A 109,933-nucleotide genomic window follows, 5' to 3' on the forward strand; every position below is an offset into this window, starting at 1 on the left:
CAGGTCGTGGAAGGCGCGCACGTCGAACGCCGGACCCAGCTCCCGCGCGGCCCGCTGACGCAGCCGCTGGATCTCCAGCCGCCCCGTCATGTACGACAGCGCCTGGCCCGGCCACTCGATGTACCGGTCGGTCTCGTTGCCAACCTCGACCTCGGCCAGCACCGTGTGCGCGCGCAGGAAGGCGACCGCCCGGTCCCGGCTCCAGCCGAAGTGGTGCAGCCCGGTGTCCACGACCAGCCGGGCCGCCCGCAGCGAGTCCATCGCCAGCATGCCGAGCCGCGCCGACGGCCCGGAGTACAGGCCCATCTCGTCGGCCAGCCGCTCCGCGTAGAGGCCCCAGCCCTCGATGTAGGCGTTGATCCACGCGATCCGGCGCAGCCGGGGCAGCCCGGTCAGCCGCTGGGCGAGGGAGAGCTGCACATGGTGGCCCGGCACCGCCTCGTGGAACGCGGTCGCCTCCGCCAGTACCCGCGAACGCTCCGCCGCACGCTCGGTGTTGGCGTGGTAGGTGCCCGGCCGCGACCCGTCCAGCGCGGCAGGCATGTACCAGGCCAGGGGCGCGCCCGGCACCTCCCGTCCGTCCAGTACGCAGGGCGCCGACGGCAGCCGCCCGAACCGGCGCGGCGCGGCCGCCTCGGCCCGCGCGATGGCCGTACGGGCGGCCGACAGCATCTCCTCGGGGCCGCTCCACCGCAGCCGGACGTCGGAGCGCAGCCGCTCGCGCACCTCCTCGGCGGTCGGCGCGCCCCCGAACGCCCGCGCCCCCACCCGCGCGTACTCGTCCTCCAGCGCGGTGAGCAGGTCGAGGCCGGTTTGGTGCAGTTCCTCGGGGGAGCGGTCGGTGGTGGTGTGCACGCGGACCAGTGCGGCGTAGTGCTCCTGGCCGTCCGGCAGATGGCACAGGCCGGGCGTCTCGGGGGTGCGTCCGCGCGGGGCGAGTTCGCCGTCCAGCACCTCCCGGTAGGCGGCGAACGCGGGGCGCACCGACCCGTCGATCAGCCGGTCCCGCTCGGCGTGGTGCCGCGGTGACAGCGGTACGGCCCGCAGCGCGTCCCCGGCCGGATCGGCGAGGTGGGCGTCGAGCCGCGCGACGGCCGTACGCACCCGCTCGGCCACCGGCAGCCGCCCGGCCGCCAGTCCCGCCCGGTGCCGCCGGGTCGCCCGCGCCAGGAACTCGGGTATGCCCGCGAGCCGTTCCAGGTGCCCGCGCTCCTGTTCCTCGCCCAGCGGACGCACCTCGGGCAGCGGGCCCAGGAGCTGGCCGAGCGGAGAGGTCTGGTAGTCGGCCACGGTGTGCTCCACCAGCCGGGTACCGAGCCGGTCGGCGATCGCCCGCGCCTGCTGCACGACCACGGCCCGGGTCACCTCCTCCCCGGCGTCCGCGGCCGGTGCCCGCCCGGCGCGCTCGGCGAGACCGGCCGCCCGCTCGATCAGCGCCGCCTGCCCCTCCTCCGAGAGGTCCGGAAGCCGTCCGACGGTCTCCGGGCACCCTTCCAGCGCGTCGTCCAGCGGGGTCTCCGCGACGATGAGTTCGACGGTCTCCTCGGCCAGCAGGGCCACCGGGGTGACGGGGCTCGGCGGGGCGGCGGGGTCGATGGTGGGACTGGTCATTCTCGGGGTTCTCCTGTCATGGCGTGACGACGGCGTCGCGCGGTACCCGGTCTGGACCGGGCGCCGCCTGCTCGGCCCGCGCCCGGGCGAACTGCCGTACCAGGGGCGGGAGTCCGTACTGTCCGACGACGTCCGTCCGCTCCAGCAGCCCGGCGTCGTGCAACTCCTCCATGGACTCCGCCGCCCGGTCCTGGGCGAGAACGGTCGCGAACACCCGGACCACCGTGTCCACGGACGGTACGGCCGGGGTGGCGGCGGACCGGCGCAGTGCGAGGCGGGCCTGCGGGGTGAGCCCGTGGCAGGCGCTCTCGAAGCGCTCGGCCAGGCTCTCGTCCCCCACCCGGAGCCGGGCGAACAGCCCCTCCCCGGCGAGCAGGTCGGCGACCGCCTCGGCGAGCAGCGCCTCCGGGCGGGCCGCCAGTCCGCGCGCCGCCAGCGTCAGGGCGAGCGGCAGATCGCCGCAGGCGTCGGCGAGCAGCAGCCCCGCCCGAGGGGCGGAGGCCAGCCGTTCGGGGCCGAGCACCGAGGCGAGCAGGTCCATCGACTCGTCCCGGTCCAGCACGGGCAGCGCCAGGCGCCGTACCCCGTCCAGACCGAGCAGCCGGGAGCGCGCGGTCAGCACGATCCGGCAGTGCGGGGCGGCCACCAGCAGTTCGCGGACCTGGCGCTCGTGGCGCACCCCGTCGAACACCACCAGCAGCCGCCGCTCGCGCAGCACCGACCGGTACAGTCCCACGCGCCGCGCCGGATCGTCGGGCACCAGCTCCGGGGGGAGACCGAGCGCCCGCACCACGTCACCCGCGATACCTGCCGCGTCCACGGGGCCACCGGCCGCCGGGTCGAGGTCCACGTACAGCTGCCCGTCCGGGAGGCCGGACCCCAGCTCGCGGGCCAGCCGCAGCGCGAACGCCGACTTGCCGACCCCGGCCAGGCCGTGCACCAGCAGCGGCGCCGCGGCTCCGGCCGCCGGGTCGGTCAGCCGACGCGCCCGGCCCAGCAGCGCGCCGCGGCCGACCAGCGGGCGTGCGCACAGGGGGAGTTCGTTGGGGACCGGTGGCAGCGCCCGTAACGCCGCGTCCCGCAGCCGGGTCTCCCGCGCCTGGTGCGCCGCCCGGGGGTCCGGTCTGCCCTGGCCGCCGTCCTCCCGCGCGGCTCTGCGCCAGCGCCGCTCCCACTCCGCCCGTTCCCCGCCGCACGCCTCGGCGAAGGCGAGTGCCACCTGAAGACTCGGCAGCTGGTATCCGGCCGCCGCGTCCGACAGCACCGAAGCGGAGAACAAGGCCCGCTTCGCCAGCTCCCGGTAACTGGGGGAGCCCGCCCCGGCCCGGAGCCGACGCAGCTCCTGGGCGAAGGCGGTGGCCGGTCCGGCATCCAGCGCCAACGGCTTCTCCGGTCTGCCCACGTTCCAGCTCCTCGGGGAAATCGGGGGCGGTCCGCCGCGGGGTCGCCGCCCGGTCTCCGCCGTCTGCTGACTGCCTCCCGAGACTCCGGCCCGTCGTTCCCGATCCCCTCCCGTCGCGATACCGCTGCCGGATTCGTCGCTTCCCTTACCTTTCAGTCGGCCGATTGCTTATGATCCGGCTGGCCCGAGTCCCTGGTGGGGGGGATGCGGGACACCGGGGGTGGGGAGCCGTATGGCAGTCATGGGCGTGGAGAACGACGGCGACAGAACCGCGCGATCCGGTCGATTCCGGTCACCGGACGACACCGTTCCCGCGCTGCCCGCGCCGACCCTGTCCTTCCTGCTCCTCGGCCCGCTGGAGGGCTGGTCCCAGGGGGCCAGGCTGCGCCTGGGCGGAGCCATCCAGGAACGCGTCCTGGCCATGCTGCTGCTCGAACCCGGCCGTCTGATCCAGGTGCCCCGGCTGGTCGAGGCGGCCTGGGAGGAGAACCCCCCGGCCACCGCCGGGCACCAGGTCCGCAAGGCCGTCGCCGACCTGCGCCGTCGCATCCCCGGTGGCAGCGAGGTGATCGTCACCGACGGCCCCGGCTACCGCGTCGCCCTCGCCGGTCACCGGCTCGATCTGCTGGAGTTCACCGGCCATCTGCGCGCGGCGGAGTCCGCCGAGGCGGCGGGCCGCCCGACCGACGCCGTGCGGGACCTCACCGCGGCGCTGGACCTGTGGCGCGGGCCCGTCATGGCGGGCAACGGCGGAGCCGTGATCGAGGCGGCCGCCGCGGTGCTCGACGAACGCCGGATCACCGCGGCCGAACGGCTCTTCGCGCTCCGGTTGACGCGCGGAGAAGGCAACGCGCTCGTCGCCGACCTGCGCGATCTCGCCGCGGCCCACCCGCTGCGCGAGACCCTGCGCGGACAGCTGATGCTCGCCCTGCACCGCTCCGGACGGCAGGCCGAGGCGCTGGAGGAGTACGGCCGGGTCCGCACCCTGCTGGCCGACGAACTCGGCGTCGACCCCGGCCGCCAGCTGGCCAAGCTGTACGAGGACATCCTGCGCGACAGCCCCGAGTTGAGATGCCGCTCCTCCGCAGAATCGTCTCTGCGGGGGAGTGGTGACACCGAGGCGGCGGGCGCGGACCAGGACACCGCCGCCACCGAGCCCCCCGCCCCGGCGGAACCCCCCTGCACGCTCCCCTACGACGTCTCCGACTTCACCGGACGGCGCTCCGAACTCGGCCGCATCATCGAGCTGGCCTCCGCCCCCGCCCGGCAGCACCGGGCCCGCATCGTCGCCATCGACGGCATGGGCGGCACCGGCAAGACCACCCTCGCCGTGCGCGCCGCCCACCAGCTCGCCGCCGACCACCCCGACGGCCAGCTCCACCTCGACCTGCGCGGCTTCACTCCCGGTGAGGAACCGCTGCGCCCCGAGAGCGCTCTCGACGTGCTGCTCCGCATGCTGGGCACCCCCGGTGAGCGCATCCCGGCCGACCTGCAGAGCCGGGCCGCGCTGTGGCGCTCCACCCTCGCCGGGCGCCGCGTGCTGATCCTGCTCGACAACGCCGTCGACGCCGCACAGCTGCGTCCGCTGCTGACCTCCGCCCCCGGCTGCCTGGTCCTGATCACCAGCCGGGCCCGGCTGGTCGACCTGGACGGCGCGGCCTGGCTCTCCCTCGGTCTGCTGCCCCCCGAGGACAGCGCCGCCCTCGTCGCCGAGACCCTGGGCGCCGACCGGGTCGCCGCCGAGCCCGAGGCCGCCGCCGAACTCACCGAGCGCTGCGGCCACCTCCCGCTCGCCCTGCGGATCGCCACCGCCCGGCTGCGCAACCGGCCCCGCTGGACCCTCGCCTACCTCGTCGACCGGCTGCGCGACGAGACCCGCCGCATGGTCGAGCTGACCTCCGGGGAACGCGGCGTCGCCGCCACCCTGCGCCTGTCCTACCTGGCCATGACCGAACGGCACCGCACCGCCTTCCGGCTGCTGGCGATGCACCCCGGCGCCCGGATCGACGCCCACGCGGCCGCCGCCCTGCTCGGCCTCGACCTGTTCGACGCGGAGGACGTCCTCGAACACCTGCTGGATGTCCACCTGCTCCAGCAGCCCGACATCGGCCAGTACACCTTCCACGACCTGGTGCGCAGCTTCGCCCGCGAACTGCCCGCCTCCGAGGAGGAGACGGCCGCCGTCACCGAACGGCTGCTCGGCTACTACGTCTCCGCGACCGAGGCCGCCTGCCAGGTCCTCTTCCCCGGCCGCAAACAGCACCCGACGGAACTCGCGCCCTACACCGGCGAGTTGCCCGTGCTGGCCGACGCGGAGTCCGCCCGCCGCTGGTTCACGCTGGAGCACGAGGGGCTGATCACGGCGACCGCGCTCGCCTCCGGCCGCGGCCTCGACCGGCACACCGCCGTCCTCGCCCGCAACCTCGTCTTCCACCTCAACGCCCGCGGCCACTTCACCGCCTACGCGGAGGTCGCCCGCACCGCCGCGGCCGCCGCCCGCCGCACCGGCGACATGTGGCTGCTCAGCAGCACCCTGTCCAACCTGGGCGTGGCCTGCTGGAAACTCGGCCTGCTGGAGGAGGGCATCGCCACCGTCACCGAGGCCCGCGACGCGGCCGTACAAGTCGGCAACCGGCTCACCGAGGCACACGCCGACAGCGTGCTCGGCATCCTGCACGCCACCGGCGCGGGCTACGAACCGGCCCTCTTCCATCTGCGCCGTTCGCTGTCCCTCGCCCGCGAACTGGGCGCCGAACGCAACCAGGCGGACGTGCTGTGCACCCTGAGCACGGTCTACGAGGAACTCGGCCGCTACCCGGAGGCGGCCGACGCCGCCCGCGAGGCCGGGGCGATCTCGCTCCGCCTCGGCTACCTCAACAACCAGGTGACCTCCCTGACCGACCTCGCCTTCGCCCAGATGGGCCTCGGTGACGCGGCTGCCGCCGGGAGCAGCCTCGCCCAGGCCCGCGGACTGTGCGACGAGCGGGTACCGACCGGCGACAAGGCCCTGCTGCTCGCCCTGTCCGCCCGGGTCGCCCAGCTCCTCGGCGACCCCGGGTCCGGCCACGATCTCGCCGCCCAGGCGCTGGCCCTGGCCGGGGAGACCGACGCCCCGCTGCGCCGTGCCAAGACGCAGAACGTCGTCGCCCGCTTCCACTTCCACGCGGCCTCCTACGAGACCGCCCACGCCTTGCACGAACAGGCCCACGACAGCGCCGTGAAGGCCCGGCTGCGGGCCGAGGAGTGGCATGCCGTGTCCGGGATGGCGCACGCCGCCCGCAGGCTGGGCGACCCCTCGGCGCACACCCGCCGGGCGGCGGCCGACACCCTCCTCGCGAGCCTCGGCCTGGCCCTCTCCCCGGCCGAACGCTGACCTCGGCCCGAACACGGCAGACGCCCCGCCGGTCATCCGGACGGGGCGTCTGCCGTGGGGGGCCTGGTTACGGCTTGACGTCGTGCGGGCCGACGTCGCTGGCCAGAATCCGGTGCGGGGCGTTCTGGGCCGGGAGACCGGCGGTGACCGAGGAGGCGAGGCCGAGCGCCAGGCCGAGCGCCGCGATGATCCCGATCAGTGCCGCAGTCTTCGTACGCACGATGCCAGTCCCCCTGGGGTAGTTGGCGAGCCGGCGGTGCCGCCCGCTCTCGACATCGGTGATGCTTCCGGCGACCGTTCCCGATCCGGTCCCGGCTCGTTCCCACCCCGCGCGGAACGAGCGGGGACCGGCCGCTCACAACCCCCCGTCGGTACAGCCCGCGACCCGCGGGCCGTCCGGCGTCAGCACCGTGTCGGTGCGCAGCGCACCCCCCGAGATCCCGGCCAGGTCGAGCAGTTCCCGGACGCAGGACCGGACCAACGACACCTCGTCGGGCGCCCCCGGCGGACCGGTGCCGTCCCGCACCACGCTCACCACGTGGTGCATGCCGCCCAGCGACAGCGTCTCCACCCGGTAGCGCGGCCCTGGGAACAGTTCCTCGACCAGATGCGCCCCGTCACCGGCGCCCCGGGCCCAGCGGACCATGTCCCGCTCGTCCCGCACCGCCACCGGCGACCCCCAACTGCCATCGCCAGAGACGGACTTGATGGACACCGGCAGGCCGATCCGCGCCACGGAGGCCCGCGCGGCGCCCGCTCCCTCCGCCTCCTCGGCGCGCGGCGGGGGCCAGGAAGCCCCGCGCAGCAGTCGGCGCAGGGCCACCGGGTCCTTCAGCAGTCCGGCGGCCGGGTCCCGCCACAGCGTCCCGTCCCGCTCCCGCCGCACCCTGCGCACGACGGCCCGCGTCTCCTCGCCCGCCGCCGGTCCGCACACCAGCTGTCCGATGCCGTACCGCCTGATGAGCCGGGTCAGCAGCGCGTGCAGGGTGCCGTCGGAGGCGCTGTCCGGACCGGTCACGAACAGCCCGTCCGGGGGAACCGCGTCCGGCAGCGCCTCCCGCTGGTCCACCACCCACAGGTCGAACCCGGCGGCCAGCGCCGACCGTACGAGCTCGTCCCCGGGCACCACCAACAGCAACCGTTCCGCAAAGCTCCCCACGGCCTCTCCCCCGCCGATCCCGCCGATCCAGTCGAACGCCCGCACGCTTCCGCACCGCCTTCCCGTTCACCTCCCACCCCGTTCCCCATCCGGGCGCCTGGAGGCACGACGGCTCTGGCCGACCGGTTGCCGCGCGGGGCTCAGGCGAGCAGGCGGACCGGTATCCGCTGCCAGCCGAAGGCGATGAAGGACGGCACCTGGCGCAGGTCGCCCGGTGCGAAGGCCGGGGTCAGGGCGGGGAAGCGGTCGAAGAGGGCGGGCAGGGCGGTGCGGGCCTCCAGCCGGGCCAGCGGGGCGCCGACGCAGCGGTGCACACCGACGCCGAACGCCAGGTGTTCGTCGGTGCCGCGCGCGGCGTCGAAGAGGTGCGCGGTGTCGCCGTGCCGCTCCGGGTCGAGACCGGCGGCGGCGTACGTCGTCAGGATGGCGTCACCGGCCGGAATGACGACGTCCCCGACCTTCAGGTCGCTGACCGAGTAGCGCAGCGGCAGCGCGGCGATCGAGGGGTGCACCCGCAGCGTCTCGTCGATCACCGCGTCCCACGAGATGTCACCGGCGCGCACGGCCGCCAGCTGGGCGGGGTCGCTCAGCAGGGCGACGACCGCGTTGCCGATGAGGTTGACCGTGGTCTCGAACCCGGCGCCGATCACCAGCAGCAGCGTGTACAGCAGTTCCTCGTCGCTGAGCCGGTCGCCGTCCTCGTCGCGGACCCGGATCAGCTCCGTGGTCATGTCGTCGCCGGGGTGCGCGCTCTTGTGCGCGATCAGGCTGCCCAGCACCGTGCCGATCCGCTCCTGCACGAACGCGGTGTGCTCCGGGCCGGGGTCGGAGGTGTCCATGATCGCGGCGATCAGTTCGGCGGTGTCCGCCCGCAACTCCGCCGGAACACCGAACAGTTCGCAGATCATGCGCAACGGCAGCTCGTACGCGAACAGCGCCTTGACGTCCACCGCCCGGCCGTCGGCACCCGCCCGCTCCACGGTGTCGAGCAGCTTGGCGGTGATCGTCTCCACCCGCGGCCGCATCGCCTCGGTGCGCTTGTGCGTGAAGCTCGGCGCCACCAGCCTGCGCAGCCGCGCGTGCTCGGGGCCGTAGGTGGTGAACATGTTGACCACGCCGACCCAGCCCAGGACCCAGCCCCAGGAGGGGTGTTCGCCCAGTTCGGGCCAGAGCCGCCAGTGCAGCCGGGGGTTCTTGCTCACCCGGGGGTCGAGTATCAGGTCCTTGAGGACGTCGTGGCCGGTGGGCGCCCAGGCCGGGATGCCCCCGGGCAGCTCGACCGGGACGATCGGGCCGAGGGCGCGCAGGGCGGCGGTCTCGGCGGCGATGTCGGCGCCGAACAGGTCGACGGCGAAGCGTGCTGCGGCATCGGACACGGTCATGACGACTCTCCAGAGCTGCGGGGGGCGCGGGGACTGAACCGCACGGGCAGGCTCGTCAGCGACCGGTGGAAGGGGCCGGGCCGCCAGCGGAGCCGCTCACGCGGAAGGACGGGTTCCAGATCGGGCAGCCACTGGGTGAGGCGCTCGATGGCCTCCGTGGCGATGAGCAGCGTGTGCTGCTTGACGGGGCAGGCGTGCGGGCCCGCCGACCAGGACAGGTGCGAGGCGTCGTGCGGGTGCCGTCCGCCCGCGGCCGACTGCTCGGCGGCGTGGGCGAGCGCCCCGTAGGAGATGATCACCGGCACGGCGGCCTGGAGCCACGCGCCGTGGAAGGAGACGCCCTTGCGGGCGTAGTGGATGCCGTAGTTCGCCAGCGGCGTCTCGTGGTGCAGGACCTCCACCACGGCGTCCATCACGGGGCGGGCGCCGCTGGTGAGCGTCGAGTAGTACGCCGGGTTGCCGAGGATGCGGGACAGCGCGTTGGACACCAGGTTGGCGGTCGGCTCGTGCCCCGCGCCCAGGGTGAGGAACACCTGCCAGGTGACCTCCTCCGGGGTCAGCCCGGCCGGATGGTCCAGGAGCCTGCTCGGCAGGTCGTCGCCGCGCCGCTCGGCCTTGGCCGCGATCAGCTCCAGGACGTACTTGCCGAACTCGGCCTCGCCCTCGGCCGCCTGGGCGCCGCCCTCCATCATCTTGGCGAGGCCCTCGTCCAGGCGGTCGCCCGCCTCGTCGGGCAGCCCGAACAGGTTGTTGAACACGAGCGCCATGAGCGGCCGGGCGAAGTCGGTCACCAGGTCGGCCTCGCCCCTGAGCCCGATGCGGTCCACCAGGAGCCGTACCGCCCGGTGCACCCGGGCCCGCAGGTCGTGCGGCTCGATCTCGTCGAACACGTCGAGCAGCGCGGTGCGGTAGCGGACATGGGCGGCGCCGTCGGCGAACAGCGTGTTGGGACGCCAGCGCATCATGCCGAGCAGCGGGCAGTCCTCGGCGACCGTCGCCTCCCACGCGCGCGGGTCGTGCGAGAAGGTCTCCGTGTCGTGCAGCAGGTCCAGCGCGGCCTGCCGGTCGGTGACGACGTACGCCGGTACGCCCGGCGCGAGTTCGGCCCAGCCGACCGCGCCCTGGGCCCGCAGCGCGGCGTAGTAGCGGTACGGGTCCTGGGCGAAGCCGTCCTCCCACAGGCGTACCGGCATGGAGCGGGAGAAGGCGTGCTGGGCGGGGTAGGTGGTCACCGGTGCTCCGGGGGATGGCGGTCGATGAGGTGCTGGACCAGGGAGAGCAGCGCGTCGATGGAGGAGTCGGTGTCCCGCGCGTCGCAGACCACCATCGGCGTGCTCCCCTCCAGGTCGAGCGCGGCGCGCAACTGCTCCTCGGTGTGGTGGCGCGGCGCGTCCGGGAACGCGTTGAAGGCGACGGCGTACGGCAGCCCGGTCTCCTCGACCAGGCCGAGGACGTCGAACGAGGCGTCGACGCGGCGGCTGTCGACCAGCACGAGCGCGCCGAGCGCCCCGTGCGCGATGTCCTCCCACAGCGCCCGGAACCGCTCCTGGCCGGGCGTGCCGAACAGATAGAGCACCACCCCGCCGGACAGGCTGATCCGGCCGAAGTCGATGGCGACGGTCGTCGTGGTCTTGTCCCGGACGCCGTCGAGGTCGTCCACCGGGGCGGACGCCTGGGTGAGCTGTTCCTCGGTGTGCAGCGGGCGGATCTCGGACACCGAGTCGATCAGGGTGGTCTTGCCCACGCCGAAGGGGCCGGTGACGAGGATCTTCACCAGGTCGCGGGCGGTGTCGGGCAGGTGGATGCCGCTAGTCGTGCTTGAGGGCGCGGAGGCCATCGGCCACTCTCTTCAGCAGGTCGGGGTCGAAGCGTTCGGCCGGCGGGATGGGGGCGCGGGCCAGGACCAGGTCGAGGTCGAGCAGACCGGCGGCGAGCACCCGTACGGCGGACACCGGCAGCTCCAGCAGGGCCGCGGTCTCCGTCACGGTCAGCGCGCCGCCGTCCAGCAGGTCCAGCAGGGCCAGTTGGGCGGCGGACAGATCGGCGGGGGCGGGGCGGCCACCGGCGCTGAGCACCGACAGCCGCTCCAGGCACCGTCGGCTCGGCCGGGCGACGCCTCCCGTCGAGAGATACGCGGGAACCAGCGGACGGCCGCCCCGGCGCCCGGTCACGCCGACGCGTCTGCGTCGGCGTCCCGGGGCGCGGCCGCCATCGTCTTCTCGCCCAGCCGGGCGACCTGGGAGTGGACCCGGTGGGCCAGCAGGTCCAGCCGTACCTCGGTGTCGCCGTAGGCGGAGACGCAGGTGCCGTGGTCCGTCGGCACGATGAGGACGTATCCGTGGTCGGACTCGATGACGACCTGGCGCACCTCGGCACGGTCCCGGTCGGCGAACGCGGCCGCGCCGGTACGGCAGGCGGCCTGCGCGGTGCTGGTGATGGCGGCCACCCGCTCGGCCGACGCCTGGGTCAGCGCGTCGGTGTAGCCCGTGACGAGGCCGTCCCTGGTCAGCAGGACGGCGGCGACGACGTGCGGTACTTCCAGGATGGGATCGAGCACCCACGAGGTGTCGCCTGCTTCGCGGCTGGTGGTCATTGAGCCGCTCCCCCTTCGTTTTCGTTCGACTCTTGTGTGGCGGCCGCTGGGCCGGTGCCTTGTGCCTGCGGTGGCCGGTGCGCGCGGGCCTCCGCCGTCCCCCGCTGGAGGGCGGCCAGCGCGGCGGCCGACTCGTCCGGGCGGCGCGCCGGTCCGGCCGCGGCGGCCGCGACGGGGGCCTCGGTCCGGGTACGGCGCCGCCGCTGCGGCAGGCCCCCGGTGTCCCGCGGACCCTGGTGCCCGGCCGCCGCCGCGCCGGGGCCCGGTCCGGCACCCCGGTCGTAGCCGTGCCCGGTGCCGGGGTCGGCGGCGACCGGGACGGCGGTGGACGTGTCCGGCGCGGCGGCCGGTGCGGTCCGGAGCGTGGGCGGGTCGAGCGGGTCCGGTGCCTTCCGGGTCGAGCGCGGTGCGCTGGCGGCGGGCGGCCGCTCCTCCGGGTCGAGTCGGCAGAGCAGATGGCGCTCGACGCGCAGCACCGCGCGCACCCCGCCGTACGGCGACGGGGACGACAGGTCGACCTCCAGGTCGAACTGCCGGGTCAGCTGGCCGATCGCGGCCAGTCCCATGCGCGGCGGGTCGCCGAGGTCGGTGAGCAGGATCGGGTCGCCGCCCGCCACCAGCCGCTGGGCGCGGGCGCGTTCGTCCTGGGTCATGCCGAGACCGGCGTCGTCGACGGTGACGCAGACCCCGTGGTGCACCCGCTCCAGGCTCACCACGACGTCGGTGTCCGGGGCGGAGTGCCGCAGCGCGTTGTCGAGCAGCTCGGCGACGATGATGGCGACCGGCTCGACGGCGTGCGACACCAGGGCGGTGCCCGGTTCGAGATGGTGGTGGACCCGGACCCGGTGGTAGCCGGAGAGCCGGGCCTGTCCGCCGGTCACCGCGTCGACCAGGTGGGACTCCTCCCGGGCGAGGCCCACCCAGGCCCCGCACACCACGGCCGCGACCTGCGCCCGGCGCAGCGACTGCTCGTTCTCGTGGTCGAGGGCGAACAGGGTCTGCGCCAGCTCCGGGTCGTCGTAGCGCTGCTGGAGGCCCCGGAGGGCGTCCTGCAGCCGGTACAGGGCCGCCTGGATCTCCCGGGTGGCGCCGCGCAGTCCGGCCTGCGCGGCGGCGTCGATCCGGGCGCGCTGCGCGGCCAGTTCGCCCTGCAGTCCGGCGAGGACCCGCTCGAACGCCTCTCCCGTGGGCGTTCCAGCGATCTCGGGCCGGGCCGGGCCGGGTACGGCCACATGCGGATGGGTCAGCCGCCGGGCGACAGCGGGCAGGCGCCGCACCGCCAGATGATCCAGCTCGGCGGTCAACTGATCCTGGGTTTCGGCTAATCGCGTACGTAACGTGGTGACTTCGGCCCGCAGTGCGGTCTGTCGGCGCAGGGCCCGGAGCAGGCCGCCGCCGAGTGCCGCCGCGGACAGCGTGCCGACGGCCAGGCCGCCCGCCACCAAGTCCGGTGCAGTGATCATCTGTTGGGTTCCAGTGCAGGAGACAGGGGGGTCGCTTGATCCTCTTGCGAGGCGTCCGCTGCACAGTACACACCGTTACTGATCGATTCCGAGACGTTGTGCGGGGAGGAGGCGAAAAAGCGATCGAATCTGTTCGCTTCTGCGAGGACTGTCGGGAAATCTCCTTCAGCGGAACCGAGTCGCCCGACCCGGTCACGCGGAAGGCCGCCCGCACCGGGAGGTGCGGACGGCCTTCGGGGCTCCGGTCGGTCAGGCCCGGGACAGCAGGGCCGTCAGGGCCTCCCTGAGGACCGCGTCCGGGTCCGCCGCCGCGCTCGTCGCACGCCAGGCGACGAAGCCGTCCGGGCGGATCAGGACCGCGCCGTCGGCCGTGGTGCCGTGGGACTCGGCCCAGTCGGCGCCCTCCGTGTCGTAGCTGAGGTCGGCGTCCGGGCCGGGACCCACCCGGTAGGCGTCCAGGGCGATGCCGTCCTCGGCCGCGACCCGGCGGGCCGCCGCGTACCAGCCCGCGTCGTCTGGGGCGTCGGTGAGCAGGACCATCGAACGCTCGTACAGGTCCAGGGTGGACAGGCGCAGGCCGCCGCGGCGCACCCACAGGTGCGGGGCGCGGCTGCCGGGACGGCCGTCGAGGGCGAGGCCGTCCGGGACGACCTCGGTGTACGGGTCGGCGCCGAGGACGGCGCCCGCGGGGTAGCGGTAGCCGAGGACGACGTTGAGGATGCCGCCGCGCTTGGCGCCGCCGACCCCGGGGGCCGGGGCGAAGCCGGGGTGGCTGTGCTCGACCGAGCGGGCGGAGGCGCGGGCGCTGGTGGCGGCCGCGACCGGGCGGCGCTCGGCACCGTAGGACTCCAGCAGGCCGGGGCCCGCCCAGCCGGACAGCACCGCCGACAGCTTCCAGGCGAGGTTGTGGGCGTCCTGGATACCGGTGTTGGAGCCGAAGGCGCCGGTCGGGGACATCTCGTGGGCGGAGTCACCGGCGAGGAAGACCCGGTCGGCGGAGTAGAGGTCGGCGACCCGTTCGGCGGCACGCCAGGAGGCCATACCGGTGATCCTGACGTCGAGTTCGTCCGCGCCGACCGCCCGGCGGATGTGGTCGCGCAGCCGCTCCTCGGTGAAGTCGTCCAGCGTCTCGCCGCGCTCGGGGTGCCAGGGCGCGTGGAAGACCCAGTTCTCCTTGTTGTCCACGGGCAGCAGCGCGCCGTCCGCGTCCGGGTGGGTGAGGTAGCAGCAGATGAAGCGCCGGTCGCCGACCACGTCGGCCAGCGCGCTGGAGCGGAAGGTGACGCTGACGTTGGCGAACAGCTCGCCGGGCCCGCTCTGGCCGATGCCGAGGGCGCGCCGTACGGGGCTGCGCGGGCCGTCGGCGGCGACGAGGTAGTCCGCGCGGACGGTGAACCGCTCCTCGGTGTTCCGGTCGAAGACCGTCGCCGTCACTCCGTCGGCATCCTGCTCGAAGGACTCCATCTGGTGGAAGTACCTCAGGTCGCCGCCGAGTTCGCGGGCGCTGTCCAGCAGGACGGGTTCGAGGTCGTTCTGGCTGCACAGGCACCAGGCGGTGGGGCTGAACCGGGCCAGGCCGCCACCGGGGTCGATGTTCTTGAACAGCCACTCCCCGGCGTCACCCACAAGGGTGGGCGTCTGGAGGATGCCGTGGTTGTCGGCGAGGAGCGAGGCGGCCGCCTTGATGTCCGGCTCGACTCCGGCGACCCGGAACAGCTCCATCGTACGGACGTTGTTGCCGCGTCCGCGTGGGTGCATCGAGGTCCCGGAGTGCCGCTCGACGAGCATGTGCCGCACACCGAGACGGCCCAGGAACACGGACATGGACAGGCCCACCAGTGAGCCGCCCACGATGAGGACGGGGACCCGGTGGTCGGCTTTCTGATGCATCGAAGCCTCCAGTGGCAGGGGTGGGCGCGTGGGGCGCCGGTGACTCTTCACTTCCCGGTGACGGCCGCTCCGCGTGGCCAATCACCCACGTGGTTCACAGGAGTCGCGGGCTTGTGGGGACCGGCACAGGATCAAGGAACGCTGCCGGACCCGATCGACGGGCGGCACCGGTTCTGCCCCGCGAAGGAGATGTGTCCAGGATGACCACCACGTCTGAACGTCCCTCAGAAACACCGGCACGCGAGGTGTCCAAGCGTGTCTCCCAGTCCGTGTTCGACGGCTCCCCGCTGCGGGTCGTCCTTCTGGTCGACGTGTACGACGGCGCTCAGCAGCAGTTCCTGGAGGCGTACGAGCAGCTCTGCTCCCAGGTCACCCAGGTGCCCGGTCACGTCAGCGACCAGCTCTGCCAGTCCATCGAGAACCCCTCGCAGTGGCTGATCACCAGCGAGTGGGAGAGCGCCCCGCCGTTCCTCACCTGGGTGAACAGCGAGGAGCACGTCCACATGGTGGAGCCGCTGCACTCCTGCGTGCGCGACACCCGTTCGCTGCGCTTCCACATCGTCCGCGAGACGGGCGGCTCCGCGGTCCCCCTCGAGCCCGCGCCCGGCCGCCGCCTCCAGGCGCACCCGCGCATCGGTGACGGAGTCATCCGGCACGCGCTCACCTTCACCGTGAAGCCCGGCACCGAGGAGAAGGTCGCGGCGATCCTCGCGGACTACGCCTCGCCGAAGGCCCGCGTCGACGACACCACGCAGCTCATGCGGACCTCGCTGTTCATGCAGGGCAACCGGGTGGTGCGGGCCATCGAGGTGCGCGGCGACCTGCTCGCGGCGCTGCGGCACGTGGCCCGGCAGCCCGAGGTGCGGGCGGTCGAGGAGGCCATCAACCCCTATCTGGAGCAGGACCGGGACCTGGACGACCAGGAGTCGGCCCGGATGTTCTTCACCCGTGCGGCGCTCCCCGCGGTGCACCACGTGGTGGCCGACGACCAGGCGGAGGGCAACCGCCTCGCGCTGTTCTACCCGGCCCGCTCCGGCCAGGGCATGCGGCTGGCCGAGCTGATCTCCCAGCACGACCAGGTCGCCGCCGACGACCCGGCGAGCACGGTGCTGCGCAGCACGGTCTTCCAGCGCGACGACGTGGTGGTGCGTCTGGTGGACGTGCGCGGCAAGGACGTCGAGGCGCTGCCCGAGGACGCGCGGGCGGCCGCCGAGGTGCGCGGCCTGCTGCACGGCGAGGTCGCCCGGATGGACCTCGTCACCGACCGCCGTGCCTCGGACGCCTGATCCGGTGGCCCCTTCCCACCCCGCAACCGCCGAAGCGGCACATCCCACGGAGGAAGCTGTGATCCCACACCGTCCCAAGATCATCGACCTGAAGGACACCGAGCACAACACCCGGCGCGGCGGTGACCTGCGCGCCATGCTGACCCCGGCGACGGTCGGCTCGACCAGCGGTTTCATGGGCGTGGCCCTCGTGCAGCCCGGCGACCGCATCGGCGAGCACTACCACCCGTACTCCGAGGAGTTCGTGTACGTGATCTGCGGCCGCCTCGAGGTGGACCTCGACGGCGAGGCGTACCCCCTGCAGCCGGAGCAGGGCCTGATGATCCCCGCCCACATGCGGCACCGCTTCCGCAACGTGGGTGACGAGGAGGCGCGTCTCGTCTTCCACCTGGGTCCGCTGGCCCCGCGCCCGCAGCTCGGTCACGTGGACACCGAGGAGACGGACGTCATCGGGGCCGCCGCGGTGGTGACGGAGGCCGGTGGTGCCGTCGCGGCCGGGGACCGGGTGCGCTCATGACCCGCCGGGTGGCGGTCACGGGCATAGGCATCGTGGCTCCGGGCGGGATCGGTACGCCCGCGTTCTGGGACCTGCTGTCCAACGGCCGGACCGCGACGCGCGGCATCACCTTCTTCGACCCCTCGGGGCTGCGTTCACGGATCGCCGCCGAGTGCGACTTCGACCCGATGGCCTACGGGCTCGACGCCGAGCAGGTCGAGCGGTCGGACCGGTACATCCAGTTCGCGCTGGTGGCCGGGGACGAGGCGGTGCACGACTCGGGACTCGACCTGGCGGCCGAGGACCCGTGGCGGATAGCCGTGTCGGTCGGTACCGCGGTCGGCGGCACCACCCGGCTGGAGAACGACTATGTGCTGGTCAGCCATGGTGGCCAGCGCTGGGATGTGGACCACACCCAGGCCCGGCCCGAACTGCACCGGGCGTTCTCGCCCAGCACGGTCGCCTCGTCGGTGGCCGAGCGGTTCGGCGCGCGCGGCCCGGTGCAGACGGTGTCCACGGGCTGCACCTCGGGCCTGGACGCCGTCGGGTACGCCTTCCACACCGTGCAGGAGGGCCGGGCGGACATATGCCTGGCCGGTGCCTCCGACTCGCCGATCTCGCCGATCACGATGGCGTGCTTCGACGCGATCAAGGCGACGTCCCCGAACAACGACGACCCGGCGCACGCCTCCCGCCCCTTCGACAACGACCGTGACGGGTTCGTCATGGGCGAGGGCGGCGCGGTGCTGGTGCTCGAGGAGCTGGAGCACGCCCGGGCCCGCGGTGCGCACGTGTACTGCGAGCTGAGCGGGTACGCCACGTTCGGCAACGCGTACCACATGACCGGTCTGACCCCCGAGGGCCTGGAGATGGCCCGCGCGATCGAGACCGCCATGGACCAGGCCCGGATCGACCCGACCGCGATCGACTACGTCAACGCGCACGGTTCCGGCACCCGGCAGAACGACCGCCACGAGACGGCCGCGGTGAAGCGGGCGCTCGGGCAGCACGCCTACGACACCCCGATGAGCTCCATCAAGTCGATGGTGGGGCACTCCCTCGGGGCGATCGGGGCCATCGAGGTGGTGGCGTGTGTGCTGGCGCTCGCCAAGCAGGCCGTCCCGCCGACCGCGAACTACACGACCCCCGACCCCGAGTGCGACCTGGACTACGTCCCGCGCGAGGCCCGGGAGCGGAAGCTGAACGGCGTGCTCTCCGTGGGCAGCGGGTTCGGCGGTTTCCAGTCCGCGGTGATCCTGACCCGGCCGAGGGAGTGAGGACACGATGAGAGCGACCGAGGAACGGCGCGCCGCCGTCACCGGAATCGGCGTGGTCGCGCCGAACGGCATCAGCACCGAGACCTTCTGGAAGTCCACCCAGGAGGGCATCAGCGTCCTGGACCGGGTGACCCGCGAGGGCTGCGAGGACCTGCCGCTGAAGGTGGCGGGCGAGGTCCGCGCGTTCGACCCGGCGGTGGTCGAGGAACGCTTCCTGGTGCAGACCGACCGCTTCACCCACTTCGCGATGGCGGCGGCCGACCTGGCCCTGGAGGACGCCCGGCTCGGCCAGGCGGACACCGCGGCGGACCCGTACTCCATCGGCGTGGTCACCGCCTCCGGTTCCGGCGGCGGCGAGTTCGGCCAGCGCGAGCTCCAGCAGCTGTGGGGCAAGGGCAGCCGGTTCGTCGGCCCGTACCAGTCCATCGCCTGGTTCTACGCGGCCAGCACCGGCCAGATCTCCATCCGGCGCGGCCTCAAGGGGCCCTGCTCGGTGGTCGCCTCCGACGAGGCAGGCGGTCTGGACGCCCTCGCGCACGCCGCCCGCGCGGTGCGCCGGGGTACCGATGTGATGGTGGCGGGCTCCACCGAGGCGCCGCTCGCGCCGTACTCGGTGGTCTGCCAGCTCGGGTACGGGGAGCTGAGCGGTGAGAGCGACCCGGCGCGCGCCTACCGCCCCTTCACCGACGCGGCGTGCGGGTTCGTGCCCGCCGAGGGCGGCGCGATGCTCGTCATCGAGGCGGAACGGTCCGCGCGGGAGCGCGGGGCCGAGGTCCGGGGTTACGTCGCGGGACACGCGGCGACGTTCACCGGGGCCTCCCGCTGGGCCGAGTCCCGCGAGGGGCTGGCGCAGGCCATCCGGGCGGCGCTGGCGGAAGCCCGGTGCGCGCCGGAGGAGGTCGACATGGTCTTCGCCGACGCCCTCGGGGTGCCGGAGGCGGACCGTGCCGAGGCGCTGGCGCTGGTGGACGCGCTCGGTGCGCACGGGCGCCGGGTGCCGGTGACGGCGCCGAAGACCGGCATCGGCCGCGGCTACTGCGCGGCACCGGTGCTGGACGTGTCGGCGGCGGTGCTGGCGATGGAGCACGGCCTGATCCCGCCGACACCGAACGTGGTGGACGTCTGCCACGACCTGGACCTCGTGACCGGGAGCGCCCGCGTGGCCGAGCCGCGCACGGCGCTGGTCCTCAGCCGGGGCCTCATGGGGTCCAACTCGGCGCTGGTGCTGCGGCACGGCGCCAAGTAGGCGAACAGCAAAGGAGAGAACGGCATGAACGCGCAGATCACCGAAGAAGAACTGGCCGCCCTCATGAAGAAGGCGGCGGGCATCACCGTCGCCCCGGACCTGCTGCGGGCGCAGCCCGACACCCCCTTCGAGACGCTGGGTCTCGACTCGCTGGGCCTGCTGGGCATCGTCGGCGAGCTGGAGAACCGGCACGGTACCCCGATGCCCCCGGACGCCGAGCGCTGCAAGACGCCGCAGGCGTTCCTCGACCTCGTCAACAGCGCACTGATGGCAGGAGCCTGACATGGCCGGACACACCCGGAACGAGATCACCATCGCCGCTCCGCTCGACCTGGTCTGGGACATGACCAACGACCTGGAGAACTGGCCCCAGCTGTTCAGCGAGTACGCGTCCGTCGAGGTCATCAAGCGTGAGGGCCGCAAGACGACGTTCCGGCTCACGATGCACCCGGACGACAACGGCACCGTGTGGAGCTGGGTCTCCGAGCGCGAGCCGGACCGCGAGAACCGCACCGTCCGCGCCCGCCGCGTGGAGACGGGTCCCTTCGCCCACATGGACATCCACTGGGCGTACGAGGAGGTGCCCGCCGGTACCCGGATGGTGTGGACGCAGGACTTCGCGATGAAGGCCGAGGCGCCGGTCGACGACGACTGGATGACCGACAACATCAACCGCAACTCCAAGGTCCAGCTGGCGCTCATCCGGGACAAGATCCAGCAGGCCGCCGGGGACCGCCCCGCCCCGGCCCTGGCCGACTGACCGGCGAGCGGGAGAGGAGCACACCTGTCATGCACCAGGGACTGATCGTGGCCCGGATGGCCCCGGGCTCGGCCCAGGACATCGCCAAGATCTTCGCGGAGTCGGACCGGGGCGAGCTGCCGCACCTCGTCGGGGTGCGCCGCCGCAGCCTGTTCCAGTTCGGCGATGTGTACATGCACCTCGTCGAGTCGGACAGCGACCCGGCCCCGGCCATCGCCAAGGTGGCCGGACACCCGGAGTTCCGCGGGATCAGCGAGCGCCTGTCGGCGTACGTCAGCGCGTACGACCCGGAGACCTGGCGCTCCCCGAAGGACGCGATGGCGGAGCGCTTCTACGTCTGGGAGCGCGACTAGCCGTCCGACTCCTTGGAGGAAGACCACCGGCCGCCGGGCCCGCAGCGTCGCGGGCCCGGCGGCCGGTTTCCGCCGTACGGGTTCCGCGTCAGCCCGCGACGTGGCACTCGAAGGCGTGCAGGTACGGGTTGACCGGGCGGATGTCGTCCACGACGAGGCCCGCCGAGGTGAGTCGGCCGGTCATGGACTCGGTGGTGTGCTTGGCGCCGCCGACGTTGAGCAGGAGCAGCAGGTCCATGGCGGTACTGAAGCGCATCGATGGGGTGTCGTCGACGAGGTTCTCGATGACGATGACACGGGTGCCGGGGCCGCCCGCGGCGACGACGTTGCCGAGCAGCCGGGCGGTGCTCTCGTCGTCCCACTCCAGGATGTTCTTGATGACGTAGACGTCGGCCTTCACCGGGACCGAGGCGCGCACGTCACCGGGCACGATCTCGGCGCGGTCGGCGAGGTCGCCGGTCCGCAGGCGGGGCAGGGCGTTCTCGACCACGCGGGGCAGGTCCAGCAGGCTGCCGCGCATCGTCGGGTACTTGTCGAGCAGGCAGGCCACCACATGGCCCTGGCCGCCGCCGCAGTCCGCCACCGAGGAGGCGCCGGACAGGTCGAGCAGCGCGGCGACCTCGCGGGCCGACTGCTCGCTGGAGCGGGTCATGGCCTGGTTGAAGACGTCCGCGGACTCGGGGGCGTCCTCGTTGAGGTAGGTGAAGAACTCCTTGCCGTAGAGGGACTCCACGACGTTGTCCCCGGTGCGCACGGCCTCGTCCAGCCGGGGCCAGGCGTCCCAGGTCCACGGCTCGGTGCACCACAGGGCGATGGCGCGCAGGCTGTGGGGGTCGTCCTCGCGCAGCAGGCGGGACATGTCGGTGTGCGCGAAGGTGCCGTCCGGGCGCTCGGCGAAGACGCCGTAGCAGGACAGGGCGCGCAGCAGTCGGCGCAGTGGCTTGGGCTCGGTCTTCACCGAGGCCGCCAGGTCCTCCACGGGCTTCGGGTCGTCACCGAGGGCGTCGGCGACGCCGAGCCGGGCGGCGGCCCGGACGGCGGCGGCGCAGGCCGCCCCGAACACCAGCTCGCGCAGGCGCATGGGGGGCGGTGGGGCTGTCTCAGCGGTCGTCATCTGCCGCCCTTTCTCGTTCTTCGGCCTTCTACGGTCATCGATGGGCAGCGGGCGGGCGGTCAGCACAGGCCCGCGGGCTTCGAGGCCCGGCAGGAGTTGCGCTCGAAGCGGTTGCCCTTGCCCGTGTCCGTGTTCACCAGGTCCGCGGGGGCGTTGGCCGCCAGCATGTTGCCGTCGACGCGGTTGTTCTCGCCGGTGGCGCCGACCATGCTCTTGAAGAGCACGATGCCGCCGGAGAGCGGGGACTTGCCTGCGTTGCCGCGCACGTAGTTGCCGGTCACGCGGGTCCGCTCGACACCGGTCAGCACGATGCCGGAGCCCTGGAGGGCGGGCAGGCGCGCGGTCTTCGGGCAGGACTTGTTGTTCTGCGTGACGCGGTTGTGGGCGACGGTGAGATGACCGGCCTTCGGCTTGTTCTCGTCGCCGACGATGAAGACACCGGCGCAGTTGCCGCTGATGCCGTTGTCCTGGACGTTGACGTCGCGCAGGCGGCGGACGGTGACGCCGATGCGGTTGTCGTTGAGGCGGTTGTGCTCGACGAGGGTCCGTCCCGCGTCGTACGCGCCCGCCTCCTCCTTGATGGTGTTGGCGAGGAAGAGTCCGGCGTCGCCGTTGCGCTCGGCGACGTTCTCGCGGAACACGCCGCCGACGGAGCGCTCCTGGGCGATGCCCCAGGTGTCGTTGTCGAAGGCCCGGACGTGGCGGACCGTCATGCGGTCGGTGGCCATGCCGAACACCCCGGCGCGGGCGAACCCGGTGACGGCGAGGTCGGAGACGGTGACGTCCTTGACGTTCCTGGTCTTGGTGCCGAGGACGCAGATGCCGTTGCCGTTCTTGGCGCAGGTGTTGGCGTCCTTGCCGGTCTTGGTGGCGGCGGGCTTGATGATCGTGCGGGCGCCCGCGCCGCGCAGCGTGAGGCGGGGCGTCCCGATCTGCACGCTCTCGTGGTAGGTGCCCGCGAGCACCAGCACGGTGTCGCCCGACCGGGCGGCGTCGACGGCCTTCTGGATCGATTCGCCCGGACGGACCACGAGGGTCTGATGAGCGGCGGACGCGGGGACCGCCCCCATGCCCGCGCTCACGAGGGCCGCGGTGCAGGCGAGATATGCGAGGTGACATCTCTTCATACCGCGTACGGTATGACCGTTTAATCCGGTATCCCGGCGATAGTCCATCCGGCGGCGTGTCAGGCGCCCCGCAACGCCCGCCCCACGGCGAGCCGCACATCGGCCTCCGGGTGCCTGGCGTCGCCCTCCTCCAGCTGCCACAGCCGGTTCTGCAGCACGCGGGCCAGGGTCCAGGCCCGCGCCCGCTCCCGGTCCAGTCCGAGGGCGGAGGTCAGCGCGTCGAAGCGGCGGCGGGTGTCGGCCGGGTCGTACAGGTTGGCGAGCGCGGGGAGCAGTTCGAAGCCGGGGTCACCGGCCAGCGGCTTGGGGTCGATGGCCAGCCAGGGCGCACGGGCCGAGGCCAGCACGTTGCCGTAGTGCAGGTCCCAGTGCAGCAGCCGGTCGCCGGGCTCGTCCGCGACCTCGCGCAGCGCGGCCGCGCAGTCCCGCAGCAGACGTCGGGTGGCGGGGTCGGGCTCCGCGGCGAGCGCCCTCGGCAGGCGTCCGGTCATCCCGCGCGCGAGGTCACCCAGTCGGCGCAGTCCCGGCGGGGCGGGGTGGGCGGTGAGCCGGGCGAGCAGCCCGCCGATGACGTCGACCGCCTCGCGGGTGTCGGGCAGTGCGGACAGCGGGCGGTGCTCGTCCAGCCGTTCCAGCAGCAGGGTGCCGGTCGGCGGGTCGTGCGCAAGCAGGCGTACGGCGCCGTCCCCGGCCCAGGTGCGCAGGGCGGTGTGGTCGGAGGGCGCGGGGGTCACCTCGCCGACCATACTGACGGGTGTGAGACGGGGTGCCGGGATGGGGCGGGCGGTGCGGGCGGTGGCGGCCTATGTGCGGTCCGCGCCCGGCACCTATGTGTGGCTCGCCGTGCTGTTCGTCACCACGGTGGCTCTGCACCATATGTCGCCGGAGTTCGAGAAGGAGTTCCTGCGGCAGCGGTCGACCAACATCCATGAGCTGTCGCAGAACCCGGTCCGGGTGCTGATCACGAGCGCGATGTGGATCGACGGAGGGCGCTGGCTGCCGTACGCCGTCGCGTACAGCGTGTTCCACGCGCAGGCGGAGCGGTGGCTCGGTACGGCCCGGTGGCTGGTGGTGTGCGGGGCCGCGCATGTGCTGGCGACGCTGATCAGCGAGCTGGCGCTGCTGCGGGCGGTGAACGACGGGCACGCTCCCGCCTCCGCCGTCAACACGCTGGACATCGGGGTGAGTTACGCCCTCGCCGGGGTGATGGGCGTACTGACGTACCGGATCGCGCCGCCCTGGCGGTACCCGTACCTCGCCGTCCTGCTCGCCGTCTACACCGTCCCGCTGGCCGACGGCCGCACCTTCACCGACGTCGGCCACGCCCTGGCCGCCCTCATCGGCCTGGCCTGCTATCCCCTGGTCCGGGGCCGCGACGGCACCTGGGCCCCCTTCCGCACCCCGGCCGCGCCGTCCGGCTGACTACGCTGCCGGGCATGATCCGTACCGCGCGTCCCGACGACGTCCCCGTCATCCACACGATGATCCGCGAGCTGGCCGAGTACGAGAAGGAGCCCGACGAGGCGCGGGCCACCGAGGCGCAGCTGCGCGAGGCGCTGTTCGGCGAGCGCCCGGCGGCCTACGCGCACCTCGCGGTCGACGACACCACCGGCGAGCCCGCCGGGTTCGCCCTGTGGTTCCTGAACTTCTCCACCTGGCGCGGGGTGCACGGCATCTACCTGGAGGACCTGTACGTCCGCCCCACCGCACGCGGTGGCGGCCACGGCCGTGCCCTCCTCACCGAGCTGGCCCGCATCTGCGCCGAGCGCGGCTACGAGCGCCTGGAGTGGTCGGTGCTGAACTGGAACCGCCCCGCCATCGGCTTCTACGAGAAGCTCGGCGCCCGCCCCCAGGACGAGTGGACCGTGTACCGCCTCACCGACGACGCGCTGACCGACCTGGCGCGCTCAGCCGACTGACTCCCTTACCTGCGCGTGTGCGGGCACCCCGTCTCGGGGCGGTTTCGCCGTGACCATCAGCCCCGCGACCACGGCGGCCAGCAGCATCACCGCCGCCGCCCACCAGATCGCCACCGTGTAGCCGTGCACCAGGCCCGCCGGGACCACGGTCGCCCGGTCGGCGGGACTCCGCAGCCGCGCGGCGACGTACGCGGCCGCGCTGGTGGTGGCGATGGTGTTGAGCAGCGCCGTGCCGATGGAGCCGCCGACCTGCTGGGCGGTGTTGACGGTCGCCGAGGTGACCCCGGAGTCGCGCGGGGCGACCCCGGCCGTGGCGGTGGCGAACACCGGCATGAAGGTCAGGCCCATGCCGAGCCCGAGCAGCAGCAGGGCGGGCAGGATCTCCGAGGCGTACGAGGAGTGCACCGTCATCCGGGTGAGCAGCAGCAGCGCGCCGGTGGCCAGCAGCATGCCGGGCACCATCAGCAGGCGCGGCGGCACCCGGTTCAGCAGGCGGGCCGATATCTGGGTCGAGCCGATGATGATCGCGGCGGTCAGCGGCAGGAAGCCCAGGCCCGCCCGGACGGGGGAGTAGCCCAGGATGACCTGGAGGTAGTAGGTCATGAACAGGAACAGCCCGAACATGCCGATCACCGCGAGCAGCATCGTCAGGAAGCAGCCCGCGCGGTCCCGGTCGCGGACGATGTGCAGCGGCAGCAGCGGGCTCGGGGCGCGGTTCTGCCACCACACGAACACCACCAGCAGCGCGATCCCGGCCGCGAACAGCGCCAGCACCAGCGGATCGGTCCAGCCGCGCGGCTGGGCCTCGCTGAAGCCGTAGACGACGGCCACCAGACCGCCGCAGCCGAGCACCGCGCCGGGCACGTCCAGCCGGGCGGTGCCGCCGTACCCGGGCCGGTCGTGCAGCAGCGCGAAGGCGCCGAGGACGGCGACGACGGCGATGGGCACGTTGACGTACAGGCACCAGCGCCAGTTCAGATACTCGGTGAGCAGCCCGCCCAGGATGAACCCGATCGCCGATCCGCTGCCCGCGAGCGCGCCGTAGATGCCGAACGCCTTGCCGCGTTCGCGCGGGTCGGTGAACGTCGTGGTCAGCAGGGACAGCGCGGACGGCGCGAGCAGGGCCGCGAAGACGCCCTGGAGCGCGCGGGCGCCGAACAGCATCCCGGAACTGCCCGCCGCGCCGCCCAGCGCGGACGCCCCCGCGAAGCCGATCAGGCCGATGACGAAGGTGCGTTTGCGCCCCACCAGGTCCGCGATCCGCCCACCCAGCAGCAGCAGGCCGCCGAAGGCGAGGGTGTACGCCGTGATGACCCACTGCCGGTTGCCGTCGGACATGTGCAGGTCGGCTTGGGCGGAGGGGAGGGCGATGTTCACGATCGTCGCGTCCAGCACCACCATCAGCTGGGCCAGCGCGATCACGACCAGGCCCCACCAGCGGCGGGGATCGGCTGCCTCGGTTCCGGCGGAGACCGGAACGGGCTCACCCGTTCGGCCGATGCTCATCTCGCCAGAACACCATGGATCGGGGCGTGTCGCATCCGCGTCCGAGAGGCCCCCGGCCGCTGCCGCCGGAACGGTTCCTCAGGGTTCGAGTACCACCTTCCCGACCGTGCCGCGGGTCTGGAGCGCCCGGTGGGCGGCGGCCGCCTCGGCGAGCGGGAACCGGGTGACGGCCGGGCGCAGCCGTCCGGCGGCGGCCTCGGCGAGGGCCCGCTCCTCCAGGGCGCGCAGCCCGCCGCCCCGCCGGAGCATCTCCGGCCCGAGCACGGACTCGGAGACCCCTTCCACGAAGTGCCCCCGGTTGTCCTCCGCGATGCCCTCGGCGGACCAGCCGAAGACCAGGTGCCGCCCGCCCGGCCCGAGCAGGGCGACGGCCTCGCGAGCCACCTCGCCGCCGACCCCGTCGTAGACGAGCGTGGCGGCCCGGCCGCCGAGTCCCGCCCGTACCTCGGCGGGCCAGCCGGGGCGGGTGTAGTCGACGGCGAGATCGGCGCCGTTCGCCCGGACCAGCGCCGTCTTCCGCGCGCCGCCCGCCAGGCCGACGACGGTCGCCCCGGCGTTCCGCGCGTGCCGCACGAGGAGCATGCCGATGCCCCCGGCCGCCGCCGGAACGACCACCACGGACCCCGGGCCCGGCTCCGCGAACCCCGCGATGCCCAGCGCGGTGCGCCCGGTGCCGATCATGGCGACGGCCTCGGCCAGGCCCAGGCCCTCCGGGACCACATGCAGCCGTTCCACGTCCGTCACGGCGAGTTCGGCGTATCCGCCCGGTGCGAAGCCCAGGTGGGCGACGACCCGCTTGCCGAGCCACGCCCCGTCCACGCCATCGCCGAGGGTGTCGACCACCCCGGCGATCTCCCGGCCCGGCACGGTCGGCAGCGCGGCCCGTTCGGGCAGCGGGCCGCGCTGCCCCTCCCGCAGGGCCGCGTCCAGCAGATGCACCCCGGCCGCCGCGACCGCCACCCGCACCTGGCCGGGGCCGGGGGAGGGGTCGTCGGTCTCCTCGTACGTCAGGTTCTCGGCCGGTCCGAAGGCGTGCAGACGGACGGTGTGCATGGGACCCCCTGAGTTCGTGTCACTCGCTTCCGGGGCCCACTCTTCGACCTCAAGTGTCCTTGAGGTCAAGGCGATGTCAGTGCCGGGGTGCAGCATGGGCGCATGGCGATGAGGCGGGCGACGGGTACGGGCGGCAGCACGGCGGTACGGGGCGCGCGGCGCCCGGAGCTGCGGCTGCCGCCCCTGACCCCCTGGGCGGACACGGAACTCGAGCGGGACGGGGACTACGACGGGCTGGAGTTCCGGGAGACCGACCTGTCCGGTCAGCAGGGCGGGGGCGCCCGGTTCATGGACTGCGCGCTGACCGGGTGCGTACTGGACGAGACCGGGCTCGGGCGGGCCCGGGTGCTGGACTCGGTGCTCGACGGGGTGCGGGGGGTGGGTACCCAGCTCGCCGAGGCCACCTTCCGGGACGTGGAGTTCCGCTCGCCCCGGCTCGGCGGCACCCAGCTGCACGGCGCCGTGCTGGAGCGGGTCGTGGTGCGCGGCGGCAAGCTCGACTTCCTCAACCTGCGCGAGGCCCGGCTGAAGGACGTGGTCTTCGAGTCGTGCGTCCTGGTGGAGCCCGACTTCGGCGGGGCCCGGCTGGAGCGCGTGGAGTTCGTCGACTGCGCCCTGAAGTCCGCCGACCTGTCCCGCGCCACCCTGAAGGACGTCGACCTGCGCGGGGCCGCTCCGCTGGAGATCACCCGAGGGCTGGACCGGCTGTCGGGCGCGCTCATCGGCACCGGGCAGCTGCTGGACCTCGCCCCGCTGCTGGCGGCGGAGCTGGGGATCAGGGTGGAGGACGCCTAGGAGATACGGGGGTAGCGGGCCTGGAGGGTCCAGATCGCCGGGTTGTCCGCGAGGCCCTCGTGCATGTCGGTCAGGTCCGCGATGACGTCGTGCAGGAAGTCGCGGGCCTCCCGGCGGAACTCGGCGTGCGAGAAGTTCAGCGGGGGTTCCTCGGCGGGCATCCAGTCCGACTCGATGTCCACCCAGCCGAACCGGCGCTCGAACAGCATGCGGTCGGTGGACTCGGTGAAGTCCAGCTCCGCGCGCTGCGGGCGGGCGGCACGCGAGCCCATCGGGTCCTTGTCCAGCTGCTCCGCGATGTCGCACAGCGCCCACGCGAAGTCCAGCACCGGCACCCATCCCCAGGCTGTGGACAGCTCCCGGTCCGACTTGGTGTCCGCCAGATAGACGTCACCGCAGAACAGGTCGTGCCGCAGCGCGCGGACGTCCGCCCGGCGGTAGTCCGTCTGCGGGGGGTCCGGGAAGCGGTTGGAGAGGGCGTAGCCGATGTCGAGCACGTCAGTGATGGTCCCACGCGGGGCACACCGACGCGTGCCCGCGCTTCAGCCGGGGCCCGGCCCCGGGTCGGTCCCCGGGGCCGGGCGGCAGCCGGTGCTCAGACGTTGACGCCGAAGTCCTGGGCGATGCCGACCAGGCCGGAGGCGTAACCCTGGCCGACCGCGCGGAACTTCCACTCCGCGCCGTTGCGGTACAGCTCGCCGAAGACCATGGCGGTCTCGGTGGCCGCGTCCTCGGAGAGGTCGTAGCGCGCGATCTCGGCGCCGCCCGCCTGGTTCACGATGCGGATGTACGCGTTGCGGACCTGGCCGAAGTTCTGGCCGCGGTTCTCGGCGTCGTAGATGGAGACCGGGAAGACGATCTTCTCGACGTCGGCCGGGAGGGCGGCCAGGTTGACGTTGATCGCCTCGTCGTCGCCCGCGCCCTCGCCCGTGCGGTTGTCGCCGGTGTGGACGATGGAACTGTCCGGGGTCTGCTTGTTGTTGAAGAACACGAAGTGCTGGTCGGAGTAGACCCGGCCCTGGTTGTTGACCGCGATGGCGGACGCGTCCAGGTCGAAGTCCGTGCCGGTGGTGGTGCGGACGTCCCAGCCGAGGCCCACGGTGACGGCCGTCAGGCCCGGAGCCTCCTTGGTGAGCGAGACGTTGCCACCCTTGGACAGGCTTACAGCCATGATTGGGAGTCCCTTCCCTTTTGAGTATCTGTGACGATGAAGCTACGTCACCGGTAAGAACGGCGGGAGGGGTCCCATAGGTTCCTGCCCGCTTTACCTTTTTTACCGAGCTGTTCCGGCGCCGTGCGCGGGCGCGCCGGAAATCGGGGTGACGTGAGACGCCCGAAGCCGGGAACATGGGGGGCATGTCCGGGCCCTATCTCATCCGTGGCTCGGTCTCGCTTCCCGAGGCCGAGCTGACCTGGCGTTTCTCGCGGTCTTCCGGGCCCGGTGGCCAGCACGTCAACACCAGCGACTCCCAGGTGGAGCTGCGCTTCGACCTCGCCCGCACCGAGGCCCTGCCCCCGGTGTGGAAGGAGCGGGCGCTCGAACGCCTGGCCGGGCGCCTGGTGGACGGCGTCGTGGTCGTACGGTCCTCCGAGCACCGCTCCCAGTGGCGCAACCGCGAGACCGCGGCCGTACGCCTGGCCGCCCTCCTCGCCGAGGCCACCGCACCCCCGCCCAAGCCCCGCCGCGCCACCCGCATCCCCCGCGGCATCAACGAGCGCCGCCTGCGCGAGAAGAAGCAGCGCGCCGACACCAAGCGCGGCCGCTCGGGGCGGGACTGGGGCTGAGTCAGGTCCGCCCGGAACCGCCGGGGGCCACGAAGGACCCGGTCCGCGCCCGGCAGCCGCTCGTCAACCGCGGTGCGGCGCGGCGAGTTCCGCCTCGACGGCCTCCCGCATCAGCGTCCGGGCCCGCTCCACCCCGATGCCACCGCTGAGCCAGCGCATGCTCAGTCCCTCCACCAGGGCGGTGAGCCGTTCGGCCGCGGCCTCCGAGGCGGACGCCGGGACCGTGGGGTCCACCCGCGCCAACAGCGCGGCGACCTCTCGTATCCAGACCGAGGTCGCCTCGGCGAGGTCCGCGCGCAGCAGCGGGTCGAACACGGCACTCGCCCGCAGCTCACCCCACGCGGAACTGTTCTCCCGCACCTCGTCGGTGTCCTGGAGCTCCAGCAGGAGGATCTGCTCCAGCTCCTCGCGCGGGCCGAGCGGTGCGGCGCCGGGGTCGCCGACCGCGGTGTAGTGCGCGGCCCGGTCGCTGATGAATTCCAGGGTGCGGCTCAGGACTCCGGCGCGGTCCTTGAAGTGGTAGTAGATCAGCCCGGTGGACACCCCGGCCTCGGCGGCCAGCTCCTCCACGCGCAGCCCGCGAACCCCCTGCCGGGCGATCACCCGGACAGCCGCTTCGAGGATCTGTGTCGCGCGCGATGCCATGACCGCAAACCCTATCCGGCCGCTTGGCCCGATGGTGGGTCAGTGTGGCCCGCGGGCGTGACCTTCGGCTCTGGTTCAGGTGCCGGTCGTTCGAGCAGAGCGGGGCTGGGCGCGCAGTGCGGGCAGTCGGGCCGCGTCGTCCGCTCCGGCGAGGCTCTCGCCCAGGGCCAGAAGGGAGAGGAGCCGCACCGGCCGACCGGCCGTGGCGGCGGCTTCCAGTTTGTGGTGGCCGTCCAGGAGGAAGTGGGTCAGGCCCCAGTGCGCGGCAGGGTCATCTGCCAGGCCGAGGGCGGACTGGCACACGTCCAGCGTGGAGATCGCCACCGCCGTCGGGACCGTGCCCAGCTCCATGAGCCTGACGTACTCCTCGACCCGCTCCCTGTCGTTCCACGTCGGGGGGACCATGGGCACGACGAACTCATAGAGGTGGGCGTCCGCGTCGACCGCGGTCTCAAAGGTCCGGTAATACGAGGTGTGCGGGTACTGCGGGAGGCCCCAGAACTGGTCGACCCCCCACGCGGCGACCTGTTCGCCGCTGAAGTAGTCGCCCTCCGCGCCGGGGACGACCAGCCGGGGTTCCACCTCCAGCAGCAGGGGAAGGTACTCGCCCTCCGGCAGCAGCGCACCGAACGCCTCGATCACGCCGCCGTCATCCGGATCGGCCAGGGCTGCGGTGAGGCGATCCTGCATGTTCTCGAGGGACAACTTCTCGGTCGCGCCTTCCAGCCGGCGGAACAGGAACGGGCACGTTCCGCAGAAGAAGCTGAGTTCGAAGGCGGGCACATCGTCGATCACGAGCAGGCGGCGCCGCGGCCCGCCACCAAGCTCGTGCAGTTCCGTCCCGAATCGCAAGCGCGCTTCGGGAGCAGGAAGGCCGAGGCTGCGCGGTTCGCTCTCCTTGATGATCACGGACCGACCGTACGGGACGGCATGAACCAGCCCTACCGAGTACAGACCGTGGACGTTTGACTGAAAAATCAGTCAGTGTCAGGCTGGGCCCGCGACCCAGCCCTCTCCGGCGCCCTCGCGCGCCGTCCGTCCGGGCCGAATAGTCTGATACGTCCACGATCGGAGCACCGTGTCCCGTCAGCCCTCCCCGTCCTCCCCGCCCCGCCGCACCGTGCTGCGCGCTCTCGCCGGGATCGGCGCGGTCGCCTTCGGCGCGACGGCCTGCGGACCGGGGGACTCCGCGCGGGCGGGTGTGACGGCTGCAGAGCGGGACGCCGACGACCGGGAGATCCGATTCGGCGCCGAGTGGGAGAGCCACGCGCGCACCTTCATGTCCTGGCCGGCGCTGGACTCGGTGTGGGGCGAGGACCTCCCCTACGTCCGGCAGGACATCGCGCGGGTGGCGCGGGCGGTCGCGGAGTACGAGTACGTCGTGCTGATGGCCAGGCCCGAGCAGGTGAAGGCCGCGCAGCGGGCCTGCGGTTCCCAGGTCGAGGTCATCCCCCTCCCGGTCGACGACCTGTGGGCCCGGGACATCGTGCCCGTCTTCGTGGAGGACGGGGGCACGGTCACCGGTGTCGACTTCCACTTCAACGGGTGGGGCGGCAAGCAGCGGCACGAGAACGACGCCCGCGTCGCGGCCACGCTGCTCGACAGGTACGGCATTCCGCGCGCGCAGGCCCCGCTCATCGCGGAGGGCGGCTCCTTCGAGACCGACGGTGAGGGCACCCTGCTGCTCACCGAGAGCTCGGTCGTCAACGACAACCGCAACCCCGGCAAGAGCCGCGACCGGATCGAGGCGGAGCTCGAACGGACCCTCGGGGTGAGCAAGGTCATCTGGCTGCGGGGCGTCCGCGGCGAGGACATCACCGACGCGCACGTGGACAGCCTCGCGCGCTTCACCGCGCCCGGGGTGGTCCTCGTCGACCGGGCGGCCGAGGGGTCGCCCGCCGACTCCTGGTCACGCGCGGCGGACCAGGCGCGCTCCGTGCTCCGCGAGGCGACCGACGCGCGCGGGCGGCATCTGGAGATCGTCGACCTTCCGCAACCGGACCTCGACAGGATCACGGGCGAGGGCGACGACTTCGTGTCCACGTACGCCAACTTCTACGTCGCCAACGACTCCGTCTTCATGCCGAGGTTCGGCGACCGTAAGGCCGACGACCGCGCGCGGGGCATCCTCCAGGAGCACTTCCCGAAGCGGGACGTCGTGCCCGTCGTCATCGACACCATCGCGTCGGGCGGCGGCGGCATCCACTGCTCGACCCACGACCAGCCGGGCAGGCCCGTCGACTGACCGTGACCGGGTTCAGCGGTGAGCGAGGTCGAGCACGCCCACCGTCTCACCCCCGCTCGTCTCGTCGGTCGTCCGGAACCCCAGCCGCCGGTAGAACTCCCCGGGACCGTCCGCGCCGGGATGCCAGGTGACGTACAGCTCCCCGCACCCCCGCCGCCGCAGCTCGGCCGCGACCGACTCCACGGCGAACCGCCCGTACCCCTTGCCCTGTTCGCCCGCGTCGATGTTCAGGCGCCAGAGGCCGGAGCGGCGGAGGCTGCCGCCGTCCGCGCGCCAGTCGATGTCCAGAAAGGCCATCAGGAAGCCGACCGGACGCTCCCCGTCGAGGATCAGCCGCGGCCAGGCCACCCCGGCCGGGCGCACGTACGCCTCGGCGAGGGAGTGCGCCACCGGCTCGACCGCGTGCTCCTGGTCGGGACGGACGCGGACGGCCAGGGCGGCTTCGAGGTTCGCGGATGTGACCTCGGCGAGGTGGAGTGACATGCGCGCACCCTAGGGCGGGGTGTTCGCCGGGCGCCCCTCATTTACGTCCCTCGGCTTTACGTCCCTCAGCCCAGGTGCCGGTACCGGCCCCGGTAGTACATGAGGGGCCCGCCCTCCGCGCTCGGGACCCGGGCCGTCAGGACGCGGCCGATGACCAGGGTGTGGTCGCCGGCCGTCACCCGCTGCTCGGTGCGGCACTCCAGGGTGGCCAGCGCGTCGGCGACGAGAGGGGCGCCGGTCACCTCGCCGCGGTCGAGGGCGAGGTCGGCGAAGAGCAGGCGGTCGCTGATGCGGCCCTTCATGGCGAAGCGGCCCGCGATCTGGCGCTGGTGCTCCGCGAGGAGGGACACCGCCCAGAGCGGCTGTTCGTCCAGTAGGTCGTCCATGCGGGAGCCGGTGCGCAGGCTGACCAGGACCAGCGGCGGGTCCAGCGAGACCGACATGAAGGCGGTCGCGGTCATGCCGACGTCCTCCGTGCCCGGCGGATGCGGGTCGTCGGGGTCCAGCGGCGGTTCCTGCGCGGTCACCAGCACCACGCCCGCGGCCAGCCGGGACATCGCGGCCCGGAACTCGTCGTCGCTCACCCCCTCAGCATGCACAGAAGCAGCCGTGGCGGTGGGGGAGGGAGGGTTCAGCACGCCGGAAACGCTAATCGGCCGTCCCCGGCCGCCGCATCGGGCCTCCGGCCGAGCCCGGACCTAGGTCCAAAGGACCGGACCTGTGACCGAAGACGCCGGATGGACCAGCACAGCGGCATATGCGCAACTTCGCTGCCTTTGCGATCGGAGAACGCAACGGGAAAGTGCGGAAACTGCACTCAATTGTTCAAGTTCTTCTGTGACTTGAGTCACAAGGAGTACGGAATTGTTGACCCTGTGTACCGAGTGAGCAGCGCGCTGTGATTCAGTGGCGGAAAGCCTGTGGACAGCAGGGGGAGGGCGAGCATGGAGACCGATCAGGAGCCGTACGTCCCTCTGACGTCACTGCGTCAGCTGCACCAGGTCATGGCCGAGATGAACACCGCGCGCAGCCAGGCGGACACCCTGCAGATCGTCGCCGACGGCGCGGTCGGCGCCCTCGGGTACGAGATGGCCTGCGTGAACCTGGTGCGACCCGACGGCGATCTGGTCGTCGCCGCCGTCTCCGGCAACTCCGCCGCCGAAGCCCTCATCACCGGCCGCACCGGCTCCCGCGAGTCCTGGGACCGCCGCCTCGGCATGGGCGAGCTCTGGGGCGACCTGGTGTTCATACCCCACACCGAGGGCTGGGTCCTCGACGACGACGACGTCCCCCAGTGGTACAGCGACGGCCCCGCGCCCCGCTTCCCCGAGGAGTGGCACCCCGGCGACCGGCTCTTCGCCCCGATGTACGCCCCCGGCGCCCAGGGCGGCGCCCGCGGCGGACTGCTCGGCGTCATATCCGTCGACCGCCCCGTCACCGGCCGCCGCCCCGGCGCCTGGGGCCGCGAGGCCCTGCAGATGTACGCCTTCCAGGCCGCCATCGCCATCAGCAACGCCCACCTCCGCGCCAACATGCAGCGCGCCCTGGTCCGCCTCGAACGGGACCAGCAGGCCCTGCGCGCCAGTGAGGAATCCTTCCGCCAGTCCTTCGAGTACGCCCCCTCCGGCATGGCCATCGCCGAGATGGGCGGCGACCAGCACGGCCGCATCCTGCGCACCAACGACGCCCTGTGCCGCCTGCTCGGCAGGCCCGCCTCCGCGATGCGCCGCTACTCCTTCTCCGACCTCGTGCACCCCGAGGACATCGGCACCCTGATGCGCACCTCCGCGGAGGGCGGGCGGGCCGAGCTGCGGCTCGCCCGGCGCGACGGCAGCTATGTATGGGTGTCGCTGCGCAACTCCGTGGTCGCGGACGCGGCCGACGGCCCGCGCTTCCTGCTGACCCACGTCGAGGACATAGAGGAGCGCAAGGGCCGCGAGCTCCAGCTCGCCCACCGCGCCTCCCACGACTCGCTGACCGGGCTGCCCAACTCCGCCGAGCTGCGCTCCCGGCTCGCCGCCCGGCTGTGCCGCCGCCCGGCCCATCTCGACCCCCTGGAGTCCCTGGACGCCGCCTACGGCCACCCGGCCGGGTCCGGCGACGCCCACGGTTTCGACTTCGGGCCCGGCGCGGAGGCGTACGACGCCTTCGACCACCATGTGCACACCGTCGCCCCCGAGCAGGGCCCCGACGACGGCACCAAGGGGCTCGCGGTCCTCTTCTGCGACCTGGACGGCTTCAAGTCGATCAACGACCGCTTCGGGCACAACGCGGGTGACGCGGTCCTCATCGAGGTGGCCCGCAGGCTCAGCGGCGGGGTGCGCGACGGCGACACCGTGGCCCGGCTCGGCGGCGACGAGTTCGTGATCCTCGCCGACGGCCTCGGCCAGGCGGACGCCGCCGACCTCGCGGTGCGGCTGCGCGGCGAGATCATCCAGCCGATCCGGGCCGAGGGCCGGGCGGTCCGGGTGGGCGCCAGCTTCGGCATCGGCTGGGCGCACTGCGGGATGACGGCGGACGAAGTGCTGAAGTCCGCCGACGAGCGCATGTACGTTGAGAAACGATCTCGTCCCAAACAGCATCGGCGTGCCGGGTGAAGCGCAGCTCAGTGCGCTGACAGCGCGGGGCTCCGCGGTTCGGGCGTCCGTTCGGGAGTCCCCCGTCCGAGCGAATCGGGGTGTGCGGGAGGGTAGGCTCGCCATTCAAACCCCCTACCGCATCCGCCCGCACCTGTTGAGGAGTACCCAGGGATGACGCCCGGCGACAACGGCGCGAGCAAGCCCGAGGAAGACGACCCGTTCGGCTATCTGTACGCCGACGGCCAGGCCAGGGGCGCGCAGCCGCCGTCCAGTGGCTACGGCTATCCCAACGCGGTCAACAGGGTGCGCCCGGTCGGCGAGCGCCGGTACGGCCAGCAGCAGGCCGCCCCGCAGCAGCAGGGCGCGTACGGCCAGACGGCCACCCACTACCAGGCACCGGAGACGCTGCCCGGCGGCGCTCCCACGTCCCGGCAGGCCACGCACTCCGGCGGGGGCGGCGGACGGCGCGGGCCGAACACCAAGGGTCTGCTGATCGGCGCCATCGCGGTGGTCGCGGCGGTCGTCATCGGTATCAGCGTGGCGATGCTGAACGGCAACGACGACGACAAGACCGGCGACCAGGCGGACGCGTCCCCGAGCCAGTCGCAGGAGGCCCCGCCGAGCCCGAAGGCGACGAGCACCGCCGTCGCGGGCGAGCTGCCGAAGGCCGACGCCGTCGACGACGCCGTGCAGCTCGCGGGCGGCGCGGCCCCGGCCTCCGACATCAAGGGCGCGAAGTCCGCGGGCGGCTCCTACGTGGGCGGCCTGAACCAGGTCGGCGCCTCGGTGACCTGGACGGTGGACGTGCCGAAGCGCGGCAAGTACACGCTGAACGTCAACTACGGCGTGCCGGGCAAGGACGCCAACACCACGCTGACGATCAACGGCACCTCGCAGAACCGCCCGCTGAACATGTCCAACTTCGCCCACGCCCCGGCAGGCGACTGGGAGCGCGGCTGGACCCACACCTGGGCCAACCTGGAGCTCCAGAAGGGCTCCAACACGATCAGCATCTCCTGCGGCAACGGCAACCAGTGCGACGTCAACCTGGACCAGTTCTCGCTGGAGAAGGGCTGGCGGTAGCCGATATCGGCTACGCCGCCGACTCCGCCTCCGTCACGGTGGCCTGCGCCAGCAGCCGGTCGTAGGCCGCCGGGTCGAACTCCCCGGCCGTGGGCGCCAGTACGGCCGCCGCCGACAGGGCGGTGGCCCGGCTCAGGCGGGTGGGCCAGGGGTGGCCGTCGACCAGGCCCGACAGCAGGCCCGCGACCGCCGCGTCCCCCGCGCCGGTCGGATTGCCGCGCAGGCGGGCGGGCGGGGCGGCACGCCAGTGGCCCTCGGGGGTCGCGGCCAGCAGACCGTCCGCGCCCAGGGAGGCGACCACCGCCTGGGCGCCCCGGCGACGGGCGTCACGGGTGGCGCGGGCGGGCTCGTGGGAACCGGTGAGTTCGGCGAGTTCCGCCGCGTTCGGCTTGACGATGTCGGGCCGCGCGGCGATCCCGCGCCGCAGCGGCTCCCCGCCCGTGTCCAGCAGCACCGGCACCCCGGCCGAGCGGGCCGCCCGTATCAGCCCCGCGTACGCGCCGACCGGGACGCCCGGCGGCAGGCTGCCGCACAGGGCGACCGCGGAGGCGTCGGTGAGCAGGGTGTCGTAGGCGCGCAGGAAGGCGGCCCACTCGGCCGGGGCGATGTGCGGGCCGGGCTCGTTCAACTGGGTGGTGTCGCCGGTGAGTCGGTCCACCACGGCGACGGTGCGGCGGGTCGCCCCGGCGACCGGCACCAGCGCGTCGGTGACGCCCGGCACGGCCGCGAGCCGCTCGCGCAGCACCTGGCCGGTCGGGCCGCCCGCGAGACCGGTGACCGTCACCTCGTACCCGAGCGCGGCGAGCACGCGGGCCACGTTGACGCCCTTGCCGCCGGGCCGCTCCACGACCTCCGACACCCGGTGCTCGGCATGCGGCCGCAGCGACGGCACGCGGTACGTGATGTCGAGAGCGGTGTTCAGTGTGACCGTGAGGATCACCCGGTCCGACCTCCCTCGATGTCCGTACGCCTCGGTTTCCGGGGACCTGATCATGCCAAAGAGACGGCGCCCGGCCCAGTTGAGGGACGGACGCCGTCTGATGAAGCCGGGTACGGATCAGGGCAGTTGGGGCGTGATCACCCATTCGCCCCGGCGCATGACGCCCTTGAGCGCGAAGTCGGCGTCCAGCAGCACCAGGTCGGCGTCCTTGCCGGGCTCCAGTGAGCCGACCCGGTCCGAAAGCCCCAGCAGCCGGGCCGGGTTGGCCGACAGCGCCTTGACCACGTCCGCGACCGGGAGCCGGTCCACGGTGACCGCCCGCCGGAAGGCGCGGTCCAGGGTCAGCGTGGAGCCCGCGATCGAGCCGCCCTCCACCAGCCGCGCCACCCCGTCGCGCACCTCGACCTCCAGCGGGCCGAGCAGATAGCGGCCGTCGCCGGAGCCCGCCGCGTCCATCGCGTCGGTGATGAACGCGACCCGGTCGGCGCCCGCGTGGTGGAACGCCAACTGCAGTGCGGCCGGGTGCAGATGAGTACCGTCGTCGATCAGCTCGACGGTGATCCGCTCGTCCTCCAGCAGCGCGGTGATCGGGCCGGGGTCGCGGTGGCCGATCGGGGGCATCGCGTTGAAGAGGTGGGTGGCGACGGTGGCGCCCGCGTCGATGGCGGCGACCGTCTGCTCGTAGCTCGCGTCGGTGTGCCCGACGGCCGCGATCACGCCCTGCTCGGCGAGGAGGCGTACGGAGTCGATGCCGCCCGGCAGTTCGGTGGCGAGGGTGACCATCTTCGCGTGGCCGCGCGCGGCGTCGACCAGCTTGCGGACCTCGGCCGGGTCCGGGTCGCGCAGCAGCGCCTCGGAGTGCGCGCCCTTGCGGCACGGGGAGATGAACGGCCCCTCGAAGTGCACGCCCGCGATGTCGCCCTGCTCGGCCAGCTCGGCCAGCAGTCCGGCCTGGCGGGCCAGGACGTCCAGGTCGTCGGTGACGGTGGAGGCGACCAGCGTGGTGGTGCCGTGCTCGCGGTGCGTGCGGACGGCGGTGAGCGCGTCCTCGGCGCCGCCGGAGAAGGCCGCGCCGCCGCCGCCGTGGTTGTGCAGGTCCACGAAGCCGGGGACCACCCAGTGCCCGGTCACGTCGAGCACGTCGGCGCCCTCGGGCGCGCGCTCCGCGATCCGGCGGCCGTCGACGGCGACCCGCCCGCCGGGCACCTCGCCGGTGGGCAGCACCACGGTGCCGCCGGTGAGCACCAGCGGGCGTGCGCTGTTGTCGGCCATCAGGTGCGTACCTCCGTGGTCTGGGGGGTGGTGTTCAGCAGGTCCTGGGCGAGCAGCGCCGCGCCCAGGCAGCCCGCGCCGTCGCCGAGCGCGGCCGGGACGAGGGTGGGCGCGCTCTGGAAGGTGATCCGGTGCTCGATGGCCGCGCGCAGCGGCCGGAACAGCACGTCACCGGCCTCGGCGAGCCCGCCGCCGACGATCAGTGTGCCGGGGTCGAGCAGGGTGAGCGCGGTGACGAGGCCGTCCGCGAGCGCGTCGACCGCGCCGGTCCAGACGCGGGCCGCGTCCGGGTCCCCGGCGGCGACGGCCCGCGCGCAGTCGGCGGCGTCCGCGTCCGGGCGGCCACTCAGCCGCGCCCAGGCGGTGCCGACGGCGGCGGCGGAGGCGTACCGCTCCAGGCAGCCGGTCTGCCCGCACGGACACGGCTCGCCGCCGGGGCGTACGACGATGTGGCCGATCTCCCCGGCGAAGCCGTTCGCGCCCGCCTCCACCCGCCCGGCCAGGCCGATCGCCCCGGCGATCCCGGTGCCCAGCGCGACGAACAGGAAGCGGTCGGCGCCCCGGCCCGCCCCGGTGCGGCCCTCGGCGAGGCCGCCGGTGCGCACGTCGTGGCCGAGGGCGACCGGCATGCCGAGCCGCTCGGCGAGCAGGGCGCGCAGCGGTACGTCGCGCCAGCCGAGGTTGGCGGAGTAGAGGGCGGTGCCGCGCGCCTCGTCGACGGTGCCGGGGACGGCGACCCCGGCCGCGAGGGCGGGGGCGCCGAGCTGGTCGGCGCCGTGCGCGCGCAGCTCGGCGGCGAAGGCGAGGAGGTTCTCGACGACCGCCGCGGGCCCGCTCTCGCGGCCCGTCGCGCGGCGGGCGCGATGCAGCACCGCGCCGTCGTCACCGACGAGCGCGGCCTTCATCGAGGTACCGCCCACGTCCAGGGCGATGACATGTCTCACCGGCCCAGTGTGACCCGCCGACCCACGAGAGGTCTAGTCCACTCACGTGGTGTAGACCTTATGCGTTCGAGATCGAATGGTCTGACCAAGGGGATAGGGGCTTCGAGGGTGCGTCGGCGTACGGCAGGAACGATCGCGGTGGTGTCCGCACTGGGCATGACGGCGATGCTCGGCGGCTGCGGGAGCACGGGCTCCTCGGACACGACCCTCAAGCTGGTCGCCGCCGACTACGGCGACTCCGCCGCCAACAGCTCCAAGAAGTACTGGGCCGCGCTGGCCGCCGCGTACGAGGCGAAGCACCCCGATGTGAAGGTCCAGGTCAGCGTCTACTCCTGGAACGACGTCGACGCCAAGGTCAAGGAGATGGTCGACTCCGGGAACGCCCCCGACATGGCCCAGATCGGCGCGTACGCCGACTACGCGGCCTCGGGGAAGCTGTACCCGATGTCCGACACCCTCTCCATCGGCACGCAGGCCGACTTCGTGCCGCAGCTCGCCGAGGCGGGCGACTGGAACCACACCCCGTACGCGATGCCCTTCGCGGCCTCCACGCGCGTCCTCTTCTACAACAAGACGCTCTTCGAGAAGGCCGACATCACCCCGCCCACCACCTGGGACGAGCTGGCCTCCGACGCCGAGGCGCTCAAGGCCGAGGGCGTGAAGTACCCCTTCGCGCTGCCGCTCGGCCCCGAGGAGGCGCAGGCCGAGACCATGCAGTGGCTGCTCAGCGGCGGCAGCGGCTACACCGACGACATCGGCACCTACACGATCGACTCCGCGCTGAACGGCGAGACCTTCAGCTGGCTCAAGGACGACCTCGTGGGCAAGGGCCTCACCGGGCCCGTCGCCCCCGGCCGCCTCAACCGCGCCGCCGCCTTCGCCGCGTTCGCGGACGGCCAGGTCGGCATGCTCAACGGCCACCCCACGCTGATCCGGCAGGCCGAGGCCAAGGGCGTGAAGTTCGGCATGGTCCCGATGCCGGGCCGCACCGGCCGGGCCCGGGCCGCGATGGGCGTCACCGACTGGATGCTGGCCTTCAAGCAGAACGGCCACGCCGCCCAGATCGGCGGCTTCCTCGACTTCGTCTACGACCAGAAGAACGTCCTCGACTTCTCCCGCGAGTACGGCCTGCTGCCCGTCACCACCTCCGCCTCCGACGCGATGACCCAGTCCGACGCGAAGAGCGACGTCCCGCTGCACGCCTTCCTGGAGCAGATGCCGACCGCCGAGCAGTACCCGGTGAACAAGACCTCCTGGGCCGCCGTCAGCGCGGCCGTGAAGCAGGACATCGGGCAGGCCGTCTCCCCCTCGGGCAGCCCCGCGGGCGTGCTCACCCGGCTCCAGGCCGCCGCCACCGCGGCCGACAGCTCGGCGCAGTCCCAGGGCTGAGCCCGCTGTCACTGTCGGTGGGCGGGGTTACGGTTGCCGACATGGAACTCGGCAGCCGTGAGCAGGCGATCCTCGCGCTGGAGCGCCGGGGCTTTCCCGGCCCCGGCGCGAAGGAGCGCGCCATCCGCGAGCAGCTCGGCCTCGCCCCGGTCCGCTACTACCAGCTCCTCAACGCCCTCCTGGACGACGAGCGCGCCCTCGCCCACGACCCGGTGACGGTCAACCGCCTGCGCCGGGTGCGTGAGGCGAGAAGGTCGGAACGCTGAGGCGTGCGGGGGGCCCGGCGCGGATAGTGTCGCTCTATGGGAACCCCTGACATCCCCGAGGACAGCGCGCTGCCGGTCCCGGTGACCCGGGCGGGCCGCGACGGTCTGCGAGCGCTGCTGGACCGGCCGCGCACCGCCGTGATCGGCCTGGACTTCGACGGCACGCTGGCCCCCATCGTCGCCGACCCCGACCAGGCCCGCGCGCACCCCGGCGCCGTGCCCGCGCTCGCCGCGCTCGCGCCGAAGGTGGCCTCCGTCGCCGTCGTCACCGGCCGCCCCGCCGGGGTCGCGGTCCGCCACGGCGGCTTCGCCGGGGTGCCCGGCCTGGAGCACCTGGTCGTCCTCGGCCACTACGGCGCCGAGCGCTGGGACGCCGTGACCGGCACCGTCACCGCGCCCGCCCCGCACCCCGGCATCGCCGCGGTCCGCGCCGAACTCCCCGGCGTCCTCGACCGGGCCGGTGCCTGGCCCGGCACCTGGATCGAGGAGAAGGGCCGCGCGGTCGCCGTCCACACCCGCCGCGCCGAGAACCCCGACGCCGCCTTCGACACCCTCCGCGCCCCCCTCACCGACCTCGCCACCCGCCACGGCCTCATCGTCGAACCCGGCCGCCTCGTCCTCGAACTCCGGCCCCCCGGCATGGACAAGGGCGTAGCCCTCCTCGACCACCTCCGCACCACCGGCGCCGAGTCCGTCCTCTACGCGGGCGACGACCTCGGCGACCTCCCCGCCTTCGCGGCCCTCGAAAAACTCCGCTCCAACGGCTTCCCAGCCCTCCTGGTCTGCAGCGGCAGCACCGAGGTCACGGAACTGGCGGAGCGGGCGGACCTGGTGGTGGACGGCCCCGGGGGAGTGGTGGAACTGCTGGAGGGCTTGGCGGTCCACGCCGGATAGGACGGCGGCCGCACCCTCCTGTCCGCCCTGGCCGGCCGCGTGGCAGCATGCGCGGCATGGAGATCATCCCCGGCCGTGGTGTCGACCTCGTCAAGATCGGTGACCGCCGCTCGCACGTCGAGGAGCGCATCGGACCGCCGTATCACGGCCCCGGCGGCGAGCGCGCGGTCTACGACACCACGCCGATGATGGTGATCACCTATGCGGCGGACAGCCCGGACAGCACGGTCGAGCTGGTCGAGATGAAGTACAGCGGCGAGGGAGGGGACGCCGAGGCCCAGCTGGACGGAATCCAGCTGACCCACCGTTTCCTCGACGATGTCGTGGCCGATCTCCATGCCCGCGGGTACACCAGCACCCCCTCCGACATCGGTCACGACTTCCACGCCGGATTCAGCGTGTGGTCCAGGCACTCGCTGTGGGCACCCGACATCGATCCAGCGGCCGACGAGGACGATGAGCGCGCCGTCGCGGAGGGGGTCTCCGTGGCGCCGTACGCCTACTTCTGCGGCTGAGGAGGAGCGAACCCCCACAGCCGCAGGTGTTCAGCCCCGCAGCGCGTTCAGCTGGTCCAGGAACCACTTGGCCGGGGGCAACGCCGTCGCCGCGTCGGCCAGGTGCTTGGAGCGTTCGGCGCGGGTCGGGGTCGGGAGGGTCAGGGCCTCGTGGAGGGCTTCCGCGGTGCCGACGACGTCGTAGGGGTTGACCGTGATCGCGTGCTCGGCCAGCTCCTCGTAGGCGCCCGCCTCGCGGGACAGGACCAGGGCCACGCCCTCGTCGGAGACGACCGGGACCTCCTTGGCGACGAGGTTCATGCCGTCGCGGATGGGGTTCACCAGGGCCACGTCGGCGAGGCGGTACGCGGCCAGGGAGCGGGCGAAGTCGTCGTCGAGGTGGAGGAGGACCGGGGTCCAATCGGCCGTCCCGTACTCGGAGTTGATCTCCTCCGCGACCCGGCGTACCTCGTCCATGTAGGAGCGGTACAGGGCGAGGTCCTGGCGGGACGGGTAGGCGAAGGCGACGTGGACCACGCGCTCGCGCCACTCGGGGTGGTCCTCCAGGAGGCGGCGGTACGCCAGCAGGCCGCGCACGATGTTCTTGGACAGCTCGGTCCGGTCCACCCGGACGATCGACCGGCGCCCCTCGCCGATCTGCTCCCGCAGCACCGCCATCCGCTCGTCCACGTCGGCCCGGTGCGCCCGCTCCCGCAGGAACTCCGCGTCCGCGCCCAGACCGTGCACCCCGATCTCCGTACCCGACGGGATGCCCGGACCGAGTACCGCGTGGCAGCAGTCGGTGAACGCGTCCGCCCAGCGCCGGGTCAGGAACGCCGCCCGGTCCGCGCCCAGGATGCCGGTGAGCAGCTCGGCCGCGATGTCGTCCGGGAGGAGGCGGAAGTAGTCCGGCGGCGCCCAGGGGGTGTGCGAGAAGTGGCCGATGCGCAGGTCGGGGCGGAGCTTGCGCAGCATCCGGGGGGCCAGCGCCAGGTGGTAGTCCTGGATCAGCACCGCCGCGCCCTGCCCCGCCTCCTCGGCCAGCGCCTCCGCGAACGCCTGGTTGTAGGCGCGGTACGCGTCCCACTGCCGCCGGAACTCCGCGTCGAACACCGGCTCCAGCGGCGTCTGGTACATCATGTGGTGCACGAACCACAGCGCCGAGTTGGCGATCCCGTTGTACGCGTCGGCGTAGACGTCCGCGTCGATGTCCAGCATCCGCACCCGCTGCCCGCCGGTGTCCTCGGCGGGAAGCAGCCCGCCGTCCGCGCGCCGCACCGCCTCCCGGTCACCGTCCCCGAGCGCGGCGCACACCCACACCGCGTCGGTGTCCGGACCGATCGCCGACAGCCCCGAGACGAGACCGCCGCCGCCCCGCCGGGAGCCCAGCTCCCCGTCCGGACCCACCGTGTACGAAACCGGGCCGCGATTGGACGCGACCAGCACCTCAGCACCCTGCGTAGCCATGGCCTCAACCTAGCCCGGCCCACAAACGCTCAAACGTACGCGCGACCGGCGAGCCCAGCCGTATACAGCCGGGCTCACGCCACCTTCCGCGCCGCGTACTCCGCGATCTCTGTCATCGGCGGCCGCTCCTCGGTGTCCACCGAGTAGGTACGCGGCTCGAAACCGCCCACCCCCCGCTCGAACTGGGTCAGCGCGGGCCGCACCAGGTGGCCGCGCGCGAGCCGGAGCTGCGCGGTGCGGTAGATCGCGGCCGCCATCCGGCCGAGCGCCTGCCCGTCCTGGTGCCGGTGCTTGCGCACCCCGACGTCCACCTGGGCCAGCGCGTCCAGCCCGACCAGATGCAGCGAGTCGACCAGCATGCCCAGCTCGACCCCGTACCCCACCGGGAACGGCAGCCGCTCCAGCAGCGAGCGGCGGGCCGCGTACTCCCCGCCCAGCGGCTGCACGAACCCGGCCAGCTGCGGCCAGTGCATGTTCAGCAGCGGGCGCGCCATCAGCTCGGTCACCCGGCCGCCCTGCCCGGCGGCGCCGCCCAGCGGACGGTCGTACATCGCCTTGACCAGGTCGATCCCCGGATCGGTGAGCAGCGGGCCGACGATGCCGAGGACGAAGTCGGAGGAGAACTCGCGCAGGTCGGCGTCGACGAAGGCCACGATGTCCCCGCTGGTCGCCAGCAGGGAGCGCCACAGCACCTCGCCCTTGCCGGGCACGGCGGGCAGCCGGGGCAGGATGTCGTCGCGGTGGACGACCCGCGCGCCCGCGGCGGCCGCCACCTCGGCGGTGCGGTCGGTGGACCCGGAGTCCACCACGACTATCTCGTCCACCAGCGGCGTCTGGAACACCAGGTCGTGCCGGATCACGGAGACGATCTCCCCGACCGTCGCCTCCTCGTTCAGCGCGGGCAGCACCACGGAGACCCGCTGCCCGGACCGCTGCTTGGCGGCGAGCACGCGGTGCGGCGGGCGGTCGGCCACGGACCAGGAGCGGGTGGCCAGCCAGCGCTCGGTTTCTTCCAGCATGGTCTGCGGCTCCTCACGTGATCCATCTCGCGGTTCGGACGACACCTTCAACTCTCCTGGCCTTCGGTTACAGTCTTGGACAACGCCGATGACCATCGCATGTCGAGGTCGGCGGGCGTTCACAACCGAATACCGCTCATCCAGAGGGGCAGAGGGAAACGGCCCGATGAAGCCCCGGCAACCCTCCAGCCGGTCTCGTGCGCGCGACACACCGCGACACCGCGAGGCTCCCGGCTAGGGAAGGTGCCAAATCCGTCTCACGGCGAGATGCGTCGTGGGAAAGATGAGGAGAAAGGGCCTCGCCTCCATGGCTGTGCAGACTGTCGCCACCCCCACCGTAGATCTCGGCCCCGCCGCCGCCCTGAGCTGCCGGGAGTGCGGACACCGCGTCCCGCTCGGGCCCGTCTTCGCCTGCGAGGAGTGTTTCGGGCCGCTGGAGATCGCCTACGACTTCTCCGCGTACGACACCGAGAAGCTCCGGGCGCGCATCGAGTCCGGCCCCGCCAGCATCTGGCGCTACGCCCCGCTGCTGCCCGTCCCCGCCGACGTGGCCGACAAGCCCAACCTCAACCCCGGCTGGACCCCGCTGGTCAAGGCCGACCGCCTGGCGGCCGAACTCGGCGTCACCGGCGGGCTGTTCGTGAAGGACGACTCCGGCAACCCGACGCACTCCTTCAAGGACCGCGTCGTCGCCCAGGCGCTGGAGGCCGCCCGCGCCTTCGGCTTCACCACCCTGTCCTGCTCCTCCACCGGCAACCTGGCCGGCGCGGTCGGCGCCGCCGCCGCCCGCGCGGGCCTGCGCTCCTGCGTGTTCATCCCGCACGACCTGGAGCAGGGCAAGGTCGTCATGGCCGCCGTCTACGGCGGTGAGCTGGTCGGCATCGAGGGCAACTACGACGACGTGAACCGCTTCTGCTCCGAGCTGATCGGCGACCCGGCGGGCGAGGGCTGGGGCTTCGTCAACGTCAACCTGCGCCCGTACTACGCCGAGGGCTCCAAGACCCTCGCCTACGAGATCTGCGAGCAGCTCGGCTGGCGGCTGCCGGACCAGCTGGTGGTGCCGATCGCCTCCGGCTCCCAGCTCACCAAGATCGACAAGGGGCTGAAGGAGCTGATCGCGCTCGGCCTGGTCGAGGACAGGCCGTACAAGATCTTCGGCGCCCAGGCGGAGGGCTGCTCCCCGGTGTCGGCCGCGTACAAGGCGGGCCACGACGTGGTGCGGCCGCAGAAGCCGGACACCATCGCCAAGTCCCTCGCCATCGGCAACCCGGCCGACGGGCCGTACGTGCTGGACATCGCCCGCCGTACCGGTGGCGCGGTGGAGGACGTGACGGACCCGCAGATCGTGGACGCCATCAAGCTGCTGGCCCGTACCGAGGGCATCTTCGCCGAGACGGCGGGCGGGGTGACGGTCGGCGTCACCCGCAAGCTGATCGAGTCCGGCGCGCTGGACCCCTCGCTCACCACCGTCGTCCTCAACACCGGCGACGGCCTGAAGACCCTGGACGCGGTCGCCGGTACCGGCCTGTCCGCGACCATCCGCCCGAACCTGGACTCCTTCCGAGAGGCTGGCCTCGCATGAGCGTGACCGTTCGCATCCCGACCATCCTGCGCACCTACACCGGCGGGCAGGCCGAGGTCGCCGCCGAGGGCGGCACGCTCGCGGAGGTCATCGAGGACCTGGAGCAGCACCACCAGGGCATCGCCGCCCGCGTCCTGGACGACCAGGGCAAGCTGCGCCGGTTCGTGAATGTCTACGTCAATGACGACGACGTGCGTTTCGAGGGCGGACTTCAGACCGTGACCCCCGACGGCGCGGGTGTCTCCATCATTCCGGCGGTCGCCGGAGGCTGAAATTACCTTCGGTAACCACGGTTACCGTCGGTTCATCGAATGGCCTTCTCCGTAAGAGAAACGGAGGGGGCCATTCTGTGTGATTGAGCGCGGTAGGGTTGGGGAACGCGCTCCCGCTCAGCTGGGCCGGGAGCCCTTGATTCATGCCGCCGACCCGACAAGAAGCAGCCAAAATGCACGGGTAATGTGCGGCATTTGTTGTTTTTACGGGGCCCGACTTGCCCTGAATTCGGCCGAAGTTGCGGCAGATTCCGGACTGTGTCCGTCCGGAATTCTCGTCCGATTGACCTGTTGCAGACGGCAGTTGGACAGATACATTCAGCCGCGGTCGACGCGTTCCGGCGCACGCCCCCGACCATTGGGGTGCGAGGTCTGACCCGGGTCCGCGAAGTGCGGGTCCGCGCAAGGGCCAGTAATAGGGGAGTTAGGCATGGCTCAGGGCACCGTCAAGTGGTTCAACGCGGAGAAGGGGTACGGCTTCATCGCGGTCGACGGTGGTGCGGACGTCTTCGTCCACTACAGCGCCATCCAGATGGACGGCTACCGCGCCCTGGAAGAGGGCCAGCGGGTGGAGTTCGAGATCTCGCAGGGTCAGAAGGGTCCGCAGGCCGACATGGTTCGCGTCACCGCCTGAACGTTTTCCAGCAGAGCGCAGGGCCCGCACCGGCACAGGGTGCGGGCCCTTCGTCCTGTTAAGTCCCGTCCTGATCCCCCGAAGGCGCTTGCACTCGCCCTGGGTGAGTGCTAATCATTGCGTTAGCACTCTGAAGGTGAGAGTGACAACGAAGGACCGGGTCGGTGAGGCCCGCGGACCGGGTGGGGCAAGGAACCACAAGGTCGGCGAGCCGTCCGTCGCGGGCGCGGGCGCGGTCCGAAGGAATCACCCCCAGTCCTGGAGGGACCACTTCACATGGCCAAGATCATCGCGTTCGACGAGGAGGCGCGGCGCGGCCTCGAGCGCGGCATGAACCAGCTCGCGGACGCCGTCAAGGTGACGCTCGGCCCCAAGGGCCGCAACGTCGTCCTCGAGAAGAAGTGGGGCGCCCCCACGATCACCAACGATGGTGTCTCCATCGCCAAGGAGATCGAGCTCGAGGACCCGTACGAGAAGATCGGCGCCGAGCTGGTCAAGGAAGTCGCCAAGAAGACGGACGACGTCGCCGGTGACGGTACGACCACCGCGACCGTGCTGGCCCAGGCCCTGGTCAAGGAGGGCCTGCGCAACGTAGCCGCGGGCGCCAACCCGATGGCCCTCAAGCGCGGTATCGAGAAGGCCGTCGAGGCGGTCTCCACCGCTCTGCTCGAGCAGGCCAAGGACGTGGAGACCAAGGAGCAGATCGCCTCCACGGCCTCCATCTCCGCCGCCGACACCCAGATCGGCGAGCTCATCGCCGAGGCGATGGACAAGGTCGGCAAGGAAGGTGTCATCACCGTCGAGGAGAGCAACACCTTCGGTCTGGAGCTCGAGCTCACCGAGGGCATGCGCTTCGACAAGGGCTACATCTCCGCCTACTTCGCGACCGACATGGAGCGCATGGAGTCGGTGCTCGAGGACCCCTACATCCTCATCGCCAACTCCAAGATCTCCTCGGTCAAGGACCTGCTCCCGCTGCTGGAGAAGGTCATGCAGTCGGGCAAGCCCCTGCTGATCATCGCCGAGGACGTCGAGGGCGAGGCCCTCTCCACCCTGGTGGTCAACAAGATCCGCGGCACCTTCAAGTCCGTCGCCGTCAAGGCCCCGGGCTTCGGCGACCGCCGCAAGGCCATGCTCGGCGACATCGCCATCCTCACCGGTGGCGAGGTCATCTCCGAGGAGGTCGGTCTCAAGCTGGAGAACGCCTCCCTGGACCTGCTGGGCCGCGCCCGCAAGGTCGTCGTCACCAAGGACGAGACCACGATCGTGGACGGCGCCGGTTCCTCGGAGCAGGTGCAGGGCCGCGTGAACCAGATCCGCGCCGAGATCGAGAACTCCGACTCGGACTACGACCGCGAGAAGCTCCAGGAGCGCCTGGCGAAGCTCGCGGGCGGCGTGGCGGTCATCAAGGCCGGTGCCGCCACCGAGGTGGAGCTCAAGGAGCGCAAGCACCGCATCGAGGACGCCGTGCGCAACGCCAAGGCGGCCGTCGAGGAGGGCATCGTCGCCGGTGGTGGCGTGGCTCTGCTGCAGGCCGGTCAGGTCTTCGACAAGCTCGAGCTGACGGGCGACGAGGCCACCGGTGCCAACGCGGTCAAGCTCGCGCTGGAGGCCCCGCTCAAGCAGATCGCCGTCAACGGTGGTCTCGAGGGTGGCGTCGTCGTGGAGAAGGTCCGCAACCTCCCTGTCGGCAACGGCCTGAACGCCGCGACCGGTGAGTACGTCGACATGATCGCCGAGGGCATCATCGACCCGGCGAAGGTGACGCGTTCCGCCCTGCAGAACGCGGCCTCCATCGCCGCGCTGTTCCTCACCACCGAGGCCGTCATCGCCGACAAGCCGGAGAAGGCCGCCGCGGCCGCTCCGGGCGGCATGCCGGGCGGTGACATGGACTTCTGATCCCTCTCGGATCAACCGTCCTACGCCAAGGGCGGCACCTCTCTCACGGGAGGTGCCGCCCTTCGGCGTTCAGGCCCGCGCGCGGGCCGGTACCTCCCGGGCGAGGACGAGCGCGGCCGCGCCGAGCAGGCTGCCGGTGACCCGGCGCTGCCACTTCGCCCACGCCGGGCGGCTCTTGAGCAGCCCGGCGACCGAGCCGGCCGCGAGCACGATCAGCCCGTTCACCGTGACGCCGACCGCGATCTGTATGCCGCCGAGGGCGAACCCCTGGGCCGTGGTGTGGCCGCGGGCGGGATCGATGAACTGCGGGATGAGCGCCAGGTAGAGGATGGCGACCTTGGGGTTGAGCAGGTTGGTGACCAGCCCGGTCCGCCACAGCTTCCACTTCGAGTCCCGCTGGAGAGGGCGTGGCTCGAACAGCCCGCGCCCACCCGGCCTGAGCGTCTGCCAGGCCAGATAGGCGAGGTAGGCCGCGCCGACGGCCTTCAGACCGATGTACAGCCACGGGACGGCGACGAAGACCACCGCCAGCCCCACGTTGGCCAGCGTCATGTACACCAGGAATCCGACGGCGGTCCCCGCCAGCGAGACCAGCCCGGCCGCGCGGCCCTGGCTGACGCTCCGGGACACCAGGTACACCATGTTCGGGCCCGGCGTCAGCGCCATTCCCAGCTCGACCAGGGCTATTCCGCAGGCTGCCTGCGATGAGATCGTCACGGCGCCACCCTGTCAGACGCGGCGCGAGTTTCCGCCGCCTCCCTTGACACCCCCGCGCGACCGCCACAACACTCCACGACGGGAGAGCGCTCTCCCGGATTCCACGGCACATGTGATGGACCGTCACGCGGACGGTCGCGGACGGCGTCGCCTCCCCCTCGCCGGTCCCGGCCGCCCGACCCCCACCGTCCCCATCGACGTGGCAGGAGGTCTCCATGGCACGGAGATCGAAGATCGTCTCAGGATTACTGGTGTCCAGCGCACTGCTCCTCACCTCGCTCGGCCTGACCGGCGTGGCGATGAGCGCCGACCCGGTCGCGGGTCCGGTCCACACGGGCCACGCGATGCCCGTCTCCACGCAGTACTCGCCGGAGGACCCGGACGGCGACGGGTACATCCCGGCGAACCCGCCGGTGACCGGGGTCGTCCCGTCCAAGGCCGAGCCGCCGCACCGGTACTTCCACGAGTTCCAGGCGAACTGCTCGGTGTCCCACACCCGCCCGGACGACCCGATCGTCTACCCCGGCCAGCCGGGCAAGTCGCACGACCACACCTTCATGGGCAACACCACCACCGGCGCGGCCAGCACCACCGCCTCGCTCGACGCGGGCGGCACCACCTGCAAGGCGCCCGGCGACAAGTCGGCCTACTGGATGCCGACCCTGCTCAAGGGCAGTACGCCGGTGCTGCCGGTCGGCCCGCAGGTCATCTACTACAAGGCGGGCGTCACCGACTACACCAGCGTGCGCCCCTTCCCGAAGGGACTGCGCTTCGTCGTCGGCAGCCCGATGCAGTCGGCGGCCGAGTTCCGCGCCCACCGCGGTTTCGTGGAGGGCTGGGAGTGCGGTGACAGCTTCTTCAACACCGACTTCCCCGCCCAGTGCCCCAGCCGGGCCGACGTCCAGCTCAACATCCGTTTCCAGGCGCCCAGTTGCTGGGACGGCAAGTACCTGGACACCCCGAACCACCAGGCCCACATGGCGTACCCGGTGGTGAATCCCGGCACGAACAACAACATCTGCCCGGACGACCACCCCGTCGCCCTGCCGATGATCGAGTTCAAGATGGCCTTCCCGGTCAACGGGGACATGAGCCAGGTGAAGCTGTCGAGCGGGGCGGGCTACTCGTTCCACTACGACTTCTTCAACGCGTGGGACGTGCCGACCCTGAAGGCGCTGGTGGACCACTGCGTCGTCGGCGCGCTCCAGTGCGACGCGCGGGGCTACGACCAGACGCACCCCGAGGCGGGCGCCGCCCTCGACGCGAACTACCGGCTCCCCTGACGCACCTCTCCCACCGGCCGGAGCACGCTCCCGGCCGGTGGGACCCCGGCTCCTCCCTCCCCCCACCCGCACACCGGACGGACACTCATGACCGCATCCCGTGTCACGGCCCCCCTCACCGCGGGCCTGCTCGCCGCCGGAGCCCTCGTCGCCCTGCCCGCCCCGCCCGCGCACGCTGCGGGCAGCGTCGTCCGGGTCACCGGCACGCAGGGCAACTGGCAACTGACCGTCGACGGAAACCCGTACCAGATCAAGGGCCTCACCTGGGGGCCGTCCACCGCCGACGCACCGCGTTATATGCCCGACCTGAAGTCGATGGGCGTCAACACCGTCCGCACCTGGGGCACCGACGCCTCCAGCAAGCCGCTGTTCGACGCGGCCGCCGCCCAGGGCATCAAGGTGATCGCCGGGTTCTGGCTGCAGCCGGGCGGCGGCCCCGGCAGCGGCGGCTGCGTGAACTACCTGACGGACACGGCGTACAAGAACCAGGTGCTCACCGAGTTCCCGCAGTGGGCCGCCACCTACAAGGACAACCCCGGCGTGCTGATGTGGAACGTCGGCAACGAGTCCGTGCTCGGCCTGCAGAACTGCTACAGCGGCGCCGAGCTGGAGCGCCAGCGCGACGCGTACACGACGCTCGTCAACGACATCACCAAGAAGATCCACGCAGTCGACCCCAACCATCCGGTCACCTCCACCGACGCGTGGACCGGCGCCTGGCCCTACTACAAGAGGAACGCGCCCGACCTCGACCTCTACGCCGTCAACGCCTACAACGCGGTGTGTGACGTCAAGGCGGCCTGGCAGCAGGGGGGTTACACCAAGCCGTACATCGTCACCGAGACCGGACCGTCCGGGGAGTGGGAGGTGCCGGACGACGCGAACGGCGTCCCGGCCGAGCCCACCGACCGGGCCAAGGCCGACGGGTACACGCGGGCGTGGAACTGCGTCACCGGGCACCGGGGTGTCGCGCTCGGCGCCACGATGTTCCACTACGGCACCGAGTACGACTTCGGCGGCATCTGGTTCAACCTGCTGCCCGCGGGGGAGAAGCGGCTGTCGTACTACGCGGTGAAGCGGGCGTACGGCGGGGACACCTCGCGGGACGACACCCCGCCAGTGATCTCCGACCTGAGCATCGAGGGCGACGCGGCCAAGGTGCCCGCGGGCGGTGACCTCACCCTCGCGGTCAGGGCCACCGACCCCGACGGCGACCCGATCACGTACGAGGTGCAGGACAACAGCAACTACATCGACCAGAGCAAGCAGTTGGTCACGCTCCCCGCGACCGACCTCGGCGGGGGCCGACTGCGGGTCACCGCCCCCGACCGGCCGGGCGTCTGGAAGATCTATGTGAAGGCCAAGGACGGCAAGGGCAACGTGGGTGTCGAGACCCGGTCCTTCCGGGTGGTGCCGCCCGTCCCGGCGGGTACGAACCTCGCCCGGGGCAAGCCCGCGAGCGCCTCCTCGGCCCAGACCGGCGGCGGGGACTGCCCCTGCACGGCCGTCGGCGCCGTGGACGGGAACCTCGCCACCCGCTGGGCCAGCGACTGGAGCGACCCCCAGTGGCTCCGCGTCGACCTCGGCGCCCGGACCTCCTTCCGGCACGTGCAGCTGGTGTGGGAGACCTCGTACGCGCGGGCGTACACCGTGCAGACCTCGGACGACGGGCAGAGCTGGACCACCGTCCGCACCGTCACCGACGGCAACGGCGGCGTCGACGACCTCGACGTCTCCGGGGCTGGGCGCTATGTGAGGGTCAACGGGACGGCGCGGGGCACGGGTTGGGGCTACTCGCTCTACGAGTTCGGTGTGTACGGCTGAGCCGACGGGGGCTTGGAGAGCGGGGAGAGCGGGGAGAGCGCTCTATCCCGGCGCGCGGGACGGCCGCTAGGGTGCCGAGATGAGCAGAGAGGCCCCCACGCTGGAGGATGTCGCGCAGGAGGCGGGAGTCTCCCGCGCGACCGTCTCGCGGGTCATCAACGGCGTCCGCAATGTCGACCCCGGCATCCAGGAGACGGTGCGCCGGGCCATCGAGCGGACGGGGTACGCGCCCAACAAGGCCGCCCGCTCCCTTGTGACCCGGCGCAGCCAGACCGTGGCCCTCGTCGTGTCGGGTGCGGGGGACACCCCCGAGGAGGTGCACAACGCGGTCGCGACCCGGGTGTTCGCCGACCCCTTCTTCGGGCGGGTCGTCAGCGGCGTCGTCGGCTACCTGCGCCCGCGGTCCATGCACCCGCTGCTGATGTTCGCCGAGTCCCCGGACACCCGCCGCCAGGTGCTGACCGACCTCCGGCAGGGCAGCGCCGACGGCGCCCTCGTCGTCTCCACGCACGCCGACGACCCGCTGCCCGCTCTCCTCGCCGACGCGGGTCTCCCCGCAGTCCTCTTCGCCCGCCCCACCCGGCCCGTACCGCTCAGCTACGTCGACCTCGCCCACCGGGACGGGGCGAGCCTCGCGGCCGAACACCTCCTGGCACGCGGCTGCCGACGCATCGGCACCGTCACCGGCCCGCTCGACGTCGCCGCCAGCCGGGACCGGCTCGCCGGGTTCCGCGCGACGATGGCCCGCCGGGGGTACCCGTACGTCCCGGTCGCCGAGGGCGGCTTCACCCTCGACAGCGGCCTCGCCGCGATGTCCGACCTGCTGGCCGAACACCCCGACCTGGACGGCGTGTTCGCCGCGAACGACCTCATGGCCCAGGGCGCCTGCCAGATCCTGCGGGAACACGGCCGCCGCGTCCCGGACGACGTAGCGGTGGTGGGCTTCGACGACTCCAGCGCGGCGCTGAGCTGCCGCCCACCCCTCACCACCGTGCGGCAGCCGGTCGAGGAGATGGCCGCGGCGATGGCCCAGCTCCTGGACGAGCACATCCGGGGCGTCCGGACCGAACCCACGTCACTGATCTTCGACCCGGAGCTGGTGGTGCGGGAGTCGGCGTGAGGGGTCCTCACATGGGCAGCGAGCGCAACCGCACCGCTCCGGACGGCCAGTCCGCGCCCGCGCGCAGGGGCGTCACCATGGTCCGCAGCGGCATGGTGACCACGCGGCCCTCGGGCTGCTCGACGCGTACGTCCCCGTCGACCGGCTGCCAGCCAAGACGCTCGTAGAGCGCGACGAGCGGCGGCCGACAGAACAGCAGGGCGTGCCGGGGTCCGAGCGTGCGGCCATGATCGAGCGCCGCCGCGAGGACAAGCCGGGCCAGTCCCCGACCCCGCACTTCGGGCGCGACAGCGACTCCGCCGACCCCCATGACCTCGGTCTCGCCCTCGCCGATCGCCACGGGGAGCCGCACCAGCCCGGCGTGCGCGACGAGGCGCCCACCGTGCCTCACGCCGAAGTGCAGATCCTTGGCCAGCCAGGCCAGACCCACCGAGGCGACCCCGAAGGGGTCGTCCCCGTCGCCGAGGATCTCCTGCTGGTCGGCTTTGGTGTAGTCGGGGAGCTGGATGGCGGTGGGTGCGGCGGGGGGCTGTTGGGTCATCTTCGTATGGTGATCCTTTTGCGGAGTTGATTACCAGGGGAGGGCAGAAGATGCCCGGTGGACCGGCCAGTGGGGGTCTTCCCAGCGGGCCGGGGTGGGGAGGGACGCGAGGCGGATGCCGTGGAGGAGGGTGTCGTGGGCTCGGAGGCGGGTCGGGGCGTACCGGGCGAGCCAGGCGGTGAGTTCGGCGCGCAGGGCGTCCTCGTCGTGGCGGGTGTGCCAGGGGAGTTCGTCGGTCAGGAGGTCGTACCGCCAGCGGTCCGCCGCCTCGGCCAGGTGTCGGTCGGCCAGGGGGTGGTCGAGGGCCTCCCAGGCCGTGAGCCACGGGGTGAGCGTGGCGGACGCCTCCGCGCACAGTACGAGAAGGTCGGGGACGGGGATCGCCGACGCCGGTGAGGTGAGGCCGTGGGCCCACCAGGCGTGCAGGAACTCCGACACGGAGGCGCGCTGGCGCGTCGGCCAGTGCTGCCACTCGCCCCTGGCGAACGACTCCCCGACCTCGGCCACGCTGTACACGGGCACCGCTCCACCGACCAGCGCCCTGGCGAACTGCGGCAACACGCGGCGCAGTACCGCCCCATGGTCGCCCCAGTCCGGCGCTCCCCAGGTACGGCGCAGCAGCTCCGGGTCGAGTTCCACGTCCGGGACCTTCAACAGCGCCAGCTCCTCCGCGCTGCCCCAGTGGCAGGTGCACTGGGTCTCGTCGGCGCGGGCGGTCATGCCACGGAAGGTGACGGCGAGGTCGTCCAGGGCCCGGTCGAGCCGGAGTCGGGTGGGGGTGTCGTCGAGGTTCATGGTCATCGGCACAGCCTCGGGGGGACTCCGGCCGGTGTCGGCCGACCGAAGGGCGTGAGCCTACCTGTGGGCGGGGGCGTGCCTGCGGGCGGACATCGCGGCTCGGATCTGTTGGGCGCGGGCCTGTACGGAAGGGGCGGGCAGCAGGGGGTTCGGTTGGTGGGGGTGATCGCCCCGGCAGGCTCGGCACATGCCTCCGGGGAGGGCCTCGGGGCGGCCTGGCAGGCCACAGTTCGCGCATTCCAGCGTGCGGCGAGGTGGGGTCGGGGCCGGTTCCGGGGGGAGTTTGTCCGTGAGGCGGCGGCGGAGCAGTGCCGCCGGGTGGTGGATCGGGTTTGGGAGGCCGTCGGTCAGGGCTCGGACGATGGCGTCGTCCGACGCGCCCCGGGCGAACCATTCCGTCAGCAGCGGGGCGAGGTTGGCGCAGTCGGCGGCCGAGAGGGAGAGGGCCGGGGTCTTGCGGCCCAGGGCGGCCAGGAGGATGTGGGCCCGGGAGCGGGTGGGTTTCGGCGCGGGGTCCGTCACATCGCCCCGGGCGAACGACGCCCACCACGCGTCGTCGCGCGCGGTACGGGAGAACCACGATCGGGTGATCCAGCGGGGGCCGGTCCCCTCCGACTCCAGGCGCTCCCGGCCGCGCCTCAAGTGCCCGGCGTTCTGCAGCCGGTTGAGCGCCGTACGCAGCGCACACTGCCCGTACGGGAGCGTCTTGGCCAGCGTCTTCACCGAGATGTCGGCGCCCTCGGGGAGGCGGTCGATGTACGCCGCGATAGCCGCCTCACGGGGCGGGAGATGTGTGAAGTCATGCTTGGTGCGCTGGAGTTGGTCCGGGGCGGAGCGCTTGCCGTAGCCGGGGTTGGCCATGGGGTGCGGGAGTACGTGCGCCTGCGGAGGGGCAGGGCTAAGCTTGGCTTCAGCCACGGGATCGAGCCTCATCGATCTTGTAGGTCAAGCCCCCGCAGGTGTTGGTAGCGCCTGGCGGGGGCTGTTCGTTATGCGGGCACGCTAGGGCCTCGTGACCTTCCGTGGCAAGTCGGTCGCTCCCGGTCAAGTCGCGGGGTGGGAGGGTGGGTTGAGACCCACCAACCAATCCTTGCTAAGAGGGCTCGGGGCTCGCCGCTTGAGCTTCGGGGGCGCGATCATGGGACCGGTCCGGAGCCCCGACTGATGAGGTGTCGCCCGCCATGCCCGTGCCCGCCGACCCCACCGTCCTCCACCCGATGCCCGAGCAGCCGCGAGTCGTCCTGCTCAAGCCGCTGGTCAAGTCGCCGTTGATCGAGGTCGGGGAGTACTCGTACTACGACGACCCCGACGACCCGACCGCCTTCGAGTCCCGCAACGTGCTGTACCACTACGGGCCCGAGAAGCTGGTCATCGGCAAGTTCTGCGCGCTCGGCACGGGCGTCCGGTTCCTCATGAACGGCGCCAACCACCGCATGGACGGCCCCTCCACCTTCCCGTTCCCCACCATGGGCGGCTCCTGGGCCGACCACTTCGACCTCCTCACCGGCCTGCCGAACCGGGGCGACACCGTCGTCGGCAACGACGTCTGGTTCGGCTACGGCGCCACGGTCATGCCCGGCATCCGCATCGGGCACGGCGCGATCATCGGCGCCGGTTCGGTGGTCACCGGCGATGTGCCCGACTACGGCATCGTCGGCGGCAACCCGGCGCGGCTGCTCCGTACGCGGTACGACGAGGAGGGTGTGGCGCGTCTGCTGGCGGTCGCCTGGTGGGACTGGCCCGTCGAGCACATCACCGAGCACGTCCGCACGATCATGTCGGGCACGGTGGAGCAACTGGAGGCGGCGGCGCCCCCCGTCAGCCGACCTTGAGGTCCTCCACGAAGGTGGACCACGCCTCGGGCCGGAACGCGAGCTTCGGGCCGTGCGGCGCTTTGGAGTCGCGGACCGGGATGTGGGTCGGGTGCATGTCGGTCACCTCCAGGCAGTTGCCGCCGCTGCCGCCGCTGTACGTCGATTTGCGCCAGGTGGCGGGTTCCAGGCCACGCTCAGGGGTGCTTCTCATGCGCGTAATCCTGTGCCACCTCATCAAGTAGAACAAGGGACTTGGCTGGTGAGAGGGCACATGCCGCGAGCAGCTCGAAGGTGCGCTGGCGAGCTCTGACAGTGGACGGATCGTCTTCCAGTCGCCCGGTGCCCACCCCCTCGAAGTACACCATTGGTGGAGCGTCCGCGAAGTCCATCAGCCTGATGGGGCCCTCCATCGCGGTGTGTGCGCCGGTGTCGAACGGCAGGACCTGCACGATCGCCCGGTGTCGCCGAGCCGCGTCGGCTACGTGCCGCACGGCCTCTGCCATCACCGCCCGTCCGCCGGTCACGCGGCGCAGGGCTGCCTCGTCCACCACGACCCACAACACCAGGTCTGTTGGATCGTCGAGGAGCACTGCTCGGTCCGTGCGGACCGACACCAGTTCATCGAGTTGCTGCTCAGGCTCTGTCGGGAGGTAGGCGCGGAACACCGCTCGTGCGTACGCGGGGGTCTGAAGCAGTCCGGGGATCAAGAGAGGCGAGTACTCCTTGATCGAAATGGCCTGCGCCTCCGCTTCCGCCGCCTCGGCGAAGTGCTCCGGGTACTTGGACTTGGCCGTCGCCGCACAGTTCCGCGCGAAGTAGTCCCCCGTGTCCAGCTCCTCGTCCAGCATCCGCGCGTACTCCGGCTGCATCCTCCGCGCCCCGGCCTCCAGTTGACCGATGAACGAGCCGCTCACGAAGAGGATTTGGCCCAACTCCGTCTGTTTGAGCCCCTTCCGCTCGCGCGCATGGCGCAACTCCGATCCGATCATCGCTCGCGGTGACGACGCGGGGTCGAGGTCCTTGGGTCCTGGCATCGCTGCCCCCTGTCCCACAGGTGAGGTTGTTGGCACGGCCTGTATGGCCAGGTTAGGAGCGGCGCCGCCACTCTGTGTGTGGAACGACAACACTCAGCGTGGAGGGAAACGGCATGACGGACTCTGCTGACCAGGCGGTCGAGCGGCTGCGTACCGCCCTGCGAGACGTGGGCATCGTGTTGCCCTCGCTGCGGGTCGACCCGGTGACCGCGGTGTACGGCGGGCGCAACACCCTGGTGGACCTGGGGAGTTGCAACCTCGACGTGGCCGCCCGCCTCGCCGCCGCGCTCGCGGAGCGGGGGGAGTGAGTGAGGGTGACGTCCCGGCCGTCGGCTCGTACGCCCTCGACGTGCGGGACGGTCGGCTCGGGGAGGTCATGGAGCGGGAGGGCGGCCATGTCCAGTTGCGGCCTCTCGGTGGCGGGCGGGAGTGGGACGTGCCGCCTGAGCATCTGGGCGAGGCCGCCCCCGCCGACGTGCTCCGGGAGCGCGTGCGGCTGCTGAACCGGGACGCGCGGCGGCGGGTCGAGCTGGGCTGAGAGGGCGGGAGTGGCCGGGGTCACACGGGCCCGTTCCGGTGGGGCGGAATGAAGAGCCGCGGAGACCAGTTGTTTCACTAGGTGCACCATTGCGTGCTCACATACCAGCCGGTATATACGACAGACGCCGTTCACTCGAGGAGCCCCCACGTGACCGCTACGACGCCCGCCGCCAGCCGCGCGGCCCAGCTCCTGTCCCGCCCCATCACGCTGAACGGCCTCACGGTTCCGAACCGGATCGTGATGGCCCCGATGACCCGGATGTTCTCGCCGGGCGGCATCCCCGGTGCGGACGTGGCGTCGTACTACTCCCGCCGGGCCGCGAACGGCGTCGGCCTGATCGTCACCGAGGGTACGTACGTCGGCCACGACTCGGCCGGGCAGAGCGACAGCGTGCCGCGGTTCCACGGCGAGGAGCAGCTCGCGGGGTGGGCGAAGGTCGCGCAGGACGTGCACGCGGCGGGCGGCACGATCGTTCCGCAGCTGTGGCACATCGGCATGGTCCGCCGCGAGGGTGAGCCGCCGTTCGCGGAGGCGCCCGCCGTGGGTCCGTCCGGCATCCACAAGGAGGGCGCGGAGCCCAAGGGCAAGGCCATGACGCAGTCCGACGTGGACGACGTCATCGGCGCCTTCGCGCAGGCCGCCGCCGACGCCGAGCGCATCGGGTTCGACGGTGTCGAGCTCCACGGCGCGCACGGCTACCTGCTGGACCAGTTCCTGTGGGCGGGCACCAACCGCCGTACCGACGCCTACGGTGGCGACCCGGTCGCCCGCGCCCAGTTCTCGGCGGAGATCGTCGCCGCCGTGCGCGAGCGGGTGTCGGCCGAGTTCCCGGTCATCTTCCGCTACTCGCAGTGGAAGCAGCAGGACTACACCGCGCGCCTCGCCGAGACCCCGGAGGAGCTGGAGGCGATCCTCGCGCCGCTGGCCGCCGCCGGTGTCGACGTCTTCCACGCCTCCACCCGCCGTTACTGGGAGCCCGAGTTCGAGGGCTCCGACCTCAACCTGGCCGGCTGGACCAAGAAGATCACCGGCAAGCCGGTCATCACCGTCGGCTCGGTCGGCCTGAACGGTGACTTCATGGGCGCGTTCCAGGGCGAGGGCTCCCCGGTCAAGGGCATCGAGGACCTCCTCGACGGCCTGGAGCGCGAGGAGTACGACATGGTCGCCATCGGCCGCGCCCTCCTCCAGGACCCGGAGTGGGCCGCGAAGGTGCTGGGCGGTCGCTTCGACGAGCTGGCGGCGTACGACGCCGCCGCGCTGACGTCGCTCAGCTAGGCACGCGTGGCGAGGCGCCGGGTGGGGTTTCCCCCGCCCGGCGCCTTTCTGCTGCCCGCCCTCAGCTCTCCGGGTCCACCGCCGTCAGCCGTACCGTGCCGTCCTCCGACACCGACCAGCCCGGGTTGTGGCAGACCTCCCAGCGGTGGCCGTCCGGGTCGGCGAAGTAGGCGTGGTAGCCGCCGAAGGCCGCCCGCCGGGGCTCCTTGAGGATCTTCGCCCCGGCCTCGCGGGCGCGGTCCACCGCGGTGTCGACCTCGGCGGGGGAGCCGAGATTCTGGGCCAGGGTGAAGGGGGTGCCGGGGGTGGCCGGGGCGCCGGTGTCGGCGGCCAGGTCGGAGAGGGGGAAGAGGGCCAGGGCCAGGCCGTTGCCGACCTGGTAGAAGACGATCTCGTCGAGGTCGAGCAGCGGGGTCCAGCCGAGGCCCTCGCTGTAGAAACGGCGGCTCGTCGCCAGGTCCCCGACGCCCAGGGTGACCATGCTGAGCTGCTGGTTCATGCTTCTTCGCCTCCGTGTGCCGGTGGAAACCGCTTGTTGGCCGTGCGTACGCCAGGCTGCGGGAGGCGTTCGAGCGGCAGGGCTACCCCTGGCTCGGCACCACTGACCCGCACGAGGCGGAGTTCATACCCTGGGTGGACCACGGCCCCGGCCTGGACGAGCCCGCACACGCCTTGCTCCGCGCAGCACCAGCTCCCGCCGGGCGTGACTACAGGTTGCCCATCGGTTCGATGTCCACCTGGGTGGGGGTGCCCCACACGCGGAGCACCTCGTAGTCGGTGAACTCGTGGACCAGGCGGTACGCCATCGCGGGGCGCGAACCCCGGCGCGCGGCGGCGAGGTACGCCTCCGCCTCGTGGCGGTCGCGGCGCGGGGTGCCGCACAGCTGCCATTCGCGGCCGTTCCACGCCTCCGGCAGCCAGCGCTGCTGGGGCTGGGGGCGGTCGGCGCGGACGCCGTAGCGGGAGGGGGCGGTCGCGGGGGCCTCGGGGCCCCGGCCCTGCCCGCCGTACTCCGCGCGGCGGGCGGCCCGGCGGCGGGTCTCGCACAGCAGGCACAGGTCCGGCGCGCTCTCGTCCACCGGTCCCTGCGGGTGCTCCGCGCAGCGGGTGGTGGGGGCACCGGCCGAGACACTCTCGTCCAGCAGGTCCAGCGCCCGCCGCAGATCGGCCTTGACCTCGTGCAGCCGGGAGTCCGGGGTGTCGGCGGCCAGCGCGTCACCGTGCTCCCCGACAACCCGGAGAGCACGGCCGAGCGCGGTGAGCTGGGCGTGATTCATGCGTCCAGCTTCTCACCCGCGCGGGGGGACACCGGATGCGCGAGTATCGCTCCGGGCCCGTCCGCGCGGCCCGCCGTGAGTTTCCCGACCCCGGAACCGTGGAGGACACCCTGTGAGGATCAACCTGGCCAGCGTCTTCGTCGACGACCAGGAGAACGCGCTGCGCTTCTACACGGAGGTGCTGGGCTTCGTGAAGAAGGCCGATGTGCCGCTCGGCGAGTACCGGTGGCTGACCGTGGTTTCGCCCGAGCAGCCCGACGGCACCGAACTGCTCCTGGAGCCGGACGCGCACCCCGCGGCCAAGCCGTACACCTCCGCCCTGCGCGGTGACGGCATCCCGGCCACCTCCTTCGCCGTGGACGACGTACGCGCCGAGTACGACCGGCTGCGCAAGCTCGGGGTGCGCTTCACCCAGGAGCCGGTGGCGGCGGGCCCGGTCACCATCGCGGTGCTGGACGACACCTGCGGCAACCTGATCCAGCTCGCCCAGTACGCCTAACCGTGGTGCAGCAGGCTGCCCTTGCCGCACGCGGGGGCCTGCTGCGCCAGGGGGAGCGGGGAGACCGCCTTGACCACCGGGACCACGGTGAGGTCCGCCGCGCAGGCGGTGGTGTCCTCGGCCGTCCAGTGGTCGTCCGAGGCGGCGTGGGCGGGGGCGGCCAGGGCGGCGGAGGACGCGGCGACGGCGAGCGTGGCGAACAGCAGCTTCTTCATGTCAGGGGCAACGACGAGGGAGGGGCGGGCGTCACGCGAGGTCCCCGGGAGTCCGTCCGGCGGCCGACGGCGTCGTGCCTCGGGGAAAGCCGAAGGCGAGCGTCGCCGCGAAACCGGTCGCGTAGGCCGTCAGGAGGCCCCCGGCGTAGATGGCGATGGCCGGGGCCGGGCCCTGGTTGCCGGTGAGGAGGGGGAAGAGGGCCCAGCCGGACGGGCCGATGGCGGTGGCGCCGACCTTCTCGCCGAGCATGGCGAAGAAGCCGACGAACGCCCCGCCCGCCGACCCGCCCACGCAGGCCGTGATGAAGGGGCGCCCGAGGGGGAGCGAGACGCCGTAGATCAGGGGCTCGCCCACGCCCAGCAGGCCCGCCGGGAGGGCCGAGCGGATCGTGGTGCGCAGGGTGGTGTCGTGGCGCAGGCGTACGTACACCGCGAGCGCGCCGCCGACCTGGCCCGCGCCCGCCATGGCCAGCAGGGGGAGCAGCACGGTGTAGCCCTGCTGCTCGATCAGGGTGGTGTGGATGGGGATCAGAGCCTGGTGCAGGCCGAGCATGACGAGGGGGAGGAACAGTCCGCCGAGGAGCAGGCCCGCGAAGGCGCCGGTGGTGGTGAGCAGCCAGTTCGCGCCGGTGCCGATGGCGGTGGCGACGGCTCCGGCCGCGTACATCAGGCCGTACAGCGTGGCCAGGCCCGCGACGAGGACGGTCACGGTCGGGGTGAGCAGCACGTCCAGCGCGCCCGGCAGGCGGCCCCGGCACCACTTCTCCACCCTGGTCGCCAGCAGTGCGGCGGCGAGCGCGCCGAGGACTCCGCCCTGGCCGGGGGAGAGGTGCACCCCGAACGCGGTCACCTTCGCCACGCCCGGATAGACGACGACCGCGGCGACCGCGCCGCCCAAGATCGGGGTGCCGCCGAACTCCTTCGCGGTCTGGTAGCCGACGAACACCGCGATCAGCGCCATGAACCCGGAGGCGATGGCCGCCAGGGCGGGGGTGAGGCCGGGGAGCCAACCGGCGTTCACCAGCAGGCCGTTGATCCCCGCGATGACGCCGCAGCCGATGAGGGCGGGAATGAGGGGGACGAAGACGTTGGCCACGCGGCGCAGTACGGCTCCGCCTCTGGGGGTGGCCTCGGACCCCCTTTCCTCGCCGATGGCGCCCGCCTCCGCCCGCACGCCCCCGGCGCGCGCCGCCGCCGCGAGCTGCCGTTCCACCTCCGCCGTCACCGTGTCGACCACTCCCGGCCCCAGGACGACCTGGAGCGACGGCGTCCCCGCCCCGATCACGCCGAGCACGCCCGGCAGCGCCCGCAGTGACTCCTCGTCCACGGCGGCCGGGTCGGTGAGGGTGAGGCGGAGGCGGGTGAGGCAGTGGGTGACCTGGGTGATGTTGGCGGGGCCGCCCGTCAGGGCGAGGACGTCGGAGGCGGTGGCGGAGTCGTTGCGCACGCTCCGAGCCTGCGCCACCACCGCCGATGCGGCGCGCGGGACTCCTCCGTAAGGCGGTCGGCCGTACGCGTCGCCCCGCCTACGTCCGCGCGTTCGCCAGTGCCGTCCGCAGTCTGCCCTCGGACTGCTCCAGCAGCCGGGTGGCCGTGGGGCCGTCCAGTCCGGCCAGGATGATCAGGATCGCGGTCTTCACCTCGCCGTCCGCCTCGGTCAGCGCCCGCTCGATCTCCGCGTCCTCCGCGCCGGTCGCCTGCGCCACGATCCGCCGGGAGCGGGCCCGGAGCTTGGCGTTGGAGGCGCGCACGTCGACCATCAGGTTCCCGTACGTCTTGCCGAGCCGGATCATCGTGATCGTCGACAGCATGTTGAGCACCAGCTTCTGTGCCGTGCCCGCCTTCAGCCGGGTCGAGCCGGTGAGCAGCTCGGGGCCGACGACCACCTCGATGCCGTGCTCGGCGGCGGCGGCGAGGGCGCTGTGCGCGTTGCAGGACAGGCCCACTGTGAGTGCCCCGGCCGCGCGGGCGTGCTCGACGGCTCCGACCGCGTACGGCGTACGCCCGGACGCGGAGACGCCGACCACCGAGTCGTCCGGGGTCAGTTTCAGCGCGTCCAGGTCGGCGCGGGCCAGCTCGGCGGAGTCCTCTGCGCCCTCGATGGAGTTCACCAGCGCCCCCGGCCCGCCCGCGATCAGCCCGACGACCTGGCCGGGCGCGGTGTTGAAGGTGGGCGGGCACTCGGAGGCGTCCAGCACGCCGAGCCGTCCGGCGGTACCGGCACCGGCGTAGACCAGCCGTCCGCCGCGGCCCATGCGGACGGCGACGGCGTCCACGGCGGCGGCGATCTCGGGCAGCCGGGCGGCGACGGCCGCGGGGACGCCGGTGTCCTCGCCGTTCATCAGCCGGGCGATGTCCAGGGTGGGCAACTGGTCGATCCCGGCCAGCTCCGGCCGGAACGCCTCGGTGGTCAGGGTGGCCAGCTCGCTCTGCAGGCGAAGTGAGTCGGTCATCTGGTGCGGCTCTTTCCGGTCGGGTCTCTCTGGTCGGGTCCGAACGAGGAAAGCTAACGCCGGGCGCTTCGGTGCCGGTGGGCCAGCGCCTCGTACGACGCGGCCAGCGCGGGCGCCGCGTTCTCGTACGTCCGCTGCGCCACGCCCACGAACAGGCAGTCCACCACGAGGAGTTGACTCGTACGGGAGGACATCGCGGCGGGCCGCAGCTCGCTCTCGCGGGAGGTGGCGGTGGTCAGCACATGGTCGGCGTACTGGGTGACCGGCGAGTCGGGGCGGCCGGTGATGGCGATGGTGGTGGCGCCGCGCTCGAAGGCGGTGCGCAGCGGTTCTATGACGTCGCCGGTCGAGCCCGAGTGGGTGATGGCGATGGCGACGTCGCCCGCGCGGAGCTGCACCGCGTTGGTCACCGCGAGGTGCGGGTCGCCCGGCGCGTGCGCGACCAGCCCGATCCGCAGCAGCTTCTGGGTGAGGTCCTGCGCGACCAGCCCGGACGCCCCTATGCCGTACACGTCCGTGCGGCGGGCGGCGGCCAGCGCGGTGACGGCCGCGCCGAGCTGGGCGGTGTCCAGTCCGGCGGCGGTGTCGGCGAGGGTCTGCTGCTCCTCGTAGGCCAGCTTGGCGACCACGTCGGTCAGCGGGTCGTCGACCGCGATGTCCGTGGTGATCGCGGGCGCGCTCCCGGACTCCTGGCGGGCCGCGAGCCCGGCGAGGGCGAGCCGGAGGTCGCGGTAGCCGGGGTAACCGAGGATGCGGGCGGTGCGGACGACCGTGGCCTCGCTGGTGCCGGTCAGCTCCGCGAGCCCGGTGACGGTGAGGGCGGCGCAGCCCGCCGGGTCACCGGCCACGGCCGCCGCGACACGCTGCATGGACCGGGTCATGGACGGGGTGAGGGTGCGCACCTTGGCGGCGAGCGAGCCGCCGGGACTCCCGAAAGTTTCCTTCACGTCCTGGGTCACCCCTGAAAGATATTTCCGGTTCGGCAGGCGGGGCAAGAGTGCGCACAATGGGTGCATGGACGACGCCACAGATCCCGTCAGCCCGCTCGAGCAGGCGTTGCACGCGGCCCGCGCGCTGGTGCTCGCCGACCTGATGGCGAGCGAGGTGGCCGAGGCGGACGTGGTCTCGCTGGTGGAGGAGTCGCTCGCGCAGCGCCGCTGGTGGGTGGAGCAGTGGCCGGAGGGCGCCGACTTCGTCGCCGGGCTGGTCGCGCAGGACGTGCAGGACGCGCTGCTGGAACGGCAGGGCCGCTGGCCGCTCTGCCCGGCCTGCACCACCGGCGACCCGCACGCGCTGGACGTCGAACCGGAACTCGGCCCCGACCCGCACTGGGTCTGTCACGAGGCGGGCGTCGACGTCGCCCCCGTCGGCTCCCTCGCCACCGCCCTGGACGGGAACACCCCCAAGTGACGGCCCGCCCCGCGTGACCGTCTACATCGACCCACCCACCTGGCCCGGCCACGGCCGCCTGTGGTCCCACCTGGTCAGCGATGTCTCCTACGACGAACTCCACGCGTTCGCCGCTGCCCTCGGCGTCCCCCCACGCGCCTTCGAACGCGACCACTACGACATCCCCTCCCACCGCTACGCCGACGCGGTGGCCGCGGGCGCGGTGGAGGCACGGAGCCGGGAGCTGGTTCGGCTGCTGCACGCGGCGGGGCTGCGCAGGCGGAAGGGCATCTAGGGGGTGTCCGGGTCGGCGGGGTCGTCGCCGTACCGGTCCAGGATCAGCAGGATGACGATGAGACCGGCCACGGCGCCCGCGGCGATCGCGGGTACGACCGCGCCGATGAAGGCGAGCATCACCCCGATCGGGATCGGGCCCAGGAGCATGAAGAAGAGCCAGCCCAGGCGTACCGATCCCGAGTTGCGGCCGATGTGGAAGCAGAAGACGCCGGACACGATCAGCCACAGCGGCACGATGAGCGGGGCGAACACGGCCAAGACCAGGATCAAGGGCCTCCTATGAGCGCGGCGTACGGCGGGCCGGGTGGAATGCCGGGGTCAGCCCGTGTACACGTACAGCCGCAGCCCGCTCGCCATGCCGTGTTCCTCGCGGGCCGCCGCTTCCTGTTCCGTCCCGGCGCGGTGGAAGCCGACGCGGGCCAGGACGCGTTGGGAGGGGGTGTTCTCCGCCTCGACGGTGGCGATGACCGTGTGGACGTCGTCGCGGGCGAGGGCCCAGGTGGTGAGGGCGCGGACGGCCTCCGTGGCGTAGCCCTGGCCGCGGGCGTCGGGGACGAGGTCGTAGCCGATCTCCACGCGGCCCTCGGCGTCCGGGGTGCCGTGGAAGCCGATGCCGCCGACCGCGAGGCCGTCCTCGGCGCGGACGAGGGTGAAGACGCCGAAGTCCGGGCGGTGGACGCCCGCCTCGTAGCCCTTGACCATGAAACCGGCCGCCTCGCGGGTGCCCTCGTAGGGGGCGCCGCCGAGCCAGCCGAAGCCGCCGTCGCCGCCCAGGCGCAGGTCGCGGGCGGCGGCCGGGCGCAGGCCGGTCAGGGTGAGGCGGTCGGCGGGGATCACGAGGTTGTTGTGCCAGCGCCAGTCGTCCACCGCCGGACGGCCCGCCAGCTCGCCCCGGCCGGTCGCCCACAGCAGGGTCGGCCAGGCTTCCGGGCCCGGCTGGACATGCGGGAAGATCCAGGTCAGCACGGCGTCGGCGAGGCTCTCGGCGGGCGTGTACGCCAGCCCGAGGCCCTGCGCCAGGTCATAGGTGTGCAGCAGCACCTCGGCCACCCCCATCGCCGCGAACCCCTCGCGGTCGGCGCTGCGGAACGGGTACGGGTGGAAGGCGCGGTCGCCGGGCGCGGCGGTGTTCACGGCGGCGGCGAGCAGCGCGCCGGTGGTCTCCAGGACGTGCAGCAGACCGTCGTTGCCGGTGCCGTCCTCCAGACGCATCTCGAAGGGCACGTACGCGTCCCGCGCGTGTCCGGCGAGGTTGCCCGCGTACGCGAGGAGGCACTCGGCGACGTGCAGGGCCGTGACGTGGCAGTCCCAGTCCAGGCTTCCGGCGCGGACCGACGTCCAGTCCCGGTCCACCGCCGCGCGCAGCGTCGTCACGCAGCCGCGCACGGCCTCGGTCACCTGGTCCCCGCTCATCGCTCGCATGCACGGAACCCTAGGGGTGTGCCCTGACTCAGGGCGACAGCATTTCCAGCTCTCCCGCGAGGTTCCAGCGGGCCGTCGCCTCCCAGTGCTCCGACCCGTAGGGGGTGTGGAACAGCCTGGGCAGGTCCAGGAGTTGGCGCAGTACCGCCGAACGGCCCTCGTGGAAGGCGTCGTTGGGCACGAAGTGGTACTCCTCGCGGATCTCGGCCGTGTAGGCGGCGTACGCGGACGGCGCCGAGGCGAGGATCGCCAGGTCGGCGTCGCACAGCACCTGCCCGTTCCGGTCGTCCCCGGCCGGGTCGTGGCCGACGGTGAGCCGGACCAGCCGGGCCACCTCCGCGACCTTCGCCTCTGGCACCCCGGCCTCGGCCAGCGCCCGCTCGGCCAGCCGCGCCGAGCGCTCCTCGTTCTCCGACCGGTCCGGCAGGTACACCGCGTCGTGGAACCAGGCCGCCAGCCGTACGAGGTCGGGGTCGTCGGCGTACTCCGCCAGCGCGTCGACCCGGTCGAGGACCGCCGTGAGGTGGGCGACCGTGTGATACCGCCGCTGCGGCTCCGCCCAGCGGGCGATCAGGTTCTCGGCGTACGGCGCCGGGTCCGGGCCCTCGCCCGGCGCGCGGGCGGCTTCGAGGGCGTGGGCGAAGCGGAGCCCGAGGTCTGCTGCGGTTCTTGCGTCGGCCATGTGTCCATTGTTCCGGTGATCGGGGGCGGGGCGTACCCTGGAATTGGACTAGACCTGTTGCCGCCGTCGGAATTGGGGTGCCATGAGCAAGCGTGCGGTCCTGGAGGTGATCGCTCTCGGGGTCGAGGACGCGGTCGCTGCCCAGGCGGGAGGCGCGGACCGGCTGGAGCTGGTCACCGACATGGCGGCGGACGGGCTCAGCCCCGACCCGGCCGTGGTGGCCGCGATCCGGGCCGCCGTCCCGATCGACCTGCGCGTGATGCTGCGACTGACGGACGGGTTCGCGGCGGGCGACCTCGACCGGCTGACCGGCACGGCCGCCGAGCTGCGGGCGGCGGGCGCCGACCAGTTCGTGCTGGGCTTCCTCGACCCGGCCGGGGACGTGGACCTCGCGGCGGTCGAGCGGGTCGTGGACGCGCTCGACGGCAGCCCGTGGACCTTCCACCGCGCGATCGACCGCGCTGCCGACCGCGACGCGCTGCGCAAGCGGCTCAGCGGCCTCCCCGGCCTGGACACCTTCCTGACGGCGGGCGCGGCGACGGGCGTGGACGAGGGCCTGGACACGCTGACGGCCGAGGCCGCGCACACGGGTACGCCGGGGTACGAGCCGCAGATCATGGTCGGCGGGGGGCTTCGGCTGGAGCATGTGCCGGAACTGCGGTCCGCCGGTATCGACGCCTTCCACATCGGCGGCGCGGCCCGTCCACAGGGGTGGGCGGGGCCGGTGTGTGCCGAGGCGGTCGGGGTGTGGCGGGGGATGCTCGACGGGGAGTAGGCGGGCAGGCCGGGAATGTTCCGGGAGGGCGGTTCGTTGGGCCTGCGCCCGTGCACACCGCTGTCGTTGGGAGCATCGTGTCCGAGACCACGCAGACCTTCACCCCCCTGAGTACGCAGGCCGAGCGGCTGATCGAGCTGGGGGTGCACGAGATCGCGGGGCTGTCCGCCGCCGAGGTCCGGGCGGCCGCGAAGGGGGAGGGCGAGGGCCTCCTCGCCGTCCGTCCCGACCTCGCCCCCGCCTCCGTACTCGCGCCGCTGCTCCGGCGACAGGACAAGGCAGGGTTCGTCGTCACCGACATGACCGACGTCGACCTCTTCGCGCCGCTCGACACCATCGACCTGCCGGACACCCCGCTGTACCTGGTCGGCGGGGTCGACCGGGGCGACGACATGGCCGACTGGAGTCCGGACGAGGCACTTCCGGCGCTCACGGCCGCGTCCCGTACGCCCCTGCTGCTGACCGAGGGCATCCACTGGGTGCTCCAGCAGCCCGACGTACTGGAGCGCAATCACTGCTTCATGACCATCGGCTCCCGGCTGCGCAAGCCCAACGGCACGCTGGACGCCCGTACCCCGGCACTCTGGATCAGCAACGGCACCGGCCGGGACGGCCGCGAGCGGCGCGACGCCGCCAAGGTGGGCTGGTGCTGGGCGGGCAACCGGCACACGTGGCTCGGGTTCGCCTCGGGGGCGGGACGGCGGGGACTGAACCCTTGAGGGGAGAACTCCAGCGCGCCCTGTAGAACATGTGATCCCCTAAGGGCATGAATGAGGCGCGTACAGCCCTGGGCCCCCTGGAACTCTTGGACAGCCGCTGGGTGTTGGGGGACATCGGGCGCTCGGGCGGGGCCGCGTGGGTGGAGTTCCGCCCGGAGGGGCTGTACGCGCGGGGGCGGGACGGTGGCGAGGAAGTGCTCCCGTGGTCCCGGATCATGCTGGGCGTGCGGCTCACCCTGGGCGGGACGTCCCCGTCCAAGGGTGGGCCGCTGACCGTGCTCGGCTGGCTCGGCGGCCTGCCGGGCCCCTTCCGGGGACGCGGCGGCGGCTATCTGCTCATGACCGTGCGCCACCCGTACGAGGACCGCACGGTGTTCTTCGACCGCCACCCGCGCCGGTACTCACTGACGGAACTGGCTTTGCTCCAAGAGTTGTTGAGCCAGACCGTCCAGGACGGCGAGGCGGCCCGGCTCGCCGACGGCGACTGGCTGGGGCGCGTGGTCGCACGGCTGTCGCAGCGGAGGCTCTGGGCGCCCGGCGGGATTCCGCGGGTGGTGCGGGACGCCCGGCAGGCCGAGGAGCCCGCCGGGGCCTGAGCCCGTGGCGCGTCCGCAGGGTGCCCGTAAGGGCAGTCCCTCAGGCCGTGAGCTGCTCGGGCAGTGGCCCGGTGTGCGCCACGATCAGCCCGGACACCGCTCGGGTCAGCGCCACGTACAGCCGCCGCAGGCCGGTGCGTTCGTCGGGCTCGCCGTCCACCACGGACCGCGGCTCGTCCAGGACCACGTAGTCGTACTCCAGGCCCTTGGCGAGCGAGGCCGGGACCAGGGTCAGTCTGGTCGCCTCGGTGGTCTCCTCGCCGGGTGCGAGGAAGCCGATCCCGGCCGCCGTCAGGGCCTCGGCGAGCGCGGGCACGCGGGCGTCGGCGGCGATCAGGCCGGTCGAACCCTCGTTGCGCAGCAACTCCTCGCAGGCGGACACCACTTCGGCCACCCCGTCCACCGCGCGCACCTCGAAGAAGCCGGGGTTCTCACGGACGGAGGCGACCGGGGTGAGGCCGGGCGCGATGTGGGGGAGCAGCCGGGACGCGTACGTGATCACGTCCGTGGGGACGCGGAAACCGGCCGTCAGCTCCTCGATCACACCGTCACCCTTGCCGAGATGGGCCAGCGCCTCGTCCCAACTCCGGGTCGCCCAGGGGGTGGTGCCCTGGGCGAGGTCGCCGAGGACGGTCGCGCTGCCGGTGGTGCAGCGGCGGCCGACCGCGCGGTACTGCATGGGGGACAGGTCCTGCGCCTCGTCCAGCACGACATGGCCGAGCGAGTGCGTGCGCTGGATCAGGTCGGCCGCCTCGTCGATCAACACCGCGTCTGCGGAAGACCACTTGGCCGACTTCACGCTGCGCACCGGCTTGGCCCAGAGCACCGCCTTCTGCTCGTCCTCGTCCAGGATTCCGGCCGCGTGCTCGGCGAGGAACTCCCCGTCGGACAGCAGTCGCAGCACCAGCTTGGCCGGGTCGGCGGGCGGCCAGACGGCCTTCACCGCCGCCTTGACCGCGCTGTTGCGCGCGACCGCGTCCTGCACCCGGTCGTCCGGCGCCTCCCCGGCCCGCTCCATCTGCACCAGCACCGCGTGCGCGATCCGCTGCGGCAGCGCGTCGCGGGCGGCGCCGTACCGGATCTCCCGCCCGAGCAACTCGCGGACAATCTTCTCCAGTTCGTACGCCGGGACCCGCCAGCGGCGCGACCCGCGCACCACCATGATCGGCTCGGTGGGCATCGTCACCTGCGCGTACAGCGCCCGGCGCAGCACCTCGGCCATCCGGGCGTCGCCCTTGAGCACGGCGGTGCGTGCCTCGTCCGTGCCGCGTACCTCCACCTGGGCCACCAGGTCGTCCACGGTGGCCTGCTGCACGCTCAACTCGCCCAGCGCGGGCAGCACTTGTTCGATGTAGTGCAGGAAGGACCGGTTCGGCCCGATGACCAGGGTGCCGGTGCGGGCGAGCCGCTCGCGGTGCGCGTAGAGCAGATAGGCGACCCGGTGCAGACCGACCGCCGTCTTGCCCGTACCGGGTCCGCCCTGCACACACACCGTGCCGCCGAGCCCGCTGCGGACGATCTCGTCCTGCTCGGGCTGGATGGTGGCGACGATGTCCCGCATGGGGCCGACGCGCGGCCGCTCGATCTCCTGCTGGAGCAGCTTGCTGGTGGCCGCCGTCTCCGAGGGGTCGGACAGGTGCTCGTCCTCGTACGCGGTCAGCTCGCCGCCGGTGTAGCCGAAGCGGCGGCGCAGCCCGACGTCCATCGGGTCCTTCTTGGACGCCCGGTAGAACGGCTGCGAGACCGGGGCGCGCCAGTCGATGACCATGGGGTCGCCGTCCGCGTCGTGGACGTGCCTGCGCCCGATGTAGAACTTCTCGCCCTCGGCCCCCTCCGCCTGCTCGGCCCCGGGCGCGTGCAGGTAGTCGAGCCGACCGAAGAACAGCGGGGTGTCGCTGAGGTCGGCCAGCGCCTTGATCCGGTCGTCGATCTGGCGGGTCAGCACCGCCGCGTTGACCCAGTTCGCGGTGACGTCCTTGATGTCCAGCGCCTCCACGTCCTCCCGCATGGCGCGCAGGGCGGCCCGTGAGTCGGCCAGGTGGGTGCGTTCGCGGGTCAGGGGGGCGCGGGAGTCGTCGAGCGGGTCGGGCGCGGTCGCGGACAAGGGAGTGCCTCCGATGGAACCTGCTACGTGGTCACCAGGCCGGATGCGGCCATGGGGGTGCCGTCCGGTTACCGGCCGGGCGGCGGCACTCCTAGGGGGGAGGCGGGCAAGAGCGGAGATTGTAGGCGGGGCGGGCGGGGCAGGGCCAATGAATATCCGGGCGGGTCCGAATCCTGTCCGGCGCCGCTCCGGAGTCGAACTGGCGTGCTTGTGCGGCTGATCATGTAGGACGTACGTTCGCCGCCATGTCCATGACCCGCAGAAGCATCCTCCGTGGAATCGCCGCCGCACCATTCGTCGGAGCGGCCGGTGCCGTCCTCGCGCCCGCCACCGCGCACGCCGCCACCACCGACCCGGCGCAGTTCGCCCTCACCACCCGTACGGGCAACTCCTACGGGGAGTTCGCCGACCTGACCGCGGGCCTGGCGACCAAGCTGGCCAAGGTGGACGCGACCGCCGTCCTCGCCGACACCAACCGCAAGGCCCCCCGCCTGACCAGCGCCCCCGGCACGTCCCAGGCGTTCGAGGCCGGTTTCACCTGGGACAGCGCCGACCAGGCCGTCGACTACTGGATTCCGCAGGGCGTCACCACCAGCGCGGACGCCTACGGCAACGGCGTCTACCCCGAGGGCGGCAGCAACAAGGCCGTCCTGGTCTCCTGGTACTTCGAGACCGACCCGGACGGCGACGGCGTCGACGAGTACGCCCTCGACAAGGGCCTCCGGCTGACCTTCGTCAATTACAACTCCGCCTCCGCGCCCACCTATCGCCACGTCCTGCTGGTCGAGCCGGTCAAGACCGCCACCGGCGAGTTCTCCTTCAACCCCATACGCAAGCACGCGGGCGGCATCCTCTGGTACGGCAACCTGCTGTACGTCGTCGACACCTACAAGGGCCTCCGGGTCTTCGACCTCGACACCCTCTTCCAGGTCGACACCACCCAGGCCGACTCCTGCGGCCTGGTCGACGGCACCTACTACGGCTACGGCTACACGTACGTGCTCCCGCAGAGCGGCGCCTACGACAACAGCGGCAAGTACCTGCGCTACTCGGCGATCGGCCTCGACCGCGCCAGCACCCCGGACAGCCTGGTGGTGAGCGAGTACTCCGAGAACGGCGCCGTCGACTACTCGGGCACCTCGTGGACCGGTACGGGCGCGCCCGCCGCCACGCCCAAGGTCGTGCGCTGGAACCTCGACTACACCACCCGCAGGCTGTCCTCGGGCACGCCGAGCGAGGCGGTCACGGTCGCCCAGAAGAAGATCCAGGGAGTCGTCTCCCGGAACAGCAAGCACTACCTCTCGGTCAGCAACGGCCCCTCCGGCACGGGCGCGCTGCGCACCTTCACCTCGGGCGCCGACACCGCGAGCACGGTGTGCAACCTGGCCATCGGCTGCGAGGACCTCAGCTACCACTCCAGCGGCGCGTCAGGCTGGTCGTTCGCCGAGTCCGTGATCTGGAACCTCAGCGAGTACGCGGGGAAGCGGTATGTCTACGCGGTCCACGCGGACGGGTCCTGAGCGCCTACCCCTAGGGGGTTCCGGCGGCGGGGCGTAGGGGCGGTCTCCACCCCCGGGTGCAGAGGGATCGCTTGGAGAACCGACCCGTGGGTGTATTCCGGACTTATGCCGGAAGTCTCACCATGGAGACATGAGCGCAGCGATCCTTCACCCCGCCCCTGCCCGTCCGTCCGGCGCCACCGCGCTGGCGGGCGGCGAACACCACCACCACGTCCTCGGCGAGGCCCTACGCGCGATCAAGGTCTACGCGCAGGCCGCCTTCGGCGTGGTCATACTCGGCGAGTACGGCGAGGAGGCGGGCGTCCACCGCAGATACGGGGACGCCCTCGGGGACCCATAGCCGGGCCCCGCTCCTGGTCTCAGTTCTCCTTAGTGCCCTCCGCGAGGATCTCGTCGGCGTCGACGATCCGGTAGGCGTAGCCCTGCTCCGCCAGGAAGCGCTGGCGGTGGGCCGCGAAGTCCTGGTCGATGGTGTCGCGGGCGACGACCGAGTAGAAGTGCGCCCGGTGGCCGTCCGACTTGGGCCGCAGCACCCGGCCGAGCCGCTGGGCCTCCTCCTGCCGGGAGCCGAAGGTGCCGGACACCTGGATGGCGACCGTCGCCTCGGGCAGGTCGATGGAGAAGTTGGCGACCTTGGAGACGACCAGCACGCTGATCTCGCCCTCACGGAAGGCGTCGAAGAGCTTCTCCCGCTGGGCGTTGGAGGTCTCGCCCTTGATCACCGGCGCGTTCAGATGCTCGCCCAGCTCGTCCAGCTGGTCGATGTACTGGCCGATCACGAGGACCTGCTGCCCGGCGAACCGGCGCACGATCGCCTCCGTGACCTTCCGCTTGGTCGCGGTGGTGGCGCAGAAGCGGTACTTGTCCTCGGTCTCCGCGGTGGCGTAGGCGAGCCGTTCGGAGTCGGTGAGATTGACGCGGACCTCGACGCAGTCGGCGGGCGCGATGTAGCCCTGCGCCTCGATCTCCTTCCAGGGCGCGTCGAACCGCTTGGGCCCGATCAGGGAGAACACATCGGACTCGCGGCCGTCCTCACGGACCAGGGTCGCGGTCAGACCGAGGCGGCGGCGGGCCTGGAGATCGGCGGTGAACTTGAAGACAGGAGCGGGCAGCAGATGGACCTCGTCGTAGACGATCAGACCCCAGTCACGGGAGTCGAACAGCTCCAGGTGCGGGTAGACACCCTTCCGGCGGGTGGTCAGCACCTGATAGGTGGCGATGGTGACCGGCCGGATCTCCTTCTTGGTGCCGCTGTACTCACCGATCTCGTCCTCGGTCAGCGACGTCCGCTTCACCAACTCGTGCTTCCACTGCCGGGCGGAGACGGTGTTGGTGACCAGGATCAGCGTGGTCGACCCGGCCTGCGCCATCGCCCCGGCGCCGACCAGCGTTTTGCCCGCGCCGCAGGGCAGCACCACGACACCGCTGCCGCCGTGCCAGAAGTTCTCCACTGCCTGCTTCTGGTACGGGCGCAGCGCCCAGCCGTCCTCGCGCAGGTCGATCGGGTGCGCCTCGCCGTCCACGTACCCGGCGAGGTCCTCGGCGGGCCAGCCCAGCTTCAGCAGGGTCTGCTTGATCTGCCCCCGCTCGGAGGGGTGCACGGCCACGGTGTCCGGGTCGATCCGGTTGCCGACCAGCGGGGCGACCCGCTTGGAGCGCAGGATCTCCTCCAGCACCGGCCGGTCGGTGGTGGTGAGCACCAGCCCGTGCGCCGGGTGCTTGCTCAGGGTGAGCCTGCCGTACCGGTCCATGGTCTCGGCGATGTCGACCAGCAGGGCGTGCGGCACCGGATACCGGCTGTACTGCACCAGCGCGTCGACGACCTGCTCGGCGTCGTGCCCGGCGGCCCGCGCGTTCCACAGCCCGAGGGGGGTGAGCCGGTAGGTGTGGATGTGCTCGGGGGCCCGTTCCAGCTCGGCGAAGGGAGCGATGGCCCGACGGCACTCGTCGGCCCGCTCGTGGTCGACTTCGAGGAGCAGGGTTTTGTCTGACTGGACGATCAGCGGACCGTTCACCTGTGCCATCCTTCCGCGCGGCCAAACCTCCAGTGTGCCTGATCCGGGCGCCGGAGGGCAGGTCCCGCGGTCAGTCCTCCGCCAGCTCGGCCACTCCGGTGATCCGGTGCAGGGGGTAGGTGCGGACCTCGTCGGCGGTGTGGTCGTAGGCGGTGACGAAGCCGCCCTCGACCCGGATCGGGGCCACCACACGCTGGCTGGCGGCGCCGTCGGCGTTGACGTAGCCGATCCAGACGGCCTCGCCGGTCATCACGGCCGCCTGCATGGTGGCCAGGGTGTCGGCGGCGCTGGTGCGCGGGAGGTCACTGCCGGTGGGCGCCGGGCCGGGGGCCTTGAGCGGGGCGGTCGCCGCGAGGTCACCGGCGCGAATGGCGCGGACGGCGGCCGTCAGCAGGACGGTGTCGGCGGGCGGCGGGCCCTCCGGCACCGGCTCCGGCGCGGTGCGCGGCGGGGTGCGATGGGTGTCGGAGCGGACGATCAGCACATCGCCCTGGGCGGACTCGGCGGCGGGCGCGTAGCCCAGCGCGCGCAGGCCCTCCAGCAGGGTCGCCGGGTCGCACGGCGCGGCGAGCACGGTCGGGGCGAGGCGGCGCAGCCGCAGGGCGGCGGCACGCTTGTCGGCGATGATCTCGTTCAGCACCGCGTCGTCGTCGCAGCGGACGTACGCCGAGGCGACGCCCACCCGCAGGTGCCCGTGCCTGCGGGCCACGTCGTCGATGAGGTAGGTGAGCGGCTGCGGCACCGGGGTGCGGGAGTGCTGGGCGAGGAAGGCGTGCAGATCGGCGGCGGTCTGCCCGGCGTCCAGCGCCCGGCGTACGGAGGCGGGGGTGAACCGGTACACGGTCGCGCCCCCCTTGGACTCCACGTCCGCGAGCACCCCGAGGGTCTCGGCGAGGGGCCGCAGCAGGGGGCCGGGGGCCACCGCGGTCAGGTCGGCCTGGAGCAGGACGTGGTCCAGGGGTTCGGGGAGGAGGGGGGCGAGAAGGCCGACGGCGGTGGCCGTGGACGGTCCGGCAGGGGCGGCGGAAGAGCGCTCGGGGTCGGGGGCCGCGCCCAGCAGGGCCCGGCCGTGGCTGGAGAGGGCGCCCCGGCCGGTCACGCCGAGGAGTTCCGCCTCGCTGAGCGCCCAGCGGGCCAGCCGGATGCGCAGATCCTCGGTGCCGTCGCGCTGCGGGGTGCGCAGCGGGCGCTCCCAGGTCAGCCGGGACAGCACCGCCTCCGGCGCCGGTGCCACCCCGGCGGGCAGCCCGGCCAGCAGGGTGAGGACCCGGTGCCGTACCTCGGGCGCCGCCGAGCGGTCCAGGCCCGGACCGAGGGTGGAGAGCGCGCGGTCCTTGATGTCCCGGCCGCCGATCAGCCCGGCCGTACGGGTCGCCGCGAGCCAGGCGGCGGCGAGGCGGCCCCAGCGTTCGGCGACGGGGCGTTCCAGCCAGGTGTCGTAGGCGGGGGTGGGTGCGTAGCGTTCGTCGGCCGCGCCGTCCGAGGCGAGGAGACCGGCGGCGTAGGCCAGCTCGATCCAGAACGCGGCGAGCGGTTCGGGCGCGTCGAGGGCGACGGCGGTCCGCTTCAGGTCCCGCACGCTGAGCCCACCGGCCCGCAGTACGGCGGGACCGCCCTGGTCCCAGTGCTTCAGCAGGTCCTCGATGGTGGCGAGCGCGGTGTACGCCTGCCCGGCCCCCGTCGCGTCCACGATCTGCGGCGCGTGGGACACGGCCGGTTCCACCGCGGGCGGCACCGGCTCGGGCACCCGGTGCGCGCGCCCACCGCGCAGATGCAGCGCGACCTCGCGGGGCAGCACGACCGTGCCGGGCGCGGTCGGCAACAGCAGCCCCCGGTCGAGCAGCCAGCGCAGATGGGTGGCCGGGTCGGCGGTGACCTGGCCGTACGGCGGCCCCCACATCAGCCGGGTCAGCACCTCGCGCGCGGCTTCCGGCGCCCCGGCGAGCAGCGCGTCCATCCGCTTGCGGTCGGCGAACAGACCGGTGAGCGCGGTGACCGCGGAGACCGGATCGTGCGTGGAGGGCAGCCCCGCCGTGTTGACGATCTGCTGTACCCGCCCCGGCGACATGCCCGACGTCGCCTCCCGCACGGTCGGGCCGAGCCCGGTGGGGGAGGGGTGCTGGGGGGAGGGCGCGAGGAGTTCGCGGGCGGTGCGCACCAGGTGCAGCCGGTCGTCGTCGCCCCAGATCAGGGCCTGCCTGCGCAGGGCGGCGACGGCGCCGGGCAGCGCTTCGTCGACGGCCGGGTCGCCGTCGTCCCCGGCCAGCAGTTCGTGCAGGGTGTCGTAGGTCGCCGGGTCCGGGGCGACGGCGAGCGCCTGCGCGGTCTGCAGGGTGAAGCGGTCCAGATGTTCCAGCGCGCGCAGCACCGAGGCACGGGTGCCCGCGCGGGTGGCGAGCTGGGTGAGATCGGTGGGGACGGGCGCGATGAGGTCGGGTCGGTCGCGCAGCAGCGCGGCCAGCGAGGCGTCGTCCCGCGCGCGGAGTGCCTCCGCCAGGGACCGGGGGACTGAACATGCCTCGGGGCTCATCTGACCCACGTTAGCGGCTGGGGCAAGCGGCGGCCGAGGGTCCTGGAGGGCCGCTCCGTCCGGGTGGGCCGATTGGTGCCGGTCTGCGCTACCTTCTGGGCGGGGTTCCACCACCGTCGCCCCGGAGGGGTTTCCGTTGGGGATCGAGAGCGACCAGGTCGTCTACGAGTATCTGAGCCGTGTCGGGGACGTGGCGCAGCAGCGGCAGCTGCCGTCGTCCACGCGAATGCGGCTGGTCTCCGAGCTGCGCAACGAGATCGACCGGCACCGGGCCAGGGCGACGGTGGACAGCCCGGCCGCCGTGCGCCGCATCCTGGACCAGCTGGGCAGCCCGGACGCCGTGGTGCGGGCGGTCGGCGGCGGGGGCACCGTCCCGCCGCCCACCGTGGTGCCCGTGCAGCCCGAGCCGGAGAAGCCGGAGCGCAGGCCCCGGGGGTTCAAGGGGCTGCGCGCCGCCGTGCCCCGGCCGCGTCCGGCCGAGCCGGGGCCCGCCGTCCCGGCCCCGGCGGACGGGGCGTCCCCGCCGCATCTCGCGCCCGCGCACGAACTCGGCGAGTCGCTGACCCGGCCCGACTGGTGGCGGGTGGCGGACGGGCCGTTCGGCGCGGCGGCCGCGGACTCGGTGCCGGGGTTCGTCGGCGGGGTGGAGATCCCGGAGATGCTGCGGCGTCCCCCGAAAGAGACCGAGAAGGGGACCGCGAAGGAGATCGAGGAGGGGCGGCCGAAGGAGGCCGTGACGGAGCCGGTCGAGGTGGTCCCCCGCTCCCGGTTCCGGCGTCTCGTGCCGCTTCCCTCGGCAGGCTGGACCAACCCGCTCCTGCTGCTGGGCGCCGCCGCGCTGCTGGTGGGCGCGGTGCTGGGCAACTGGTTCGCGCTGCTCCTCGGCTGGCTCATCGCCTACGGCTCCCGCCGTCTGACCCCGGCCGAGACCAAGTGGGCGGTCCTGGTGCTGCCCGCGCTCGCGGTCGCGGCCGGGGTGACCTACCTGTGGGGCCGTAATACCGGGCACTGGGGGACGCCGGTCGCCGAGGGGCACCTGAGCGACGCCCTGACCGAGACCTGGCCCTGGGTGGTGCGCGGGGCGGCGGTGAGTTCCGCGCTGTTCCTGCTCTGGCGCTCGCAGCGGAGGCGGTAGCGGGACCCCGGCCGGTCTCCTCGCGGCCCCGGCCGGGCACAATGGCGGCCATGCCTGCCGTGTCCCCCGCCCCCGCGCCCACCGTCGGCTTCGACCTCGACATGACGCTCATCGACTCGCGGCCCGGCATCCGTGCCTGCTATCTCGCGCTGTCGGAGCGGACCGGGGTGTACGTGGACGCCGACCTGGTGGTGACGCGGCTGGGCCCGCCCCTCGCGGAGGAGCTGGTGAACTGGTTCCCGGCCGCCGACGTCCCCGCCGTGGCCGACCTGTACCGGGCGATGTACCCCGAGTACGCCATCGCCCCGACCCTCGCCCTGCCCGGCGCCCGCGAGGCGATGGCCGCCGTACGCGCCGCCGGGGGCCGCACCCTGGTCGTCACCGCCAAGTACGAGCCCAACGCCAAGCTCCACCTCGCCCACCTGGGCATCGAGCCGGACGTGGTGGTCGGCGACCTCTGGGCCGAGGACAAGGCCCGCGCCCTCCGCGAGCACGGCGCGCACATCTACGTCGGCGACCACACCGGCGACGTACGGGGCGCCCGCGCTGCCGACGCCCTCTCGGTGGCGGTGGCCACGGGCCCGTGCAGCCAGGAAGAACTCCGTGAGGCAGGCGCCGACGTGGTCCTCCCGAACCTGACGACCTTCCCGACCTGGCTGAACACGCACGTGACGTCGGCCGACCGCCACTGATCGGGAAACGCCGACAGCACCCACCCCAGGGGCGCGGGGAACTGCGCGACCAGCCACGACGAACGGTCAGCCGCCGACACACCGGTATACGGCCAACCTCAGCGGCCGACACCTCGCGCTTGGCGCCGACCCGCCGAAACCGAGCGCAGCACACCCGCCCCCGCGATCAGGAACCCGACCGCCATCAGCATGCTCAAGCCGAACATGTAGGTCGGGAACGGATGGCTGCCGAGGAACAGCGGGGCCACCGTGACCAGCGTGGCCACGGCGCCGAGGAAGAAGACGATGACTCCGGCGCGGATCAGTCCGTCACCGGGCCCGGCGGAATTCGTTTGGGTTTTGTCACGCACCGGACCAGGGTAGTTCCCAGCGCGAGAGAACAACCGGTGAGCACCTTGTCAGCCGCCCGATGACCATTAGCCTGGACGTCGGCGGGTCAAGGTGGACCCGCCGCAGTGCTCCGCATACCCGTTTACCGAGCTTTTCCCGACGAGTACGAGGACGAGGACAGACGTGCCCACCGGCAAGGTCAAGTGGTTCAACAGTGAGAAGGGCTTCGGCTTCCTCTCCCGCGACGACGGCGGCGACGTCTTCGTCCATTCCTCGGTCCTGCCCGACGGAGTCGAGGCGCTCAAGCCGGGACAGCGCGTGGAGTTCGGCGTCGTCGCCGGTCAGCGCGGTGACCAGGCGCTCTCGGTGACCGTTCTCGACCCGACCCCCTCCGTAGCGGCCGCCCAGCGCAAGAAGCCGGACGAGCTGGCCTCGATCGTGCAGGACCTCACCACCCTGCTGGAGAACATCACGCCGATGCTGGAGAAGGGCCGCTACCCGGAGCGCACGTCGGGCAAGAAGATCGCCGGGCTGCTCCGCGCCGTCGCGGACCAGCTGGACGTCTGACCCGCCGAGCGCCTAGGGGAACGCCAGCGCCTTCGGTCCGAGGGCCGGTACGAGGCCCTCGGCCGCCGCGCGCGTCAGCAGGCCCCGGATCGCCGCGTACCCGTCCTCGCCGAGGTCGGCGGTGAACTCGTTGACGTACAGCCCGATGTGCTGGTCGGCGACGGCCGGGTCCATCTCCTGGGCGTGCTCCATGACGTACGCGCGCGACGCCTCCGGGTCGTCCCAGGCGGCCCGGACCGAGGTGCGGATGGTGTCCGCGAGCCGCTGGAGGGTCTCGGCGCCCAGCGACCGCTTGGCGATGATCGCGCCGAGCGGGATCGGCAGCCCGGTGGTGCGCTCCCAGTGCTCGCCCATGTCGGCGAGCTTGTGCAGCCCGTACTCCTGGTAGGTGAAGCGGGCCTCGTGGATGACGAGCCCGGCGTCCACCTTGCCGTCCCGCACGGCCGGCATGATCTCGTGGAACGGCATCACCACGATCTCCCCGACCCCGTCCGGCAGCGTGTCCGCGGCCCAGAGCCGGAACAGCAGGTACGCCGTCGAGCGCTCGCTCGGCACCGCCACCGTGCGCCCGGTCAAGTCGGCACCGGCCTCCCGCGTCAGTACCAGCGGCCCGCAGCCCCGGCCCAGCGCGCCGCCGCAGGGCAGCAGGGCGTACTCGTCGAGGACGTACGGCAGCACGGCGTACGACACCTTCAGCACGTCGAACTCGCCGCGCTCGGCCATGCCGTTGGTGATGTCGATGTCCGCGAAGGTCACGTCCAGCGCGGGGGCGCCGGGGACGCGGCCGTGGGCGAGGGCGTCGAAGACGAAGGTGTCGTTGGGGCAGGGCGAGTACGCGATCTGCAGGGGCTCAGTCGTCATGCGTGTTCCAACTCTCCAATGCGGGCGCGAGCTTCCCGAAGGCCCCGGTGAGTGCGGCGAGCGCGTCGCCGATGCGCCAGGCGGCGCGGTCGCGCGGGCCCACCGGGTTGGACACCGCGCGGATCTCCAGCACCGGCACCCCGTGCGCGGCGGCCGCCTCCGCGACCCCGAACCCCTCCATGCCCTCGGCCAGCGCGCCGGGATGCCGCGTCCGCAGGGTGGCGGCGCGGGTGGCGGTACCGGTCACGGTGGAGACGGTCAGCACGGTGCCGGGCCGGGCGCCGGTGGCCTCGACTGCTTCTCGTACGAGTGAACTCGGTGGCAGATGGGTGACGGTGCCGAAGCCGAGGTCGGTGACCGGCAGGAAGCCGTCCGGGGTCTCGGCGCCCAGGTCCGCCGCGGTGATCGCGTCGGCGACGACGAGCGAGCCGACGGGTGCCTCTGGCTGGAAACCGCCCCCGATCCCGGCCGAGACGACCAGTCCGTAGGGGGTGCCCGTGAGGGCGGCGGCGGTCAGCGCGGTCGCGGTGGACGCGGCGGCGAGCGCGGGTCCCACCCCGGCGGCCAGCAGGTCGCAGCGGCCGTCCGTGCGCAGCAGGGTCGCGCCGGGCAGCCGTACCTCCTCGGCGGCGCCCGGAAACGCCCGTGCCACCGCGTCCCGTTCGGCCGGGACGGCGGTGGCGACGAGGACGCGCGTACGGGCGTTCACTGGACCGGGAGCCTCCGTCAGGAGGTCGCCTTCTTGAGCTTGTAGCTCCACAGGCCCTTGGCCGAGGAACCGGTGCCCATCTGGATGGACAGCGTGTTGGTGTCGCCCTGGGTGCCGTACTGGGCGTTGAAGAACGCGTTGCCCGGGATCGTGCTGTACGTCTTCTTGCTGACGTCGGTGAACTGACGGCCGTTGACCAGCAGCACCCAGCCCGCGTCCGCGATCTTCGGGTCGACGCCGACGCGGACCGTGTCGCCGTCCGGGTCCACCGTGATCGTCTTCTCGTCGCCGGCCTTCTTCGCGCACTCCGCGAGCGACTTGGCGGTCAGCGTCTTGTCGCCGTTGTAGCAGAGCGCCTCGGAATTGACCGAGCTGTCCCCGACGGTGACCGTGGAGACGGGCGTCGGCTTGTCACAGGCCGAGAGGGCGAGCAGTCCGGCGGAAACGGCACCGGCGGCGGCGAGCGCCCGGCGGCGTCGCGGGGCGGATTGCAGCGAGGTCATGGCCGAAGGCTATCGGGCACACCTCGCGGGCGGTCCACGTGGGGTACGACACGTTCGCCGCGTCAGGCGACGCGCGGCCGGGCGCGGCCCCCGTGCCGGGCGGCCACCAGCAGCCCCCGGAGCGTCGTCAGCCAGCCCACGGCGACCAGGGCGGCGGCCACCGCCAGGCCGAACGTGCCGTTGAGGGGCATCACGATGCCCACCGCGCCGCCGAAGACCCAGGCCATCTGGAGGATGGTCTCGGAGCGGGCGAAGGCGGAGGTGCGGACCGCCTCCGGCACGTCCCGCTGGATCAGCGCGTCCAGGGACAGCTTGCCCAGCGCCTGGGCGAAACCGGCCACGGCGGCGAGGCAGGCCACCAGGACGGCCCCGAAGAACACGGCGGCCACGACGGCGGCGCCCAGCGCGACGGCGACCACGGTCACGATGATGATCTCGGGCGCCTTGGAACGCAGCCACGCCCCCACGGCCGTACCCAGCGCGTTGCCCGCGCCCGCCGCCACGCCCACGATGCCCAGCGAGACCGCCGCGCTCTCCCCGGCCAGCGGATGCTCGCGCAGCAGGAACGCCAGGAAGAAGATCAGGAAGCCGGACAGACAGCGCAACCCCGCGTTCGCGCCCAGCGCGTGGGTGACGGCGGGCCCGACCGTGCGCAGTCCGGGCCGCTTGCCCGGATGCAGCCGCCGCGGCCCGTGCAGATGCTGTTCGTCCGCCGCGAGCAGCGCCACGCCCTCGCCCTTGGCCGAATCCACCGTGCGGGGCAGCGAGAACGACAGGAACGTACCCGCCACGAAGATCACAAAAGCCCCGTACAGCGGCCAGGGGTCCCCGACCATCTGGAGCCCCGCCCCGATCGGCGCCGCCACCCCGGTGGCCAGCAGCCCGGCCAGCGTGACCCGCGAGTTGGCCTTCACCAGGGAGAACGCGGGCGGCAGCAGCCGCGGCACGACCGCGCTGCGCACCACCCCGTACGCCTTGGACGCCACCAGCACCCCGAGCGCGGCCGGATACAGCTCAAGCCCTCCGCTCGCCACCGCCCCCGACAGCACCAGCGCCAGCAGCGCGCGGGCCAGCATCGCCCCGGCCATCGCGGCCCGCCGCCCGTGCGGCAGCCGGTCAAGGAGCGGGCCGATGACGGGGGCGAGGACGGTGAAGGGCGCCATGGTGATGGCGAGATAGAGCGCGACCCGGCCACGGGCCTCGTCGGTCGGCACCGAGAAGAAGACCGTGGAGGCCAGCGCCACGGTGATCATGACGTCCCCGGCACCGTTCACCGCGTGCAGCTCGATCAGTTTGCCGAGGCCCGACTCGCCCGCGCCGTGCGCGTGCGTGACCTTGCGGATGCCGCGCGCGGTGCCCGTCACCGGCAGGTGCAGGGCACGGCCGACGGAGCGGACGACACCGCCGACGCGGCCCGAACCGCCGCCACCGCGCCCCCTGTCCGTGGCTGCCACGTGCTTCATAGTGCCCCGAGCGACCGTTCCATGGGCGGTTTGCGGCCAAGCGAGTCGACGCGGGCTCCGCACGATTCACCGGTCCGGAACCCGCCGGACGGCCGCGGACTGTCCCCCACCACGGGCGACGGGGTAGCGTGCGTATCTCAGCCATAGCGCAGAATGGATGGCAGAGGTGCGCCCGCGCGTGATCGGACGCGGACGTCGATGCGGCCCACAGGTCCGCTCCGTCCGCTTCACCGCCGGAGTGCATCCGCACTCGTAGACGGCGTAGGAGAGAAGCGATACCTGTGAGCGCAGCGACCACGCGAAGCCGCACCCCTGACCGCCTGTGCGCCGAGGCGATCGACCTCGCGCGCACCGCAGCGGAGGAAGCGGCCGCTCCCGGTGTGGTCGGTGAGCACATCGGCCTGGTGTCGGAGGGTGACCGGCTGGTCACCCACTTCTTCGAGTGCAAGGAACCGGGCTACCGGGGCTGGCGCTGGGCCGCCACCGTCGCCCGCGCCTCCCGCGCCAAGATCGTCACCCTGGACGAGGTCGTGCTGCTGCCCGGCCGCGACGCCCTCCTCGCCCCCGAATGGGTGCCGTGGAGCGAGCGGCTGCGCCCCGGCGACCTCGGCCCCGGCGACCTCCTCCCCACCGACGAGGAGGACCTGCGCCTGGAGCCCGGCTTCTCCGGCGAGGAGGAGCCGCCGCCGAACTCCGCGCTGGCCGAGGGCCTGACCGAAGTGGCCGAGCGGGAGGACGCCGACGTCACCTCCGGCAGCCCCGCCGCCTCGGCGGGCGTGCCCGCGCGCGGCTCGATCACCTCGGTCGCCGAGGAACTGGGCATGCGCCGCGCCCGTGTGCTGTCCCGCTACGGCCTGCATGTCGCCGCCGACCGCTGGGAGGAGGCGTTCGGCCCCAAGACCGCGATGGCCCAGGCCGCCCCCGCCACCTGCGCGAGCTGCGGCTTCCTCGCCCCGATCGGCGGCTCCCTGGGCCAGGCGTTCGGCGTCTGCGGCAACGAGTTCTCCCCGGCCGACGGCCGCGTGGTCTCCCTCGCCTACGGCTGCGGCGCCCACTCCGAGGCCGCCGTCATGCCGACCCCGCCCCGCCCGCCGCTGCCCGTGGTGGACGAGACGCAGGTCGACCCCTTCCCGCTCCGCCCGGCCGCCGACTCCGGCTCGGTCACGGCCGAGGGCGACGGCGAAGCGGCGGAACTCGGCCACTCGTAGGGCGTGTGCCCGCGCGTACGCCGCGAAGGACGGACCGTCAGGTCGCTGTACCTTCGATCTCACGTCGATGATGGAGAGTGAACGTGAGCAAGTACGTGCGGCCCGCGGCCGAAGGCGCCGACCCCTTCGGCACCGCCCGCCTCCGTCGCGGTGTCCTCGACGCCTGGGCCACCAGCCCCGCCCGGTTCCGTGAGGACGCCAACGCCGAGGAGGACCTCGTACTCGGCGGCTACCGGGACCGGCTCGTGGTGGAGCTGGCCCAGAACGCCGCCGACGCCGCCGCCCGCGCGAACACGCCCGGACGGCTGCGGCTCACCCTGCGCGACGGCGTGCTGATCGCCGCCAACACCGGCGCGCCCCTGGACGCCACCGGCGTCGAGTCGCTGTCCACGCTGCGCGCCTCCGCCAAGCGGGAACGCCACGACGGGCACGTCACGGTCGGCCGGTTCGGCGTCGGCTTCGCCGCCGTGCTCTCCGTGACCGACGAACCCGCGCTGGTCGGCCGGCACGGCGGGGTCCGCTGGTCGCTCGCCGAGGCCCGCGAACTGGCCGCCGACACCGCCCGGCACAGCCCCGGCCTCGGCGACGAGGTGCGCCGCCGCGACGGCCACGTCCCGCTGCTCAGGCTGCCGTTCGCCGCCGAGGGCACCGCCCCGGACCCGTACGACACCGCCGTCATCCTGCCGCTGCGCGACGCGGCCGCCGCCTCCCTGGCCGAGCGGCTGCTCGACGCCGTGGACGACTCCCTGCTGCTCGCCCTGCCCGGCCTCGAAGAGGTCGTCATCGAGGTGGACGGGCGGGAGCCGCGCACCCTGCGCCGCCGCACCGAGGACGCCGTCACCGTCGTCGACGACTCCCGCGACGGCACCACCCGCTGGCGCACCCTCACCACCCACGGCCCGCTCGACCCCGCCCTCCTCGCGGACCGCCCGGTCGAGGAGCGGCTGCGCCCGCACTGGTCGGTGACCTGGGCCGTGCCCGAGGACGGCGAGGGCCGCCCGGTCCGCCCCCGCACCGCGCCCGTGCTGCACGCCCCCACCCCCAGCGACGAACCCGTCGGCTTCCCCGGCGTGCTCATCGCGTCCTTCCCGCTGGACACCACCCGTCGGCACACCGCGCCCGGCCCGCTCACCGACTTCCTGGTGGAGCGCGCGGCCGACACCTACACCGAACTCCTCGCCGGATGGCGGCCGGTGACCGAGGGCGCCATCGACCTCGTCCCCGGCCCGCTCGGCAAGGGCGAGCTGGACGGCGCGCTCCGGCAGGCCGTGCTGGACCGGCTCCCGCGCACCGCGTTCCTGCCCCCGGCGCTGCCCCCGCGCGGCGACGACGAACTCCCCGAGGCGCTGCGCCCGAGGGACGCCGAGATCGTGGAGGGCGCGGGCGCCGAGACCGTGCGCGTCCTCGCCGAGGTGCTGCCGACCCTGCTGCCCGCGGGCCTGGAGCGACGCCCCGAGCTGCGCGCGCTCGGCGTGGCCCGGCTCCCGCTCGCCGACGCCGTGGACCGGCTGGCCGGGCTGGAGAAGGAGCCCGAGTGGTGGTGGCGGCTCTACGACAGCCTCGCCGGGGTCGACCCCGAGCGGCTGTCCGGGCTGCCCGTGCCGCTCGCCGGGACCGGCCGGACCACCATCGGCCCCCGCCAGGTGCTGCTGCCCGCGCCGGACACCGCCGCCCCGGACGCCGAGGTGCTGGGCAGGCTCGGCCTGAAGCTGGCCCACGCGGACGCCGCGCACCCGCTGCTGGAGAAGCTGGGCGCGCTGCCCGCGACCCCGCGCGCGGTGCTCACCACCCCGCAGGTCCGGGCCGCCGTCGCCGCCTCGCTGGACGACGACGGCGGGGCGATGTGGGAGGAAGAGGCCCCGGACGCGGAGGAACTGGCCGACACCGTGCTGGCGTTGGTCCGTGACGCGGGCCTGGAGCCCGGCGACGAGCCCTGGCTCGGCGCGCTCGCCCTGCCCGACGAGGACGGCGAACTCGCCCCGGCGGGCGAACTGGTCCTGCCCGGCAGCCCGTTCGCCCGGGTCGTGCGCGAGGGCGAACTCGCCGCCGTCGACGCCGAACTGGCCGAGAAATGGGGCGAACAGCCCCTGGCGGCCTGCGGGGTGCTGGCCGACTTCGCCCTCGTCCGCGCCACAGACGTGGTTCTCGACCCGGACGAACTGGAGCCCCGCGACAGCGACTTCGCCGAGCCGGACGACGCCGGGCTGCTGGACGCCGTGGACGTGTGGTCCGAGGACATCCTCGACCGCTTCCCGGACAGCCCCGTGCCGCCCGTCGCCACCGAACTCGTCGCCGTGCGCGACCTGGACCTGGTGGACGACGACCGCTGGCCCGAGGCGCTCGCCCTGCTGGCCCGGCCCCCGCTGCGCGACGCCCTGATCCAGCCGGTCCGCGTCCTCCTCCCCGACGGCACCCACGAGGTCGTACGGCCGTACACCGCCTGGTGGCTGCGCGGGCACCCGGTGCTGGACGGCCGCCGCCCGGCGGGCCTGCTCGCCGCGGGTGGCGACCCGCTGCTGCACGGCCTGTACGACGAGGCGGACGCCACCGGCTTCCACGACGAACAGGTGCTGCGGGCCCTCGGGGTGCGCACCTCGGTGGCCGCGCTGCTGGACGAGCCCGGCGGCGCCGCCGAACTCCTCGACCGGCTCGCCGACCCCGACCGGCCGGTGACCCCGCTCCAACTGCACGGCCTGTACAGCGCCTTGGCCGACCTGGACCCGGAGCAGGTGACCCTGCCGGACGAACTGCGGGCCGTACGCGACGGGCGGGCGGTCGTGGTGGACGCGCGGGACGCGGTGGTCGTGGACTCGCCCGACCTGCTCCCGTTCGCCGCCGGGGTGGCGCTGCTGCCGGTACGGCCCGCGCTGGCCGCCGCGCTGGCCGAACTGTTCCAGGTGCGGCGGCTGAGCGAGTCCGTCACCGGTGCCGTGGACTCCGAGGGCACCGAGCACGAGGTGCCCGAGCCGGTGCGGACGCTGCTCGGCCCGCGCACCCCGGACAGCTATGCCGAGCACGAGGAACTCGTCGTGGACGGCGTCGAGATCGACTGGCGGCTCACCCGGGACGGCGTACTCCACGCCGCCACCCTGGAGGGTGTCGCCGCCGGTCTCGCCTGGGCGGCCGGGCAGTGGCCGCGCCGCTTCGAGGTGGCCGCGCTGCTGGAGGACCCGTCCCGCACCGAGGAGCTGGCGCGGGACCGCTGGTTCGACTGAATTCCGGTCCCTGGCCTGGGGCTTCACGAATTGGTCGCGGAATTTTCGATTCACCCACAACCATCGGCCCGGGTCGTCCGTCTGATCGTTTGAGCCAACGGGCTCGCACGATCAGACGGGCCCCACCGGACCCCGCGCCCCCTCGGACGCGGTGGTCACCGGGGCCCATGACGCAGGGGAACGCACATGCGCATTCGCGCCTCAGTGGCCGCCGTCACCGGTGCCCTGGCTCTCTCCGCCCTCGCCGTCCCGGCCGCGCACGCCGACGGCACCGGCTCCGCGTACCGCACGGAGGCCATGAAGATCGTCAAGGGGGCGCACGCCGCCTCGGGCAAGCAGGGCGTCACGTCCGCCCGCGGTGACCTGCCGTACGACCTGAACGTCACCTTCTCGCAGTTCAAGGTGGCCAAGGCGATCAAGGTCGGCACCACCAACCACGTCTCCACCACGGTCACCTACACGCTGACCCACGGCGCCGACGTGGACATCACGGCCCCCGACTTCCTCACCGGCCCGTACCTCTACAAGGGGTCGTTCGACTACCCGGACAACGAGGTGTACGGCGACCTGCCCGCCACCTGCAAGGTGGCCACGGCCACCACCGCGAAGTGCACCGGCAAGCTCGACATCTACCCCGCCGACGGCTGGCTGTTCAACTCCGACGCCGGTAGCTGGAAGGGCGCCGCGATCGCCATCGCCTACAACGGCCAGGACGAGGAGAACCCCGACGTCTCCAAGATCGGCTTCGCCGACAAGGGCGGCCTCGGCTACACCTCGGTGCAGCGGTACTCCCGCCAGACCGTCAACGCCTCCCCGGAGCCGGTGAAGAAGGGCCGGACCATCACGGTCACCGGTGCCCTCACCCGCGCCAACTGGGAGGACAACAAGTACCACGGGTACACCAAGCAGTCCGTGAAGCTCCAGTTCAAGAAGAAGGGCGCCAGCGCCTACACGACGCTGAAGACCGTCAAGACGGACTCCCGGGGCAACCTGAAGACCACCGTCAAGGCGACCGCCGACGGCTACTTCCGCTACAGCTTCGCGGGCACCTCGACCACCCCGGCGGTCGACTCGACCGCCGACTTCGTCGACGTGCGCTGATCCGCGGGCGACCGTTGAAGAGGTGAGCGGGCGGGGCCCTCGACCCGGCAATGAGTGGGCAAATTCCGGTCAAGGAACGCCCCGCCCGTACAACCAGGAAGACCCCTCACGGATCTGATCACCCGAGTCGACCGACTCACCGATCACTTCTCCCCCAGAGGGAACCGCACATGCGCATACGTGCCACCGTGGCCGCCGTCACCGGCGCCCTGGCTCTCTCCGCCTTCGCCGTACCGGCCGCGCACGCCGCGCCCGCCGACGGCACGCCGTACACGATGAACGTCAGCTTCTCGAAGCTGAAGATCGCCTCGTCGATCAAGGTCGGCAGCAGCAACAAGGTCAGCGCGGCCTACTCGTACACGCTGACCTACGGCGCGAACGTCAAGGCGACCGCAGCCGACTTCTACAGCGACGCCTACCTCTACCGGGGCCCCCTGGACGACCCGAGCGCCACGCTCGAGGGTGACGACTTCGCCACCTGCAAGAAGGCCACGACCACCACGCTCACCTGCACCGGCACCATCGACCTCTACCCGGCCGACGGCGACCTGACCGCCTCCGACGCGGGCAAGTGGTCCGTGGCCGCCGAGGCGACCGCCTTCAACGGGCAGAACCCCTCCAAGCCCGACTACAACAAGGTCGGCTTCAAGGACCAGGGCGCCATGGCCAGCACCAGCCTGCTGCGCAACTCCGCGCTGACCACCGACGCCGCCCCCGAGCCGGTCAAGAAGGGCAAGACCCTCACGGTCACCGGCACCCTGACCCGCGCCAGCTGGGACTACAACAAGTACTACGGCCTCGGGGCGCAGTCCGTGCAGCTCCAGTTCGCCAAGAAGGGCTCCAGCACCTGGAGCACCCTCAAGACCGTCAAGACGGACGCCAACGGCAAGCTGAAGACCACCGTCACCGCCTCGGTCGACGGCTCCTTCCGCTACGTCTACGCGGGCATCTCCACCACGGCCGCCGTCGCCGCCACGGCCGACGCCGTCGACGTGCAGTAACCCTCACACCGGGAAGCGGCGGTCGACCCATCTCCACACGAGTTCCAGGGCGGCCGCCGCCACCACCGCCACTCCCACCGCCGCCCACGGCATCGTGTTGCCGACCAGGCGCAGGGCGAAGAAGTCCTGGAGCCAGGGGACGGTCAGCACGAAGAGGAAGGCGACGCCCATCGCGGCCACCAGGGCCACCCGCCACCAGGTGTAGGGGCGGGCGATGATGGCGAGGACCCACATCGATATCAGGAACAGGGTCAGCGTGGCCGCGCTGGTCTCGGCGGCCAGCGCGTCCGCACCCGTGTAGTGGTGCCGGGCCAGCAGATACGTCACGAAGGTCGCCACCCCGGCCAGCAGGCCGCCGGGTATCGAATACCGCATCACCCGGCGCACGAAGTGCGGCCGCGCCCGCTCCTTGTTCGGCGCCAGCGCCAGGAAGAACGCCGGGACGCCGATGGTGAGCGTGGACAGCAGCGTCAGATGCCGGGGCAGGAACGGATACTCCACCTGCCAGCACACCACCAGCAGCGCCAGCAGCACCGAGTACACCGTCTTCACCAGGAACAGCGTCGCCACCCGCGTGATGTTGCCGATCACCCGGCGGCCCTCCGCGACCACCGACGGCAGCGTGGCGAAGCTGTTGTTCAGCAGCACGATCTGCGCCACCGCGCGCGTGGCCTCCGAGCCCGAGCCCATCGAGACGCCGATGTCGGCGTCCTTCAGGGCCAGGACGTCGTTCACCCCGTCGCCGGTCATCGCCACGGTGCGGCCCTGGGACTGGAGCGCGCCGACCATCTCCCGCTTCTGCTGCGGGGTGACCCGCCCGAACACCGTGGCCCGGTCCACCGCCTTGGCCAGGTCGGCCGGGTCGGCGGGCAGTTTCCGCGCGTCCACCGCTTTGCCGGACAGCCCCAGCTTGTGCGCGACGGCGCCCACCGACACCGCGTTGTCCCCGGAGATCACCTTGGCCTGGACGTCCTGGTCGGCGAAGTAGCGCAGGGTCTTGGCCGCGTCCGGGCGCAGCCGCTGCTCCAGCACCACCAGCGCCACGGGCCGGGCCCCGCGCGCCGGGTCGGGACCGTCCAGGTCACGGGCGGCGCGGGCCAGCAGCAGCACCCGCAGCCCCTGTTCGTTCAGCCGTCCGGTCTCCGCCAGCGCGGGGTCGTCGGGGGCCAGCAGGACGTCGGGGGCGCCCAGCAGCCACCCGGTGACCTTGCCGTCCCCCTCCTCGAACGCGGCCCCGCTGTACTTGCGGGCCGAGGAGAACGGCAGCGTGCTCACCGGGCGCGAATCCCCACCGTGGCCGTCCGGATAGGCGTCGATGATGGCCTGGAGCGAGGCGTTGGGACGCGGATCGGACGCCCCGAGCGCGGCCAGCACCTCCCGCACCCGCCCCTCGTCGGCGCCGTCCAGCGGCTTCAGCCCGGTCACGTCCATGCCGCCCTCGGTGAGCGTGCCGGTCTTGTCCAGGCAGACGGTGTCCACCCGGGCCAGGCCCTCGATCGCGGGCAGCTCCTGCACCAGGCACTGCTGCCGCCCGAGCCGCACCACCCCGATGGCGAAGGCCACCGAGGTCAGCAGCACCAGCCCCTCCGGCACCATCGGGATGATCCCGGCGATCGTGCGGGCCACCGACGACTTGAAGTCGCTGCTCTTCACCACGAGCTGGGTGACGACCAGGCCGAGCGCGGCCGGGACCATCATCCAGGTCACGTACTTCAGGATCGTGGAGATCCCGGACCGCAGCTCGGAGTGGACCAGTGTGAACCGGGACGCCTCCTCGGCCAGTTGGGCCGCGTACGCCTCCCGTCCCACCTTGGTCGCCTGGAACGCGCCACCGCCCGCGACCACGAAGCTGCCCGACATCACCCGCTCGCCGGGGTGCTTGACCACCGGGTCGGCCTCGCCGGTCAGCAGGGACTCGTCCACCTCGAGACCGTCGGCCTCGGCGCACACCCCGTCCACCACGATCTTGTCGCCGGGCCCGATCTCCACCAGATCGCCCAGCACGATCCCGCTGGTCGGCACCTGGACCGCATGGCCGTCCCGGCGCACGGTCGGCCGGGCCTCCCCGATCACCGCGAGCGAGTCCAGCGTCTTCTTCGCCCGCCACTCCTGCACGATCCCGATCCCGGTGTTGGCGAGGATCACGAACCCGAACAGGCTGTCCTGGATCGGCGCGACGAACAACGTCACCACCCACAGCACCCCGATGATCGCGTTGAACCGGGTGAACACGTTCGCCCGCACGATCTCGCCCAGCGAGCGGCTGCTGCGCACCGGAACGTCGTTCACCTGCCCCCGTGCCACCCGCTCCGCGACCTCCGCGCGGGTCAGCCCCGCCGGGCGGGTGCCGGGCGGCGCGACCGGGTGCACGGGGTCCAGTCCGGCACCCGCGTCGATATGCGTCATGCCTTCGACGTTACGTGCGGAATCCCCGCTTCACCTGCCGGGCGGGCCGATCTCCGGGTAACGCCAGGGGCGCCCCCGAGGAGGTCTCGGGGGCGCCCCTGATCAGGCCCTGACCAGGCCCCGGATCAGCCCAGCGCGGGCGGTCCCGCGTCGGCCCCGGTGCCCCAGGAGGAGGGCGTCGACCCGACCGTGAAGGACAGCGAACGGTGCGTCCGCAGCGCCCCGGTGGTCAGATACGTCCGCCCGTACGCGGCGCCGTCCAGCCGCGCCGACTGGACATAGCGGGTGTCCGCCGAGGTGCCCGGCGCGGTGATGGTGAGCGCGCCGTGCGGGTAGTACCGGCGGTCCAGGGTGAGGTCGACCCGGTCGAACACCGGGGTGGACAGGCCCCAGGTGTCGTAGCCGGGCTGGACCGGGAAGACGCCGATGGACGACAGCACGTTCCAGGCGGACATCGTGCCCAGGTCGTCGTTGCCGGTCATCCCGGTCGGCCCGTCCGTGAACAGGGTCAGCGCCGCGTGCACCACGTCCGTCGTCTTCCACGGCTGCCCGGTGGACAGGTAGGTGTACGGCGCGATCAGGTCGGGCTCGTTCTGCGGGTTGTACTTGTCCGCGTTGTAGTAGTCGTACGGCCCGTTCACCCACACCTCGCGGGCCGTCTTCGCCGGGTCCTCGGTCAACTGCCCGTAGGCGAAGAAGGAGTCGAGCCGGTCGTTGGCCGCCTGCTTGCCGCCGATGAGGTCCACCATGCCGGGCAGGTCCTGCGGCACCAGCCACTGGTACTGCCAGGACGTGCCCTCGTGGAAGCCCTCGCTCTTGGCCGGGTCGGCCGGGCCGGTGAAGGCGCCGGAGGCGTCACGGGCGCGGAAGAACCCGGTCGAGGGGTCGAAGATCCTCCGGTAGTTCTGCGCCCGCGCCGCGTACCGGTCCGCGTCCGCGCCGTGCTTGAGGTCGCGGGCCATCCGGGACAGCATCGCGTCCGACAGGGCGTACTCCAGCGTGGCCGACGCCCCGTGGTCGTAGTCCGAGTCGCCGGGCTTGGCGTGCGGGCGGTCCTTGACGTAGGGGGCGAAGCCGTCGGCGAGGTACTCCCGGTTCGCCTCCCGGCCCACGGCCGGTGAACCGGCGGGCGGCACGCCGTCCGCGTTCTTCTTCAGCGCCTTGTAGGCCCGCTCCTCCCAGCCGTGCAGCAGGCCCTGCTGGTAGGCGTTGGTGAGGAACGGCGTGACCGGGTCGCCGGTCATGATGTTGGTCTCGACCGTGCCGTAGCCCCACTTGGGCAGCCAGCCGCTCTCCTCGTCGATCCGGATCACCGAGATCGCCATGTCCCGCGCCTCACGCGGCGCGAGCAGGGACAGCAGCTGGGACTGGGTGCGGTAGGTGTCCCACAGCGACCAGTTCTGGTAGTAGGTGAAGCCCTGGGTGCGGTGGATCTTCTGGTCCCAGCCGGTGTAGCGGCCGTCGGTGTCGCTGCCGATGTTCGGCGCGAGGAACGACCGGTACAGCGAGGAGTAGAAGGTCCGGCGCAGCGTGTCGCTCCCGCCGCGCGCCCGTACGTCGTCCAGCCGGTCCTCCCAGGCCCGCTGGGCCGCGCCGCGCACCGCGTCGAAGGACCGGCCGCCCTCGGCGCGCAGATTGCCGAGCGCGCCCCGCGCGTCCACGTAGGACAGCGCGGTGGTGGCCTCGACCGTGCGGTCCTTCCGGGTGTCGAACCGCAGGTAGGCGCCGTCCGAGCCGGTCTTCGCGCCGTCGGTGACGGTGGACCCGGTCCAGGTGCCGTGGGCGGTGAAGGGGCGGTCGAAGCGGGTGACCGTGTAGAGGGTGTAGGGGACGGTGTCCTGGCAGAAGCCGCGCCCGGTGAGCTTGGTGCGCACGGTGTGGTCGTCCAGGATCTCGACCTCGGTGGCGACCTTGGTGTGCAGCGACTGGCCCGCGTTCAGCAGGACGTTGGCCTTGTCGGTGGCCGGGAAGGTGTAGCGCTGCACCCCGGTGCGGGCGGTCGCGGTCAGCTCGGCCTCGATGCCGGTGTCCAGGCCGACGCGGTAGTAGCCGGGGCTCGCGGACTCGTCGTCGTGGCTGAACTTCGCGGCGTACTTCGCGTAGTCGGTGGTGGTGACGTCGCCCGTGGTGGGCAGCACCGGGAGGTCACCGCCGAGGCCGCAGCCGACGCCGGAGAGGTGGACCAGGGAGAAGCCCCGGATGTGGTCCTGGCCGTAGTCGTAGCCGGTGTTGTGGCCGGTGTCGGGGGAGAGCTGCACCATGCCGAACGGCACCGCCGCGCCGGGGTAGGTGTTGCCCTCGTTCTGGGTGCCGATGAACGGGTTGACGAGGTCGGTCAGCCGGGCGGGCGGGTCGGCCTGCGCGTGGGCGGGGGTGGCCAGCAGCGCGGTCGCCGCCAGTGTCCCGGCCATGAAGCGACCGATATGCCGTGTCCATGTCATGCAGGAACCTCTGAGGTGGTGGGCCGGAGTTGCTCAGGGGTGGTTCAGGACAACGTTGTCAGTGCCTCAAGTGCGCGCAGTACAACGTTGTCAACGGACAGCAGTGGGCATGACAACACGAAATCCGCATGCCGTCCAGAGGTCCCGCACGACCCGGAGGTCACTCCGCGGAGACGGGCTCCCGCTCGGCCGCCGCCCGCTTGATCGCGGCGTCCCGCCCGCGCACGTACCAGATGCCGATCAGCCCGAGACCGGCCCCGGCCAGGCAGGTCCACACCCACCACAGGTGGCCGTGGTCCTCGAACCAGCCGTAGAACGGCAGCTGGACCAGGAAGAGGACGAACCACACGATCGTGCCGCCGGTGATCGTGGCGACCACGGGCCCCTCCAGGGGCTCCGGCGCTTCGTGCTTGGGGGTCCACTTCGTCATGGGCACAGCTTACGAGGCCCCGCGCCACGCCCGGCAGCCCGCTTCCCCACGGACATTCGGTGAATATCTACGCGCGGAGATAGCGATCTAGGCTTCATACGTTCATACTGAAGCCGTTTGTCTTTGACTGTTTCTGTTCGTACGAAACTCCAAAAGGGCTCGGGGGAACCCTGAATGGTGAAGAGGACTCGCATGCCCACCTCGGCCACGGCCAAGGCTCCTTCCCCCGAACAGCCCGGCGGTACACCCTCCTTCGGCGCTGTCGACCGCTACTTCAAGATCTCCGAGCGCGGCAGCACCGTCGCCCGCGAGATCCGGGGCGGTTTCGCCACCTTCTTCGCGATGGCGTACATCATCGTGCTGAACCCGATCATTCTTGGCAGCGCCAAGGACATGTACGGGCACCATCTCGACAACGGCCAGCTGGTTACGGCCACCGCGCTCACCGCCGCCTTCACCACCCTGCTGATGGGTGTGATCGGCAACGTCCCGATCGCGCTCGCGGCCGGGCTCGGCGTCAACACCGTCGTCGCGCTCCAGCTCGCGCCGCGCATGTCCTGGCCGGACGCGATGGGCATGGTGGTGCTCGCCGGTTTCGTGGTGATGCTGCTGGTCGCCACCGGTCTGCGCGAGCGCGTGATGAACGCGGTGCCCTACGGGCTGCGCAAGGCCATCGCCATCGGTATCGGCCTGTTCATCATGCTGATCGGCCTGGTCGACTCCGGCTTCGTCACCCGTATCCCGGACATCGCCCAGACCACCGTCCCGCTCACCCTCGGCACCGGCGGTCACCTCACCGGCTGGCCGGTCCTGGTGTTCATCCTGGGTGCGCTGCTCACCCTCGCGCTGATCGTCCGCAAGGTCCCGGGCGCGATCCTGATCTCCATCGTGGCGATGACCGTCCTCGCGGTGATCATCAACCTGGTCGCCGAGGTGCCGTCCTGGGGCCTGACCACCCCGAAGTGGCCCGGCAACCCGGTCGCCACCCCGGACTTCGGCCTGATCGGCCAGGTCAGCCTGTTCGGCGGCTTCGCCAAGGTCGGCGTGCTGACCGGCATCCTCTTCGTCTTCACCGTCCTGCTGTCCTGCTTCTTCGACGCCATGGGCACGATCATGGGCATCAGCGACGAGGCCAAGCTGACCGACGCCCAGGGCCAGATGCCCGGCGTCAACAAGGTCCTGCTGATCGACGGCCTCGCCGTCGCCGCGGGCGGCGCCAGCTCCGCGTCGGCCACCACCTGCTTCGTGGAGTCCACCGCGGGCGTCGGCGAGGGCGCCCGCACGGGCCTCGCCAACGTCGTCACCGGCGCCCTGTTCGGTGCCGCGCTGTTCCTCACCCCGATCGCCACCATGGTCCCGTCCCAGGCCGCCACGCCCGCGCTGCTCGCGGTCGGCTTCCTGATCCTGGCGGGCTCGATCCGGGAGATCGACTGGTCCGACTTCACCATCGCCATCCCGGCCTTCGTGACCATGGTGATGATGCCGTTCACCTACTCGATCACCAACGGCATCGGCATGGGCTTCATCACCTTCGTGGTGCTCCGCCTGGCCGCCGGGCGCGGCCGGGACATCCCGGTGGCGATGTACGTGGTCGCGGCCGTCTTCGGCTTCTACTACCTGATGCCGGCCCTCGGTCTGACCTGACCGGGGCGCGGCTGATTTTCCTACGGGGTCACATGAGTCTCATGTGACCCCGTAGAACTTCTCGGTCTCGTCGACGGCGGTCTGGAACCGCTCGTCGAAGTCGTCCCTGGCGAGCGTGCGGATCACGTAATCCTGCACGCTCATTCCCCTTCTCGCCGCGCGTTCCCGGAGCCTCTCTAGCAGCTCCCCGTCCATCCGCAGGCTGAGCACACTGGTCCCCATGCGTAAGAGGGTCGCCACATCCCGCCACCCGATGGGTCACTTTTCGGAACCGGCTCACTCGTACGGGTGACGATGAGGCTCAGTGGCGGACATCACTGGCACACGCGTGCGTGGTGGCGTTCCTTAGTGAGAGTAATGAGTTAGGCTAAAGACATGTCGGACCTCACCCACGGCGACGACGTGGCCGCCGTGAACTCCCTCCGCTCCGCCGTGATGCGGCTGTCCCGTCGACTCAAGCACCAGCGGGTCGACGAGTCGCTGAGCCCCACCGAGATGTCGGTGCTGGGCACGCTGTCCAACTGCGGACAGGCCACTCCGGGCGAGCTGGCGCGCAAGGAGCACGTCCAGCCGCCCTCGATGACCCGCATCGTCGCGCTCCTGGAGGCCAAGGGCCTGGTCCGGCTCGAGCCGCATCCCGAGGACCGGCGCCAGAAGGTCGTCACCCGGACCGAGCAGGCCGAGGCGATGCTCGTCGAGAGCCGCCGCAAACGCAACGCGTTCCTGGCCGGTCTGGTCGAGGGCCTCGACGAGGACGAGTGGGCCACCCTGCGCGCCGCCGCCCCCGTCCTGGAGAAGCTCGCGCAACTGTAGCCACGGCATCGCTTCAGGAGGCGACCTTTTGAGTACGGGACCCGGAGCAGCTTCCGTCCCCGCACCGGCCACTACTACCCCCGCTTCCGGCAGAACCTCGATGTTCAGCTCGCTGAAGGTCCGGAACTACCGGCTGTTCTTCGCCGGGCAGGTCGTCTCCAACACCGGTACCTGGATGCAGCGCATCGCCCAGGACTGGCTGGTGCTGAGCCTCACCGGCTCCTCCGCGGCCGTCGGCATCACCACCGCCCTGCAGTTCCTGCCGATGCTGCTGTTCGGCCTGTACGGCGGTGTCCTCGTCGACCGGCTGCCCAAGCGGCCCGCGCTGCTGTTCACCCAGTCCGCGATGGCCCTCACCGGCCTCGCCCTCGCCGTCCTCACCCTCTCCGGGCACGTCCAGGTCTGGCACGTCTACGTCGCCGCCTTCGCGGTCGGTCTCGCCACGGTCGTGGACAACCCGGCCCGGCAGTCCTTCGTCTCGGAGATGGTCGGCCCCGGCCAGCTCCAGAACGCGGTCAGCCTGAACTCGGCCAACTTCCAGTCCGCCCGGCTGGTCGGTCCGGCCGTCGCCGGTCTGATGATCACCGGGGTGGGCACCGGGTGGGCGTTCCTCGCCAACGGTCTGTCCTTCGTCGCGCCCATCGCCGGGCTGCTGCTGATGCGCACCCGTGAGCTGCACGCCGTCGACCGCGCCCCGCGCGGCAAGGGCCAGCTGCGGGAGGGGCTGCGGCATGTCGCCGGTCGCCCCGAGCTGGTCTGGCCGATCGTGCTGGTCGGGTTCATCGGCACCTTCGGCTTCAACTTCCCGGTGTGGCTGACCGCCTTCGCCGACGACGTGTTCCACGCCGGTGCCGGTGCGTACAGCCTGTTCAACACCCTGATGGCCGTCGGCTCCCTGATCGGCGCCCTGCTCGCCGCGCGGCGCGGTACGGCCCGGTTCCGGGTGCTGGTCGCGGCCGCGCTGGCCTTCGGCGCGGTGGAGATCGTGGCGGCGCTGGCGCCCTCGTACTGGCTGTTCGCGCTGCTGATGATCCCGATCGGGGTGTTCGGCCTCACGGTCAACGTCACCGCCAACACCGCCGTGCAGATGTCCACCGACCCGGCCATGCGGGGCCGGGTGATGTCCCTCTTCATGATGGTGTTCATGGGCGGCACACCGCTGGGCGCACCGCTCGTGGGGTGGGTCACCGACACCTACGGAGCCCGCTTCGGCTTCCTGGCCGGCGGCGTCGTCTCAGCCGCCGCGGCAGCGGTCATCGGCCTCTTCCTGGCCCGCGCCGGCAACCTCCGACTCCGGCTCACCTGGCACCACGGCCCACATCTGCGGTTCGTGCCGCGGGGGAGCGGGGAGTTGACGCGGGTGGCGTGAGACGGGAACAGGGCCGCCTGTGCGTCGGCGGCCCGTCTGGGATCGTGAGGGCATGAGACTCTTCGCCGCCGTGCTGCCGCCCCCGGGGGCCGTGGAGGAGCTGGGCCGGGAGGTGCGGGTGCTGCGGGGGCTGGCCGGGGCCGACGCGTTGCGGTGGACCCAGGCGGACGGTTGGCACTTCACGCTCGCCTTCTACGGGGAGGTCCCCGAGGAGAGCGTGCCCGAGCTGGAGCGGCGGCTGGAGCGGGCGGCCGGGCGGAGCGCACCGTTCCCGCTGGCCGTCGCCGGGGGCGGTGGCTTCGGGCGGGGCAAGGCGCTGTGGGCCGGGGCCTCGGGCGATCTCACCGCGCTGGGCAGGCTGGCCGGGCGGGCCCAGGCGGCCGGACGCCGGGCCGGGGTGGGCGGCGAGGAGCACCGGCACTACCGGGCGCATCTCACACTGGCCCGCGGCAAGGGCGACACCGACCTGCGTCCCTACGTCGCCGCCCTCGCCGAATTCGCCGGTACCGGCTGGACGGTGGGCGAACTGGTCCTCGTCCGCAGCCGTCTTCCGGCCTCCGGCGTCCCCGGCGAGCAGCCCCGGTACGTGCCGGTCGCCCGCTGGGCACTGGGCGCGTCCGGTTAGGCTCGTCGTCGTGGACCCGAAAACCCGGAACCGGATCATGGCCGGTGCGCTCGTACTGATGCTGGTGGTCGTCGCCGTGGCGGCGGCCGTCCACTGACGCATGCCGCCCAGGCCGCTCCGCGGGGAACCCCGTACGGAGCGGCCTTTCGCTTGCCGCTACTCGCTCGCCCCTACCAGGCGAACGCCTCCGGGGCGGGGCCCGGGCCGGGGAAGATCCCGTCCAGCTCCTTCAGCAGCTCCTCGCTCAGCTCCAGCTCCACCGCGCGCAGCGCGGACTCCAGCTGGGCCGCCGTGCGCGGGCCGACGATGGGGCCGGTGACGCCGGGCCGGGTCAGCAGCCAGGCGAGCGCGACCTCGCCGGGCTCCAGGCCGTGCTTGGCGAGCAGCTCCTCGTACGCCTCGATCCGGTTGCGCGTGGCCGTGTCCGCGAGGGCGTCGGCCGCGCGGCCGGAGGCGCGGCGCCCGCGCTCGGCCTCCTTGCGGATGACCCCGCCCAGCAGTCCGCCGTGCAGCGGCGACCAGGGGATGACGCCGAGCCCGTAGTCCTGGGCGGCCGGGATGACCTCCATCTCGGCGCGGCGCTCCGCGAGGTTGTACAGGCACTGCTCACTGACCAGGCCGAGGGTGTTGCCCCGGCGCAGCGCCGTCTCGTTGGCCTGGGCGATCTTGTAGCCGGGGAAGTTGGAGGAACCGGCGTAGAGGATCTTGCCCTGGGTGACCAGGACGTCGACCGCCTGCCAGATCTCCTCGAACGGGGTGTTCCGGTCGATGTGGTGGAACTGGTAGATGTCGATGTAGTCGGTCCGCAGCCGCTTCAGGCTGGCGTCCACGGCGCGGCGGATGTTCAGCGCGGAGAGCTTGTCGTAGTTGGGCCAGGGCTCGCCTTCTGTGCCCATGTTCCCGTAAACCTTGGTGGCCAGGACGGTTTTCTCGCGCCGCTCGCTGCCCTTGGCGAACCAGGTTCCGACGATCTCCTCGGTGCGGCCCTTGTTCTCGCCCCAGCCGTACACGTTCGCGGTGTCGAAGTAGTTGATGCCCGCGTCCAGCGCCGCGTCCATGATCGCGTGGCTGTCCGCCTCGTCCGTCTGCGGCCCGAAGTTCATCGTCCCGAGCACCAGTCGGCTGACCTTGAGTCCCGTACGTCCAAGCTGCGTGTACCTCATGCCCACCTAGCCAACGTCTTGGAGTGGACTCCAGGCAAGCGGTGGGGTCAGTCGCGGGGGAAGTCGTCGGTCTTGAGGACGAGGTCGGCCGGGGTGCCGGTGAGGTCGAGGTCCCCTCCGAAGGCGACGGTCAGCCGGACCATGTACTCGTCCTCCTTCGGCTTGCTGTAGGCGTGACACCGGCCTTGCCGCGGGTCGACGACGAGGTACACCGGCACTTCCGCCAAGGCGTAAGCGGCCTCCTTCAGGCCGCGTGCGGGGTCCACCGTGTCCAGCGGGAGAACCTCGGCGGCGAACTCGACGTCCGCGCAACGCCAGAGGCCCACGGCCGTCCTCTCGGCACTCTCGGCGAGGAGCATCAGGTCGGGGGCGTAACTGTTGAGCGGCCCCGGCAGGTCGAGCCGGGCACCGGACTTCAGCCGTGTCCGTGGGTACCTGGTGCGCAGCTGGTCGTACAGGTCGGCGGTGATCGCCCACTGGGAATCGCCTCGGCTGGTCAAGTGGACGGTCCCCCCGATGATCTCGGCCTTGTACCCCTCTGGCACCGGCATCGCTTCGAGACGTGTGAACCAGTCGTCCAGCGTAGTCGGCGGGCCGATCTCGGTCATGTGGCGTTCCTCCCGCCCATCTCCTGGTGAGCTGTTGAACGAATCGCCCGGCCAACCGGCAACGCCCCGATCACGTCGGCGTGATCAAGCCACGTACGGCTCCCCCACCCCCCACGCCTCGTGCATCGCCCCCGCGAACGCCCCCGCGATCCGGTGCTCCCCGCTCGTGTTGGGATGCGTGCCGTCGTACGTGTCCATCCGGATGTCCCACCCCTCCGGCGCCGAGGCCAGCAGCAGCGGCGAGCGGGGCTCGTCCAGGTCGGCGGCCGTCTTGGCGAGGAGGGTGTTGAAGAGGCCGACCTGGTCGGCGAAGGGGGCGTCCTCCTGGGCGCGTATGTTCGGGATGACCGGCAGCAGCACCATGCGCACGCGCGGACGCGCCTCGCGGGCCGCCGCGACGAACGCCCGTACGTTCTCCGCCGTCTGCTCCGCGTTGGTGTAGAAGCCCAGGTCGATCAGGCCGAGGGAGACCAGCAGCACGTCGGCCCGGTGCGCCCGCACCGCCTCCCCGATCAGCGGAGCCATGTGCTGCCAGCCCTCGCCCCACCCGGCGAGGTGGGCGCGCGGGAAGTCGGGGTCGGCGTACTCGTGCGAGCCGGGCTCCCCAGTGGCCTGATCGAACAGCGTCTCGCGGGGGCCGACGATCTGGAACGGGTCGCCGTATGTGTCGCGCAGGTGCCGCCACAGCCGGTAACGCCACGTGTGTTCGCCCGCGCTCCCGATCGTCATGGAGTCACCTACGGGCATGAACCTGAGCATCCGCTCATGATGGCGGATCGTGGTCCGGGCCCGCATCCAGGGCCCCTGTGAGGCCCACCACCTCCGCTGAACGTCCGCGCCAGGTGGCAGTCTTGGACCATGCGCCGACCGTTCGCCCTGCTTGCCGGGGCCCTGCTCGCGGGTGCCTGCGCCCTGCCCGCCCACGCCGCGGACGGGGACCAGGGGTTCACCATCGCGGACCCCAGGATCACCGAGTCCAGCGGCCTGGCCGCCTCCCACCTGCATCCCGGCGTCTACTGGACGCACAACGACAGCGACGACGGCCCGTACCTCTACGCCGTCGACAGCCGCACCGGAAAGACCGTCGCCACGCTCACCCTGCGCGGCATCGGTTCCCCGCGCGACGTGGAGGCGATCTCCATCGGGCCGGACAACCAGATCTACGTCGGCGACATCGGCGACAACTTCCACGGCCGCTGGCCCTACGTGTGGATCTACCGGCTGCCCGAGCCGAAGACCCTGAAGGACCAGACGGTCACGGCCACGCAGTACGTCGTGAAGTACTCCGACGGCCCACGCGATGCCGAGTCGCTGGCCGTCCACCCCAAGACCGGTCGCGTCTACATCATCGACAAGAACGAGGACGGCGGTCACCTGTACGAGGGCCCCGCCGAACTGTCGTCCTCCGGTACGAACGTCTTCCGCCCGGTCGCCCCCGTCGACCTGTGGGCCACCGACGCCGCCTTCTCCCCGAACGGTCAACAGCTCGCCGTACGCGGCTACTTCGGCGGCATCTCCTACGACTGGAACGGCGGCCGCATCAAGAAGCTGGACCGGCTGGACGTGCCGCTCCAGGGCCAGGGCGAGTCCGTCAGCTACTCGGCCGACGGCACCAGGCTGATGTACGGCAGCGAGGGCGCGCAGAGCCAGGTGAAGGCGCTGGACGCGCCGGAGGGCGGTGCGGTGGCGTCCAAGTCGCCGTCCACCGGGGGGAGTTCCGCCTCGGGGGAGAAGGGTGACGAGGGCGGGTTCAAGGTCGGCGCCGTCCTCCTCGCGCTCGGTGCCGCCGCCGTGTTCGGCATGCGGCTGATGCGGCGCAAGGGGTAGGCGCGGGGAACGGGGAGGGCGCGGGGCGCGAGAAGGGCGCGCGGCATGGGAAAGGGCGCCCGGTTCACCACCGGGGCGCCCTCACTCACCTGGATCTACGGGTTTCAGATCCGCTCGATGACATAGTCGACGCACTTCGTGAGCGCCTCGACGTCGGCCGGGTCGATCGCCGGGAACATGGCGACGCGGAGCTGGTTGCGGCCGAGCTTGCGGTACGGCTCGGTGTCCACGATGCCGTTGGCGCGCAGCACCTTGGCGACCGCGGCCGCGTCGATCTCGTCGGCGAAGTCGATCGTGCCGATGACCTGCGACCGCTTGGCCGGGTCGGTGACGAACGGCGTCGCGTACTTCGACTCCTCCGCCCAGGTGTACAGCCGGTTCGAGGAGTCCTTGGTGCGGCCGGTGGCGAAGTCGAGGCCGCCCTGGCCGTTCAGCCACTCCAGCTGCTCGTTGAGCAGGAAGAGCGTGGCGAGCGCCGGGGTGTTGTACGTCTGGTTCTTGCGCGAGTTGTCGATCGCGGTCGGCAGGCTGAAGAACTCCGGGACGTGGCGGCCGGAGGCGTGCACCCGCTCGGCGCGCTCGATCGCGGCCGGGGAGAACACGCCGATCCACAGGCCGCCGTCGGAGGCGAAGGACTTCTGCGGGGCGAAGTAGTAGACGTCTGTCTCGGAGACGTCGACCGGGAGGCCGCCCGCGCCGGAGGTGGCGTCCACCAGGACGAGCGAACCCTCGTCGGCACCGGCCACGCGCTTGATCGGCATGGCGACACCGGTGGAGGTCTCGTTGTGGGTGAACGCGTACACGTCCACGCCCGCCTCGGCGCGCGCCTCGGGGTGGGTGCCGGGGTCGGAGGCGATGACGGTCGGCTCGGCCAGCCAGGGGGCGAGCTTGGCCGCCTTGGCGAACTTGGACGAGAACTCACCGAAGTTGAGGTGCTGGGACTTGGACTCGATCAGTCCGTGGGTCGCGATGTCCCAGAAGGCGGTGGAGCCGCCGTTGCCGAGGACGACCTCGTAGCCGTCCGGGAGGGAGAACAGGGAGCTGATGCCTTCGCGGACCTGGCCCACCAGGTTCTTGACCGGAGCCTGGCGGTGGGAGGTGCCCAGCAGGGAACTGCCGGTCGCCGCGAGCGCGGCGAGCGCCTCCGTCCGCACCTTGGAGGGGCCCGCGCCGAAGCGTCCGTCGGCGGGCTTGATGTCAGCGGGGATCTCGATGTCGGCCACGAGTCGGAGCGTATCGGGTGTGCGAAACCGGACGAAGCCGTGTCCGTCGGATGAGACGACTCTTCCGGGTCGTGGACTTGTGCGGTTGTACGACGATCTGAGGATCGAGAGGTGCCTGTGGACAACTTTCGATGACGTTGCGTGATCGGATGCATGCTGGAGCCATGACCGATCGACGGGGTCGGACGGACGGGGGACTGAGATGGAGATCGAGGACGGTGGAGGGCTGGCCGCCGAGCTGCGGCGGGCCGTGCGGGGCGAGGTCCGCTTCGACGCGACCGCCCGGGCGCTGATGACGATGGACGCGTCCAACTACCGGCGGGTCCCGCTGGGCGTGGTGGCCCCTCGGGACGCCGAGGACGTGGCGGCCGTGCTGGAGGTGTGCCGGGCGCGCGGCACACCGGTGGTCGCGCGGGGCGGGGGTACGTCCATCGCCGGGCAGGCGACGGGCACGGGGGTGGTGCTGGACTTCACCCGGCACATGGACGGCCTGCTGGAACTGGACCCGGAGGCGCACACGGCGCGGGTACAGCCGGGCCTGGTCCTGGACCGGCTCCAGGCGGCGGCCGCCCCGCACGGCCTCCGCTTCGGCCCCGACCCGTCCACGCACGGCCGCTGCACGCTCGGCGGCATGATCGGCAACAACTCCTGCGGCGCCCACTCGGTGGCCTGGGGCACCACCGCCGACAGCGTGCGCGAACTGTCCGTACTCACCGCGCGCGGCGAACGCCTGCGCCCCGGCCGGGACTGGTCGGGCGCACCGGAGGGGCTGCGCGCCCTGGTGGAGGGGGAGTTGGCCCGGCTGCGCACCGGCTTCCCCGACCTGCCCCGCCGTATCTCCGGGTACGCCCTGGACGCCCTGCTCCCCGAGCACGGTGCCGACGTGGCCCGCTCCTTCTGCGGCTCCGAAGGCACCCTCGGCGTCCTCACGGAGGCGGTGGTGGACCTGGTGGAGGCGCCACCCGTCCACGCCCTGGCCGTGCTGGGGTACGCCGACGAGAGCGCCGCCGCCGATGCCGCCGCCGGTCTGCTGCCGCACGGCCCGCTGACCGTGGAGGGCATGGCGGCCGACCTGATCCGGGCGCCGGTCGGGCTGCCGAAGGGCGGCGCCTGGCTGTTCGTGGAGACGGGCGGCGCCTCGGCAGGGGAGGCGCGGGCCCGCGCGGAGGCGGTCGTCCGCGCGGCGGACGTGGTGGACGCGCTGGTGGTGACCGACCCCGCCGCCCAGCGCGGCCTGTGGCGGCTGCGCGAGGACGCGAGCGGTACGGCGACCCGTATGCCGGACGGCACGGAGGCGTGGCCCGGCTGGGAGGACTGCGCGGTGCCGCCCGCCCGGCTCGGTGCCTACCTGCGCGACTTCCGCGCCCTGCTCGCCGCCCACGGGCTGCGCGGCGCTCCCTACGGCCACTTCGGGGAGGGCTGCGTCCACGTCCGGATCGACTTCGACCTGCTCACCGAGGCCGGGGTGGGCCGGTTCCGCCGCTTCTCCGAGGACCAGGCCGACCTGGTGGTCTCCCACGGCGGCTCGCTGTCCGGGGAGCACGGTGACGGACAGGCCCGCGCGGAGCTGCTGCCGCGTATGTACGGCGCCGAGATGGTGGCGCTGTTCGAGCGGGCCAAGGCGGTGTGGGACCCCGACGACCTGCTCAACCCCGGCATGCTGGTCCGCCCCGCCCGGCTGGACGACAACCTCCGCTTCGCGGTGCTGCCCCGCCGCCCGGTGGACGTCGCCTTCGGCTACCCGCACGACGACGGCGACTTCCGCGCGGCCGTCCGCCGCTGCGTCGGGGTCGCCAAGTGCCGCACGGAGTCAGGGGCCGGGGCCGAGGTGATGTGCCCGTCGTTCCGGGCGACCGGGGAGGAGGAGCACTCCACGCGGGGCCGGGCGCGGCTGCTGCACGAGATGCTCGCGGGCGAGGTGATCACCGACGGCTGGCGCTCGACCGAGGTCCGGGACGCCCTCGACCTGTGTCTGTCCTGCAAGGGCTGCCGCTCGGACTGCCCGGTCGGCGTCGACATGGCCACCTACAAGGCGGAGTTCCTGCACCACCACTACGCGGGCCGACCGCGCCCCGCCGCCCACTACAGCCTGGGGTCACTGCCGGTGTGGCTGCGCTGGGTGGCCCGTGTGCGGGCGGCGCCGCTGGTCAACCGGCTCGCGTCGGTGGGGCCGTTGGCCCGGCTGGGGAAACGGGTGGGCGGGATCGCGGGGGAGCGGGAGATCCCCCGGCTCGCCGAGGAGACGTTCAGCCGGTGGTGGCGGAGGAGGCGTCCGGCGCCGGAAAGCGGGGGCTCCGGGCAACTGGTCGTGCTGTGGCCGGACACCTTCACCGAGCATCTGTCGCCGTCCGTGGGGCGGGCCACCGTCCGGGTGCTGGAGTCGGCCGGGCTGCGGGTGGCGCTCCCGCCGACCCTGCTGCCCGGCGGACGCCCGGTGGGAGACGGCGCCTCCCGCGCGCCGACCGCACTGCTCCGGGCCCGCCGCGCCCAGGTCTGCTGCGGGCTGACCTACCTCTCCACCGGCCGCCTGGACCGGGCCCGCGCGGTGCTCCTGCGCACGCTGGACCTGATGGAACCGGTGCTGGAGGCCGGGGTCCCGGTCGTCGTCCTGGAACCGAGCTGCGCGGCGGCCCTCCGCGCCGACCTCCCCGAACTGCTGCCCGACGATCCGCGCGCGGCCCGCCTGGCCGCGGCCGTACGCACCTTCGCGGAGACCCTGCGCCGCCACGCCCCGCACTGGACCCCACCGGTCATCGACCGCCCGGTGGCCGGGCAGACCCACTGCCACCAGCACGCGGTGCTCGGCGACACCGCCGACCGCGAACTGCGCGCCTCGGCCGCCCTCACCGGCGAACTGAGCGGCGGCTGCTGCGGCCTGGCCGGCAACTTCGGCTTCGAGAAAGGCCACTTCGACGTCTCCCGCAGCTGCGCCGAGGACCAGCTCCTCCCGGCCGTCCACACCGCCCCCGAGAACGCCACCCTCCTGGCGGACGGCTACTCCTGCCGCACCCAACTGGAACAACTGGCCGGGGTGAGGGCCCGACACCTGGCGGAGGTACTGGCGGAAGGGCTGGAGAGGGAGGGGCGGGAGTGAGCGAGGAGTACGGAAAGGTCGCAGTCCTCTCCGACATCCACGGGGTGCTGCCCGCCCTGGAGGCGGTCCTCGCCGAGCCCGAGGTGGCGGCCGCCGACCGGATCGTCCTCACCGGCGACATCACGGCCGGTCCGCAGCCCGCCGAGGTGCTGGACCTGCTGCGCGAGCTGGGCGACCGGGCCCTGTGGCTCGGCGGGAACGCCGACCGGGAACTGGTCGAGTACCGGCGCGGACAGCGCACGGAGATCCCCGACCCCATCGGGGTGTTCGCCGCGCGGGCCCTGCGCGCCGAGCAGGTGGACCTCCTGGCCGCACTGCCCGCCACCGTGACCCTGCGCGTCCGGGGCCTCGGACAGGTGCTGTTCTGC

Annotated in this window: 109 protein-coding genes, 1 pseudogene and 1 riboswitch (2 of these 111 only partly in view); of the genes and pseudogenes, 52 read left to right on the forward strand and 58 right to left on the reverse strand. The window is 72.5% G+C overall.

What is annotated here, in order from left to right:
- Both ACI2LY_RS26125 and ACI2LY_RS26130 read right to left on the reverse strand, forming a co-directional pair.
- Positions 1-1,611 carry the 5' portion of a DUF885 domain-containing protein gene (locus ACI2LY_RS26125; RefSeq protein ID WP_404709281.1) on the reverse strand. It extends 72 nt beyond the left edge of the window, so 1,611 of the gene's 1,683 nt are visible here — the first part of the coding sequence; it begins with the start codon at positions 1,609-1,611; the stop codon falls past the left edge of the window.
- A gap of 16 nt (positions 1,612-1,627) precedes the next feature.
- Positions 1,628-3,013, reverse strand: coding sequence for an NB-ARC domain-containing protein (locus tag ACI2LY_RS26130; RefSeq protein ID WP_404709282.1), 1,386 nt, complete (start codon positions 3,011-3,013; stop codon positions 1,628-1,630).
- A 232-nt stretch (positions 3,014-3,245) separates the two neighbouring features.
- Here ACI2LY_RS26130 and ACI2LY_RS26135 point away from each other — a divergent pair, with 232 nt between their 5' ends.
- Entirely contained in the window at positions 3,246-6,386 is a 3,141-nt protein-coding gene (locus ACI2LY_RS26135) for an AfsR/SARP family transcriptional regulator (protein ID WP_404709283.1), read from the forward strand.
- 67 nt (positions 6,387-6,453) lie between these two features.
- On the opposite strand, the gene ACI2LY_RS26140 is transcribed toward ACI2LY_RS26135, so the two are convergent.
- From ACI2LY_RS26140 to ACI2LY_RS26180, 9 genes are all read right to left on the reverse strand, one after another.
- Positions 6,454-6,606: a hypothetical protein gene (locus ACI2LY_RS26140; protein WP_404709284.1), complete on the reverse strand. Its 153-nt coding sequence runs from the start codon at positions 6,604-6,606 to the stop codon at positions 6,454-6,456.
- Between the two features lie 135 nt (positions 6,607-6,741).
- The gene (locus ACI2LY_RS26145; protein WP_404709285.1) at positions 6,742-7,545 is read right to left on the reverse strand and encodes a hypothetical protein; all 804 of its coding nucleotides are present in this window, start codon (positions 7,543-7,545) and stop codon (positions 6,742-6,744) included.
- Between the two features lie 140 nt (positions 7,546-7,685).
- Positions 7,686-8,927 carry a cytochrome P450 gene (locus ACI2LY_RS26150; protein ID WP_404709286.1) on the reverse strand — a complete coding sequence of 414 codons (1,242 nt, stop codon included), beginning with the start codon at positions 8,925-8,927 and terminating at the stop codon, positions 7,686-7,688.
- Positions 8,924-10,159 carry a cytochrome P450 gene (locus ACI2LY_RS26155; protein WP_404709287.1) on the reverse strand — a complete coding sequence of 412 codons (1,236 nt, stop codon included), beginning with the start codon at positions 10,157-10,159 and terminating at the stop codon, positions 8,924-8,926. Before ACI2LY_RS26155 ends, ACI2LY_RS26150 begins: the two co-directional genes overlap by 4 nt.
- Complete coding sequence (locus ACI2LY_RS26160; protein ID WP_404709288.1) at positions 10,156-10,764, reverse strand: GTP-binding protein; 609 nt, start codon at positions 10,762-10,764, stop codon at positions 10,156-10,158. Before ACI2LY_RS26160 ends, ACI2LY_RS26155 begins: the two co-directional genes overlap by 4 nt.
- On the reverse strand, positions 10,736-11,098 hold the full coding sequence (locus ACI2LY_RS26165; RefSeq protein ID WP_393594778.1) for a DUF742 domain-containing protein: 363 nt from the start codon (positions 11,096-11,098) through the stop codon (positions 10,736-10,738). Before ACI2LY_RS26165 ends, ACI2LY_RS26160 begins: the two co-directional genes overlap by 29 nt.
- Entirely contained in the window at positions 11,095-11,520 is a 426-nt protein-coding gene (locus ACI2LY_RS26170; RefSeq protein WP_404709289.1) for a roadblock/LC7 domain-containing protein, read from the reverse strand. The genes ACI2LY_RS26165 and ACI2LY_RS26170 overlap by 4 nt, the downstream gene beginning before the upstream one ends.
- Positions 11,517-12,983: an ATP-binding protein gene (locus ACI2LY_RS26175; RefSeq protein ID WP_404709290.1), complete on the reverse strand. Its 1,467-nt coding sequence runs from the start codon at positions 12,981-12,983 to the stop codon at positions 11,517-11,519. The genes ACI2LY_RS26170 and ACI2LY_RS26175 overlap by 4 nt, the downstream gene beginning before the upstream one ends.
- Before the next feature lie 249 nt (positions 12,984-13,232).
- The gene (locus ACI2LY_RS26180; protein WP_404709291.1) at positions 13,233-14,873 is read right to left on the reverse strand and encodes an FAD-dependent oxidoreductase; all 1,641 of its coding nucleotides are present in this window, start codon (positions 14,871-14,873) and stop codon (positions 13,233-13,235) included.
- A gap of 200 nt (positions 14,874-15,073) precedes the next feature.
- Here ACI2LY_RS26180 and ACI2LY_RS26185 point away from each other — a divergent pair, with 200 nt between their 5' ends.
- The 7 genes from ACI2LY_RS26185 to ACI2LY_RS26215 are packed head-to-tail and all read left to right on the forward strand — an operon-like array spanning position 15,074 to position 20,291.
- Positions 15,074-16,159 carry a SchA/CurD-like domain-containing protein gene (locus ACI2LY_RS26185; protein WP_404709292.1) on the forward strand — a complete coding sequence of 362 codons (1,086 nt, stop codon included), beginning with the start codon at positions 15,074-15,076 and terminating at the stop codon, positions 16,157-16,159.
- 58 nt (positions 16,160-16,217) lie between these two features.
- Positions 16,218-16,676: a cupin domain-containing protein gene (locus ACI2LY_RS26190; RefSeq protein WP_404709293.1), complete on the forward strand. Its 459-nt coding sequence runs from the start codon at positions 16,218-16,220 to the stop codon at positions 16,674-16,676.
- Complete coding sequence (locus ACI2LY_RS26195; protein WP_404709294.1) at positions 16,673-17,932, forward strand: beta-ketoacyl-[acyl-carrier-protein] synthase family protein; 1,260 nt, start codon at positions 16,673-16,675, stop codon at positions 17,930-17,932. The genes ACI2LY_RS26190 and ACI2LY_RS26195 overlap by 4 nt, the downstream gene beginning before the upstream one ends.
- A gap of 7 nt (positions 17,933-17,939) precedes the next feature.
- Positions 17,940-19,178: a ketosynthase chain-length factor gene (locus ACI2LY_RS26200; protein WP_404709295.1), complete on the forward strand. Its 1,239-nt coding sequence runs from the start codon at positions 17,940-17,942 to the stop codon at positions 19,176-19,178.
- 24 nt (positions 19,179-19,202) lie between these two features.
- Entirely contained in the window at positions 19,203-19,460 is a 258-nt protein-coding gene (locus ACI2LY_RS26205; RefSeq protein ID WP_389005139.1) for a phosphopantetheine-binding protein, read from the forward strand.
- Position 19,461: 1 nt separating this feature from the next.
- The gene (locus ACI2LY_RS26210; protein WP_404709296.1) at positions 19,462-19,938 is read left to right on the forward strand and encodes an SRPBCC family protein; all 477 of its coding nucleotides are present in this window, start codon (positions 19,462-19,464) and stop codon (positions 19,936-19,938) included.
- A 29-nt stretch (positions 19,939-19,967) separates the two neighbouring features.
- Complete coding sequence (locus tag ACI2LY_RS26215) at positions 19,968-20,291, forward strand: TcmI family type II polyketide cyclase (protein WP_030804500.1); 324 nt, start codon at positions 19,968-19,970, stop codon at positions 20,289-20,291.
- A gap of 88 nt (positions 20,292-20,379) precedes the next feature.
- Here ACI2LY_RS26215 and ACI2LY_RS26220 read toward each other — a convergent pair whose 3' ends face one another.
- The 3 genes and pseudogenes from ACI2LY_RS26220 to ACI2LY_RS26230 form a co-directional block, all read right to left on the reverse strand.
- Entirely contained in the window at positions 20,380-21,405 is a 1,026-nt protein-coding gene (locus tag ACI2LY_RS26220; RefSeq protein ID WP_404709297.1) for a methyltransferase, read from the reverse strand.
- Positions 21,406-21,464: 59 nt separating this feature from the next.
- Positions 21,465-22,532 carry a nitrous oxide reductase family maturation protein NosD gene (locus ACI2LY_RS26225; protein WP_404709298.1) on the reverse strand — a complete coding sequence of 356 codons (1,068 nt, stop codon included), beginning with the start codon at positions 22,530-22,532 and terminating at the stop codon, positions 21,465-21,467.
- 59 nt (positions 22,533-22,591) lie between these two features.
- Positions 22,592-23,242: pseudogene (locus ACI2LY_RS26230) on the reverse strand (aminoglycoside phosphotransferase family protein); the annotation flags it as partial.
- A gap of 64 nt (positions 23,243-23,306) precedes the next feature.
- Here ACI2LY_RS26230 and ACI2LY_RS26235 point away from each other — a divergent pair.
- Both ACI2LY_RS26235 and ACI2LY_RS26240 read left to right on the forward strand, forming a co-directional pair.
- The gene (locus ACI2LY_RS26235) at positions 23,307-23,954 is read left to right on the forward strand and encodes a rhomboid-like protein (protein ID WP_404709560.1); all 648 of its coding nucleotides are present in this window, start codon (positions 23,307-23,309) and stop codon (positions 23,952-23,954) included.
- Positions 23,955-23,968: 14 nt separating this feature from the next.
- Positions 23,969-24,451: a GNAT family N-acetyltransferase gene (locus tag ACI2LY_RS26240; RefSeq protein ID WP_404709299.1), complete on the forward strand. Its 483-nt coding sequence runs from the start codon at positions 23,969-23,971 to the stop codon at positions 24,449-24,451.
- On the opposite strand, the gene ACI2LY_RS26245 is transcribed toward ACI2LY_RS26240, so the two are convergent.
- Together ACI2LY_RS26245 and ACI2LY_RS26250 are read right to left on the reverse strand one after the other, a co-directional pair.
- Positions 24,440-25,957, reverse strand: a complete 1,518-nt coding sequence (locus tag ACI2LY_RS26245) for a DHA2 family efflux MFS transporter permease subunit (RefSeq protein WP_404709300.1) — start codon at positions 25,955-25,957, stop codon at positions 24,440-24,442. The two genes, ACI2LY_RS26240 and ACI2LY_RS26245, sit on opposite strands and share 12 nt — an antisense overlap.
- 78 nt (positions 25,958-26,035) lie before the next feature.
- Entirely contained in the window at positions 26,036-27,010 is a 975-nt protein-coding gene (locus tag ACI2LY_RS26250; RefSeq protein WP_404709301.1) for a zinc-binding dehydrogenase, read from the reverse strand.
- Positions 27,011-27,112: 102 nt separating this feature from the next.
- Between ACI2LY_RS26250 and ACI2LY_RS26255 the strand changes: the two genes are divergently transcribed.
- Positions 27,113-27,805, forward strand: coding sequence for a pentapeptide repeat-containing protein (locus ACI2LY_RS26255; protein ID WP_404709302.1), 693 nt, complete (start codon positions 27,113-27,115; stop codon positions 27,803-27,805).
- Here the strand turns inward: ACI2LY_RS26255 and ACI2LY_RS26260 are convergent.
- Together ACI2LY_RS26260 and ACI2LY_RS26265 are read right to left on the reverse strand one after the other, a co-directional pair.
- Positions 27,802-28,302, reverse strand: a complete 501-nt coding sequence (locus tag ACI2LY_RS26260; protein ID WP_393914288.1) for a hypothetical protein — start codon at positions 28,300-28,302, stop codon at positions 27,802-27,804. The two genes, ACI2LY_RS26255 and ACI2LY_RS26260, sit on opposite strands and share 4 nt — an antisense overlap.
- A 98-nt stretch (positions 28,303-28,400) precedes the next feature.
- The gene (locus ACI2LY_RS26265) at positions 28,401-28,976 is read right to left on the reverse strand and encodes a TerD family protein (protein ID WP_389005131.1); all 576 of its coding nucleotides are present in this window, start codon (positions 28,974-28,976) and stop codon (positions 28,401-28,403) included.
- A gap of 185 nt (positions 28,977-29,161) precedes the next feature.
- Here ACI2LY_RS26265 and arfB point away from each other — a divergent pair, with 185 nt between their 5' ends.
- Positions 29,162-29,590 carry an alternative ribosome rescue aminoacyl-tRNA hydrolase ArfB gene (gene arfB / locus ACI2LY_RS26270; protein ID WP_389005130.1) on the forward strand — a complete coding sequence of 143 codons (429 nt, stop codon included), beginning with the start codon at positions 29,162-29,164 and terminating at the stop codon, positions 29,588-29,590.
- Between the two features lie 63 nt (positions 29,591-29,653).
- On the opposite strand, the gene ACI2LY_RS26275 is transcribed toward arfB, so the two are convergent.
- A complete protein-coding gene (locus ACI2LY_RS26275; RefSeq protein WP_404709303.1) occupies positions 29,654-30,235 on the reverse strand; it encodes a TetR/AcrR family transcriptional regulator in 582 nt (193 codons plus the stop codon).
- 75 nt (positions 30,236-30,310) lie between these two features.
- Positions 30,311-31,141 (reverse strand): hypothetical protein, encoded by an 831-nt coding sequence (locus tag ACI2LY_RS26280; RefSeq protein WP_404709561.1) that lies wholly within the window; start codon positions 31,139-31,141, stop codon positions 30,311-30,313.
- A gap of 172 nt (positions 31,142-31,313) precedes the next feature.
- On the opposite strand from ACI2LY_RS26280, the gene ACI2LY_RS26285 reads away from it, so the two are divergent.
- Positions 31,314-32,480 (forward strand): agmatine deiminase family protein, encoded by a 1,167-nt coding sequence (locus tag ACI2LY_RS26285; protein ID WP_404709304.1) that lies wholly within the window; start codon positions 31,314-31,316, stop codon positions 32,478-32,480.
- Positions 32,481-32,492: 12 nt separating this feature from the next.
- Here ACI2LY_RS26285 and ACI2LY_RS26290 read toward each other — a convergent pair whose 3' ends face one another.
- Together ACI2LY_RS26290 and ACI2LY_RS26295 are read right to left on the reverse strand one after the other, a co-directional pair.
- The gene (locus ACI2LY_RS26290) at positions 32,493-32,963 is read right to left on the reverse strand and encodes a GNAT family N-acetyltransferase (protein ID WP_404709305.1); all 471 of its coding nucleotides are present in this window, start codon (positions 32,961-32,963) and stop codon (positions 32,493-32,495) included.
- Between the two features lie 65 nt (positions 32,964-33,028).
- Positions 33,029-33,520, reverse strand: coding sequence for a flavin reductase family protein (locus ACI2LY_RS26295; RefSeq protein ID WP_404709562.1), 492 nt, complete (start codon positions 33,518-33,520; stop codon positions 33,029-33,031).
- A gap of 387 nt (positions 33,521-33,907) precedes the next feature.
- On the opposite strand from ACI2LY_RS26295, the gene cdgB reads away from it, so the two are divergent.
- Positions 33,908-35,560 carry a diguanylate cyclase CdgB gene (gene cdgB, locus ACI2LY_RS26300; protein ID WP_404709306.1) on the forward strand — a complete coding sequence of 551 codons (1,653 nt, stop codon included), beginning with the start codon at positions 33,908-33,910 and terminating at the stop codon, positions 35,558-35,560.
- A 153-nt stretch (positions 35,561-35,713) separates the two neighbouring features.
- Entirely contained in the window at positions 35,714-36,625 is a 912-nt protein-coding gene (locus tag ACI2LY_RS26305) for a CBM35 domain-containing protein (protein ID WP_404709307.1), read from the forward strand.
- 10 nt (positions 36,626-36,635) lie between these two features.
- On the opposite strand, the gene ACI2LY_RS26310 is transcribed toward ACI2LY_RS26305, so the two are convergent.
- The 3 genes from ACI2LY_RS26310 to ACI2LY_RS26320 all read right to left on the reverse strand — a co-directional run bounded on the left by ACI2LY_RS26310 (position 36,636) and on the right by ACI2LY_RS26320 (position 39,781).
- Positions 36,636-37,565, reverse strand: a complete 930-nt coding sequence (locus ACI2LY_RS26310; protein ID WP_404709308.1) for a 1-phosphofructokinase family hexose kinase — start codon at positions 37,563-37,565, stop codon at positions 36,636-36,638.
- A gap of 117 nt (positions 37,566-37,682) precedes the next feature.
- Positions 37,683-38,837 carry an N-acetylglucosamine-6-phosphate deacetylase gene (gene nagA, locus ACI2LY_RS26315; protein ID WP_404709309.1) on the reverse strand — a complete coding sequence of 385 codons (1,155 nt, stop codon included), beginning with the start codon at positions 38,835-38,837 and terminating at the stop codon, positions 37,683-37,685.
- Entirely contained in the window at positions 38,837-39,781 is a 945-nt protein-coding gene (locus tag ACI2LY_RS26320; RefSeq protein WP_404709310.1) for an ROK family protein, read from the reverse strand. The genes nagA and ACI2LY_RS26320 overlap by 1 nt, the downstream gene beginning before the upstream one ends.
- A gap of 138 nt (positions 39,782-39,919) precedes the next feature.
- Between ACI2LY_RS26320 and ACI2LY_RS26325 the strand changes: the two genes are divergently transcribed.
- The 4 genes from ACI2LY_RS26325 to ACI2LY_RS26340 are packed head-to-tail and all read left to right on the forward strand — an operon-like array spanning position 39,920 to position 42,845.
- Positions 39,920-41,170 (forward strand): extracellular solute-binding protein, encoded by a 1,251-nt coding sequence (locus ACI2LY_RS26325; protein WP_404709311.1) that lies wholly within the window; start codon positions 39,920-39,922, stop codon positions 41,168-41,170.
- A 41-nt stretch (positions 41,171-41,211) separates the two neighbouring features.
- Positions 41,212-41,436 carry a DUF3263 domain-containing protein gene (locus ACI2LY_RS26330; RefSeq protein WP_393914129.1) on the forward strand — a complete coding sequence of 75 codons (225 nt, stop codon included), beginning with the start codon at positions 41,212-41,214 and terminating at the stop codon, positions 41,434-41,436.
- 36 nt (positions 41,437-41,472) lie between these two features.
- Positions 41,473-42,330: a trehalose-phosphatase gene (gene otsB, locus ACI2LY_RS26335; RefSeq protein WP_404709312.1), complete on the forward strand. Its 858-nt coding sequence runs from the start codon at positions 41,473-41,475 to the stop codon at positions 42,328-42,330.
- A 56-nt stretch (positions 42,331-42,386) separates the two neighbouring features.
- Positions 42,387-42,845 carry a hypothetical protein gene (locus ACI2LY_RS26340; protein WP_404709313.1) on the forward strand — a complete coding sequence of 153 codons (459 nt, stop codon included), beginning with the start codon at positions 42,387-42,389 and terminating at the stop codon, positions 42,843-42,845.
- Positions 42,846-42,875: 30 nt separating this feature from the next.
- Here ACI2LY_RS26340 and ACI2LY_RS26345 read toward each other — a convergent pair whose 3' ends face one another.
- Both ACI2LY_RS26345 and ACI2LY_RS26350 read right to left on the reverse strand, forming a co-directional pair.
- Entirely contained in the window at positions 42,876-44,291 is a 1,416-nt protein-coding gene (locus ACI2LY_RS26345) for a trehalose-6-phosphate synthase (RefSeq protein WP_404709314.1), read from the reverse strand.
- A 74-nt stretch (positions 44,292-44,365) separates the two neighbouring features.
- A complete protein-coding gene (locus tag ACI2LY_RS26350) occupies positions 44,366-45,310 on the reverse strand; it encodes a glucosyl-3-phosphoglycerate synthase (RefSeq protein WP_404709315.1) in 945 nt (314 codons plus the stop codon).
- Positions 45,311-45,443: 133 nt separating this feature from the next.
- Positions 45,444-45,600: riboswitch (SAM riboswitch) on the forward strand.
- Between the two features lie 17 nt (positions 45,601-45,617).
- Between ACI2LY_RS26350 and thrC the strand changes: the two genes are divergently transcribed.
- The 4 genes from thrC to groL all read left to right on the forward strand — a co-directional run bounded on the left by thrC (position 45,618) and on the right by groL (position 49,697).
- The gene (thrC, locus tag ACI2LY_RS26355) at positions 45,618-46,892 is read left to right on the forward strand and encodes a threonine synthase (protein ID WP_404709316.1); all 1,275 of its coding nucleotides are present in this window, start codon (positions 45,618-45,620) and stop codon (positions 46,890-46,892) included.
- Positions 46,889-47,164 carry a MoaD/ThiS family protein gene (locus tag ACI2LY_RS26360; protein ID WP_389005115.1) on the forward strand — a complete coding sequence of 92 codons (276 nt, stop codon included), beginning with the start codon at positions 46,889-46,891 and terminating at the stop codon, positions 47,162-47,164. The genes thrC and ACI2LY_RS26360 overlap by 4 nt, the downstream gene beginning before the upstream one ends.
- Positions 47,165-47,594: 430 nt before the next feature.
- On the forward strand, positions 47,595-47,798 hold the full coding sequence (locus tag ACI2LY_RS26365; protein ID WP_389005114.1) for a cold-shock protein: 204 nt from the start codon (positions 47,595-47,597) through the stop codon (positions 47,796-47,798).
- 276 nt (positions 47,799-48,074) lie between these two features.
- Positions 48,075-49,697, forward strand: coding sequence for a chaperonin GroEL (gene groL / locus ACI2LY_RS26370; RefSeq protein ID WP_164194959.1), 1,623 nt, complete (start codon positions 48,075-48,077; stop codon positions 49,695-49,697).
- Positions 49,698-49,766: 69 nt separating this feature from the next.
- Here the strand turns inward: groL and ACI2LY_RS26375 are convergent, their stop codons facing one another.
- Complete coding sequence (locus ACI2LY_RS26375; RefSeq protein WP_404709563.1) at positions 49,767-50,363, reverse strand: LysE family translocator; 597 nt, start codon at positions 50,361-50,363, stop codon at positions 49,767-49,769.
- A 266-nt stretch (positions 50,364-50,629) separates the two neighbouring features.
- Between ACI2LY_RS26375 and ACI2LY_RS26380 the strand changes: the two genes are divergently transcribed.
- The 3 genes from ACI2LY_RS26380 to ACI2LY_RS26390 all read left to right on the forward strand — a co-directional run bounded on the left by ACI2LY_RS26380 (position 50,630) and on the right by ACI2LY_RS26390 (position 54,641).
- On the forward strand, positions 50,630-51,697 hold the full coding sequence (locus ACI2LY_RS26380; RefSeq protein ID WP_404709317.1) for a DUF1996 domain-containing protein: 1,068 nt from the start codon (positions 50,630-50,632) through the stop codon (positions 51,695-51,697).
- A gap of 87 nt (positions 51,698-51,784) precedes the next feature.
- Positions 51,785-53,521, forward strand: coding sequence for a discoidin domain-containing protein (locus ACI2LY_RS26385; protein WP_404709318.1), 1,737 nt, complete (start codon positions 51,785-51,787; stop codon positions 53,519-53,521).
- A gap of 79 nt (positions 53,522-53,600) precedes the next feature.
- A complete protein-coding gene (locus ACI2LY_RS26390; protein WP_404709319.1) occupies positions 53,601-54,641 on the forward strand; it encodes a LacI family DNA-binding transcriptional regulator in 1,041 nt (346 codons plus the stop codon).
- A 7-nt stretch (positions 54,642-54,648) separates the two neighbouring features.
- Here ACI2LY_RS26390 and ACI2LY_RS26395 read toward each other — a convergent pair whose 3' ends face one another.
- From ACI2LY_RS26395 to ACI2LY_RS26405, 3 genes are read right to left on the reverse strand one after another with little or no spacing between them, the layout of a single operon-like run.
- The gene (locus tag ACI2LY_RS26395; RefSeq protein ID WP_404709320.1) at positions 54,649-55,182 is read right to left on the reverse strand and encodes a GNAT family N-acetyltransferase; all 534 of its coding nucleotides are present in this window, start codon (positions 55,180-55,182) and stop codon (positions 54,649-54,651) included.
- A gap of 30 nt (positions 55,183-55,212) precedes the next feature.
- On the reverse strand, positions 55,213-55,977 hold the full coding sequence (locus ACI2LY_RS26400; protein ID WP_404709564.1) for a hypothetical protein: 765 nt from the start codon (positions 55,975-55,977) through the stop codon (positions 55,213-55,215).
- Positions 55,978-56,037: 60 nt separating this feature from the next.
- On the reverse strand, positions 56,038-56,841 hold the full coding sequence (locus ACI2LY_RS26405; protein ID WP_404709565.1) for a hypothetical protein: 804 nt from the start codon (positions 56,839-56,841) through the stop codon (positions 56,038-56,040).
- 320 nt (positions 56,842-57,161) lie between these two features.
- On the opposite strand from ACI2LY_RS26405, the gene ACI2LY_RS26410 reads away from it, so the two are divergent.
- Positions 57,162-57,812: a CatB-related O-acetyltransferase gene (locus tag ACI2LY_RS26410; RefSeq protein WP_404709321.1), complete on the forward strand. Its 651-nt coding sequence runs from the start codon at positions 57,162-57,164 to the stop codon at positions 57,810-57,812.
- On the opposite strand, the gene ACI2LY_RS26415 is transcribed toward ACI2LY_RS26410, so the two are convergent.
- Positions 57,799-58,005: a DUF397 domain-containing protein gene (locus ACI2LY_RS26415; RefSeq protein ID WP_404709322.1), complete on the reverse strand. Its 207-nt coding sequence runs from the start codon at positions 58,003-58,005 to the stop codon at positions 57,799-57,801. The genes ACI2LY_RS26410 and ACI2LY_RS26415 overlap by 14 nt on opposite strands.
- Positions 57,989-58,828 carry a helix-turn-helix domain-containing protein gene (locus ACI2LY_RS26420; RefSeq protein WP_404709323.1) on the reverse strand — a complete coding sequence of 280 codons (840 nt, stop codon included), beginning with the start codon at positions 58,826-58,828 and terminating at the stop codon, positions 57,989-57,991. The genes ACI2LY_RS26415 and ACI2LY_RS26420 overlap by 17 nt, the downstream gene beginning before the upstream one ends.
- Before the next feature lie 113 nt (positions 58,829-58,941).
- On the opposite strand from ACI2LY_RS26420, the gene ACI2LY_RS26425 reads away from it, so the two are divergent.
- From ACI2LY_RS26425 to ACI2LY_RS26435, 3 genes are all read left to right on the forward strand, one after another.
- On the forward strand, positions 58,942-59,136 hold the full coding sequence (locus ACI2LY_RS26425; RefSeq protein ID WP_389005098.1) for a hypothetical protein: 195 nt from the start codon (positions 58,942-58,944) through the stop codon (positions 59,134-59,136).
- Entirely contained in the window at positions 59,133-59,366 is a 234-nt protein-coding gene (locus ACI2LY_RS26430) for a hypothetical protein (protein WP_404709324.1), read from the forward strand. The genes ACI2LY_RS26425 and ACI2LY_RS26430 overlap by 4 nt, the downstream gene beginning before the upstream one ends.
- Before the next feature lie 150 nt (positions 59,367-59,516).
- Positions 59,517-60,644 (forward strand): NADH:flavin oxidoreductase, encoded by a 1,128-nt coding sequence (locus ACI2LY_RS26435; RefSeq protein ID WP_404709325.1) that lies wholly within the window; start codon positions 59,517-59,519, stop codon positions 60,642-60,644.
- A 61-nt stretch (positions 60,645-60,705) separates the two neighbouring features.
- On the opposite strand, the gene ACI2LY_RS26440 is transcribed toward ACI2LY_RS26435, so the two are convergent.
- Together ACI2LY_RS26440 and ACI2LY_RS26445 are read right to left on the reverse strand one after the other, a co-directional pair.
- Positions 60,706-61,143: a VOC family protein gene (locus ACI2LY_RS26440; RefSeq protein ID WP_404709326.1), complete on the reverse strand. Its 438-nt coding sequence runs from the start codon at positions 61,141-61,143 to the stop codon at positions 60,706-60,708.
- Between the two features lie 208 nt (positions 61,144-61,351).
- The gene (locus ACI2LY_RS26445) at positions 61,352-61,921 is read right to left on the reverse strand and encodes a hypothetical protein (RefSeq protein ID WP_393605925.1); all 570 of its coding nucleotides are present in this window, start codon (positions 61,919-61,921) and stop codon (positions 61,352-61,354) included.
- Positions 61,922-62,033: 112 nt separating this feature from the next.
- On the opposite strand from ACI2LY_RS26445, the gene ACI2LY_RS26450 reads away from it, so the two are divergent.
- Positions 62,034-62,420 carry a VOC family protein gene (locus tag ACI2LY_RS26450; protein WP_393914103.1) on the forward strand — a complete coding sequence of 129 codons (387 nt, stop codon included), beginning with the start codon at positions 62,034-62,036 and terminating at the stop codon, positions 62,418-62,420.
- Here ACI2LY_RS26450 and ACI2LY_RS26455 read toward each other — a convergent pair.
- The 4 genes from ACI2LY_RS26455 to ACI2LY_RS26470 form a co-directional block, all read right to left on the reverse strand.
- On the reverse strand, positions 62,417-62,635 hold the full coding sequence (locus ACI2LY_RS26455) for a hypothetical protein (RefSeq protein WP_404709327.1): 219 nt from the start codon (positions 62,633-62,635) through the stop codon (positions 62,417-62,419). The genes ACI2LY_RS26450 and ACI2LY_RS26455 overlap by 4 nt on opposite strands.
- Before the next feature lie 31 nt (positions 62,636-62,666).
- Positions 62,667-64,082 carry a PTS transporter subunit EIIC gene (locus tag ACI2LY_RS26460; protein ID WP_404709328.1) on the reverse strand — a complete coding sequence of 472 codons (1,416 nt, stop codon included), beginning with the start codon at positions 64,080-64,082 and terminating at the stop codon, positions 62,667-62,669.
- Between the two features lie 79 nt (positions 64,083-64,161).
- On the reverse strand, positions 64,162-65,088 hold the full coding sequence (gene murQ, locus ACI2LY_RS26465) for an N-acetylmuramic acid 6-phosphate etherase (RefSeq protein WP_404709329.1): 927 nt from the start codon (positions 65,086-65,088) through the stop codon (positions 64,162-64,164).
- Positions 65,089-65,141: 53 nt separating this feature from the next.
- Positions 65,142-66,047, reverse strand: a complete 906-nt coding sequence (locus ACI2LY_RS26470; protein ID WP_393914100.1) for a MurR/RpiR family transcriptional regulator — start codon at positions 66,045-66,047, stop codon at positions 65,142-65,144.
- A gap of 55 nt (positions 66,048-66,102) precedes the next feature.
- Here ACI2LY_RS26470 and ACI2LY_RS26475 point away from each other — a divergent pair, with 55 nt between their 5' ends.
- Together ACI2LY_RS26475 and ACI2LY_RS26480 are read left to right on the forward strand one after the other, a co-directional pair.
- The gene (locus tag ACI2LY_RS26475) at positions 66,103-66,498 is read left to right on the forward strand and encodes a hypothetical protein (protein ID WP_404709330.1); all 396 of its coding nucleotides are present in this window, start codon (positions 66,103-66,105) and stop codon (positions 66,496-66,498) included.
- Between the two features lie 13 nt (positions 66,499-66,511).
- Positions 66,512-66,772 (forward strand): DUF4031 domain-containing protein, encoded by a 261-nt coding sequence (locus ACI2LY_RS26480; RefSeq protein WP_404709331.1) that lies wholly within the window; start codon positions 66,512-66,514, stop codon positions 66,770-66,772.
- Here ACI2LY_RS26480 and ACI2LY_RS26485 read toward each other — a convergent pair.
- From ACI2LY_RS26485 to ACI2LY_RS26495, 3 genes are read right to left on the reverse strand one after another with little or no spacing between them, the layout of a single operon-like run.
- Entirely contained in the window at positions 66,769-67,044 is a 276-nt protein-coding gene (locus tag ACI2LY_RS26485) for a hypothetical protein (protein ID WP_404709332.1), read from the reverse strand. The genes ACI2LY_RS26480 and ACI2LY_RS26485 overlap by 4 nt on opposite strands.
- A gap of 48 nt (positions 67,045-67,092) precedes the next feature.
- Complete coding sequence (locus tag ACI2LY_RS26490; protein WP_404709333.1) at positions 67,093-68,196, reverse strand: GNAT family N-acetyltransferase; 1,104 nt, start codon at positions 68,194-68,196, stop codon at positions 67,093-67,095.
- 28 nt (positions 68,197-68,224) lie between these two features.
- On the reverse strand, positions 68,225-68,878 hold the full coding sequence (locus ACI2LY_RS26495) for a hypothetical protein (RefSeq protein ID WP_404709334.1): 654 nt from the start codon (positions 68,876-68,878) through the stop codon (positions 68,225-68,227).
- A gap of 82 nt (positions 68,879-68,960) precedes the next feature.
- Between ACI2LY_RS26495 and ACI2LY_RS26500 the strand changes: the two genes are divergently transcribed.
- The 3 genes from ACI2LY_RS26500 to ACI2LY_RS26510 all read left to right on the forward strand — a co-directional run bounded on the left by ACI2LY_RS26500 (position 68,961) and on the right by ACI2LY_RS26510 (position 70,968).
- Positions 68,961-69,653 carry a copper homeostasis protein CutC gene (locus tag ACI2LY_RS26500; protein ID WP_404709335.1) on the forward strand — a complete coding sequence of 231 codons (693 nt, stop codon included), beginning with the start codon at positions 68,961-68,963 and terminating at the stop codon, positions 69,651-69,653.
- Positions 69,654-69,730: 77 nt separating this feature from the next.
- Positions 69,731-70,372: a DUF5701 family protein gene (locus ACI2LY_RS26505; RefSeq protein ID WP_404709336.1), complete on the forward strand. Its 642-nt coding sequence runs from the start codon at positions 69,731-69,733 to the stop codon at positions 70,370-70,372.
- Between the two features lie 47 nt (positions 70,373-70,419).
- Positions 70,420-70,968 (forward strand): hypothetical protein, encoded by a 549-nt coding sequence (locus ACI2LY_RS26510; RefSeq protein ID WP_404709337.1) that lies wholly within the window; start codon positions 70,420-70,422, stop codon positions 70,966-70,968.
- Between the two features lie 40 nt (positions 70,969-71,008).
- On the opposite strand, the gene ACI2LY_RS26515 is transcribed toward ACI2LY_RS26510, so the two are convergent.
- The gene (locus ACI2LY_RS26515) at positions 71,009-73,072 is read right to left on the reverse strand and encodes a HelD family protein (protein WP_404709338.1); all 2,064 of its coding nucleotides are present in this window, start codon (positions 73,070-73,072) and stop codon (positions 71,009-71,011) included.
- A 251-nt stretch (positions 73,073-73,323) separates the two neighbouring features.
- Between ACI2LY_RS26515 and ACI2LY_RS26520 the strand changes: the two genes are divergently transcribed.
- Both ACI2LY_RS26520 and ACI2LY_RS26525 read left to right on the forward strand, forming a co-directional pair.
- Positions 73,324-74,592, forward strand: a complete 1,269-nt coding sequence (locus tag ACI2LY_RS26520) for a hypothetical protein (protein WP_404709339.1) — start codon at positions 73,324-73,326, stop codon at positions 74,590-74,592.
- Positions 74,593-74,722: 130 nt separating this feature from the next.
- Entirely contained in the window at positions 74,723-74,932 is a 210-nt protein-coding gene (locus tag ACI2LY_RS26525; protein ID WP_393914090.1) for a hypothetical protein, read from the forward strand.
- A gap of 19 nt (positions 74,933-74,951) precedes the next feature.
- Here ACI2LY_RS26525 and ACI2LY_RS26530 read toward each other — a convergent pair whose 3' ends face one another.
- Complete coding sequence (locus ACI2LY_RS26530) at positions 74,952-76,607, reverse strand: DNA repair helicase XPB (protein WP_389005076.1); 1,656 nt, start codon at positions 76,605-76,607, stop codon at positions 74,952-74,954.
- 70 nt (positions 76,608-76,677) lie between these two features.
- Complete coding sequence (locus ACI2LY_RS26535) at positions 76,678-79,137, reverse strand: helicase-associated domain-containing protein (protein ID WP_404709340.1); 2,460 nt, start codon at positions 79,135-79,137, stop codon at positions 76,678-76,680.
- 136 nt (positions 79,138-79,273) lie between these two features.
- Here ACI2LY_RS26535 and ACI2LY_RS26540 point away from each other — a divergent pair, with 136 nt between their 5' ends.
- The gene (locus tag ACI2LY_RS26540; protein WP_404709341.1) at positions 79,274-80,272 is read left to right on the forward strand and encodes a hypothetical protein; all 999 of its coding nucleotides are present in this window, start codon (positions 79,274-79,276) and stop codon (positions 80,270-80,272) included.
- Positions 80,273-80,313: 41 nt separating this feature from the next.
- Entirely contained in the window at positions 80,314-80,964 is a 651-nt protein-coding gene (locus tag ACI2LY_RS26545; RefSeq protein WP_404709342.1) for an HAD family hydrolase, read from the forward strand.
- 98 nt (positions 80,965-81,062) lie between these two features.
- Here ACI2LY_RS26545 and ACI2LY_RS26550 read toward each other — a convergent pair whose 3' ends face one another.
- A complete protein-coding gene (locus ACI2LY_RS26550; protein WP_404709343.1) occupies positions 81,063-81,314 on the reverse strand; it encodes a hypothetical protein in 252 nt (83 codons plus the stop codon).
- A 163-nt stretch (positions 81,315-81,477) separates the two neighbouring features.
- Between ACI2LY_RS26550 and ACI2LY_RS26555 the strand changes: the two genes are divergently transcribed.
- Positions 81,478-81,861: a cold-shock protein gene (locus ACI2LY_RS26555; protein WP_389005072.1), complete on the forward strand. Its 384-nt coding sequence runs from the start codon at positions 81,478-81,480 to the stop codon at positions 81,859-81,861.
- Between the two features lie 12 nt (positions 81,862-81,873).
- Here the strand turns inward: ACI2LY_RS26555 and ACI2LY_RS26560 are convergent, their stop codons facing one another.
- The 4 genes from ACI2LY_RS26560 to ACI2LY_RS26575 form a co-directional block, all read right to left on the reverse strand.
- Entirely contained in the window at positions 81,874-82,722 is an 849-nt protein-coding gene (locus ACI2LY_RS26560; RefSeq protein ID WP_393594911.1) for a 1,4-dihydroxy-6-naphthoate synthase, read from the reverse strand.
- On the reverse strand, positions 82,712-83,431 hold the full coding sequence (locus ACI2LY_RS26565; protein WP_404709344.1) for a futalosine hydrolase: 720 nt from the start codon (positions 83,429-83,431) through the stop codon (positions 82,712-82,714). The genes ACI2LY_RS26560 and ACI2LY_RS26565 overlap by 11 nt, the downstream gene beginning before the upstream one ends.
- Positions 83,432-83,448: 17 nt before the next feature.
- Positions 83,449-83,934 carry a DUF2771 domain-containing protein gene (locus ACI2LY_RS26570; RefSeq protein WP_404709345.1) on the reverse strand — a complete coding sequence of 162 codons (486 nt, stop codon included), beginning with the start codon at positions 83,932-83,934 and terminating at the stop codon, positions 83,449-83,451.
- 62 nt (positions 83,935-83,996) lie between these two features.
- Positions 83,997-85,397 carry an MFS transporter gene (locus ACI2LY_RS26575; protein ID WP_404709346.1) on the reverse strand — a complete coding sequence of 467 codons (1,401 nt, stop codon included), beginning with the start codon at positions 85,395-85,397 and terminating at the stop codon, positions 83,997-83,999.
- Positions 85,398-85,678: 281 nt separating this feature from the next.
- On the opposite strand from ACI2LY_RS26575, the gene ACI2LY_RS26580 reads away from it, so the two are divergent.
- The 4 genes from ACI2LY_RS26580 to ACI2LY_RS26595 all read left to right on the forward strand — a co-directional run bounded on the left by ACI2LY_RS26580 (position 85,679) and on the right by ACI2LY_RS26595 (position 91,922).
- Positions 85,679-86,605 carry a DUF3027 domain-containing protein gene (locus tag ACI2LY_RS26580; protein WP_404709347.1) on the forward strand — a complete coding sequence of 309 codons (927 nt, stop codon included), beginning with the start codon at positions 85,679-85,681 and terminating at the stop codon, positions 86,603-86,605.
- An 83-nt stretch (positions 86,606-86,688) separates the two neighbouring features.
- Complete coding sequence (locus ACI2LY_RS26585; protein ID WP_404709348.1) at positions 86,689-89,820, forward strand: sacsin N-terminal ATP-binding-like domain-containing protein; 3,132 nt, start codon at positions 86,689-86,691, stop codon at positions 89,818-89,820.
- A 186-nt stretch (positions 89,821-90,006) separates the two neighbouring features.
- Positions 90,007-90,921, forward strand: coding sequence for a hypothetical protein (locus tag ACI2LY_RS26590; RefSeq protein WP_404709349.1), 915 nt, complete (start codon positions 90,007-90,009; stop codon positions 90,919-90,921).
- A gap of 170 nt (positions 90,922-91,091) precedes the next feature.
- A complete protein-coding gene (locus tag ACI2LY_RS26595) occupies positions 91,092-91,922 on the forward strand; it encodes a hypothetical protein (RefSeq protein WP_404709350.1) in 831 nt (276 codons plus the stop codon).
- A 3-nt stretch (positions 91,923-91,925) separates the two neighbouring features.
- Here the strand turns inward: ACI2LY_RS26595 and ACI2LY_RS26600 are convergent, their stop codons facing one another.
- From ACI2LY_RS26600 to ACI2LY_RS26610, 3 genes are all read right to left on the reverse strand, one after another.
- Complete coding sequence (locus ACI2LY_RS26600; protein WP_404709351.1) at positions 91,926-94,328, reverse strand: HAD-IC family P-type ATPase; 2,403 nt, start codon at positions 94,326-94,328, stop codon at positions 91,926-91,928.
- Positions 94,329-94,453: 125 nt separating this feature from the next.
- Positions 94,454-96,739 carry a GH92 family glycosyl hydrolase gene (locus ACI2LY_RS26605; RefSeq protein ID WP_404709352.1) on the reverse strand — a complete coding sequence of 762 codons (2,286 nt, stop codon included), beginning with the start codon at positions 96,737-96,739 and terminating at the stop codon, positions 94,454-94,456.
- A gap of 190 nt (positions 96,740-96,929) precedes the next feature.
- Positions 96,930-97,199: a DUF2530 domain-containing protein gene (locus tag ACI2LY_RS26610; protein WP_389005061.1), complete on the reverse strand. Its 270-nt coding sequence runs from the start codon at positions 97,197-97,199 to the stop codon at positions 96,930-96,932.
- 192 nt (positions 97,200-97,391) lie between these two features.
- On the opposite strand from ACI2LY_RS26610, the gene ACI2LY_RS26615 reads away from it, so the two are divergent.
- Positions 97,392-98,843 (forward strand): NCS2 family permease, encoded by a 1,452-nt coding sequence (locus ACI2LY_RS26615; protein WP_404709353.1) that lies wholly within the window; start codon positions 97,392-97,394, stop codon positions 98,841-98,843.
- A gap of 39 nt (positions 98,844-98,882) precedes the next feature.
- On the opposite strand, the gene ACI2LY_RS26620 is transcribed toward ACI2LY_RS26615, so the two are convergent.
- Positions 98,883-99,065 carry a ribbon-helix-helix protein, CopG family gene (locus ACI2LY_RS26620; RefSeq protein ID WP_355384927.1) on the reverse strand — a complete coding sequence of 61 codons (183 nt, stop codon included), beginning with the start codon at positions 99,063-99,065 and terminating at the stop codon, positions 98,883-98,885.
- A gap of 153 nt (positions 99,066-99,218) precedes the next feature.
- On the opposite strand from ACI2LY_RS26620, the gene ACI2LY_RS26625 reads away from it, so the two are divergent.
- The 3 genes from ACI2LY_RS26625 to thpR all read left to right on the forward strand — a co-directional run bounded on the left by ACI2LY_RS26625 (position 99,219) and on the right by thpR (position 101,650).
- On the forward strand, positions 99,219-99,656 hold the full coding sequence (locus tag ACI2LY_RS26625; RefSeq protein ID WP_030804715.1) for a MarR family winged helix-turn-helix transcriptional regulator: 438 nt from the start codon (positions 99,219-99,221) through the stop codon (positions 99,654-99,656).
- 100 nt (positions 99,657-99,756) lie between these two features.
- The gene (locus ACI2LY_RS26630; protein WP_404709354.1) at positions 99,757-101,025 is read left to right on the forward strand and encodes an MFS transporter; all 1,269 of its coding nucleotides are present in this window, start codon (positions 99,757-99,759) and stop codon (positions 101,023-101,025) included.
- Between the two features lie 52 nt (positions 101,026-101,077).
- Positions 101,078-101,650, forward strand: coding sequence for an RNA 2',3'-cyclic phosphodiesterase (gene thpR / locus ACI2LY_RS26635; protein WP_404709355.1), 573 nt, complete (start codon positions 101,078-101,080; stop codon positions 101,648-101,650).
- Between the two features lie 170 nt (positions 101,651-101,820).
- On the opposite strand, the gene ACI2LY_RS26640 is transcribed toward thpR, so the two are convergent.
- From ACI2LY_RS26640 to ACI2LY_RS26650, 3 genes are all read right to left on the reverse strand, one after another.
- Positions 101,821-102,813, reverse strand: a complete 993-nt coding sequence (locus tag ACI2LY_RS26640) for an aldo/keto reductase (protein ID WP_404709356.1) — start codon at positions 102,811-102,813, stop codon at positions 101,821-101,823.
- Positions 102,814-102,860: 47 nt separating this feature from the next.
- Positions 102,861-103,421, reverse strand: coding sequence for a Uma2 family endonuclease (locus ACI2LY_RS26645; RefSeq protein WP_404709357.1), 561 nt, complete (start codon positions 103,419-103,421; stop codon positions 102,861-102,863).
- 84 nt (positions 103,422-103,505) lie between these two features.
- Positions 103,506-104,180 carry a GDSL-type esterase/lipase family protein gene (locus tag ACI2LY_RS26650; protein ID WP_404709358.1) on the reverse strand — a complete coding sequence of 225 codons (675 nt, stop codon included), beginning with the start codon at positions 104,178-104,180 and terminating at the stop codon, positions 103,506-103,508.
- Between the two features lie 99 nt (positions 104,181-104,279).
- On the opposite strand from ACI2LY_RS26650, the gene ACI2LY_RS26655 reads away from it, so the two are divergent.
- Positions 104,280-105,248, forward strand: a complete 969-nt coding sequence (locus tag ACI2LY_RS26655) for a WD40 repeat domain-containing protein (RefSeq protein WP_404709359.1) — start codon at positions 104,280-104,282, stop codon at positions 105,246-105,248.
- Between the two features lie 104 nt (positions 105,249-105,352).
- Here the strand turns inward: ACI2LY_RS26655 and serC are convergent, their stop codons facing one another.
- Entirely contained in the window at positions 105,353-106,471 is a 1,119-nt protein-coding gene (serC, locus tag ACI2LY_RS26660) for a phosphoserine transaminase (RefSeq protein ID WP_404709360.1), read from the reverse strand.
- Positions 106,472-106,673: 202 nt separating this feature from the next.
- Here serC and ACI2LY_RS26665 point away from each other — a divergent pair, with 202 nt between their 5' ends.
- Positions 106,674-109,565 (forward strand): FAD-binding and (Fe-S)-binding domain-containing protein, encoded by a 2,892-nt coding sequence (locus ACI2LY_RS26665; RefSeq protein ID WP_404709361.1) that lies wholly within the window; start codon positions 106,674-106,676, stop codon positions 109,563-109,565.
- On the forward strand, positions 109,562-109,933 hold the start of the coding sequence (locus ACI2LY_RS26670) for a metallophosphoesterase family protein (RefSeq protein WP_404709362.1). Its footprint extends 396 nt past the window's final position; the window shows 372 of its 768 coding nt (coding positions 1-372); the start codon lies at positions 109,562-109,564; the stop codon falls past the right edge of the window. Before ACI2LY_RS26665 ends, ACI2LY_RS26670 begins: the two co-directional genes overlap by 4 nt.

This window comes from Streptomyces sp. NPDC002176 (assembly GCF_044903645.1).
Lineage (GTDB): Bacteria > Actinomycetota > Actinomycetes > Streptomycetales > Streptomycetaceae > Streptomyces.

Bases quoted from the DNA above. Each gene is read 5' to 3' on its own strand.
- ACI2LY_RS26245 (WP_404709300.1), bottom strand. From the start codon at position 25,957: ATGAGCATCGGCCGAACGGGTGAGCCCGTTCCGGTCTCCGCCGGAACC.
- ACI2LY_RS26330 (WP_393914129.1), top strand. From the start codon at position 41,212: ATGGAACTCGGCAGCCGTGAGCAGGCGATCCTCGCGCTGGAGCGCCGG.
- ACI2LY_RS26525 (WP_393914090.1), top strand. From the start codon at position 74,723: ATGAGCGCAGCGATCCTTCACCCCGCCCCTGCCCGTCCGTCCGGCGCC.
- ACI2LY_RS26385 (WP_404709318.1), top strand. From the start codon at position 51,785: ATGACCGCATCCCGTGTCACGGCCCCCCTCACCGCGGGCCTGCTCGCC.
- ACI2LY_RS26250 (WP_404709301.1), bottom strand. From the start codon at position 27,010: ATGCACACCGTCCGTCTGCACGCCTTCGGACCGGCCGAGAACCTGACG.
- ACI2LY_RS26630 (WP_404709354.1), top strand. From the start codon at position 99,757: ATGTTCAGCTCGCTGAAGGTCCGGAACTACCGGCTGTTCTTCGCCGGG.
- ACI2LY_RS26365 (WP_389005114.1), top strand. From the start codon at position 47,595: ATGGCTCAGGGCACCGTCAAGTGGTTCAACGCGGAGAAGGGGTACGGC.
- ACI2LY_RS26440 (WP_404709326.1), bottom strand. From the start codon at position 61,143: ATGAACCAGCAGCTCAGCATGGTCACCCTGGGCGTCGGGGACCTGGCG.
- ACI2LY_RS26185 (WP_404709292.1), top strand. From the start codon at position 15,074: ATGACCACCACGTCTGAACGTCCCTCAGAAACACCGGCACGCGAGGTG.
- ACI2LY_RS26180 (WP_404709291.1), bottom strand. From the start codon at position 14,873: ATGCATCAGAAAGCCGACCACCGGGTCCCCGTCCTCATCGTGGGCGGC.
- ACI2LY_RS26475 (WP_404709330.1), top strand. From the start codon at position 66,103: ATGGACGACGCCACAGATCCCGTCAGCCCGCTCGAGCAGGCGTTGCAC.
- ACI2LY_RS26380 (WP_404709317.1), top strand. From the start codon at position 50,630: ATGGCACGGAGATCGAAGATCGTCTCAGGATTACTGGTGTCCAGCGCA.
- ACI2LY_RS26360 (WP_389005115.1), top strand. From the start codon at position 46,889: ATGAGCGTGACCGTTCGCATCCCGACCATCCTGCGCACCTACACCGGC.
- ACI2LY_RS26570 (WP_404709345.1), bottom strand. From the start codon at position 83,934: ATGACCTCGCTGCAATCCGCCCCGCGACGCCGCCGGGCGCTCGCCGCC.
- ACI2LY_RS26455 (WP_404709327.1), bottom strand. From the start codon at position 62,635: ATGAAGAAGCTGCTGTTCGCCACGCTCGCCGTCGCCGCGTCCTCCGCC.
- ACI2LY_RS26495 (WP_404709334.1), bottom strand. From the start codon at position 68,878: ATGGCCGACGCAAGAACCGCAGCAGACCTCGGGCTCCGCTTCGCCCAC.
- ACI2LY_RS26290 (WP_404709305.1), bottom strand. From the start codon at position 32,963: ATGTCACTCCACCTCGCCGAGGTCACATCCGCGAACCTCGAAGCCGCC.
- ACI2LY_RS26350 (WP_404709315.1), bottom strand. From the start codon at position 45,310: ATGCTGGAAGAAACCGAGCGCTGGCTGGCCACCCGCTCCTGGTCCGTG.
- ACI2LY_RS26225 (WP_404709298.1), bottom strand. From the start codon at position 22,532: ATGAAGAGATGTCACCTCGCATATCTCGCCTGCACCGCGGCCCTCGTG.
- ACI2LY_RS26535 (WP_404709340.1), bottom strand. From the start codon at position 79,137: ATGAGCCCCGAGGCATGTTCAGTCCCCCGGTCCCTGGCGGAGGCACTC.
- thrC (WP_404709316.1), top strand. From the start codon at position 45,618: ATGGCTGTGCAGACTGTCGCCACCCCCACCGTAGATCTCGGCCCCGCC.
- ACI2LY_RS26560 (WP_393594911.1), bottom strand. From the start codon at position 82,722: ATGACGACTGAGCCCCTGCAGATCGCGTACTCGCCCTGCCCCAACGAC.
- ACI2LY_RS26605 (WP_404709352.1), bottom strand. From the start codon at position 96,739: ATGGCCGGGACACTGGCGGCGACCGCGCTGCTGGCCACCCCCGCCCAC.
- arfB (WP_389005130.1), top strand. From the start codon at position 29,162: ATGTCCGGGCCCTATCTCATCCGTGGCTCGGTCTCGCTTCCCGAGGCC.
- ACI2LY_RS26345 (WP_404709314.1), bottom strand. From the start codon at position 44,291: ATGGCTACGCAGGGTGCTGAGGTGCTGGTCGCGTCCAATCGCGGCCCG.
- ACI2LY_RS26590 (WP_404709349.1), top strand. From the start codon at position 90,007: ATGCGCATTCGCGCCTCAGTGGCCGCCGTCACCGGTGCCCTGGCTCTC.
- ACI2LY_RS26375 (WP_404709563.1), bottom strand. From the start codon at position 50,363: ATGGCGCTGACGCCGGGCCCGAACATGGTGTACCTGGTGTCCCGGAGC.
- ACI2LY_RS26170 (WP_404709289.1), bottom strand. From the start codon at position 11,520: ATGACCACCAGCCGCGAAGCAGGCGACACCTCGTGGGTGCTCGATCCC.
- groL (WP_164194959.1), top strand. From the start codon at position 48,075: ATGGCCAAGATCATCGCGTTCGACGAGGAGGCGCGGCGCGGCCTCGAG.
- ACI2LY_RS26135 (WP_404709283.1), top strand. From the start codon at position 3,246: ATGGCAGTCATGGGCGTGGAGAACGACGGCGACAGAACCGCGCGATCC.
- ACI2LY_RS26625 (WP_030804715.1), top strand. From the start codon at position 99,219: ATGTCGGACCTCACCCACGGCGACGACGTGGCCGCCGTGAACTCCCTC.
- ACI2LY_RS26220 (WP_404709297.1), bottom strand. From the start codon at position 21,405: ATGACGACCGCTGAGACAGCCCCACCGCCCCCCATGCGCCTGCGCGAG.
- ACI2LY_RS26415 (WP_404709322.1), bottom strand. From the start codon at position 58,005: ATGAGAAGCACCCCTGAGCGTGGCCTGGAACCCGCCACCTGGCGCAAA.
- ACI2LY_RS26295 (WP_404709562.1), bottom strand. From the start codon at position 33,520: ATGTCCCGGCTGGCCGCGGGCGTGGTGCTGGTGACCGCGCAGGAACCG.
- ACI2LY_RS26640 (WP_404709356.1), bottom strand. From the start codon at position 102,813: ATGAGGTACACGCAGCTTGGACGTACGGGACTCAAGGTCAGCCGACTG.
- ACI2LY_RS26195 (WP_404709294.1), top strand. From the start codon at position 16,673: ATGACCCGCCGGGTGGCGGTCACGGGCATAGGCATCGTGGCTCCGGGC.
- ACI2LY_RS26595 (WP_404709350.1), top strand. From the start codon at position 91,092: ATGCGCATACGTGCCACCGTGGCCGCCGTCACCGGCGCCCTGGCTCTC.
- ACI2LY_RS26615 (WP_404709353.1), top strand. From the start codon at position 97,392: ATGCCCACCTCGGCCACGGCCAAGGCTCCTTCCCCCGAACAGCCCGGC.
- murQ (WP_404709329.1), bottom strand. From the start codon at position 65,088: ATGACCGACTCACTTCGCCTGCAGAGCGAGCTGGCCACCCTGACCACC.
- ACI2LY_RS26390 (WP_404709319.1), top strand. From the start codon at position 53,601: ATGAGCAGAGAGGCCCCCACGCTGGAGGATGTCGCGCAGGAGGCGGGA.
- ACI2LY_RS26645 (WP_404709357.1), bottom strand. From the start codon at position 103,421: ATGACCGAGATCGGCCCGCCGACTACGCTGGACGACTGGTTCACACGT.
- ACI2LY_RS26150 (WP_404709286.1), bottom strand. From the start codon at position 8,927: ATGACCGTGTCCGATGCCGCAGCACGCTTCGCCGTCGACCTGTTCGGC.
- ACI2LY_RS26575 (WP_404709346.1), bottom strand. From the start codon at position 85,397: ATGAAGCACGTGGCAGCCACGGACAGGGGGCGCGGTGGCGGCGGTTCG.
- ACI2LY_RS26445 (WP_393605925.1), bottom strand. From the start codon at position 61,921: ATGAATCACGCCCAGCTCACCGCGCTCGGCCGTGCTCTCCGGGTTGTC.
- ACI2LY_RS26490 (WP_404709333.1), bottom strand. From the start codon at position 68,196: ATGCGAGCGATGAGCGGGGACCAGGTGACCGAGGCCGTGCGCGGCTGC.
- ACI2LY_RS26665 (WP_404709361.1), top strand. From the start codon at position 106,674: ATGGAGATCGAGGACGGTGGAGGGCTGGCCGCCGAGCTGCGGCGGGCC.
- ACI2LY_RS26305 (WP_404709307.1), top strand. From the start codon at position 35,714: ATGACGCCCGGCGACAACGGCGCGAGCAAGCCCGAGGAAGACGACCCG.
- ACI2LY_RS26620 (WP_355384927.1), bottom strand. From the start codon at position 99,065: ATGGGGACCAGTGTGCTCAGCCTGCGGATGGACGGGGAGCTGCTAGAG.
- ACI2LY_RS26545 (WP_404709342.1), top strand. From the start codon at position 80,314: ATGGCGGCCATGCCTGCCGTGTCCCCCGCCCCCGCGCCCACCGTCGGC.
- otsB (WP_404709312.1), top strand. From the start codon at position 41,473: ATGGGAACCCCTGACATCCCCGAGGACAGCGCGCTGCCGGTCCCGGTG.
- cdgB (WP_404709306.1), top strand. From the start codon at position 33,908: ATGGAGACCGATCAGGAGCCGTACGTCCCTCTGACGTCACTGCGTCAG.
- ACI2LY_RS26200 (WP_404709295.1), top strand. From the start codon at position 17,940: ATGAGAGCGACCGAGGAACGGCGCGCCGCCGTCACCGGAATCGGCGTG.
- ACI2LY_RS26240 (WP_404709299.1), top strand. From the start codon at position 23,969: ATGATCCGTACCGCGCGTCCCGACGACGTCCCCGTCATCCACACGATG.
- ACI2LY_RS26600 (WP_404709351.1), bottom strand. From the start codon at position 94,328: ATGACGCATATCGACGCGGGTGCCGGACTGGACCCCGTGCACCCGGTC.
- ACI2LY_RS26610 (WP_389005061.1), bottom strand. From the start codon at position 97,199: ATGACGAAGTGGACCCCCAAGCACGAAGCGCCGGAGCCCCTGGAGGGG.
- ACI2LY_RS26160 (WP_404709288.1), bottom strand. From the start codon at position 10,764: ATGGCCTCCGCGCCCTCAAGCACGACTAGCGGCATCCACCTGCCCGAC.
- ACI2LY_RS26520 (WP_404709339.1), top strand. From the start codon at position 73,324: ATGACCCGCAGAAGCATCCTCCGTGGAATCGCCGCCGCACCATTCGTC.
- ACI2LY_RS26275 (WP_404709303.1), bottom strand. From the start codon at position 30,235: ATGGCATCGCGCGCGACACAGATCCTCGAAGCGGCTGTCCGGGTGATC.
- ACI2LY_RS26420 (WP_404709323.1), bottom strand. From the start codon at position 58,828: ATGCCAGGACCCAAGGACCTCGACCCCGCGTCGTCACCGCGAGCGATG.
- ACI2LY_RS26425 (WP_389005098.1), top strand. From the start codon at position 58,942: ATGACGGACTCTGCTGACCAGGCGGTCGAGCGGCTGCGTACCGCCCTG.
- thpR (WP_404709355.1), top strand. From the start codon at position 101,078: ATGAGACTCTTCGCCGCCGTGCTGCCGCCCCCGGGGGCCGTGGAGGAG.
- ACI2LY_RS26510 (WP_404709337.1), top strand. From the start codon at position 70,420: ATGAATGAGGCGCGTACAGCCCTGGGCCCCCTGGAACTCTTGGACAGC.
- ACI2LY_RS26265 (WP_389005131.1), bottom strand. From the start codon at position 28,976: ATGGCTGTAAGCCTGTCCAAGGGTGGCAACGTCTCGCTCACCAAGGAG.
- ACI2LY_RS26650 (WP_404709358.1), bottom strand. From the start codon at position 104,180: ATGCTCAGGTTCATGCCCGTAGGTGACTCCATGACGATCGGGAGCGCG.
- ACI2LY_RS26235 (WP_404709560.1), top strand. From the start codon at position 23,307: ATGGGGCGGGCGGTGCGGGCGGTGGCGGCCTATGTGCGGTCCGCGCCC.
- ACI2LY_RS26175 (WP_404709290.1), bottom strand. From the start codon at position 12,983: ATGATCACTGCACCGGACTTGGTGGCGGGCGGCCTGGCCGTCGGCACG.
- nagA (WP_404709309.1), bottom strand. From the start codon at position 38,837: ATGGCCGACAACAGCGCACGCCCGCTGGTGCTCACCGGCGGCACCGTG.
- ACI2LY_RS26655 (WP_404709359.1), top strand. From the start codon at position 104,280: ATGCGCCGACCGTTCGCCCTGCTTGCCGGGGCCCTGCTCGCGGGTGCC.
- ACI2LY_RS26210 (WP_404709296.1), top strand. From the start codon at position 19,462: ATGGCCGGACACACCCGGAACGAGATCACCATCGCCGCTCCGCTCGAC.
- ACI2LY_RS26500 (WP_404709335.1), top strand. From the start codon at position 68,961: ATGAGCAAGCGTGCGGTCCTGGAGGTGATCGCTCTCGGGGTCGAGGAC.
- ACI2LY_RS26405 (WP_404709565.1), bottom strand. From the start codon at position 56,841: ATGGCCAACCCCGGCTACGGCAAGCGCTCCGCCCCGGACCAACTCCAG.
- ACI2LY_RS26410 (WP_404709321.1), top strand. From the start codon at position 57,162: ATGCCCGTGCCCGCCGACCCCACCGTCCTCCACCCGATGCCCGAGCAG.
- ACI2LY_RS26255 (WP_404709302.1), top strand. From the start codon at position 27,113: ATGGCGATGAGGCGGGCGACGGGTACGGGCGGCAGCACGGCGGTACGG.
- ACI2LY_RS26205 (WP_389005139.1), top strand. From the start codon at position 19,203: ATGAACGCGCAGATCACCGAAGAAGAACTGGCCGCCCTCATGAAGAAG.
- ACI2LY_RS26340 (WP_404709313.1), top strand. From the start codon at position 42,387: ATGGAGATCATCCCCGGCCGTGGTGTCGACCTCGTCAAGATCGGTGAC.
- ACI2LY_RS26215 (WP_030804500.1), top strand. From the start codon at position 19,968: ATGCACCAGGGACTGATCGTGGCCCGGATGGCCCCGGGCTCGGCCCAG.
- ACI2LY_RS26400 (WP_404709564.1), bottom strand. From the start codon at position 55,977: ATGAACCTCGACGACACCCCCACCCGACTCCGGCTCGACCGGGCCCTG.
- ACI2LY_RS26395 (WP_404709320.1), bottom strand. From the start codon at position 55,182: ATGACCCAACAGCCCCCCGCCGCACCCACCGCCATCCAGCTCCCCGAC.